The organism is Vibrio sabulosilitoris (assembly GCF_055391395.1).
The window spans coordinates 1,953,375-2,068,717 of sequence record NZ_AP029599.1; the positions used below are offsets into that span (position 1 = coordinate 1,953,375).

General features: G+C 47.3%; 100 protein-coding genes and 3 pseudogenes (2 of these 103 cut by a window edge). 56 read left to right on the forward strand and 47 right to left on the reverse strand.

Going from position 1 to position 115,343, the window contains the following annotated elements:
* Window positions 1-340 carry the 3' end of a CinA family nicotinamide mononucleotide deamidase-related protein gene (locus ACZ5R2_RS09220; RefSeq protein WP_464901970.1) on the forward strand. 902 nt of this gene lie to the left of the window's left edge, so only the last 340 of its 1,242 coding nucleotides appear in the window; its start codon lies beyond the left edge, outside the window; it ends in the stop codon at window positions 338-340.
* A 62-nt stretch (window positions 341-402) separates the two neighbouring features.
* Here the strand turns inward: ACZ5R2_RS09220 and ACZ5R2_RS09225 are convergent, their stop codons facing one another.
* Window positions 403-1,725, reverse strand: coding sequence for an MATE family efflux transporter (locus ACZ5R2_RS09225; RefSeq protein WP_464901971.1), 1,323 nt, complete (start codon window positions 1,723-1,725; stop codon window positions 403-405).
* A 99-nt stretch (window positions 1,726-1,824) separates the two neighbouring features.
* Between ACZ5R2_RS09225 and ACZ5R2_RS09230 the strand changes: the two genes are divergently transcribed.
* The 8 genes from ACZ5R2_RS09230 (at window position 1,825) to ACZ5R2_RS09265 (ending at window position 9,053) form a co-directional block, all read left to right on the forward strand.
* The gene (locus ACZ5R2_RS09230; RefSeq protein WP_464901972.1) at window positions 1,825-2,775 is read left to right on the forward strand and encodes a LysR substrate-binding domain-containing protein; all 951 of its coding nucleotides are present in this window, start codon (window positions 1,825-1,827) and stop codon (window positions 2,773-2,775) included.
* Window positions 2,766-3,140, forward strand: coding sequence for an MmcQ/YjbR family DNA-binding protein (locus ACZ5R2_RS09235; RefSeq protein ID WP_464901973.1), 375 nt, complete (start codon window positions 2,766-2,768; stop codon window positions 3,138-3,140). The genes ACZ5R2_RS09230 and ACZ5R2_RS09235 overlap by 10 nt, the downstream gene beginning before the upstream one ends.
* Before the next feature lie 112 nt (window positions 3,141-3,252).
* Complete coding sequence (locus ACZ5R2_RS09240; protein WP_464901974.1) at window positions 3,253-3,699, forward strand: hypothetical protein; 447 nt, start codon at window positions 3,253-3,255, stop codon at window positions 3,697-3,699.
* 85 nt (window positions 3,700-3,784) lie between these two features.
* Complete coding sequence (locus ACZ5R2_RS09245) at window positions 3,785-4,405, forward strand: SOS response-associated peptidase (protein WP_464901975.1); 621 nt, start codon at window positions 3,785-3,787, stop codon at window positions 4,403-4,405.
* Window positions 4,406-4,513: 108 nt separating this feature from the next.
* Window positions 4,514-4,765, forward strand: a complete 252-nt coding sequence (locus ACZ5R2_RS09250; RefSeq protein ID WP_464901976.1) for a TIGR03643 family protein — start codon at window positions 4,514-4,516, stop codon at window positions 4,763-4,765.
* A 37-nt stretch (window positions 4,766-4,802) separates the two neighbouring features.
* Window positions 4,803-5,477: an ABC transporter ATP-binding protein gene (locus ACZ5R2_RS09255; protein ID WP_464901977.1), complete on the forward strand. Its 675-nt coding sequence runs from the start codon at window positions 4,803-4,805 to the stop codon at window positions 5,475-5,477.
* On the forward strand, window positions 5,464-7,944 hold the full coding sequence (locus tag ACZ5R2_RS09260) for an ABC transporter permease (RefSeq protein ID WP_464901978.1): 2,481 nt from the start codon (window positions 5,464-5,466) through the stop codon (window positions 7,942-7,944). The genes ACZ5R2_RS09255 and ACZ5R2_RS09260 overlap by 14 nt, the downstream gene beginning before the upstream one ends.
* On the forward strand, window positions 7,944-9,053 hold the full coding sequence (locus ACZ5R2_RS09265; RefSeq protein WP_464901979.1) for a lipocalin-like domain-containing protein: 1,110 nt from the start codon (window positions 7,944-7,946) through the stop codon (window positions 9,051-9,053). Before ACZ5R2_RS09260 ends, ACZ5R2_RS09265 begins: the two co-directional genes overlap by 1 nt.
* Window positions 9,054-9,259: 206 nt before the next feature.
* Here ACZ5R2_RS09265 and ACZ5R2_RS09270 read toward each other — a convergent pair whose 3' ends face one another.
* On the reverse strand, window positions 9,260-10,159 hold the full coding sequence (locus ACZ5R2_RS09270; RefSeq protein ID WP_464901980.1) for a LysR family transcriptional regulator: 900 nt from the start codon (window positions 10,157-10,159) through the stop codon (window positions 9,260-9,262).
* Window positions 10,160-10,267: 108 nt separating this feature from the next.
* Between ACZ5R2_RS09270 and accD the strand changes: the two genes are divergently transcribed.
* The 3 genes from accD to ACZ5R2_RS09285 all read left to right on the forward strand — a co-directional run bounded on the left by accD (window position 10,268) and on the right by ACZ5R2_RS09285 (window position 12,846).
* Window positions 10,268-11,137: an acetyl-CoA carboxylase, carboxyltransferase subunit beta gene (accD, locus tag ACZ5R2_RS09275; RefSeq protein WP_464901981.1), complete on the forward strand. Its 870-nt coding sequence runs from the start codon at window positions 10,268-10,270 to the stop codon at window positions 11,135-11,137.
* Between the two features lie 128 nt (window positions 11,138-11,265).
* Window positions 11,266-11,838, forward strand: a complete 573-nt coding sequence (locus ACZ5R2_RS09280; protein ID WP_464901982.1) for a hypothetical protein — start codon at window positions 11,266-11,268, stop codon at window positions 11,836-11,838.
* 297 nt (window positions 11,839-12,135) lie between these two features.
* Window positions 12,136-12,846 (forward strand): HAD family hydrolase, encoded by a 711-nt coding sequence (locus tag ACZ5R2_RS09285; protein WP_464901983.1) that lies wholly within the window; start codon window positions 12,136-12,138, stop codon window positions 12,844-12,846.
* 156 nt (window positions 12,847-13,002) lie between these two features.
* Here the strand turns inward: ACZ5R2_RS09285 and ACZ5R2_RS09290 are convergent, their stop codons facing one another.
* Window positions 13,003-13,446, reverse strand: a complete 444-nt coding sequence (locus ACZ5R2_RS09290) for a beta/alpha barrel domain-containing protein (RefSeq protein WP_464901984.1) — start codon at window positions 13,444-13,446, stop codon at window positions 13,003-13,005.
* 328 nt (window positions 13,447-13,774) lie between these two features.
* Complete coding sequence (locus tag ACZ5R2_RS09295) at window positions 13,775-14,167, reverse strand: hypothetical protein (protein WP_464901985.1); 393 nt, start codon at window positions 14,165-14,167, stop codon at window positions 13,775-13,777.
* A gap of 313 nt (window positions 14,168-14,480) precedes the next feature.
* Here ACZ5R2_RS09295 and ACZ5R2_RS09300 point away from each other — a divergent pair, with 313 nt between their 5' ends.
* The 4 genes and pseudogenes from ACZ5R2_RS09300 (at window position 14,481) to ACZ5R2_RS09315 (ending at window position 17,136) form a co-directional block, all read left to right on the forward strand.
* Complete coding sequence (locus ACZ5R2_RS09300; RefSeq protein WP_464901986.1) at window positions 14,481-14,762, forward strand: type II toxin-antitoxin system Phd/YefM family antitoxin; 282 nt, start codon at window positions 14,481-14,483, stop codon at window positions 14,760-14,762.
* Window positions 14,759-15,046: a type II toxin-antitoxin system RelE/ParE family toxin gene (locus ACZ5R2_RS09305; RefSeq protein ID WP_464901987.1), complete on the forward strand. Its 288-nt coding sequence runs from the start codon at window positions 14,759-14,761 to the stop codon at window positions 15,044-15,046. The genes ACZ5R2_RS09300 and ACZ5R2_RS09305 overlap by 4 nt, the downstream gene beginning before the upstream one ends.
* A gap of 660 nt (window positions 15,047-15,706) precedes the next feature.
* Window positions 15,707-16,021 (forward strand): annotated as a pseudogene (gene tnpA / locus ACZ5R2_RS09310) (IS200/IS605 family transposase); the annotation flags it as partial.
* Between the two features lie 119 nt (window positions 16,022-16,140).
* Window positions 16,141-17,136, forward strand: coding sequence for a transposase (locus tag ACZ5R2_RS09315; protein WP_464902346.1), 996 nt, complete (start codon window positions 16,141-16,143; stop codon window positions 17,134-17,136).
* 212 nt (window positions 17,137-17,348) lie between these two features.
* Here ACZ5R2_RS09315 and ACZ5R2_RS09320 read toward each other — a convergent pair.
* The 6 genes and pseudogenes from ACZ5R2_RS09320 to ACZ5R2_RS09345 form a co-directional block, all read right to left on the reverse strand.
* Window positions 17,349-17,594, reverse strand: a pseudogene (locus ACZ5R2_RS09320) (IS66 family transposase); the annotation flags it as partial.
* Window positions 17,595-17,653: 59 nt separating this feature from the next.
* Window positions 17,654-17,998, reverse strand: coding sequence for an IS66 family insertion sequence element accessory protein TnpB (gene tnpB, locus ACZ5R2_RS09325; protein ID WP_464902347.1), 345 nt, complete (start codon window positions 17,996-17,998; stop codon window positions 17,654-17,656).
* A gap of 5 nt (window positions 17,999-18,003) precedes the next feature.
* Window positions 18,004-18,324 (reverse strand): IS66 family insertion sequence element accessory protein TnpA, encoded by a 321-nt coding sequence (gene tnpA, locus ACZ5R2_RS09330; protein WP_464899930.1) that lies wholly within the window; start codon window positions 18,322-18,324, stop codon window positions 18,004-18,006.
* A 96-nt stretch (window positions 18,325-18,420) separates the two neighbouring features.
* Window positions 18,421-19,188: a sensor histidine kinase gene (locus tag ACZ5R2_RS09335; RefSeq protein WP_464901988.1), complete on the reverse strand. Its 768-nt coding sequence runs from the start codon at window positions 19,186-19,188 to the stop codon at window positions 18,421-18,423.
* A gap of 65 nt (window positions 19,189-19,253) precedes the next feature.
* Entirely contained in the window at window positions 19,254-19,694 is a 441-nt protein-coding gene (locus tag ACZ5R2_RS09340) for a hypothetical protein (RefSeq protein ID WP_464901989.1), read from the reverse strand.
* Between the two features lie 94 nt (window positions 19,695-19,788).
* Window positions 19,789-20,109, reverse strand: a pseudogene (locus ACZ5R2_RS09345) (winged helix-turn-helix domain-containing protein); the annotation flags it as partial.
* Window positions 20,110-20,195: 86 nt separating this feature from the next.
* Between ACZ5R2_RS09345 and ACZ5R2_RS09350 the strand changes: the two are divergent.
* Together ACZ5R2_RS09350 and ACZ5R2_RS09355 are read left to right on the forward strand one after the other, a co-directional pair.
* Window positions 20,196-21,191, forward strand: a complete 996-nt coding sequence (locus ACZ5R2_RS09350; protein WP_464901990.1) for a transposase — start codon at window positions 20,196-20,198, stop codon at window positions 21,189-21,191.
* A 524-nt stretch (window positions 21,192-21,715) separates the two neighbouring features.
* Window positions 21,716-22,336 carry a hypothetical protein gene (locus ACZ5R2_RS09355; RefSeq protein WP_464919406.1) on the forward strand — a complete coding sequence of 207 codons (621 nt, stop codon included), beginning with the start codon at window positions 21,716-21,718 and terminating at the stop codon, window positions 22,334-22,336.
* A 226-nt stretch (window positions 22,337-22,562) separates the two neighbouring features.
* Here the strand turns inward: ACZ5R2_RS09355 and ACZ5R2_RS09360 are convergent, their stop codons facing one another.
* Complete coding sequence (locus ACZ5R2_RS09360; protein ID WP_464901992.1) at window positions 22,563-23,375, reverse strand: slipin family protein; 813 nt, start codon at window positions 23,373-23,375, stop codon at window positions 22,563-22,565.
* Between the two features lie 9 nt (window positions 23,376-23,384).
* Window positions 23,385-24,752, reverse strand: coding sequence for an NfeD family protein (locus ACZ5R2_RS09365; protein ID WP_464901993.1), 1,368 nt, complete (start codon window positions 24,750-24,752; stop codon window positions 23,385-23,387).
* Window positions 24,753-24,914: 162 nt separating this feature from the next.
* Between ACZ5R2_RS09365 and ACZ5R2_RS09370 the strand changes: the two genes are divergently transcribed.
* Entirely contained in the window at window positions 24,915-25,547 is a 633-nt protein-coding gene (locus ACZ5R2_RS09370) for a flavin reductase family protein (RefSeq protein ID WP_464901994.1), read from the forward strand.
* Between the two features lie 163 nt (window positions 25,548-25,710).
* Here ACZ5R2_RS09370 and ACZ5R2_RS09375 read toward each other — a convergent pair whose 3' ends face one another.
* Together ACZ5R2_RS09375 and ACZ5R2_RS09380 are read right to left on the reverse strand one after the other, a co-directional pair.
* Complete coding sequence (locus ACZ5R2_RS09375) at window positions 25,711-27,345, reverse strand: amidohydrolase (protein WP_464901995.1); 1,635 nt, start codon at window positions 27,343-27,345, stop codon at window positions 25,711-25,713.
* On the reverse strand, window positions 27,338-28,753 hold the full coding sequence (locus ACZ5R2_RS09380) for a sodium/glutamate symporter (RefSeq protein ID WP_464901996.1): 1,416 nt from the start codon (window positions 28,751-28,753) through the stop codon (window positions 27,338-27,340). The genes ACZ5R2_RS09375 and ACZ5R2_RS09380 overlap by 8 nt, the downstream gene beginning before the upstream one ends.
* 287 nt (window positions 28,754-29,040) lie before the next feature.
* Here ACZ5R2_RS09380 and ACZ5R2_RS09385 point away from each other — a divergent pair, with 287 nt between their 5' ends.
* On the forward strand, window positions 29,041-29,313 hold the full coding sequence (locus ACZ5R2_RS09385) for a GNAT family N-acetyltransferase (protein ID WP_464901997.1): 273 nt from the start codon (window positions 29,041-29,043) through the stop codon (window positions 29,311-29,313).
* A gap of 84 nt (window positions 29,314-29,397) precedes the next feature.
* Here the strand turns inward: ACZ5R2_RS09385 and ACZ5R2_RS09390 are convergent, their stop codons facing one another.
* The gene (locus tag ACZ5R2_RS09390) at window positions 29,398-31,506 is read right to left on the reverse strand and encodes a hypothetical protein (RefSeq protein ID WP_464901998.1); all 2,109 of its coding nucleotides are present in this window, start codon (window positions 31,504-31,506) and stop codon (window positions 29,398-29,400) included.
* Between the two features lie 267 nt (window positions 31,507-31,773).
* On the opposite strand from ACZ5R2_RS09390, the gene ACZ5R2_RS09395 reads away from it, so the two are divergent.
* Window positions 31,774-32,946: a MerR family transcriptional regulator gene (locus ACZ5R2_RS09395; protein ID WP_464901999.1), complete on the forward strand. Its 1,173-nt coding sequence runs from the start codon at window positions 31,774-31,776 to the stop codon at window positions 32,944-32,946.
* Between the two features lie 159 nt (window positions 32,947-33,105).
* The gene (lpdA, locus tag ACZ5R2_RS09400; RefSeq protein WP_464902000.1) at window positions 33,106-34,515 is read left to right on the forward strand and encodes a dihydrolipoyl dehydrogenase; all 1,410 of its coding nucleotides are present in this window, start codon (window positions 33,106-33,108) and stop codon (window positions 34,513-34,515) included.
* 24 nt (window positions 34,516-34,539) lie between these two features.
* Here the strand turns inward: lpdA and ACZ5R2_RS09405 are convergent, their stop codons facing one another.
* Complete coding sequence (locus ACZ5R2_RS09405) at window positions 34,540-35,475, reverse strand: DUF3179 domain-containing protein (protein WP_464902001.1); 936 nt, start codon at window positions 35,473-35,475, stop codon at window positions 34,540-34,542.
* 313 nt (window positions 35,476-35,788) lie between these two features.
* Window positions 35,789-36,400 carry a homoserine/homoserine lactone efflux protein gene (gene rhtB, locus ACZ5R2_RS09410; RefSeq protein ID WP_464902002.1) on the reverse strand — a complete coding sequence of 204 codons (612 nt, stop codon included), beginning with the start codon at window positions 36,398-36,400 and terminating at the stop codon, window positions 35,789-35,791.
* Between the two features lie 145 nt (window positions 36,401-36,545).
* Here rhtB and ACZ5R2_RS09415 point away from each other — a divergent pair, with 145 nt between their 5' ends.
* A complete protein-coding gene (locus ACZ5R2_RS09415) occupies window positions 36,546-37,013 on the forward strand; it encodes an Lrp/AsnC family transcriptional regulator (protein WP_464902003.1) in 468 nt (155 codons plus the stop codon).
* Between the two features lie 444 nt (window positions 37,014-37,457).
* Here the strand turns inward: ACZ5R2_RS09415 and yfaE are convergent, their stop codons facing one another.
* From yfaE to ubiG, 4 genes are all read right to left on the reverse strand, one after another.
* The gene (gene yfaE / locus ACZ5R2_RS09420; protein WP_464902004.1) at window positions 37,458-37,736 is read right to left on the reverse strand and encodes a class I ribonucleotide reductase maintenance protein YfaE; all 279 of its coding nucleotides are present in this window, start codon (window positions 37,734-37,736) and stop codon (window positions 37,458-37,460) included.
* A complete protein-coding gene (nrdB, locus tag ACZ5R2_RS09425) occupies window positions 37,736-38,869 on the reverse strand; it encodes a class Ia ribonucleoside-diphosphate reductase subunit beta (protein WP_464902005.1) in 1,134 nt (377 codons plus the stop codon). The genes yfaE and nrdB overlap by 1 nt, the downstream gene beginning before the upstream one ends.
* Window positions 38,870-38,991: 122 nt before the next feature.
* Window positions 38,992-41,274 (reverse strand): class 1a ribonucleoside-diphosphate reductase subunit alpha, encoded by a 2,283-nt coding sequence (gene nrdA, locus ACZ5R2_RS09430; protein WP_464902006.1) that lies wholly within the window; start codon window positions 41,272-41,274, stop codon window positions 38,992-38,994.
* 536 nt (window positions 41,275-41,810) lie between these two features.
* Window positions 41,811-42,521 carry a bifunctional 2-polyprenyl-6-hydroxyphenol methylase/3-demethylubiquinol 3-O-methyltransferase UbiG gene (gene ubiG / locus ACZ5R2_RS09435; RefSeq protein ID WP_464902007.1) on the reverse strand — a complete coding sequence of 237 codons (711 nt, stop codon included), beginning with the start codon at window positions 42,519-42,521 and terminating at the stop codon, window positions 41,811-41,813.
* A 314-nt stretch (window positions 42,522-42,835) separates the two neighbouring features.
* On the opposite strand from ubiG, the gene gyrA reads away from it, so the two are divergent.
* Window positions 42,836-45,466 (forward strand): DNA topoisomerase (ATP-hydrolyzing) subunit A, encoded by a 2,631-nt coding sequence (gyrA, locus tag ACZ5R2_RS09440; RefSeq protein WP_464902008.1) that lies wholly within the window; start codon window positions 42,836-42,838, stop codon window positions 45,464-45,466.
* A gap of 147 nt (window positions 45,467-45,613) precedes the next feature.
* Here the strand turns inward: gyrA and ACZ5R2_RS09445 are convergent, their stop codons facing one another.
* The gene (locus tag ACZ5R2_RS09445; RefSeq protein ID WP_464902009.1) at window positions 45,614-47,401 is read right to left on the reverse strand and encodes an Lnb N-terminal periplasmic domain-containing protein; all 1,788 of its coding nucleotides are present in this window, start codon (window positions 47,399-47,401) and stop codon (window positions 45,614-45,616) included.
* Between the two features lie 38 nt (window positions 47,402-47,439).
* A complete protein-coding gene (locus tag ACZ5R2_RS09450; RefSeq protein ID WP_464902010.1) occupies window positions 47,440-47,892 on the reverse strand; it encodes a DUF3015 family protein in 453 nt (150 codons plus the stop codon).
* A 430-nt stretch (window positions 47,893-48,322) separates the two neighbouring features.
* On the opposite strand from ACZ5R2_RS09450, the gene ACZ5R2_RS09455 reads away from it, so the two are divergent.
* From ACZ5R2_RS09455 to ACZ5R2_RS09470, 4 genes are all read left to right on the forward strand, one after another.
* Window positions 48,323-49,738, forward strand: a complete 1,416-nt coding sequence (locus ACZ5R2_RS09455; protein WP_464902011.1) for a TolC family protein — start codon at window positions 48,323-48,325, stop codon at window positions 49,736-49,738.
* Window positions 49,735-50,709: an HlyD family secretion protein gene (locus ACZ5R2_RS09460; RefSeq protein WP_464902012.1), complete on the forward strand. Its 975-nt coding sequence runs from the start codon at window positions 49,735-49,737 to the stop codon at window positions 50,707-50,709. Before ACZ5R2_RS09455 ends, ACZ5R2_RS09460 begins: the two co-directional genes overlap by 4 nt.
* A gap of 10 nt (window positions 50,710-50,719) precedes the next feature.
* Entirely contained in the window at window positions 50,720-51,877 is a 1,158-nt protein-coding gene (locus tag ACZ5R2_RS09465) for an ABC transporter permease (protein WP_464902013.1), read from the forward strand.
* Between the two features lie 271 nt (window positions 51,878-52,148).
* On the forward strand, window positions 52,149-53,303 hold the full coding sequence (locus ACZ5R2_RS09470; protein ID WP_464902014.1) for an ABC transporter permease: 1,155 nt from the start codon (window positions 52,149-52,151) through the stop codon (window positions 53,301-53,303).
* Window positions 53,304-53,635: 332 nt separating this feature from the next.
* Here ACZ5R2_RS09470 and tnpC read toward each other — a convergent pair whose 3' ends face one another.
* From tnpC to ACZ5R2_RS09490, 4 genes are all read right to left on the reverse strand, one after another.
* Window positions 53,636-55,144 carry an IS66 family transposase gene (tnpC, locus tag ACZ5R2_RS09475; protein WP_464902015.1) on the reverse strand — a complete coding sequence of 503 codons (1,509 nt, stop codon included), beginning with the start codon at window positions 55,142-55,144 and terminating at the stop codon, window positions 53,636-53,638.
* A gap of 59 nt (window positions 55,145-55,203) precedes the next feature.
* Entirely contained in the window at window positions 55,204-55,548 is a 345-nt protein-coding gene (gene tnpB, locus ACZ5R2_RS09480) for an IS66 family insertion sequence element accessory protein TnpB (protein ID WP_464902348.1), read from the reverse strand.
* 5 nt (window positions 55,549-55,553) lie between these two features.
* Window positions 55,554-55,874 carry an IS66 family insertion sequence element accessory protein TnpA gene (tnpA, locus tag ACZ5R2_RS09485; protein ID WP_464902016.1) on the reverse strand — a complete coding sequence of 107 codons (321 nt, stop codon included), beginning with the start codon at window positions 55,872-55,874 and terminating at the stop codon, window positions 55,554-55,556.
* 208 nt (window positions 55,875-56,082) lie between these two features.
* Window positions 56,083-57,078, reverse strand: coding sequence for a transposase (locus ACZ5R2_RS09490; RefSeq protein ID WP_464902017.1), 996 nt, complete (start codon window positions 57,076-57,078; stop codon window positions 56,083-56,085).
* Window positions 57,079-57,418: 340 nt separating this feature from the next.
* Here ACZ5R2_RS09490 and yiaY point away from each other — a divergent pair, with 340 nt between their 5' ends.
* Together yiaY and ACZ5R2_RS09500 are read left to right on the forward strand one after the other, a co-directional pair.
* A complete protein-coding gene (yiaY, locus tag ACZ5R2_RS09495) occupies window positions 57,419-58,567 on the forward strand; it encodes an L-threonine dehydrogenase (protein ID WP_464902018.1) in 1,149 nt (382 codons plus the stop codon).
* Window positions 58,568-58,697: 130 nt separating this feature from the next.
* Entirely contained in the window at window positions 58,698-59,564 is an 867-nt protein-coding gene (locus tag ACZ5R2_RS09500; RefSeq protein WP_464902019.1) for an AraC family transcriptional regulator, read from the forward strand.
* 286 nt (window positions 59,565-59,850) lie between these two features.
* On the opposite strand, the gene ACZ5R2_RS09505 is transcribed toward ACZ5R2_RS09500, so the two are convergent.
* The gene (locus tag ACZ5R2_RS09505; RefSeq protein ID WP_464902020.1) at window positions 59,851-61,722 is read right to left on the reverse strand and encodes a methyl-accepting chemotaxis protein; all 1,872 of its coding nucleotides are present in this window, start codon (window positions 61,720-61,722) and stop codon (window positions 59,851-59,853) included.
* Between the two features lie 347 nt (window positions 61,723-62,069).
* Here ACZ5R2_RS09505 and ACZ5R2_RS09510 point away from each other — a divergent pair, with 347 nt between their 5' ends.
* Window positions 62,070-62,468, forward strand: coding sequence for a hypothetical protein (locus ACZ5R2_RS09510; RefSeq protein WP_464919407.1), 399 nt, complete (start codon window positions 62,070-62,072; stop codon window positions 62,466-62,468).
* Between the two features lie 16 nt (window positions 62,469-62,484).
* On the opposite strand, the gene ACZ5R2_RS09515 is transcribed toward ACZ5R2_RS09510, so the two are convergent.
* Window positions 62,485-62,919 (reverse strand): DUF3429 domain-containing protein, encoded by a 435-nt coding sequence (locus ACZ5R2_RS09515; RefSeq protein WP_464902022.1) that lies wholly within the window; start codon window positions 62,917-62,919, stop codon window positions 62,485-62,487.
* Between the two features lie 290 nt (window positions 62,920-63,209).
* Window positions 63,210-64,106: a helix-turn-helix transcriptional regulator gene (locus tag ACZ5R2_RS09520; RefSeq protein ID WP_464902023.1), complete on the reverse strand. Its 897-nt coding sequence runs from the start codon at window positions 64,104-64,106 to the stop codon at window positions 63,210-63,212.
* A gap of 153 nt (window positions 64,107-64,259) precedes the next feature.
* Between ACZ5R2_RS09520 and ACZ5R2_RS09525 the strand changes: the two genes are divergently transcribed.
* From ACZ5R2_RS09525 to ACZ5R2_RS09540, 4 genes are all read left to right on the forward strand, one after another.
* Complete coding sequence (locus ACZ5R2_RS09525) at window positions 64,260-65,219, forward strand: alpha/beta hydrolase (RefSeq protein ID WP_464902024.1); 960 nt, start codon at window positions 64,260-64,262, stop codon at window positions 65,217-65,219.
* Between the two features lie 24 nt (window positions 65,220-65,243).
* Window positions 65,244-65,552 carry a hypothetical protein gene (locus ACZ5R2_RS09530; RefSeq protein ID WP_464902025.1) on the forward strand — a complete coding sequence of 103 codons (309 nt, stop codon included), beginning with the start codon at window positions 65,244-65,246 and terminating at the stop codon, window positions 65,550-65,552.
* Complete coding sequence (locus ACZ5R2_RS09535) at window positions 65,549-65,815, forward strand: hypothetical protein (RefSeq protein ID WP_464902026.1); 267 nt, start codon at window positions 65,549-65,551, stop codon at window positions 65,813-65,815. The genes ACZ5R2_RS09530 and ACZ5R2_RS09535 overlap by 4 nt, the downstream gene beginning before the upstream one ends.
* A 200-nt stretch (window positions 65,816-66,015) precedes the next feature.
* Window positions 66,016-66,279 carry a hypothetical protein gene (locus ACZ5R2_RS09540; protein WP_464902027.1) on the forward strand — a complete coding sequence of 88 codons (264 nt, stop codon included), beginning with the start codon at window positions 66,016-66,018 and terminating at the stop codon, window positions 66,277-66,279.
* Between the two features lie 86 nt (window positions 66,280-66,365).
* Here the strand turns inward: ACZ5R2_RS09540 and ACZ5R2_RS09545 are convergent, their stop codons facing one another.
* Both ACZ5R2_RS09545 and ACZ5R2_RS09550 read right to left on the reverse strand, forming a co-directional pair.
* Window positions 66,366-66,602: a hypothetical protein gene (locus ACZ5R2_RS09545; RefSeq protein ID WP_464902028.1), complete on the reverse strand. Its 237-nt coding sequence runs from the start codon at window positions 66,600-66,602 to the stop codon at window positions 66,366-66,368.
* A 183-nt stretch (window positions 66,603-66,785) separates the two neighbouring features.
* Window positions 66,786-67,145 (reverse strand): antibiotic biosynthesis monooxygenase family protein, encoded by a 360-nt coding sequence (locus ACZ5R2_RS09550; RefSeq protein ID WP_464902029.1) that lies wholly within the window; start codon window positions 67,143-67,145, stop codon window positions 66,786-66,788.
* A gap of 338 nt (window positions 67,146-67,483) precedes the next feature.
* Between ACZ5R2_RS09550 and ACZ5R2_RS09555 the strand changes: the two genes are divergently transcribed.
* Together ACZ5R2_RS09555 and ACZ5R2_RS09560 are read left to right on the forward strand one after the other, a co-directional pair.
* Window positions 67,484-68,152, forward strand: a complete 669-nt coding sequence (locus ACZ5R2_RS09555; RefSeq protein WP_464902030.1) for a YiaD family glycine zipper/OmpA-like lipoprotein — start codon at window positions 67,484-67,486, stop codon at window positions 68,150-68,152.
* Between the two features lie 303 nt (window positions 68,153-68,455).
* The gene (locus ACZ5R2_RS09560) at window positions 68,456-70,006 is read left to right on the forward strand and encodes a glutamate synthase-related protein (protein ID WP_464902031.1); all 1,551 of its coding nucleotides are present in this window, start codon (window positions 68,456-68,458) and stop codon (window positions 70,004-70,006) included.
* Between the two features lie 13 nt (window positions 70,007-70,019).
* Here ACZ5R2_RS09560 and ACZ5R2_RS09565 read toward each other — a convergent pair whose 3' ends face one another.
* The 3 genes from ACZ5R2_RS09565 to ACZ5R2_RS09575 form a co-directional block, all read right to left on the reverse strand.
* Complete coding sequence (locus ACZ5R2_RS09565) at window positions 70,020-70,598, reverse strand: dioxygenase family protein (protein WP_464902032.1); 579 nt, start codon at window positions 70,596-70,598, stop codon at window positions 70,020-70,022.
* Window positions 70,599-70,710: 112 nt separating this feature from the next.
* A complete protein-coding gene (locus tag ACZ5R2_RS09570) occupies window positions 70,711-72,201 on the reverse strand; it encodes an FMN-binding glutamate synthase family protein (RefSeq protein WP_464902033.1) in 1,491 nt (496 codons plus the stop codon).
* 220 nt (window positions 72,202-72,421) lie between these two features.
* On the reverse strand, window positions 72,422-73,543 hold the full coding sequence (locus tag ACZ5R2_RS09575; RefSeq protein WP_464899841.1) for an ISAs1 family transposase: 1,122 nt from the start codon (window positions 73,541-73,543) through the stop codon (window positions 72,422-72,424).
* A gap of 104 nt (window positions 73,544-73,647) precedes the next feature.
* Between ACZ5R2_RS09575 and ACZ5R2_RS09580 the strand changes: the two genes are divergently transcribed.
* On the forward strand, window positions 73,648-74,190 hold the full coding sequence (locus ACZ5R2_RS09580; protein ID WP_464919408.1) for a C40 family peptidase: 543 nt from the start codon (window positions 73,648-73,650) through the stop codon (window positions 74,188-74,190).
* Window positions 74,191-74,204: 14 nt separating this feature from the next.
* Here the strand turns inward: ACZ5R2_RS09580 and ACZ5R2_RS09585 are convergent, their stop codons facing one another.
* Window positions 74,205-74,666, reverse strand: a complete 462-nt coding sequence (locus ACZ5R2_RS09585; RefSeq protein WP_464902035.1) for a tellurite resistance TerB family protein — start codon at window positions 74,664-74,666, stop codon at window positions 74,205-74,207.
* Window positions 74,667-75,073: 407 nt separating this feature from the next.
* Here ACZ5R2_RS09585 and ACZ5R2_RS09590 point away from each other — a divergent pair, with 407 nt between their 5' ends.
* The gene (locus ACZ5R2_RS09590) at window positions 75,074-75,604 is read left to right on the forward strand and encodes a glycine zipper 2TM domain-containing protein (protein WP_464902036.1); all 531 of its coding nucleotides are present in this window, start codon (window positions 75,074-75,076) and stop codon (window positions 75,602-75,604) included.
* A gap of 119 nt (window positions 75,605-75,723) precedes the next feature.
* Here the strand turns inward: ACZ5R2_RS09590 and ACZ5R2_RS09595 are convergent, their stop codons facing one another.
* From ACZ5R2_RS09595 to ACZ5R2_RS09605, 3 genes are all read right to left on the reverse strand, one after another.
* Window positions 75,724-76,749, reverse strand: a complete 1,026-nt coding sequence (locus ACZ5R2_RS09595; protein WP_464902037.1) for an OmpA family protein — start codon at window positions 76,747-76,749, stop codon at window positions 75,724-75,726.
* Between the two features lie 11 nt (window positions 76,750-76,760).
* A complete protein-coding gene (locus tag ACZ5R2_RS09600; protein ID WP_464902038.1) occupies window positions 76,761-77,507 on the reverse strand; it encodes a fimbrial biogenesis chaperone in 747 nt (248 codons plus the stop codon).
* Window positions 77,508-77,911: 404 nt separating this feature from the next.
* A complete protein-coding gene (locus ACZ5R2_RS09605; RefSeq protein ID WP_464902039.1) occupies window positions 77,912-78,340 on the reverse strand; it encodes a fimbrial protein in 429 nt (142 codons plus the stop codon).
* A gap of 290 nt (window positions 78,341-78,630) precedes the next feature.
* Here ACZ5R2_RS09605 and ACZ5R2_RS09610 point away from each other — a divergent pair, with 290 nt between their 5' ends.
* Entirely contained in the window at window positions 78,631-79,548 is a 918-nt protein-coding gene (locus tag ACZ5R2_RS09610; protein ID WP_464902040.1) for a LysR family transcriptional regulator, read from the forward strand.
* A gap of 138 nt (window positions 79,549-79,686) precedes the next feature.
* Here the strand turns inward: ACZ5R2_RS09610 and ACZ5R2_RS09615 are convergent, their stop codons facing one another.
* Window positions 79,687-82,527 (reverse strand): FAD-binding and (Fe-S)-binding domain-containing protein, encoded by a 2,841-nt coding sequence (locus ACZ5R2_RS09615; protein ID WP_464902041.1) that lies wholly within the window; start codon window positions 82,525-82,527, stop codon window positions 79,687-79,689.
* 485 nt (window positions 82,528-83,012) lie between these two features.
* Between ACZ5R2_RS09615 and ACZ5R2_RS09620 the strand changes: the two genes are divergently transcribed.
* Window positions 83,013-83,861, forward strand: coding sequence for an ion transporter (locus ACZ5R2_RS09620; RefSeq protein WP_464902042.1), 849 nt, complete (start codon window positions 83,013-83,015; stop codon window positions 83,859-83,861).
* A gap of 75 nt (window positions 83,862-83,936) precedes the next feature.
* Here the strand turns inward: ACZ5R2_RS09620 and ACZ5R2_RS09625 are convergent, their stop codons facing one another.
* Entirely contained in the window at window positions 83,937-85,199 is a 1,263-nt protein-coding gene (locus tag ACZ5R2_RS09625; RefSeq protein WP_464902043.1) for a DEAD/DEAH box helicase, read from the reverse strand.
* A 318-nt stretch (window positions 85,200-85,517) separates the two neighbouring features.
* On the opposite strand from ACZ5R2_RS09625, the gene ACZ5R2_RS09630 reads away from it, so the two are divergent.
* The 13 genes from ACZ5R2_RS09630 to ACZ5R2_RS09690 all read left to right on the forward strand — a co-directional run bounded on the left by ACZ5R2_RS09630 (window position 85,518) and on the right by ACZ5R2_RS09690 (window position 103,212).
* A complete protein-coding gene (locus ACZ5R2_RS09630) occupies window positions 85,518-86,573 on the forward strand; it encodes a hypothetical protein (RefSeq protein ID WP_464902044.1) in 1,056 nt (351 codons plus the stop codon).
* Window positions 86,574-87,385: 812 nt separating this feature from the next.
* Window positions 87,386-88,702, forward strand: coding sequence for an MFS transporter (locus ACZ5R2_RS09635; RefSeq protein ID WP_464902045.1), 1,317 nt, complete (start codon window positions 87,386-87,388; stop codon window positions 88,700-88,702).
* A 63-nt stretch (window positions 88,703-88,765) separates the two neighbouring features.
* Entirely contained in the window at window positions 88,766-89,839 is a 1,074-nt protein-coding gene (locus tag ACZ5R2_RS09640; protein WP_464902046.1) for an ADP-ribosylglycohydrolase family protein, read from the forward strand.
* A 24-nt stretch (window positions 89,840-89,863) separates the two neighbouring features.
* Window positions 89,864-90,775, forward strand: coding sequence for a carbohydrate kinase family protein (locus ACZ5R2_RS09645; RefSeq protein WP_464902047.1), 912 nt, complete (start codon window positions 89,864-89,866; stop codon window positions 90,773-90,775).
* A 306-nt stretch (window positions 90,776-91,081) separates the two neighbouring features.
* Entirely contained in the window at window positions 91,082-91,804 is a 723-nt protein-coding gene (locus tag ACZ5R2_RS09650; protein ID WP_464902048.1) for an oligogalacturonate-specific porin KdgM family protein, read from the forward strand.
* A gap of 20 nt (window positions 91,805-91,824) precedes the next feature.
* On the forward strand, window positions 91,825-92,922 hold the full coding sequence (locus tag ACZ5R2_RS09655; RefSeq protein ID WP_464902049.1) for an esterase-like activity of phytase family protein: 1,098 nt from the start codon (window positions 91,825-91,827) through the stop codon (window positions 92,920-92,922).
* Complete coding sequence (gene ushA / locus ACZ5R2_RS09660; protein WP_464902050.1) at window positions 92,919-94,466, forward strand: bifunctional UDP-sugar hydrolase/5'-nucleotidase UshA; 1,548 nt, start codon at window positions 92,919-92,921, stop codon at window positions 94,464-94,466. The genes ACZ5R2_RS09655 and ushA overlap by 4 nt, the downstream gene beginning before the upstream one ends.
* Before the next feature lie 94 nt (window positions 94,467-94,560).
* The gene (locus ACZ5R2_RS09665) at window positions 94,561-95,301 is read left to right on the forward strand and encodes a GntR family transcriptional regulator (protein WP_464902051.1); all 741 of its coding nucleotides are present in this window, start codon (window positions 94,561-94,563) and stop codon (window positions 95,299-95,301) included.
* Between the two features lie 342 nt (window positions 95,302-95,643).
* Window positions 95,644-97,779 carry a chemotaxis protein CheW gene (locus ACZ5R2_RS09670; protein ID WP_464902052.1) on the forward strand — a complete coding sequence of 712 codons (2,136 nt, stop codon included), beginning with the start codon at window positions 95,644-95,646 and terminating at the stop codon, window positions 97,777-97,779.
* A 136-nt stretch (window positions 97,780-97,915) separates the two neighbouring features.
* Window positions 97,916-98,470, forward strand: a complete 555-nt coding sequence (locus tag ACZ5R2_RS09675) for a chemotaxis protein CheW (RefSeq protein ID WP_464902053.1) — start codon at window positions 97,916-97,918, stop codon at window positions 98,468-98,470.
* Entirely contained in the window at window positions 98,463-101,300 is a 2,838-nt protein-coding gene (locus tag ACZ5R2_RS09680) for a methyl-accepting chemotaxis protein (protein ID WP_464902054.1), read from the forward strand. The genes ACZ5R2_RS09675 and ACZ5R2_RS09680 overlap by 8 nt, the downstream gene beginning before the upstream one ends.
* Window positions 101,300-102,124, forward strand: a complete 825-nt coding sequence (locus ACZ5R2_RS09685) for a CheR family methyltransferase (protein WP_464902055.1) — start codon at window positions 101,300-101,302, stop codon at window positions 102,122-102,124. Before ACZ5R2_RS09680 ends, ACZ5R2_RS09685 begins: the two co-directional genes overlap by 1 nt.
* A 2-nt stretch (window positions 102,125-102,126) precedes the next feature.
* Window positions 102,127-103,212 (forward strand): protein-glutamate methylesterase/protein-glutamine glutaminase, encoded by a 1,086-nt coding sequence (locus tag ACZ5R2_RS09690; RefSeq protein WP_464902056.1) that lies wholly within the window; start codon window positions 102,127-102,129, stop codon window positions 103,210-103,212.
* 45 nt (window positions 103,213-103,257) lie between these two features.
* On the opposite strand, the gene ACZ5R2_RS09695 is transcribed toward ACZ5R2_RS09690, so the two are convergent.
* From ACZ5R2_RS09695 to ACZ5R2_RS09720, 6 genes are read right to left on the reverse strand one after another with little or no spacing between them, the layout of a single operon-like run.
* On the reverse strand, window positions 103,258-104,256 hold the full coding sequence (locus tag ACZ5R2_RS09695) for a glycosyl hydrolase family 8 (RefSeq protein WP_464902057.1): 999 nt from the start codon (window positions 104,254-104,256) through the stop codon (window positions 103,258-103,260).
* A 29-nt stretch (window positions 104,257-104,285) separates the two neighbouring features.
* Complete coding sequence (locus tag ACZ5R2_RS09700) at window positions 104,286-108,071, reverse strand: cellulose biosynthesis protein BcsC (RefSeq protein WP_464902058.1); 3,786 nt, start codon at window positions 108,069-108,071, stop codon at window positions 104,286-104,288.
* A 5-nt stretch (window positions 108,072-108,076) separates the two neighbouring features.
* The gene (gene bcsB, locus ACZ5R2_RS09705) at window positions 108,077-110,305 is read right to left on the reverse strand and encodes a cellulose biosynthesis cyclic di-GMP-binding regulatory protein BcsB (protein WP_464902059.1); all 2,229 of its coding nucleotides are present in this window, start codon (window positions 110,303-110,305) and stop codon (window positions 108,077-108,079) included.
* Window positions 110,305-112,401: a UDP-forming cellulose synthase catalytic subunit gene (bcsA, locus tag ACZ5R2_RS09710; RefSeq protein ID WP_464902060.1), complete on the reverse strand. Its 2,097-nt coding sequence runs from the start codon at window positions 112,399-112,401 to the stop codon at window positions 110,305-110,307. The genes bcsB and bcsA overlap by 1 nt, the downstream gene beginning before the upstream one ends.
* A gap of 34 nt (window positions 112,402-112,435) precedes the next feature.
* The gene (bcsQ, locus tag ACZ5R2_RS09715; RefSeq protein ID WP_464902061.1) at window positions 112,436-113,203 is read right to left on the reverse strand and encodes a cellulose biosynthesis protein BcsQ; all 768 of its coding nucleotides are present in this window, start codon (window positions 113,201-113,203) and stop codon (window positions 112,436-112,438) included.
* Window positions 113,194-113,592, reverse strand: coding sequence for a hypothetical protein (locus tag ACZ5R2_RS09720; RefSeq protein WP_464902062.1), 399 nt, complete (start codon window positions 113,590-113,592; stop codon window positions 113,194-113,196). Before ACZ5R2_RS09720 ends, bcsQ begins: the two co-directional genes overlap by 10 nt.
* 366 nt (window positions 113,593-113,958) lie before the next feature.
* Between ACZ5R2_RS09720 and ACZ5R2_RS09725 the strand changes: the two genes are divergently transcribed.
* Complete coding sequence (locus ACZ5R2_RS09725) at window positions 113,959-114,216, forward strand: hypothetical protein (RefSeq protein ID WP_464919409.1); 258 nt, start codon at window positions 113,959-113,961, stop codon at window positions 114,214-114,216.
* Between the two features lie 301 nt (window positions 114,217-114,517).
* On the forward strand, window positions 114,518-115,343 hold the 5' portion of the coding sequence (gene cobT, locus ACZ5R2_RS09730; RefSeq protein ID WP_464902064.1) for a nicotinate-nucleotide--dimethylbenzimidazole phosphoribosyltransferase. The gene runs 200 nt beyond the window's last position; only the first 826 of its 1,026 coding nucleotides appear in the window; its start codon is at window positions 114,518-114,520; the stop codon falls past the right edge of the window.

Sequence of the window (115,343 nt, forward strand, 5' to 3'; positions counted from 1 at the left end):
TAGTGACAAACCTAACTTCAATCATGAGCAAGACCCGGTGGCAGCGGCCTTAGCACTGGCAGGTGCTAGCAAAGATCGCTGTAAAAGTGATGTCGCAGTCGTCACTGGGGCCTTAGATAACCAGACCTTTGCTATTGCAGTCGCGACCGAGCAAGGGGAGTGGGGGCAGTTGCTGAGCTTTAATCGTCGCTACAATACTGAAAACAGTAAGGTGGTCATTTCGACACTGGCGATGGATATGTTGCGTCGCATCCTATCAGCGGCGAGTGTTTTCCCGGAATACGCCTCTGTGACGCGCAGCAAAGAGATCTTTATCCCTGCCTCAATGATTGAGAGCTAGTTTTATTGTTACGTTTGAACGGCCCCAAGCTCGGGGCCGCAGGTCATCCCAGCCTAGGCGTGCTAGCCAGGCTCTTTTGCCAAGCGTTGATACAGCATCACCACCAGGAAAATCCCGGTTGCCGCTAGGCCAATCCCGATCCCTGCCCAAATACCGGTCAGGCCGTAGTCGCGAGTGAGCATCCAGGCACTAGGAATGCCAAATCCCCAATAACCAATCGCAGTAATCAGTGTCGGACCTTTGACTATGGTCATGCCACGCAGCAAATTGATTGCCAACAACTGCCAAGCATCGACCACAAATGAGATCGCAACTACCCAAAGTACCGAGCGAAACAATGCCGCAGCGGCTTGCTCAGCGCTATCAAGGTTGAACAAGGCAATGATCACGCCGGGAAAGGCGATAAATACGGCGCACAGCACTAGGCTAAGCAGCGTCATCAAGGCAAAGCTTTTTAACGCGATGGTTTTAATCGCAGCGAAATTGTTCGCACCAAACTCTCGCCCTACCAGTATCGCTGCCGCTTGAGAGAGGCCGAAGTTAATGTTCCAGGTAAAACTCAGGCACTGCAAAAGGATTTGGTGAATCGCGAGCGCGGTGACGCTGATGGTTCCCGCCAGCAGCGTTCCACCGTATATAAGGCCATTTTCCATCAGGGCGGCAAGCATAATTGGCGTACCAAGACCTAAAATGGGCAACATAGCCCCAGGGCGGTAGTGTTTAAGCCTTTGCCATGGCACATAAGCTTGGTAGCTTGGGTGACGGAATAGCCACCAACTGTAGCCAAGCATCACGATCAACGCGGACAGAGCCGTGCCAAGCCCAAGGCCCTTGAGTTCGAGACCGAGCGGGAACGCAAGTAGGTAGGAAAGGGGGATATTGATCAGCACGGTGGCAATCGACATAAACATCACCGAACGAACGTTACCGGTTGCACTGGCTAAGCCTCGCAGTACAAGCAACATCAGTGAGGGCAGCATTGCCCATTTGACGGCCTCGAGGTAAACCATCGCTTGCTCTATCACCGCTTGTGGCTGACCCGCGAGCATCAAAAACTGCGGGGCGGTGGCAAAGACCATCACACTACCGATAGAGAGCAGGAGTGCGACTAGAATTCCGCCTTTCACTGCGCGGTCGATTTGCGCTTGTGCGGCTTCACGCTGGGCGACTTGTTTGCCGTAAGCAATCGCCACCAGATTGGCGACGCAGCCGACAATACTCGAGATGAGAATAAAGACGAAGTTGTAAACCGTCGCCCCCAATCCACCTGCGGCAATGGCGGCGACAGAGAGTTGGGACATCATCCAGATATCCGTGAGGACCAGTGCCATTGAAATAAGTTGGGAGATGATCAGCGGCAGAGCCAGTGTGAGTATTGTTTGCATAAGGTCCTCTTTGGTGGAGGAGTAAAATAGCGATCTATCGATTGGCTTTCAATCGACTTTTATGCCACTCTGACATTACTTGAACTCATGGGTTAAACAATGACCAGCTATCCAAATACTCCATACTCACACAAGTGCTTAACCACCTTCGAAGCCGTAGCGCGTCATATGAGTTTTACTCAGGCGGCAGATGAACTGAATGTGACCCAAGGTGCGGTCAGCCGTCAAATTCGCCAACTGGAGGAGTATTGTCAGCAGACGTTGATTATCCGCAAGCAACGTTATATTGAACTCAGTGATAAAGGCCAGCAGTTGGCTCAGCTGCTGACCCGCAGCTATGGTGAATTAGAACAGTTATTTGCCAGCTGGAAGCAGCAAAAAGGTCGTCGGATCGTGATCAAATCGGCGATGAGTTTTGCCACGCGAGTCCTGATGCCAAGGCTGCCCTATTTGGTCGAGCGATACCCTCAATATGAGATCATTGTTGTGCCTACACTTGAGGAGGAGCTAACCTTGACCTCGGGTGATTACGATCTGGCGATCTTTTTCACGCGTAAACCCATGCCGCGCCATGATATTGAATTTCTACGCGATGAATATATGTCACCGGTGTGCGCCACCCGCCCCGACCAAGCCCCGGTCACTATTGACGATGTTCTGGCGCAGCCACGCCTGCATCCAACCGATGACCATACCGATTGGCGATCTTGGCTCGAGCAGATAGGGCATCGCGACGGCGAGAGCGTGAGGAACTCGACGCTTTTTACTCTCGATCTGGCGCTAAGTGCCTGTTTATCGGGACAAGGGGTGACCGTAACGGATATGCTGTTGGTGTTGCCGGAGCTGCAGCAAGGCTTTTTGACCAGCCCCAAACAGACCATCATCTACACCAGTCCGTGGAAGTATTACTGTCATCAACCACAGCCGAGCGAGATCACCCAAGAGATAGCCAGCTGGCTGCGTCAAGTGACGGCTCAGCAGTTGGATGATTTAACCGCACTGGCCGAGCAAAACCAATGGCAAATTAGAAGGGTAGAGCAATGGAGTTAGACAAGCTAGAGCACTCTCTTTTATCCCGCGCGGGCAGCGAACTAAGCTATCCATTTGGGCCCGAAGTGCGTGTGTATAAGGTGAAAGGCAAGATGTTTGCCTGGGTGGCACACGAGAATACGCCGCTCGATTTGACCCTAAAATGTCAGCCGAGTGAGGTGGATTTCTTGGTCGATGAGTACGCGAGTATCAAACGTGGCTACCATATGAACAAACGTCATTGGGTGACGATTGCGCTTGATGGCGAGGTACCTGAATCGATGCTCGAAGACCTGATCGACCGCTCTTATCGGCTGGTGGTGAGTAAGTTACCTAAGCGCGAGCAAACCAGCTTGTTGATTATCGGCGATGACCCAACGCCGTAAAAACCGAGCTTTGCAACAAATGCATTTCGCAACAAGGACAGTTTCAGTTTGGCACTCAAGTGGTTATCATAGCGCGATGAATATTCATCTCCACCACTAGTACACTACCGCTATGTATGACAAACACCAATTACGCCAGAGCTTGATTGAGACCCTTGAAACCTCACGCCAAACCGCCCTTAAAGCGGCAGATAGTGCCCACGATGATGCAACCCACGAGCAGAGTGTGGCCGAAACCCAGTACGATACCGTGGGTCTGGAAGCGGCCTATCTGGCGCATGGACAGTCACAACGTGTCGCCGACTGCACCGCGATGATTGAGCGCCTCAAGTCGATGGCGTTGCGTGACTTTGATGTTGATGATGAGATAGAGCTTGGCGCATTGGTGCGCCTTGATGATGGCATGACGTGTTGGTTTTTGCCCGTGTGCGGTGGAGTCAAGCTTGCTAACGGCAAGGTGGTGGTGATCACCCCGCAGTCGCCGCTTGGTCAGATGTTAGATGGCGCAGAGTGCGATGAGCACCTCGAAGATGGCCGGGTGATCGTTGCCATCAAGTAGTGCGATCAGTTAGTGCGACCAAGCCCACAGTCATAGTGACCTCCTTTGCTATAGTGCTTGTTAGAGCGTAGTGAGGAGGTGATTTATGTGTGGCAGACTGAATATTATTGATGACCCGTTGTGCACGGCTGTCACTACGCTGCTCGGGGTCACCTTTTCCACGCCAACCAATCAAGACCTGAGGCCAACCGAGCAGGTAGCAACGCTTATTCATCACCCGTCGCATGGCCATCTCGCCTCACCCGAGCCTCTCTCCTCACTAAGCCATCATGCCGGACTCAAGCAAACCAACCTCACTTGGGGTATTCAGCCCAGTTGGTCAAAACGAATTATTATCAATGCTCAAGCGGAATCGGTGGCCACCAAGGTCACGTTTCGCAATGCCTTTCAACAAGCGCGCGTGATCGTGCCCTGCTCGGGTTGGTATGAGTGGGCGACATTTGCCGGTGTCAAGCAGCGCTATCTCTTTGCACACCCTGATGGCTCACCAGTGTGGATGGCCGGGATCGCGTTCGATAAGAGCAAGTTAGTCACCTTGACCACCAGTGCCAATGCTCAGTGCGCTGACTATCATCACCGAATGCCACTGCTGCTTGATGATGAGCAACTTGATACCTGGCTAGCTGGAAGCGTGCAAGAGGCTCATCGGTTAACTAATCAGTGCTGGCAACCCCGTCTTGTAGTGAGTCGTTGTGAGCAGGGATGATCTCTTTGCAATCTAACGCTTTTTTATCAATTTCAGGCCACATTTCAGTCTTTTACCCCTTCGGTGGCGTATGAAATGACCTATAAAGGTAACTAGGGATAGAGTGAAATGAGTTTAGATGAAGAGCAGCGCTCGCGAATAATTGAGATGGCATGGGAGGATCGCACGCCGTTTGAGGCAATCTGGCGGCAATTTGGTGTCAGCGAAGCCCAAGTGATCACCTTGATGCGCGCGAGTATGAAGCGCTCAAGCTTTAAACTGTGGCGTAAGCGAGTCTGCGGTCGGCGCAGTAAGCATGAACGGCTGCGTCACCCTGATATTCTGCGTGGGTACTGTCCAACTCAGTATAAAGTCAGATAAAGATAAGCAGTTCCCACGCCATAAACAAGGAGGGGAGATGGAACACCCGCTGGTGCAATTCGTCAATTTGGCCAAGAGCTTTCAAGATGGTAAGGAAACGCATCAGGTGCTTGGCCACATCAATCTGTCGATCGCGCACGGTGAGAGCATCGCCCTGACGGGAGCAAGTGGCAGTGGTAAAAGTACCTTACTCAATATCATCGGCGGATTCGAAACCCCAAGTCGCGGCGACCTTATCCTGTTGGGTGACAACACGCAAGATTGGCAACACCAACAATGGAGTGACTTTCGTGCTCGCTCGCTCGGCGTGATATTCCAGCAGTTCAACCTGCTTACACCACTAAATGTAAAGCAAAACATCGAGTTTCCCCTGACCCTACAAGGCCAGCGTTGGAATGATTGGTGTCAGCACCTAGTGGCGTCACTGGGGATAGAGACACTGCTCGAGCGTCATGTTGCCAGTCTCTCAGGGGGGCAGCAACAGCGAGTCGCTATCGCTCGCGCCTTAGCCCATCGCCCTAAGATCTTGTTGGCAGATGAGCCGACGGGCAACCTAGATCAACACGCCAGTAATGAGGTGATGCGCCTGCTTATTGAGCTCTCCACACAAGGGAACACCGCGATCGTACTGGTCACTCACAGTCGTGAGTGTGCGCAATATATGCAAACACAGCTGCAACTGAGTGGTGGACAAATTGATGAGGCGAGTTGAGTTGCAGCATTTACGCATATGCTCGAGAGTGTTCGCTGCGCACTACCGCCAAGCACCGCTCCAGGCGGGCTCGATTTTGCTCGGGATCTTGCTAGCAGTGACACTGTTTGTCGCCGTTCAAGCCATCAACCTTAACGCCAAGCGCAGTTACGCCCAATCGACTGAGCTCCTTAGCGCCCGTGCCAATGCTTTTGTCCTTCCCCCCTTGGGCCAGCGATATCTATCTGAGCAGGTCTATTTTGCACTACGCCAGGCCGGTGTCAGCGGGACACTACCGATTATCGAAGGTCGAGTGAGTGACCAAGAGGGACAAAGGTGGTCTCTACAAGGCAGCGATGTGATTGCTGCGATTACAGCAGGCTCACGCTTTTTGGAACAAGACACTGGTGCCTCGCTTTCAAGCGAGCAGCTACCACTCAATCAACTTCTGGCTGGCGAGCCGTTAGTTCTAGTCAGTCAGTCACAGCATGAGCGAACCGGCGCTGCGCGCACTATCGTATTAGAGGGCGTTGAGGCTGAGCTGGTGGTTGTGCCCGATAGCTGGCGCTTGGGTAGCCAATTGTTTGCCGATATTGGGTTCGCGCAGCGTCTGTTGAAAAAAGACGGTCAGCTTAGTTATATCGCTGTGTTTGATCCCAATCTCTCACCTGAGCCTGCTTTCTTGTCTGCGGCTGATCAGCAAGTGCGTTGGGAGATCAATCAGCAAAGCGACGATCTGGGAGCCTTGACCGACAGCTTTCATCTTAACCTGACTGCGATGAGCTTGCTCGCGTTTCTGGTTGGGTTGTTCATCGCATACAACGGAGTTCAATACAGTCTTTTTAAGCGCAGCCGGTTGCTGGTGCAACTGCAGCAAGCGGGGATAGCCCCAAGCACACTGCAAGCTGGCCTAGTGATAGAGTTAACGTTACTAGTGCTGATTGGTGTCAGCGTTGGGTTTGTTGTTGGTATCCAGTTGAGCTATTGGCTGCACCCTATGGTGGCGGTGACGCTTGAGCAGCTTTATGGCGCGACCTTATTACCGGGCATTTGGCAATGGCATTGGTGGCTGCAATCATTGTCACTGACTTGGGTCGTGGCCCTCGTCGCCTGTTGGCACTATTTTCGCCGTCATATTGGCCAGCCATTATCATCACACACAGGGCTGTATGCCAGGTCGACGGCGTTGGCTTCTGGGCGCTTGTGTCAAATCGGCCTTGGATTGATGATGGTCTCGATAGTCGGGTTGCTCAGCGTAGAGAATTTTCGCTTTACCATGCTCTGGCTAGGCGTACTGATTGTAGCCATACCTCTACTCTTACCACAAACGCTAACCCTGCTTAGCGGATGGGCAGCGCGGCACTCTATACCGGGCTTGGTATGCTATCTGTTTGCCGAGCTTCGGGAGCTCGTCGCGCCGCTCTCATTGGCAATGATGGCACTACTTCTGGCGGTAACCGCAAATATTGGCATGAATACACTAGTAGGCAGCTTTGAATCGACCCTCAAAGCCTGGCTAGAGCAGCGTTTACACGCTGACCTTTACATCACGCCATCAGCGGGACAAATGCTGCCCTTGATTGAAGCGTTAGAGGGTATGGAGGGCATCGAAAGCGTTTATACCCAGACGTATATCGACGATAAGATCGCTAACCTGCCGATACAACTTGGTACCAAGGATCGCCAAACCTTAGAGCAAACCATGGTATTTCACTCGCAGCTCGATGACTTCTGGTCGCGTTTCTATGCCGGAGAGCTGGCGGCAATCAGTGAGCCTACGGCGGTAAAGCAGCAGCTTAAACTAGGCAGCCTGCTCGAGAGCGAGAGTCTGGCTGGTGCCTCGCTTCATGTCGGCGCCATCTTTCACGATTACGGCTCGCCTGATGGTGAGGTGCTGATTGCCCCTAAGCTTTGGCAGCAACTGGGATTCACTGCCACACCATCAAGTGTCGGGGTGGCTTTTGACCAAGCCCCGTTCGCGGTAATTGAGCAGCTAAAAACTCAATTTAACCTACAACAGAGTCAGTTGTATGATCAGCAGCAAATCAAATCCCTCGCCCTTGAGATCTTCTCCAGAACCTTTGCTATCACTAGTGCGGTCAATAGTGTGACCTTATTGGTAGCCGTCGTGGGGCTGTTTAGTGCGTGCTTTATGTTGCTTGATGCGCGTAAGGCGGCGATTGCGCGTTTGTATGCGCTTGGGGTGGGTCGCTACAAATTGATGGGAGTAGTGGTTGGGCAAATAGCGGTCTTAGTCGTGTTCACGCTGATTCTGGCACTACCACTCGGGGCTTTAGTAGGCATGGTTTTAACAGATATCGTCACTTTGCGCGCATTTGGTTGGAGCCTAGTGTTCGATTGGCAATGGAGCGGCGTGCTGATCATCTGCATCATCACCATAGTCGTTGCGGTATCCGCGACGGTTTTTCCCCTCTGGCGACTGGTCAATCGACCGGTCATCTCCGCGCTGCAGAGTGAGGTGTTGTAATGATTAGAGTGTGGGTCATAGTGTTAAGTGCTGTTGCCTTGACCGTTATTAGTCTTGTTACCATAAGCTTAACTGGTGGTGATAACGCACCGGCATCATCAATGGGCAGTTGGATGGGGGAGGGAGGCAATGAGAGCGTTTATGCCCAAGTTACACCAGGCCACCGATTGGAGTTCCCGCGAGATCATTTATCTCACGGCGACTATCGTCATGAATGGTGGTATCTGACCGCAAATCTAACTGATGAACGAGGAGAGCAGATTGGTATTCAGTGGACCTTGTTTCGCTTGGCAACAGAGCCGCGTGTTGAGGGCAACAGCCCTTGGTCAAGCGGGCAGCTATATATGGCGCATAGTGCGGTAACCAAAAACAACGTTCACTATGCAGACGAAAGGTGGTCACGCGCTCATCCACAGTTAGCAGGAGTGACGGGCGCGCCTTTCGATGCCTTTATCGATGATTGGCGTTGGCATTCAAGCAGCACTGATCTGTTCCCGGCCACTTTGCAAGCAGACTCAGAGCAGTTTAGTTACGCTCTTAGCCTAACCAGTGATGCGCCATATCAGTTACAAGGCCTAGATGGTTTTAGCCAAAAGAGCACTGACGGCGAGGTGGCGTCCTATTACTACAGTCAGCCATTTGTCTCGGTCAACGGGACGGTGACGATCGATGGGCAGGCGCTTTCTGTAACAGGGCAAGGCTGGATTGACCGAGAGTGGAGCTCACAGTTTTTACTCGATTCACAGCAAGGCTGGGACTGGTTTGCTTTGCGATTAGACCAAGATACCACGCTGGTGGTGTTTCAGCTGCGCCAATTGGGCAGTGAAGAAGCGGATTATACCTATGCCCGTCTGATGCATCGAGATGGGCAAGGGATGAACATTCCCCAGAGCGAAATAGAGCTCTCCGTGCGCAAAACCAGCCGTATTGATGAAGCAGAATACCCCACCGAGTGGTCGCTGGCCATTCCCTCACAAGCGATCTCGCTGACCATCACGGCGCTTAATCCATTGGCAAAAATGCCATTGACCGTGCCTTACTGGGAAGGCCCAGTCAATATTAAAGGAAGTCATGAGGGCAACGGTTATATGGAGTTAACCGGCTATTAGGTGGTGAAAACTAACTCGCTATTGGCTACAGAATAGAACATAAATGATTTCTAAGGCCTCTGGACGCCGAAAGTATCTATGCTCTTGCTGCTGAGCCTGAACGTAGATTAAAAAAACAGCATACTTGAGTAATAAGTTGTCACTCGGACTTTCGGTGAGTTATGTATAGTGGCACGACGATATACAAGCGCAATCGCTGCTGTGCTTCAGCTGTCGAAGTGGGCGTAATGTTTTATGTGTTCAATAAACATAGGTATCCGATTGGCTACGTGTTTTTGTGAAGCGTAGAATGCGTACAGTATAAGGTCCTCCGGTTGATACTCCATATCAATGACCTGCAAAGTGCCTGAACGTATTTCATCTTGGCAATGTTCAATGGGTAATATTGCGAGCCCTAAACCAGCAACGGCCCCAGCTTTGGCAAGATGGCCGCTGTTAACTTTAAAACAAGACTTTACTTTCTGAATCATGACCTCATCACCATTACTTTTGAACACCCAAGGTGTCCCGTTCACTGCTGTTAGACTACTAATGCACGGGAGGTACTGTAAATCTGTGATCTTAGAGGGCTTTGGATAACCGCTAAGGAGTTCTGGTGAGCCGACTACAGCACTGGGCCAGCGCTGGATTTCTCTTGCAACTAGGCTGGAGTCTGCCAGCTTTCCCCGGTGGAACTTTAAAATAACATCGAACCCATCAAATAAGTCCTCTTTAGGGCTAACGCTAGTATCGCAGCAGATGGAGATAGAGGGATGTTGTTGGCAAAAGCTCACCACCGCATTCGCCAGTATAGGTGAATCTGGCATCAGTATTTTGAGCTGTCCCGTTGCCTGTCTAGATTGGTTAGTGACTTCCTCTAATGCATCATTCAATTTACTCAACAATGGCTGCGTGAGGATGTACAACTGCTCTCCCGCATTCGTTGGTGCGATTTTACGTGTCGTTCTGTCAAAAAGACGAGTATCAAGCTGTTCCTCTAACAAGCGAATGTGGCGACTGATGTTTGATGTCGGCAAGCTTAAAAAATCAGATGCACGCTTAATGCTCAGGTTTTCGTACACGCAATGGAAGCTTCTAAGCCATTGCTGATCAATCTTACTGATCAATTTTTATTGTCCCATAATGTTGGATTGTGTAATCCAAAATACCCACTTTATTATCAAATATAGGCTTATACAATGCTTAGCTTCAGTTAAGAAACGAAAGATGTAGGCATGAGTTGGCTTAAAAGACTAATACGCAACAAGAATATTACCAGTAAAAAAAGGGCTGAAATACCTGAGGGTTTGTGGATAAAGTGCACTCAATGCAGCCAAATTCTTTATTACAAAACTCTAGAAATTCACTTGGATGTATGTTCGAAATGTAATCACCACATGCGAATGAAAGCTCGTCGACGACTTGATAGCTTTCTAGATACCCATAAAAAGGTCGAAATTGCTACCCACTTTGAACCAGCCGACACATTGGGCTTTAGAGACAAACAGCGCTATTCAGATCGTATTGCTAAAGCGCAGAAGAGCTCTGGGGAGAAGGACGCGTTAATTGTGATGAAAGGAGAGTTAATGGGCTTACCTGTTGTTGCTTGCGCGTTTGAGTTTTCTTTTATGGCCGGCACAATGGGATCCGTCGTGGGAGCACGGTTTGTTCAAGCCGTTCAGACTGCAAGGGATAACAACTGCAGTCTAGTTTGCTTTTCTGCCTGTGGAGGAGCCAGGATGCAAGAGTCACTAATGGCTTTAATGCAAATGGCCAAAACCAGTGCCGCCTTGAGCCAACTATCGGAGGCAGGCTTACCCTATATCTCAGTATTGACCGATCAGACTTATGGAGGGGTTTCTGCTAGTTTGGCTATGCTTGGTGATATTAATATTGGTGAGCCAAACGCAAGGGTCGGATTCGCGGGCCGACGCGTCATAAAGCAAACTGTACGTGAAGAATTACCAGAGGGCTTCCAACAGAGTGAGTTTCTGTTAGAGCATGGCGCCATAGATATGATCGTGGACAGACAAGATATGAGACGAAAAATCGGTTCTCTGTTATCCAAGCTAACTAACACGCCAATTGTGAAGAGTGAGCATTAGCGAGTTGGCTACACGATATAGACTTTGGCACTAATGCAAGCGAATTTGTCCTAGCAACCGAGGTCACAATTAAAGAAAATAGTGATGACTCCATTTCTTTTGAAGCACTTTTCCCTTCATGGATGTTATTGAGAGCGAGTTTAACTGATATCGTAGATCGAAATGAGAATGGGATTTGGCAAGGTTTTGAGGACTTCTTTGCTATCGATTCGCCAGAATTTGATCAAGATGGTGACGGTTACACAAACCTAGAGGAATCATTAGCTTTTACCAATCCAAACGATACTGATGATAGCCCGGTCGAATGGTTGGTAACTTCACGGGATTATAATGATGCTCGAAGCATTATTGTTGCTGGAAATATCTTGCCATACTATGCTTACGCTCTAGGTGAACTTTCCCTTAGCATTGATTTGAATAGCACTATCGATGATTGGCAATGGTTACCGGCTAACACGGACTGGGGATGTGAATTATTGGAAAGCAGTCAACAGCTATACTGCGCCACTATTTCAGCTACAGAATTCTCACTGTTTGAAAATGAGCCGAATAAGCCGGGTACTGTAGATCTTTCTTACACTATTAATATTGGTAATTTGGAGTGGGTTGGAGATTACAACAGTGAAATGCCTAGTCAACTTAAGGCCCATTGGACAAGTAGCTCTGGCTTGAAAGTTGTCGATAGCATGACCTTTCGCTAGCCACTATAGGGGGAGAATGTGGCAGAGATAGAGTTGTAGTAGCTCAAGAGTGTTATTCTGTACCATTTTAAGACATTCACTAGCTCAACTTGAAACAGAGTATTTTTAGGAGCCTTTACTGTTGCTACTTCGTAACTCAGAAATGTCCAGATCCTTGCTAAATGACGCTCTAGGATACTTTTGCCCCTTTCAGTGTTATGTCTGGTTGAATTCACATTCCACCTAAGCATCAATTGACCTACTTTTCCTCATGCCTGTAATCTGAAAAGAGTCGGCTTCAACAAAGATGAGGAATATGTGTTTGATGCGATTGTGTTTGACTTTGATGGTACCTTGGTCGATTTTGTTGATACAGATACCAAAATTCTCAAGCTGCTACACTCAAAGCTAACAACAGAAACTACGTTTGAAAAATTCCTGACGACTGCTGTCGAAGAGATTATCGCTTTTCATTCTCTTGTTGAGCGCGGAGAGGCAGATCCGCTGTCAATGCATAGGACTAGGCTTAAACGGACGTTTGACAGTCTCTCAATAGATTGGCATGAGTCAGTAACTGAGATTTATAGAGCTGAGTTAATTCGATCTTGTGAGCCTTTTCCTGGTGTACCAGATATCCTTCATAAGCTGCAAAAGTGCTTTAAGCTTGGATTGCTCACAAACGCCTACGATCCAAGTGAGCAAAGAAACAGAATTGTCTCTTCCAGGCTAAACCAATATTTCGACCAAATCCTAGTGTCAGGAGAGATTGGATTGTACAAACCAGATCCAAGTGTTTTCTGTTGCATTTTAGATCGGCTTAATGTTGTACCAGAAAGGGCTGTTTACATAGGTGATTCAATCGTACATGATGTAGAAGGAGCTAGATTGGCGGGCATGAGGTCGGTTCTGTTCAGTAAAAGGTCAAAAATAAACTCTACCGTAGCTGATTATCATGTCTATGGTATAGAGGAACTGGCGGACTTGATGCGCCACTTTTGTGAGTTATCTAAACGGTCACAACTGAACTGACGCCGGGACTTGGGAAATCAAACTACCTATTACGATTTTAAAGCCAACCCCCCTCTCCTCTGGCAGCTAAGGTATCACTGTATTGCCCCGAAATGGGTTACGAGCATTCAGGTATGCGGTTCTCTAAGGCATAATTTGACTTACTTTCCCTCATGCCTAGAACTCTAACTCTGTGGCTAAATTCACTGTGCCACTACAGGTACCGTTAACCGAGACGACCATAAGCTGGTTCTTACCCATCTTACGGTTGCCTTCTTCGATATCTTTCATCCACACCGATAGAGCGAGAGACGGGACACCGAAAGAGTTGGTAATTGTGATTCGTTCATCCAAAGATGGGCGTGAACCTGGCTGAATCTCTGCATTAATATCATGATTGTTGAACTGCTTGTCGGTATCTAGAAAGATGCAGTTTGGTGCGGGGTGGCAGGCGCGCTCAACACTTCTCACTGTCTTATATACTGGAATATCGAAACCAAGTTGCGCATATACGTCACACCAGTGGCTATTCAACAGTGGTCCTGCAGGTACACCCAGGCGAGAGTTGACTTCATAGTCAAACAGCTTATGAGTTTGAGTGACAGCTGGTCGAGCTGGCATTTTGCCCTCCTCAAAGAAGGGAGCGTTTTGGTAGTTATCCTCATAGGTTTTGAGAATATCGTAGAGTTCGAACTGAGTGGGTGTAGTCATCAGAGGCCTTTCACAGTGTACCAATTAGAAATTGGAACGGATACTAACGCTACTGGACAGCATTGGACATAGGCTGGTAGGCACTGATCACGTTATCGCTGAGTGAGATTAATGACTCGACTAAAATAGTAACAAAGGTTTGAAGGAATATCCTTGAGCGGCAGATCTGCGGTACCTAGTGTTTGATAATTATGTTGCTATTACGCAGGGGGATTCTTAAGGTAGCTTTCAGAAAGCGTCAGGCAGAACTGTTAGAGCTCATCACCGACTGGACCACTTGATTGATTTCCTGATTGAAGACGATCAGCGTGGTGCCGATCATACATACCACGATTCCGACAATTTCGACGACGTTGACTACTTTTTTGTAAAACACCCACTGAACGAAAATCGCAATCACGAAAGCCGCAGTTTTTGCAATGATGTTCAACGATGGATAGGAAAAGACTTCACTCCCTTTACCGTAAAACATGGTGAAGCCAACGGTTCCGGTAAAAGTGATGGGCAAGGTAAGAAGGGCAATTTTCGCCACTGAGCCCCACGTCAACTCACTCGCGTTACTCATTCCCATTAAGTTTGGAACTTGTGTCATCACAGTTGCTAAGATTAGTGAAGAAATGATTACGCCCATACGAATGATTGTCCTATCAGTAAAATATGAAAGGCGCGTAATCTAGTTGGTTTTGACTATTTTTGCAACACAGGCTGACTAAGTTTTGTCCAAAGCCTTCGCGACGGGCACTTCATAACTCAGAAATGCCCCTTTCTTCGTTAGAGTAGTTGATCCACAACGACAAGTGACCCTATAGCTACCAGACTTTTGCTAATACCAAGACGTCTGATTAATAGGTCTTGATTGCGTTGGGAGACAGCATCAACTCCTTGCTCGTAACAACAGGCTGAACTATAATTTGTACGTTATTTTGTACATTTTGGAGTTCAATATGAGCCGTATTCATTTCGACCAAGATATTCAGCCATTGTCTGAGTTTCGCGCAGGTGTAGCTTCTTACATCAAACAAATCAATGAGACTCGCCGTCCATTGGTCATTACGCAACGTGGCAAAGGTGTTGCCGTTGTTCTTGACGTTGCTGAATATGAAGCCATGCAAGAGAAGATCGAATTACTAGAAGAAATGCGCACAGCGGAAGCACAGTTAGCCTCTGGTCTTGGTATTTCTAATGATGATGCGCGTGCTCATGTTTTGGGGCGCATTAAAAAATGAAAGTAGTTTGGTCTCCATTAGCGCTTCAGAAGCTAGGCGATGCAGCAGAGTTCATCTCTTTGGATAATCCATCTGCGGCAGAAAAGTGGGTAAACGAAGCTTTTGATAAAATTGAATTGCTTGGAAGTATGCCTGAAATGGGGCGGTTCGTGCTTGAAATGCCCCATACCAACTATCGCGAAATCATCTTTGGTCACTATCGTATTATCTACAGCTTAAGTCATGAAATCCGAGTATTAACAGTTCGAAATTGTCGTCAAATGTTATCGGAAGATGACGTGTAAAACAGCGTTCTAATTGAGCTATTGGATAACTCAAGCTCTATACGTGTCGTTGGCAAGGCTTTGTCCAGCTTTGAAAAAGCTGGTAAGGCTAGCTTGATTCTGCCCCAAAACGTTTTAGTTATTGCTGTCAATAGCAAGTTCCAATCGAGATCACGGCATACTTTTCCTCATGTCTTGTAAGTGTCTAGAGTTCTGGGGCTCTACCAGACAGAATCAGATTTAGTGATAAATAGGCCGTGAAATCATAGCTCCGTAACTCAAAACTAGTGCGAGCCCCTAAGTTCCATATTTGAAAGAAACGCTCACTATAATCCATGGAATCTAAGTTTTCTTTAGTCCTTGCCACCTTTATGTATGTTGATCAGGGCTTTATTGTACTGCTTCCAGTTAGTTGTTTTGTAACGAGGTTTAGACATGAGGCCACGACGATTGATGAGTGTAGCCGATCAGATCGTAGCTTCTTGATTTAGTTTCATCTATCTATGCAATAAAAACCATATGATCTACAAATGTTATGGGTCGTCTAGTTATAATTTTTTATTATCGGCCCTAAACCACCGCCTAGGGCGGTGGTGATTGTCCCTTTGGGCTCTTGCCCGAAGGAGTGCCCATGTTAAAAGTTAGTCTCTTATTCACCACAAGTAAGAGGAAACAAATAACATGAGCGACTACAGAAGTTCATCACATGTGTATTGGCGTTGCAAATATCATATTGTATGGACGCCAAAGTATAGGTTTAGGATTCTGAAAGGTAATGTAGCCAAAGAGCTTTACCGGTCAATCTACATTTTGTGCAATATGAAAGATTGCGAAGTCCTAGAGCTGAGTATCCAAGCAGACCACGTTCATCTCGTAGCAATAGTGCCGCCTAAAGTGTCGATATCGACTCTAATGGGGGTATTGAAGGGGAGGGCTGCAATTCGATTGTTCAACAAGTTTCCCCACATAAGGAAACGATTGTGGGGCAATCATTTTTAGGCCAAAGGTTATTTTGTGGACACGATTGGCAGAATATAAATAGACACCCATAACACTGGTGAAGCTATCGACCCTCTCCTACACTGAAGTTGTGCTCAACTCTCAGGGGAATCATGATGCCCAAAGCTCGCTCTGAACAAGTTAGTCTGGATGATACGGCCTATTACCACTGTGTTTCACGCTGTGTGCGCAGGGCCTACTTGTGTGGTGTTGATGAGATTACTGGCAAGAGTTATGAACATCGGCGGGGTTGGGTTGAAGAGCGTCTGCTCAAGTTGGCGCGTGTGTTCGCCATTGATGTTTGCTCGTATGCGGTGATGAGTAATCATACCCACGTGGTGCTGCATGTTAATCAGGTAACGGCTCTGGGTTGGAGTGCGCGTGAGGTCATGGAGCGTTGGCATCAATTGCACAAAGGAACACTGCTGACAACTCGCTATCTTAGTGGTGAGCAGCTCGATGAAACGTCATTGAAAGCCGTTATGGATATTGTTGAGGTGTATCGCCAGCGTCTGTATGACATCAGCTGGTTTATGCGTAATCTCAATGAGACCATTGCCCGTCAAGCCAACAGAGAAGAGGGGTGTACCGGACGATTTTGGGAAGGGCGCTTTAAGTCACAAGCGCTACTTGACGAAGCTGCCTTAGTTGCCTGTATGGCTTATGTCGACTTAAACCCGGTCCGCGCCCAGATAGCGCCAACTCCTGAAGAGTCTGAATATACCAGTATCAAGGCGAGGGTGGATACTCTTCAGGGCTCTGACGGCTGCAACCCGCGCCAACCTGAAACCTTATTTCCCTTTGTTGGTGACCCTAGGCAGGAGATGCCAGAGGGGTTGCCGTTCCGACTTGAAGATTACCTGTCACTGGTGGATTTCAGTGGTCGTGCCATACGTGAAGACAAGCGTGGGGCCATAGCCGAGTACCATCCGCCGATTTTGTCCAGACTAGGAATCGATGAAGCGGTGTGGGAAACACTGATTGTTTCGCTTGAAAAAGAGTTCACCGGACCTATCGGTGGTGAAAAGTCTCTACGTCAATATCAGCGACATCACGGCTTGCAGCGGATGAAAGGCGTTAGAGTCGCCAGGCGATGCTTTAAAGCGGCTTAACTTTCCATTTATCAAGCTCGATTTTCCGCTGACGAGTGCAGTGGTGAACAACTTTTTGCACGAGACTGCCCAATAACCAGAAATGCGCTTCTAATGATAGATTTTGTCTGATATTTGACTCTTTTTCTGTTCTGTATCCCGTATCGTTGTTGCTTCAATAGGATGGCAACCTTCTTTAAGTTAATTATGGATGTCTAGATTTAACTCCACTTGGTGGTTTTCGATGAAGTGACTGGCGCCTTTTCCTCTTTGACTAACTCAGATTCTGCCTCATTAAACAGGTCGCCTTGCGCTTCATCGTAAGGCTTTAAGGCCTCAGAGCGTTTTGCGAACTGGCGTTCAAGCGCGAGTTTGAACTGTTCTATCAAAGAAGATTTGTCAGCCATCAATGCTCTTACCATCGCTTGAAGCTCGGCAACATCTTGGCTTTCTGGGTTAATGTCAGGTGTCGTTTTCATGACATTTATTATACCAAATGCACATTATAAAAGCCTGATAGATAAGCCTTTTATTACGATTAACTCATTGTAAAATCGTGTATTTCAACCGCTTTATGGCCAATAATAGTGAAGCCAGAAAGTAACCTATCTAGCTCAAAATCACTCAAGGTAAAGACAGCCTTTTTCTCTTTCGAGGGCCATTTGAACTTGGCTTTTTCAAGGCGCTTGTACCAGAGTGCGAAGCCAGTTTGATCCCAATACAATACTTTGACTTTATCACGTTGCTTATTGGTGAAGAGGAACAAAGCGCCAGAGGCTAAGGGCAAATCGGTCTCAGATTCAATGATGGCAGCGAGACCATTAATCGACTTGCGGAAATCGACAGCCTGTCGATACAGGTAGATGTTCGGCGCACTGAGCATTCTTTTCACGACAAGGCTCCAATCAACTCCGCAACATAGGAAGCAGGCGTGCCCGGCGGTATGCTGAGTTCAACCTCACCCAAAGAGAGTGTCATATTTGCTACTGGCACACGCACCGATTGATAGTGGGTGGTCTTTTCGACTAGTTGTGCCTTAACAAAGCCACTGTTTTGGTTGGTACTTATTTGCTGTAGCCGTTGCCGCTTAGCGAAAAAGGTCGATGGACTGAGATTGTTCTGCTCACAAAAGGCGCGTTGAGAAAGTTCGCTCGCTTCGTATTGCTCGAATAATGCATGCCATTCCTGGTCACTGCGTCGTTTAGCCATGATCTTACCTCCAAGTTGGTGAAGTAAGATCATAATTGGGGACTGAGGCTATTAGAATGCGGTGTTTATGGGGCGCTTACGGTACAGGGGCAATGGTTAATTTTTGGTTACCCTTGATGGTGAAGGGGGGTAAAGTGCGGGGTTAGTGAGAAAATCGACCTTGGCTATGTACTGATTGTGCTGAGATTGATGGGTAAATTGCCAGTTCTGATGCTGACACAGGCGCTGTATAAGCATCAGCCCAATCCCAAATGATACCTCAGAGCTGTCTTGTGTCAGCGAATCATGTTCTGGATCCCCTTGACCTGACTCACAAAGCGCATTGGATATACTTATGCCATGCGCAGAGACACGTACCTCAACATCCCCTTTAGAGGCATGTTGAAATGTATTACGAATTAAATTGGTCACGATAATCTCAACCAGCACCACAGGCATTGGGTGTGAAAGGCTTCCCACCTCATCGATTAGCCTAACATTCAGGTCTTTTTCATCAGACAGGTAACGATGCTGTTCTAGTGCTTGTTCAACCACCTCCTTGAGTTTAATGTTGCTCAATTCAAGATTAAGTTGTTGATTTCGACTCATCCAAAGCAATGATGTGACCAAGTTTTGCATGGTCACCACCGAGCGGTTGATCCTTTTCACCGCCCGCTGGCCACTGTTAGGAATGGCATCCGCGAGTCTAGTCAGCATCTCGCTGCTGGCAGAAATAATCGAAATAGGCGTTCTCAACTCATGGCTTGCAGCACGCAGGAAAAACTCCTCTCGTTCAATCGATTGTTGCTGTGATTGAACGCTATTCACCAGTTGGTTGGCCAGTTGCTGCAACTCTGTGTAGCGTAAGTGTTGTAAATCGCTCATTGTAGTAGGGTCTAGCGTTTGAGACCACTTCGACAGTTGCAGAATAGGGTGGGTCAGTCGATGAATCAGCAATCGAATAGTGCAAAGATGAGTAAAAACAATAGCCCAATCATCAAGAATGCAGAGCTAGCTTGACTGACCGACTCTGGTGGACTCTGCTCATAGAGGTCGTAATACAGCGCTTCATCGTATTGAGATACGACGTAAAGGTACCCTTGTTTACTTTCAACATACTGATAAGCGGCGTAATAATACTTACCAAACCCACCATCTTTGGCGGCAATGTACTTGTCGTATATCACACCTGGTTCAAAACTGTTCCAGTCGAAGTGCTTGAGGTAAATCTGCGGAACGCTCTTTAAATCGTCAAAGACCTCAAAAGACTCTCTATGAGAAGGCTGAATTTCTCCAGTCGCGATGTAGTGATGCTCGGCCAACGTTATTTCATACAAAAAGCTGTATTTGGCCGACTCATCAAGCCCAAGCTCATAGCTTAGATTGATCATTAGGGTATAGATAGCCGTTAGGGCAAGCAGCAAGCCAAATAAGTAAATATAGATATCTCGCTTAATACTAACCTGCTTATCTGTTTGCTCTTCTCTAAATTACAATACCGACGCCGTGCACGGTGTGAATAAGTTTATGCTGAAAAGGCGCATCGACCGCTTTGCGTAGCTTAAACAGTTGGACTTTTAAGCTATCGGTGCTGGGTAAGGTATCGCCCCAAACTTCATCTTCTAGCTTGGTTTTGCTCACGACATTTGGACTGTTTTGCATTAGGCATACCAGCATCTTCCAACAAACCGGCGGTATTTTAAGGGGTTGTCCAGACCGAGTGGCCTGGTGCTTATCTAAATCGACCGTGAGATCGCCGATACGCAAACGCGTCACGACACCTTTTGATCGCCTTACCAAGGCTAAAAAATATAAATAGACACCCAAAACACTAGTGAAGTTATCGACCCTCTCCTACACTGGAGTAGTGCTCAACTCTCAGGAGAATCACGATGCCCAAAGCTCGCTCTGAACAAGTAAGCCTGGATGATACGGCCTACTACCACTGTGTTTCGCGCTGTGTGCGCAGGGCTTACTTGTGTGGCGTTGATGAGATTACTAGCAAGAGTTATGAACATCGGCGGGGTTGGGTTGAAGAGCGTCTGCTCAAGTTGGCGCGTGTGTTCGCCATTAATGTTTGCTCGTATGCGGTGATGAGTAATCATACCCACGTGGTGCTGCATGTTAATCAGATGACGGCTCAGGGCTGGAGTGCGCGTGAGGTCTTGGAGCGTTGGCATCAATTGCACAAAGGAACGCTGTTAACAACTCGCTATCTTAGTGGGGAGCAGCTCGATGACGCGTCATTGAAAGCCGTTATGGATATAGTTGAGGTGTATCGCCAGCGTCTATATAACATCAGCTGGTTTATGCGTAATCTCAATGAGACCATAGCCCGTCAAGCTAATAGAGAAGAGGGGTGTACTGGACGATTTTGGGAAGGGCGTTTTAAGTCGCAAGCGCTACTTGACGAAGCTGCTTTAGTTGCCTGTATGGCTTATGTCGACTTAAACCCGGTCCGCGCCCAGATAGCGCCAAGTCCTGAAAAGTCTGAATATACCAGTATCAAGGCTAGGGTAGATACTCTCCAGGATTTTGACGGCTGCAACCCGCGCCAACCTGAAACCTTATTTCCCTTTGTTGGTGACCCTAGGCAGGAGATGCCAGAGGGGCTGCCGTTCCGACTTGAAGATTACCTATCACTGGTGGATTTCAGTGGTCGCGCCATACGCGAAGACAAGCGTGGGGCCATAGCTGAGTTCTATCCGCCGATTTTGTCCAGACTAGGAATCGATGAAGCGGTTTGGGAAACACTGATTTTTTCGCTTGAAAAGGAGTTCACCGGACCTATCGGCGGTGAAAAGTCTCTACGTCAATATCAGCGACATCACGGCTTACAGCGGATGAAAGGCGTTAGAGTCGCCAGACGATGCTTTAAAGCGGCTTAACTTTGCATTTAACAAGCTCGATTTTCCGCTGATGAGTGCAGTGGTGAAGAACTTTTTGCACGATACTGCCCAATAACCAGAAATACGGTTCTAATGATAGATTTTGTCTGATATTTGACTCTTTTTCTGTTCTGTACCCCGTATCGTTGTTGCTTCAATAGGGGGCAACCTTCTCTAGTTAAATTATGGATGTCTTGATTTAACTTTGCTTACCCGCTCATGTGGTTGTCAGGAGGATCATCCCCTCACGGTTCAGATCCCGATTGGTACAAGACCAATCTTCGTTATATTGTCAGGCTCGCTACTTTATTCAGAGCCTTAGGCTCACCTAGTGATACAGGTGGTTCACTCATTAAGCGGTGAACAGCGCTTCATACGACTTCACGTCGCACGCCCCAAAGCAAGTTTGGAGGTAGGTTTCATCTCAGAACGAAACTTAGATCTTGCCGTACTAAACCTTATGAAACTAAGTGGATTTATCTGTACTAGTCTTATATCGAAAGGACTTATGTAGAGAGGATTACATGCGAACATTATTTGTGCTGATATCAGTCGTATGGTTGGCTGGCTGTATCAATCACCAACAAAAGGTAATCAATGAAAGGGATCGTTACCTGTCAATGACTGTAGATGAATATCGCTCATTGGTAACGATCAAAGATGATGCGTTAGAAAGTTTTGTGACATTTAGTACAAAGAAAGGTTTTAAACAAGAACACGGTTTGGCGAACGTTATCTGGAATGATTTCTTTTTAAGAGGCTTTCTTGATAAGAAAACGGGTACACAGAGTATCCAAGTATATGCTGCCCTAGAACATACTTACAATAGATGGTTGTTTCCATACCAAGCCAATTACGGTAAACCTCTAATAATTACCTCTGTAACCAAGTTAGGTAAAGATGTGGACTGTAGCAACTCGGATTTATACAACAGTTGCGTATATAAAGAGCACGTGGCTTTTAGCATTGATCAAAAAGAAGTAAATCGTATTCGTGGTGTTATCCAGGAGAATTCAACAAATCAATTTTGGGTGTTTCGACTAAAAACGCATGGAGGTATAGATATCGATGATGGATTCTCAAAAAACGAATTTCGAGCGTTGCTAGAAGCTATGGACAGTTATGCGCCGATACCAGCCCAGTAACGGCGAACATAGTCTAGACTCTCTAAAGAAGCAGTGCCTTACAAGCATTTAAGGTTTCAAGATACTTTGTCTAAACTTTGTGTTCTGTGGCAGTCAATTATTTCTGTCCAAAAATGAGCTCAATCAAGTTGAGCTGTGACAACCAACACTAGAAATGTTCTAGTGTTGGTTGTCACAGCTCCGGAATCAATTGTTCACTAACGCATTTCTCCCCAACCAAGAGGCTTCAGCCACTTTTGGTGTTGTCTTGTTCCTCAGTATGAGTTCGATGCTCACCTTGGCCTTTGACGGCTTTAGCGATGTCAGAGACCGCTTCAACCAAGTTGATCGGCAGTGGGAAGACAATGGTCGAGGTCTTATCCGTCGTGATCTCTGTTAGGGTCTGCATATAGCGAAGTTGCAGGGCGTTGGGGGCTTCGTTAAGCATCTCTGCTGCTTCCTTGAGCTTATTAGATGCTTCTAGCTCACCGGTAGCATGGATGATTTTGGCTCGCCGGTTACGCTCCGCCTCTGCCTGACGGGCAAGGGCGCGTACCATGCTCTCATTGAGGTCGACATGCTTGACCTCAACGGTGGCTATCTTGATCCCCCAGTCATCGGTTTGCTGGTCCAAGATGGTTTGCAGGTCCTTGTTAAGCTGCTCACGCTCAGACAACAGCTCGTCAAGCTCGTGCTGCCCAAGTACCGAGCGAAGCGTGGTTTGTGAGAGTTGACTAGTGGCCATACTGAAGCTCTCAATATTGTTAATTGCCATCTGTGGGTCGACAACGCGGAAATAGACCACCGCATTGACTCTCACTGAGACATTATCACGAGTGATGAGGTCTTGAGTTGGCACGTCGAGCACCACGGTACGCAAGTCAACACGCACCATCTGCTGAATAAAGGGGATCAGGATAATCAGCCCTGGCCCCTTGACCTGCTGGAACCGGCCAAGAAAAAATACCACGCCGCGCTCATATTCGCGTAGCACCTTGAACACTTGGGTTGCTAGCGCCACGAGAAGCAGAATCAATACTGCACTGGTATAAACAATCATAATTGTCTCCTATCCTTGTGTAGTTTGGCCAGGCTTGACCGTCAGGGTCAGGCCATTAATTTCGACTATGGTGACAACATCGCCTTGCTTGAGTGTCGACTCTGACTTGCTATGCGCATTCCATAACGCGCCGTCAAGCTGAACCCGCCCCTCACCAGCGATAAAATCATCGCTGACAATCGCAGTTCTGCCGGGGTAGGCCTCACGCCCCGTGGTGACGCGATTGCGCCGGATCCTAAGCAGCACACCGACGGTGGTCACGATAAGCACTGCGGAGAAGATGGCGATGCCAAAGACCAGCGGCAGGGCTACTTGAAAGCCGGGTAGGTCGCTGTCCATCAGGAAGATAGATCCGAGGACAAAGGCGACAACCCCGCCAAGTCCCAGAATACCGAAACTCGGACTAAATGCTTCAGCGATCATCAGGGCGATCCCCAGTAGCAACAGGCCAAGTCCAGCGTAGTTAACTGGCATCATCTGCAGCGCGTACATCGCGAGAAGTAGGCAGATCCCGCCGAGTACGCCAGGTAGACCGATACCGGGGTTATAGAACTCGAGTAGTAAGCCATAAATCCCAATCAGCATCAGAATGTAGGCGACATTGGGGTTGGTGAGCACCGCGAGCATCTCGGCGCGCCAATCGGGCGTGCGTTCGATGAAGTTGGGCTGATCTAGTGACAGGGTCATCTCTATATTGTTGACCTTAACCGTTTCACCGTTAATCAAGGTGACGAGTGCTTCAGGCGAGTTGGCAACATAGTCGATAACGTTAAGCGCCAGCGCCTCGTTGGCATCTAGGCTTGCCGCCTCGCTCACCGCTTTCTCTGCCCATTCAGCGTTGCGCCCGTGCAGCTTTGCCAAGCCCTTGATGTAGGCCTTGGCATCATTGATGACTTTCTTTTCCATCGCAGTTTTAGCTGGGACTTGCTCAGAGTCACTCTGCGCGTCATCCCCAGCGTCATTGTCAGCCGTATCGTCACCGGATGTTGGTTGAGAAGGGCCACCCAGAGCCACAGGCGTAGCGGCACCTAGATTGGTTGCCTCAGCCATGGCGGCCACGTGACTAGCAAACAGAATATAAGTGCCAGCGCTTGCTGCGCGAGCGCCAGAAGGACCGACCCAGGTTGCTACGGGCACTCTGGATGTGGTGATGGCGTTGATAATATCGCGCATGGCGCTGTCGAGCCCGCCTGGGGTATCCATTTTCAGCACTACTAAGTCAACGCCGTTGAGTTGCGCTTGCTCGATTTCACGGGTTAGATAGTCGCTGATAGCGGGACCGATCGCGCCTTTGACCGGCACCACCCACACTGTGCTTGCGAGCGTTTGACCGGTAAACAGGAGTAGGGCGAAAAGCCATAGATACAATCGTTTCATCGGGCCCTCCTTAGCCAATCGTTGGGGCTTATCTTAAGTATAGATACGCAGGATATTGAGTAAGGAGCTAATTTTCTGGTTCTTGACTGCGGTAGCGGTGATCGAAGTTTAACCGCAGCCAGTAACTTAAAGCAGAAAATCACAATTGCGAGAACAAGAGTTATGCATATCACTAATCAGGAATTAGCGGCACTGGACTCGCGCTACCGAGCTAATCTGGTCAACAGTTTATCTGGGTTTAAAAGTGCGAATCTCATCGGTAGTATCAGCCTCGAGGGAAACACCAATCTAGCCATCGTCAGTTCAGTATTTCACCTCGGGGCTCATCCTCCGTTGATTGGTATGATTTCAAGGCCGCATTCTGTGGTGAGAGATACGCTGGAAAACATACTCTCGACTGGTGAATACACGATCAATCACGTCAATCGAGAAATTTTTGAGCAGGCGCATCAAACCTCGGCTCGCTATCCAAGCGATGTATCTGAGTTTGAGGCGGTTGGATTGACCCCGCAGTGGTGTGAGGGAGTTCAAGCCCCGTTTGTTGAAGAGAGTCGGCTTAAATATTCTCTTAAGCTGAGAAGTAGCCAGACGATTGAACTCAATGACGTGATACTGCTTATCGGAGAAGTGACCCATCTTTATCTGCAACAGGAGGCCATATCACCGCAGGGCTATATTGATATCGAGTCTCTAGACACGATAGCTGTCTCCGGACTAGATACCTACCATGTTACAGACCGAATCGGTCGTCTGGCTTATGCTAAGCCTGACACACTGCCCAAGCGTTTTGATTAGTGGTGGATAAGTCGCCTCTATGGATTTGAAAAATCTATGGGTATCAGTTGGCTGATTTAAACGATGTGAGTTAGACAACGTCCTAAAGACAAAACGCGCCTTGTGGGCGCGCTTTATTGATAAATGTGTCCGAGGGTTTTTAGTCCACTTACTATTTGTTTGATCAGTTTCTATGCACGACTTCACCGCCAAGAACAGTTGCCAAAACATTAATTTCGCGTAATTTGCCGCAATCAATTTCAAGCGGATTGGCATTCAGTACCGCAAAATCGGCGAACTTACCCGTTTCAATGCTACCGACTAAATGATCGAGCTTGAGCGTGTAAGCCGGGTTAATCGTTACCATTTCAAGTGCCTGATAAGTAGAGACTATCTCGTGCTCACCTAAAGTATCACCGGTTGACGTCTTTCGATTGGTCGCACACCACATCGAAAACAGAGGGCCTAATGGAGTGACGGGCGCATCACTGTGCATTGCAGTCACAATGCCTTTGCTTAGTGATGAGGCTACTGGCTCTAATCGCTGTGCTCGCTCATATCCCACCGTATAATCCCGGTGGATATCCCCCCAATAATAAAGGTGATTGATGAACATGTTGAGGCAGATCCCCGCGTTTTTTACCCGTTTCATTTGTGCCTGGTTGATCATCTGACAGTGTTGAAGGGTGTGACGGTGATTGGTTGTAGGGTAATTGATTAAGGCTTTCTCAATGAAGGCGATCATCTCTTCAACGGCTTCATCGCCATTGGTATGAATATGAACCGTCGCGCCAATTTGATGGTAGGCATTGAGGAGCTTTTCAACCTCTTCAAGTGGACTGTTCCACAAACCATTAGGGTGGCCGTCGTGATAGCCCGGCTCAAGCAAGCGAGCGGTATAACCTTGGATACTGCCGTCGGTCATCAATTTTACGATTGGAAAGTAAAGTTTGTCATTTTGACACTCCTTGAGCTGAGTAAACCGCTCGACGCCTTGGTCAATACTCCAACTGTGGGCACTCATTGCGGGAACCAGTCGGACATTAAACTTGTCGCCTCGAGTTGCCTCAACCAGTGATGCGAGACCCACATCGGTGAGAGGGTTGAACAGGTCAGTGATCGTCGTGATACCGTTATTGTTTGCCGAGCGAGCAAACAACTCGAGTGCTTTTTGATCTTGGGCAATATCAAAGATAGATTCGTTTAACTGTTCAAACACCAGCCCCATCGCTGCCATCTCTTGCAGCTCACCATTTGGGTAACCATCTTCCCCGATTAAAATACCTTCTGTATTTTGCAATGCTTGCATACCAATCAGTTCTAACATCGCGGTATTAACAGTCATCAAATGGAAGTTGGCATGGATCACGACTACCGGGATATCTTGACACGCTTGGTCGAGTTCATGGCGGTCTAAACGGTCACCGTCAAAATAGATAGGGTCAAAACCCCAGCCAACAATAGGCTGCTGCCCTTGATGACTCTTCGCCCGCTGTGTAATGACGTCACTGAGTTCTTGGTAGCTTTTTATACCCGGTTGGAGCTGATTGTTTGGGTCTTTACGCGCAAAATAACCTAAATACTGGTACTTCCAAACCGCTCCTTCCATAGCGTGACAATGGCCCTCAACAAAACCAGGTACCAGCACCTGGTGCTTGAATTCTCGATTAATGGTTGCATTAGGGTAATCGTTGACAATCGAGCTTGGTCCGACGTTGATGATTTTGCCATTTTTGACCACAACACACTCCGCAACAGGCATGGAGGGATTCATTGTGATCACTTTTTTTGCCTCAAAGGCCGTCAATACATTATCCATTGTGTGCGACCTCGCGTGTTGGCTGAACCGCCTTTCTGTCAGTGATGGACAGCCCCAGCATGATAAATAAGGACATCATTACACCAGAACCCAACAAAGTAAGGTAACCCGTAAAGGTCAGTGACGGCGCAATAGGGGTGAATATCATTAGGATTGGAAAATTGACCAGCACGATAGCCACGTTGAAAAACGCCAGCTCTTTTGCCACGTTAGTATTGAAATTGGAATCAAGCATGCGCAGCAGAAGCAAGCCGGTGCCTGTCGATCCACAGCAGCAACCAAATGCGGTGACGGTTCGCTCTGGTCCAAGTTTGCCACTCAATTTACCAATCACAACACACACAGCAGTCGTTACAACGGAGGTAGCCAAGGCTACCAATAAGATAGGGATCAACAGTGCAGTCAGCACCGACATTTTGATGCTCATAATCGTACCTGTCACCATGAAATCAACCGATGAGCCAGTAATGCGTTTAAGCGTTTCGTCATCGACACTTTTACACAGACCAAGTTTGTTCATCGAGGTTCTTAGGATCAAGCAGGTGGTAAAGCCGTGAATAAAAAACATATTAAAACTAAACAGCACACTAAAATCGATGCCAAACAAATCGACACCAGCCACCACTCCTTGAATGTATTTGAGCCACAAGTAAGTCAGTACGTATGCTGTACCCAATAAACCAATGTGGTAGGCCAAAGAGTCAAGGTTGGCTGAATGGGTGATCAGTTTACCGCTGTTTGGTTTGGCGTCATGCTCGAATACACCATTGACGTAATGGATATCAAGCTTAGAGTCCTTGTTGGCATTAAGGTCCTTGCCAAGAAAATGACGCGCCATCGGGATACCGACCATAAAAGCGACAACAAAACCTAAGGAGGCGTATATCACCCCAACCTGAGCGGCATTAACTATCCCATACTTTTCCTGCCAAATGCTGCCGTAAGTTAAAGCCTGACCAGGGCCTTGAGTGAATCCATGAGTCACAATGGAACCTAGGAAGTAGTTGAGTTGTCCTCCTGTCAGCGCATTAAACACGAGCAATACTGCAATCCCGACCAGCGCTTGAAGACCCAGAGACAGTGACCAGGCCGAGGTCAACCAAAGTCCTCCTCTAATCACTGCTGTTGGGTTACTGCCTGGGATCTTTTTCTTGCGTAAGCCGCCACACAGGCAAAGAGACATAAAGCTGAGAGTGAAAAAGTGAAAGGTAATCGCGATAAAGTCCTCGGATCTAAACTCACCCAGTAGTCCTGAATTGAGTAAGCAAAACCCAAGGACCCCAGCAACAAGACTTGAAGGAATGAGGTTGTTCTTAATAAGGGGGACTCTACTTCGAATGATATTGCCTAATATCAGCATCATAGATAATAGTGCAAATGCGATGACTCCGTGAAAGGTGCTTTCCATGTCGTTCTCCACTGTGTTGAGTATCTAAAGACACACTAGCAATGTGGTTTTTCCTGATGTAGTGACAGAAAATTAATGTTGTAGTGCCAAACATGCACCAAAAGTAATCAAAAATACTGAGTACGGATTAGATTATGGCTATGACTGGCAACGGACTACGACTATGAGGTGTAGCGCTAAATTTGGAACTACTTATCCCGGCATGTAGACTTATACCCAAGCAAATCTCGCTGAAATGTCATCATGAGCTTGCGTGGGCTAAAAGCGCGACTGATAAGGAGAGAACTATGTTGGTGCACAATATCGAAAACCATGAATATCAAGTGACGCTAGAAGGGGAGTATGTCGCCTTAGCTAAGTACTCTCTGCAAGGCAGTGTGATGACCATTCACTCAACCCGCGTTCCTGATGAGGTGCAGGGGAAAGGCTATGGCAAAGTGTTAATGGAGGCGATCTTACCGGATATCGAGCAGCGTGGGTATACGGTGATCCCGGCTTGCAGTTATGTGGCTCACTACCTAAACCGCCATCCCGAGTGGCAGCATTTGTTGGCGGGATAACCGATATAAGTGTTGTTTTACACGCAAGTCTCACTGCGGCAAATGGTTATAATCGGTAGATGGCTGACAGCGCCTAGAACCAAATCAGTCTTCATAAAAACGCATGCCTTCTAAAGAGGGGTGATCATAGCGAATCCATGAGCTTTCCCGCAGCACCCAGTTGCCGATATGAACGATACTGGTGTGGGCACCAACGGCCCATGTCAGTGCGACCTTGCTTACCGGGTTGTTGGAATACTCTGAGGCATTAAGCAGCGCGTTGATATACGTCTGTTTTACACCAATTGCGAAAAAAAGAGCAAAAATCGCCAATATACTGCCAAGGCGCGTCGGCTTACGTGATTTGTTGTTACGAGGTGTTTTGGATAAATCGCGCATCCGGCTAGGGAAGCGCACTATCCGCAGCGCCGCGCTTAAGCAGAGGCTAAGCGAGAACATTGCTGCGACAAAAGGCGTGTAGATCTGAGTTAGTGACTGCCGGGCAATCAAGGGCTCAAACTCTGAGTGATAAAAGTAGCGTGCTCTTGCCTGCTCGGCTGCGGCGTGGCGCTGCTTATCAAGTAGGGCATAAAACTGGAGTGGATCAATATTCACATCCAACAGTGGCAGATAAAAATCGCCGAGGATGTGCCGGAGTTGCGATTGGAGCGCCTCAAGTGCCAACACCTGCGAGGTTGAAATGGTTTGTGAGAACAGCCCGGTTGTGTCATTAGTGCGCAGCTTATCCCAGCGCCATAAGCGCGGCGCTTTGTTAAACTTGTCGATGATCGCTAATTGATTGTGTGTTGGCTCAAGATGACGCGCTTTTTGCTTGTGCATGGCGACAATATGGGCGATCGGCAGGTTCCCTGCTGTGTCATGTTTGTAAAGGCTCAGGTCAACACTGGATTGAAATCCAAGCTGTTGCTGTAAGATCTCACGCAATCGAACATTATAGAAGGCATCGTATTGCAACAGTTGCTGTGCTGATGATAACCCATAGGCGAAGCCATTTTGCCGCTCAATGGTTGAAGCAGTCCCGCTAGCGCTCGATTGCACTTCAATATACTCAAGGGCGATATGGCTATCCCATTGCGGATGGCCGGGACAGAGACGCTGGCCATCGATTTGCTGGCATAGTTGGAATAAACGTATATCTGCAAAGAGGTTTTGCTTGCGCCAGTCGCCAACAAAGATCCAGTTGAGCTGCTGCGCAAGCTGATCTCTGAGTCGCTCGAGTTGACATTCGTCAGTGTTATCAAGCTTGCCCATTGCTGAGCAGTGTTTGTACTGCTGATAGAGTTGAACTATCTCTTTACGTCTGCTGGTGTGGTTTAGATATAGAGACTGAGTTTGCGCGGCAGCTTGTTGCTGCATCGCTAGATAATGCTGAGCAAAATAGTCCTCAGCCGCTTGAGTTAATGCCTGCCCAACTGCGCTAATCTCAAAGGCATCAACTGGATCAAGGCTTGGGAAATTACGTTGAAGGTTGTGAATCATGACATTGAGCTCGACATCATGCATATACTCACGTGTGGCCAAATACATCGCTTGTTTTGTTTGCTCCAGCTCTGCCTGCTTCGCTTTATCAAGCCACTGTAAGTTTTCCCACTGGCGCAACTTATCTTGATATTCATAACTGCTGCCCATCCTTGCCCAAGGATAATAGGCCAGAAAGGTCACCGTTTCGGGGGCTACCTTACGTTCTGGATGAGTATCAAGGCCCAAGCGTTTGAGTTGTTCGAAGTGATCGGGGTAGTTGATCCCAAACTCTCTAATATCGAGCAGCATATGCGCTAGGTTAGCTTGCTCAAGATTATCAGTGACAAGGTAGTCCACCAAAGCGCTCTGTGCTTTGTGCATAAGGGGAACAGATAAACTAATAAAAAACGCCAGTTGCAATAGTTTGGCGGCGAAGGGCTGGCTTGCCTTTGAAACCCAGCTGGTGAGTAGTAACGCTAAGCCAATACCGCTGAGCGTGCGCCCAATCACAACCACCTCTTGTAAGGCATGGGATGAGGTAACCAACCCAGAAGAGACACGCGCCATTGCCGTGTTAACAACGACCTCACCAATGAGATAGGCAAGATCACAAAACACAATCAGCCACAGCCACGCCTTAACGCGAAAGAATGATGAGGCTGGCTTTCGTGATAACGTTTTGTCGTGTCGAGGTACTTCCTTACTGTGTAGCACGCTTTGTGTATTGGCCATCGGTCTACAATCCATGTATTCCAGTGGTGATTTAACATTTACATTACACTTTTTCTCATGCGTTGGATAGGGGGTAAATTTGGCTGATTGTATTGATTTTGAAATAGGTCGTTTTGGATTGAGTCAAATTTGCGCGCACTTGATGAACCACGATTGTGGCTAGATTCCAAGCACTGGTATGCGATACAAAGCCTTGACCTGTCTACCGCTCTATACTTTAAACTTAGTTTCAGCAGTAATCTCACCATTCTATCGGATACTCAAGCGATGCATTTAATTTCTGAAGTGGCCAAACAGGTAGGGTTATCCCGCACAACTCTACTTTATTACGAAAAAATCGGTTTGATTAAGGGTCAGCGTTTGGCCAATGGCTATCGATATTATCGCGATTACGATGTGCAACGGCTGAAGTTGCTCCAGCGCTTGCAAGCAGGGGGACTGAGCTTGAAAGAGTGTCAGGCGTGCCTTGAGGCCAAGCTTGAAAGGGCGACTCTGTCAGAGCGTCTTGCACAGCTTGATCAAGAAATCGCGCAAAAACAAGCGGCTCGCGATCTGCTGGCAGGTTTGCTGGGTGAGCGATCTTTGCGTGCTTGGCATGAATCTCTTAACCAGACGGCTCCAGATGCTCACCTCGATTGGTTGCTGCAACAAGGTTTTAATGAAAAAGACGCTCTGCGTCTCAAATGGTTATCAAAAGATATGAACGAACACGATCAATATATGCAAGATTTTATGCAGGTCTTTGAGCCACTCGAGCGTTGGGGGCCGGGGGGCGAGGAGGAGACCTTGCGAGCACTAAATGCACTGCCATTTTCACCACGCAACATTCTTGAGATTGGTAGCGGTAAAGGGCTGTCGACCAAAGCGTTAGCTGAGCATAGTGATGCGCAAATTACCGCGATGGATAACGAGCCTTTAGCCATAGAAGCGCTTCAAGCTAAGCTTGAACAGCTTGGTTTTGACTCAAGGGTTATGCCAGTTTGCGCCTCAATGACAGCGTTGCCATTTGCACAGCAAAGCTTTGATCTGCTTTGGGCTGAGGGCTGCGTTTACATTATGGGATTGCAAAAGGCGCTCGAGCAGTGGAAGCCGCAACTTAAAAAAGACGGGATATTGGTAGTGAGTGACCTTGTCTGGCTTAGTGACACGCCACAGCAGGATTATGTCGATTTTTGGAAAGGAGAGTATCCTGACATGCAGCCTCTTGCAACGCGCTTGGCGCAGTTTGAGCAACAAGGCTATGAAGTGTTGGACCACTTCTCGATCAGCCAGCAAGCCTGGAAGAATTACTGGCAGCCTTTAGAGGCGCGTATTAGTGAACTGTCTTTGGAGTTAGAGGGCGCGCAGGCACTTACGGATATTACACGAGAGGTAGAGCTATATCGTCGTCATCAAGGCGACCAGTATGCTTACCATTTTTTTATCGCGAGAGTGCTTTAATATAACCAAAACATCAGCTCATTGATGTTAGTGCTTTTATTATAGCTAAATGACCTACAAAAGTGTTAGTTTAAACAATACGATAAGGCCATCAGGCAAATTAGGATTGCGAGTAGGTTCAGTTGGGCTTACTCGTATAGAAAGTACAAGGAGTTATGAATGTCAGGATCTATCAACGTAGATTTAGTGGTACTCGGTGGTGGACCCGGTGGTTACACCGCTGCTTTTCGCGCCGCGGATCTCGGTTTATCTGTGTGTATCGTCGAGCAGCGTGACACCCTAGGAGGGGTCTGTGTCAACGTCGGTTGTATTCCATCAAAGACGCTGTTGCATGCGACGTCACTGATTGAACAGGCGCAGAGTGGCGCGGCAATTGGTATTGAGTTTGCTAAGCCGACGGTCAATCTTGATACCCTGCGTGAGCACAAGCAGAGCACCATTGCGCGCCTAACAGGTGGTATTGCGCAGTTAGCAAAAGCGCGTAAAGTGATTACATTACAAGGCCGCGGCCAGTTTATCGATCGCCATAGCGTCTCGGTTAGAGGCGATGAAGAGCAACTGGTGAATTTTAAGCACGCCATTATTGCCACAGGCTCACATTCAACCCCATTACCGTTTGCCCCAGACGATACACGCATATGGAACTCCACTGATGCACTATCACTGAGTCATATTCCTGAAAAGTTATTGATTGTCGGCGGTGGCATCATTGGGCTTGAGATGGCACAAGTGTATGCGGCGCTTGGCTCACAGATCACTATTGTCGAGGCCCAGTCGCAACTGATCCCGGCCGCTGATAAAGATATCCTGCAGCCCCTGCTTAAAGCGGTCAAAAAGCGTTATCAAATCCTTACTGCCACCGAAGTTACCTCAATGACTGCACAGCCAGAGGGCATCGATGTGACGTTTGCAGGACGTAAAGCACCAGAGCAAGCAAGCTTTGATGCTGTGCTGGTTGCGATTGGTCGTCGACCGAATACCCGAGGGATTGGTTTAGACGACTTAGGCATTGAGCTTGATGAGCGTGGCTTAATCAAAGTTGATCATCAAAAGCGCACCAACATAGGCAATGTCTTTGCCATTGGTGATATTGTTGATGGCCCGATGTTGGCCCACAAAGCCACCCATGAGGGTAAATGTGCTGCCGAGTCGATTGCTGGTCTGGATACACCTCATCATACTCCAGAAATTCCGTCGGTTGCCTATACACACCCAGAGATTGCCTGGGTTGGTCTTACAGAGAAGCAGGCCAAGCTCGACGGTATCGACTATCGCGTGGGTAAAGTGCCGTGGCAAGCCAGTGGACGAGCTCAGAGCGTGGGCGCTACCAATGGCGCGACGAAGGCATTGTTTGACGCCCAAAGTGGTAAGTTGATTGGTGCGGCTATCTGTGGTGAAAATGCGGGCGAGCTGATCCACGAGGCCGTTAGTGTGATGAATTTCGGCGGCAGTGCCAGTGATATTGCGGCGACGGTGCATGCGCACCCAACGCTTGCGGAAACTTTTGCCTTTGCCGCTGAGCTGGTGGATGGTTCGGTGACGGATATGCTGCCAAGTAAACGTCTCTAACCTGAATTGTCTGCGGTTAAAGGGTTATTGAGCGCTAAACACTTGAGTGTCCGGATAGAAAGCATACCACGCAAACCAGTATAACAGTGTTGATGCCAGCGGTTGTCCGTTGGCATCGGTGATCCAGGCCGATTGGTTATTTTCATCCCAATGTACCTTGAGCTCTTGCTCTCCAAGCGGATAACTAAATTCGGCTTGGTTGTTAGCACGAAGCTCTGAAAACGGGAAGGCGACACTGACGCCATTGTGATGAAAACCCAGCACAGTCTCTTTTGTCGAGTAGGTTGAAGGTGCTAGCTGTGCAACGGGGAAGTACAAAAATGGGGTATCACTGTAGCCTGCGTACGGGTCACGCCGATAATCACGACTGAAGCCGGTGTCGGTTGAGAGCACCAGTGTGTCAGGGTGATCGCTCAGCCACTGCTGCCAGCGAGTGAGTTTGAGTGGTAGTTGATCCAGTGTTTGCCCCGAACGTCGACCGCTGACTGCGGCGCCGCGGATTTGCGACCACAATGACTGGGTTTGGTGGTCATACATCAACACATCAGAGTTATACAACAGGCCTGAAACGCCAAAGGTCATGATTTGCTGGCCAGCGTTGGTTTGAAACGCCATACCTGAGCCACACAGTGGGCAATATGAAACAATAAAATCCTTGTCGCCAATGCGATCGTTGACTATCTCATGCCAATTTAAGATAGCGATCGGATAAGCCTTGCTGACACCATCGAGATGAATGCCAAGGACGATGTCGCTACCTGATAGAACATCTGCGCTGACACCGGGCTCAAATTTTGGCTCTAGGATCGCAGGGATCCCATCCTTACCAGGGCCACCGGATAAGATCTCATCAGCAGGGACCGTAAGGTTGTCGAGCTGAAATCCGTTCATCGAGGCCGCATTAGCACTCAGTGGTAACAGCCAAGCAATGCTCAGCCAGAAAACAAACCAGGTCTTCATGTTTGCCTCCAAATAGCTTGAATAACAGTAAAGACCTGGCGAAGTGAACGTTTATTTCAACAACAGCCAGCGAAAAGTATGACTGGCTTTGCATGACTGTCCATTTAGTAGCTTTACATGACTGTCCAGTTAATGGAGGTTTAACTCAAGTTTTGGCCTACTAAAACTCTTAACGTGACTGTCCAATTTAACTTTGGACACCTCACACCTTGGTGAAAAGTGAAACTCAACTCACTAATTGAGCGATATCATGACTGTCCTGTTTGTGGAAGTTAGGCTCATGCTTGATACGACTTGCTTCCCGGCCCTGATTTTAAGCGGCAGCCATTACGCTTGCGACACCCATGTACAGTCCACCAAAGAGCTTATTCTGGATGCGCTGTTGGGCTTGGTTGTTGAGCACATTTGATAGACGTGATGCCAAGATCGCGTAGCCCAACATAACCAAGCAGTCTGCCAGCACCACAGTGCTTCCAAGGATCAGGTACTGTCTGAGAAGATCGCCGTTGAGATCGAGAAACTGAGGGAAAAAGGCGACCAAAAATACCGTCACTTTAGGGTTAGTCAGGTTGATAAGTGCAGCGGCGAAAAACTGTTTCTTCGCTGATTGTTTCGCACTCTGGCCAAACTCAATCGCTTGTGGTTGCTCGGTGAATTTTTTGTAGCCAAGGTAGACTAGGTATCCGATACCTAACCATTTAACAACTTGAAACGCCACCACGGAAGAGGCGAGAAGCGCGCCTAGGCCGACACCCACGATAATGACTTGCATGGCGTAACCTAATTGCAGCCCACCAATGCCGGGCAGGGTATCTTTAAGGCCATAGCGGATGCCATTACTGATAGTAGTGATTGCCCCGGCACCAGGCGAGACAGAAATGAGCAGTGACGCGCCAAAAAACGTCAACCATAGGTGGATATCCACGTTAACTCTCCGATAAACAACTAAAAATTTTCTGGCGAGGATATTACCGATCCTCACAGAAATTACTTTGCTATTTATTGGTTGAAATTGGCTATATTTAGCAATAATCTTTCTTTTGGTACGTATCCATAGGAATATTCTTGCCATGCATCAACTTGATAACACTGATCTTGCCATTCTGGATCAAATGCAAAAAAACGGTCGCATCTCTAACTCCAAGCTGGCTGCGGAGCTCTCTTTGAGCGAATCACCTTGTTGGCGTCGCCTAAAGAGACTTGAGGAGGAGGGGTATATTGAGGGCTATCAGGCACAACTTAATCGGCGCAAAGTCGGATATGGGGTATTGTCGTTTGTTCACGTGTCTTGCGTATTGCATGACGAGAAGACCACGGCTAAGTTTGAAGCACTGATTAATCAATCAGATAACGTACTCTCGTGTCATAACACAGCGGGCACCACCGATTTTGTGTTGCAAGTAGTGGCGAAAGATTTGGATGATTATAGTCAGTTTGTGGAGAACGTACTGCGCAAGCTCCCGGGTGTGTCGAACCTCCAGTCCAATTTATCACTCAGAGAGCTTAAATCATCGACCCAATTACCAATTGTTGGCTAGGGTAGGCACTTAGAGCTGGTAGGTATTGCTCAGTCCGATGCCGTAGCCGCTGCTTTGCACATCGACTTTCAGATCGTCGCGTACTTGTACGTATAGAGTAAAGCAAGTAGCAACTGACATAGTCATTATTATCGTGAAAAATTATATGCTAACACGCTATTAAATAAGTGAGAGTAGTAAATTGTTAGACTAAGTGAAAGCTAGAAGCAGCACCGAGGTTTGAGGGGTGAGGGATTTAAAGCACGGTATGAGACCCTTGACTGGGAGTGATGAGTAAGTTCGTGTTGAGTAAAAAAAGACCTGCGGCTGCAGGTCGTGTTAGTACTATTTAGATTATCTATTACGCATCAATAAGGATAGAGAGTGTCTAAACGAGTAGGCAATACTCCCAAGCATTTTAGGTCGCCTCGCTCCCCGTAGTGAAACGTACTCGCACCTGCTTTATTAAGCCGTTGCACGCGCTGTTTGATAGCGCACCGCTTCGAGCTGCACGTCGCCTTTGGCTTTACAAATGCATGGCAGAATCTCATCGCTATGGGTGTAAGCCATGGCAAAACCAACCTGCTCGACTTCACCAGAAACCAGTTTGCAGCGACAGGCGCCACAATGACCATCACGGCAATGGTACTCAGGCTCAAGGCCTGCGCGCTCCATCGCGTTTAGCAAGGTTTCATTGCCGCTGGTGGCGATTTCTGTGACGCGGTTGATCTTGATGCTGGTCATTAGAGTTCAAAGTCCTCGAAGTCATCCGCTGAGACTTCGTTATCGATTTGACCAACTAGGTATGAGCTGATTTCGGCTTCTTGCGGTGCAACCTGAACGTTATCCGATGACAGCCATGCGTTGATCCACGGGATCGGGTTGCTTGTCGCCTCAGGGTAAGCTGCATCAAGTCCCACCGCCTGCATACGGATGTTGGTGATGTACTCAACGTATTGGCACAAGATGTCTTTGTTCAGACCGATCATCGAGCCATCTTTAAATAGGTATTCTGCCCACTCTTTTTCTTGCTCAGCCGCCGCCTTGAACAAGTCAAAGCACTCTTGTTTCGCCTCTTCAGCTATCTGCATAAAGGCAAAGTCGTCTTGACCGTTGCGCAGCAGGTTGATCATGTGTTGAGTGCCAGATAGGTGCAGGGCTTCGTCACGGGCGATCAGCTTGATGATTTTAGCATTACCTTCCATAAGCTCACGCTCAGCAAAGGCAAATGAGCAGGCAAAGCTAACGTAAAAACGAATTGCTTCAAGTGCGTTCACCGACATCAGACAGATATAGAGTTGCTTTTTGAGCTCATATAGCGATACAGAGACCAATTCACCATTAACCTGGTGCTCTCCCTCGCCGTAGCGATGATAGTCGTTCGTCATCTCAATCAACTTATCGTAGTAGTGTGAGATGTCCTCGGCACGCTTTAGGATGTGCTCGTTTTCAACGATATCGTCAAATACGGATGCAGGGTCGTTAACAATATTACGGATGATGTGCGTGTATGAGCGCGAGTGAATGGTCTCTGAGAACGACCAAGTTTCAATCCACGTCTCTACCTCTGGCAGAGAGACCAACGGCAGTAGCGCGACGTTGGGTGAGCGACCTTGGATCGAGTCGAGCAAGGTTTGGTATTTCAAATTTGAGATAAAGATATGCTTCTCATGCTCAGGCAGCGCATTGAAGTCGATACGATCACTTGAAACATCCACTTCCTCTGGACGCCAGAAGAAGGACAGTTGCTTTTCGATTAGCTTTTCAAAAATTTCAAATTTTTGCTGGTCGTAACGCGCCACGTTAACCGACTGACCAAGAAACATCGGTTCTTTTAGCTGATCATTCTTATTGCGGTTAAAAGTGCTGTAAGCCATGGTTTTGCTTCCTTATAAGACCGATGTACATGCAACGTGCTGCGTGCACCGATCGTGTATTACTTTCTAATTTATATTTGGATAGCGGCAGAGTCGATCTGCCGCCAAATCAGTAGTGCGACTTAGATCTTACAACCGCCGCCCGCACAGTCATCGTCCTGCGCCTGAACCGCATCTTTCTGCTCGTCCTTCGCACCGTCACGGGTGTTGTGATAGTAGAGTGTTTTAACGCCGTACTTATAAGCAGTCAGCAGATCTTGTAGCAGCTGCTTCATTGGTACCTTGCCTGATTCATAACGACTTGGGTCATAGTTGGTGTTGGCCGAGATAGCTTGGTCAACAAACTTCTGAATAATACCGACCAGGTGCAGATAGCCGTTGTTGCTACCGATATCCCAAAGGAGCTCGTAATTGTCTTTATATTTGGTAAATTCAGGCACCACCTGCTTGAGAATACCGTCTTTCGATGCTTTAACCGAGACATAGCCACGTGGTGGCTCGATACCATTGGTGGCATTCGAGATCTGTGAGGAGGTCTCAGATGGCATAAGTGCGGTTAACGTCGAGTTACGCAGGCCATGGGTCATGATCTCTTCACGCAGTCTGTCCCAGTCGTAGTGCAATGGCTCATCACACACTAAATCGATGTCTTTTTTGTAGGTGTCGATCGGCAGTAAGCCTTTGGCATAGTTGGTCTCGTGGAACGATGGACATTTGCCTTGCTCTTTGGCCAGTTCAACCGAGGCTTTGAGTAAGTAGTACTGCATCGCCTCAAAAGTGCGGTGCGTTAGGCCATTCGCGCTGCCATCTGAGTACTTAGTGCCGTTTTTCGCCAAATAGTAAGCAAAGTTAATCACACCGACACCGAGTGTACGACGGTTCATGGTTGAGCGATACGCCGCCGGAAGTGGGTAGTCTTGATAGTCAAGCAGGGCATCCAGGGCGCGAACCACTAGCTCAGAGAGCTCTTCAAAGTCGTCCAGCGACTCGATGGCGCCAAGGTTAAAGGCCGATAGGGTACACAGCGCGATCTCGCCTTCTTCATCTTCAACGTTCGCTAGTGGCTTAGTTGGAAGCGCAATCTCAAGACACAAGTTTGATTGACGAACTGGCGCGACTTGCGCATCAAATGGGCTGTGCGTGTTACAGTGGTCGACGTTCTGGATGTAAATGCGGCCGGTAGAGGCGCGCTCTTGCATCAAGATAGAGAACATCTCAACCGCTTTGACCGTTTCTTTCTTGATTGACGAATCGTTTTCGTATTTGACGTACAGCTCTTCAAACAAGTCTTGATCTTGGAAGAAGGCGTCGTACAGACCCGGTACATCAGATGGCGAGAATAGGGTAATGTTGCCACCCTGTACAAGGCGTTGGTACATCATTTTGTTGAGCTGAACGCCATAGTCCATGTGACGAACACGGTTTTCTTCTACGCCGCGGTTGTTCTTAAGCACCATCAGTGATGGTGATTCGCGGTGCCAGATTGGGTAAAACACGGTCGCTGCGCCGCCACGAACACCGCCCTGAGAGCAGCACTTAACGGCCGTCTGGAAATATTTGTAGAACGGAATACAGCCAGTGTGGAACGCTTCACCGCCGCGGATCTCAGAGCCTAGCGCGCGAATGCGTCCAGCGTTGATACCAATACCTGCACGCTGGGATACATAGCGGACGATAGAGCTTGCGGTCGCGTTGATCGAATCAAGACTATCACCACACTCGATCAGTACGCATGAGCTGAATTGGCGAGTTGGGGTACGCACGCCAGACATGATCGGGGTGGGCAGTGAGATTTTGAATGTCGAGGTCGCATCATAAAAGCGCTTGATGTAATCCAAGCGGGTGTCTTTCGGGTAATTTGCGAATAGACACGCTGATACCAACATGTAGAGGAACTGCGCACTTTCATAGATCTCGCCCGATACACGGTTCTGGACAAAGTACTTACCCTCGAGCTGCTTCACCGCTGCATAAGAAAAATTAAGATCGCGGGTGTGATCGATATAGCTGTCTAGTTGGTCGAGCTCAGCGCGAGTATAATCTTGCAGCAAGTGCTGGTCATACTTTCCCATCTCTACTAGGCGGGTGATGTGGTCATAAAGCTTCGGCGGCTCGTATTGACCATACGCCTTCTTACGCAGGTGGAAAATGGCCAGACGGGCAGCTAAGTATTGGTAGTCAGGCGTTTCCTCAGAGATCAAGTCCGCAGCAGATTTGATGATGGTTTCATGAATATCGGTGGTGGTGATCCCCTCGTAAAACTGAATGTGAGCCTTCAGCTCGACTTGAGAAACTGAGACGTTATCGAGTCCCTCAGCGGCCCAAGTGATAACGCGGTGGATTTTTTCTAAATCGATATTTTCTTTGCGGCCATTACGCTTGGTAACGGTAAGTTGTTGGTTCATTCTTATGTCTTTCCCTAAGAAAACTGATCAAAGCGGACTTTGTTGGTAACTTTTCTATGTAATTACTGTATATGTGTGGCTTGACTTTGTGATCATTATCCACTTGCGTGGTTGTCAAAAACACTACATATAGGGCCTTAACCCCTTTTGGTGTACAAGATAGTGCTATATCTAGTTTTGATCAAGGATTGACAACACAGCATATGGCTCCAGGAAAGAAAAATCGAAATTTATGGTTAGTAACTACTTACCGATGAATTCAGGGTAGATTTAGGTTTAAAAAAACCTATTAAAGCAAACGATTAAAAGCTAAACGCTGAAAAAAATATTTTACTTGATCTTTTGCCAATAACTGACTTGAAAATAAACCCTGTCAAGTGTGGCAATTGTGTTGTGAAAATGTAGGTGGGATTGCGGTTGGGTGTGATCTCAAACAAGCCTGAGTGGCGGGGAGCGAGTTTCACTGCGCTGCGGGGGACGAGGGGTATCTCAGTTAGTTTGGCTTCTCACTCCCCCTCGTTTATGATCGCTTGATGCTAATTTGGGCGGACGCAGTGGACGATGTAGTTCACATCAACGTTGGAGCCGAGGCGATAGGTGTCAGTGAGTGGGTTGTAATGCAGTCCGGTGATCCCGCGTTCAATTAAAGGGGTGTGATCAATCATCTTGATCATCTCTGAGGGTTTGATGAACTTATCGTGGTTATGCGTGCCTTCAGGCACAATCCTCAGAAGCTTTTCCGCGCCTACGATAGCAAATAAGTAGGACTTGATGTTGCGATTCAGGGTTGAGAAAAACACATGACCACCGGGTTTGACCAACTTGGCAACGGAGCTTATGACTGACTGGGGATCAGGTACGTGTTCGAGCATCTCCATACAGGTGACGACATCATACTGCTCCGGTTTATCTGCGGCATGTTGCTCAACGGTGTTTTGTAGATAACTGACCTTGATACCCGTCTCTAGGCTGCGTAAGCGGGCAACCTCCAGCGGCTCGCGCCCCATGTCGAGCCCGGTCACGATGGCTTCTTGACGCGCCATGCTCTCTGCCAAAATCCCGCCACCACAGCCAATGTCGAGCACCTGTTTGCCAAACAGTCCGTTGGCGCGCTCGAGTACATAGTTGAGCCGTAATGGGTTGATTTGATGCAGAGGCTTGAACTCACCTTCTAAATCCCACCAGCGTGATGCCATTTCCTCAAACTTTTGAATTTCCTTTGGATCGACATTTTGTCCGTTAATCATTCGCGTCGCCTTGCAAAAACATAGTCAGGTCATCTTAGCGAATGACGGTCAGGAGTCTAGTCACTTTTGCGAGTTAATTTGCCTAATGGTTGTTTTTAATCCTGGCGAAAAATGAAGCGTGAGCGATTGAAAAATAACCGTATTTTGAGCTTGCCAACAGGGATTGTATTAAAACTCACCAGTTAGAGCGCAATATAGTTCACAACCCGTGAAAAGCGTAGGGAAAGTAATGCCGTTAGCACGCATTATGTGTTATATTTTTTCTCCTTATACGTATTGTAAATACGATCAAACTATAGAGGGACAATGGCTCTATGAGCGATCTAGCAAAAGAGATCACGCCCGTAAACATAGAAGATGAGCTAAGAGGTTCATACCTAGACTACGCGATGTCGGTTATCGTGGGTCGTGCTCTTCCAGATGTGCGTGATGGCCTAAAACCAGTACACCGCCGCGTGTTGTTTGCGATGAATGTACTAGGCAACGATTGGAATAAACCATATAAAAAATCTGCCCGTGTTGTCGGCGACGTAATCGGTAAATATCACCCACACGGTGATAGTGCGGTCTACGATACCATCGTACGTATGGCACAGCCTTTCTCGCTGCGCTACATGCTTGTCGATGGTCAAGGTAACTTCGGCTCAATCGATGGCGACTCAGCTGCGGCAATGCGTTATACCGAAGTTCGTATGGCGAAGATTGCCCACGAACTGCTGGCTGACCTAGATAAAGAGACAGTGGACTACGTACCGAACTATGACGGTACTGAGCAGATCCCAGCTGTTCTTCCAACCAAGATTCCAAACCTATTGGTTAACGGCTCGTCCGGTATCGCGGTAGGTATGGCAACCAATATCCCACCGCATAACCTGGGTGAAGTGATTGATGGCTGCCTTGCATACATTAACAACGAAGCCATCACTATCGATGAGCTGATGGATTACATCCCAGGTCCTGACTTCCCAACGGCGGCATTGATTAGCGGTCGTAAGGGGATCGTTGACGCGTACAAAACCGGTCGCGGCAAGGTCTATATGCGCTCTAAAGCGGATATCGAAGCGGACAAGAACGGCAAAGAAACCATCATTGTTACTGAGATCCCTTATCAAGTTAACAAGGCGCGCTTGATCGAAAAGATCGCCGAGCTGGTTAAAGATAAGAAGGTGGAAGGCATCAGTGCACTGCGCGACGAGTCAGACAAAGACGGTATGCGTATTGTTATCGAGTGTAAGCGTGACGCAGTTGGCGAGGTAGTCCTTAACAACCTTTACGCACAGACTCAGCTGCAAACGACCTTTGGTATCAACATGGTTGCGCTGGATAACGGTCAGCCTAAGCTATTCAACCTAAAAGAGATGTTGAAGTGTTTTGTTGACCACCGTCGTGAAGTGGTGACTCGTCGTACCATTTTCGAATTGCGTAAAGCGCGTGAGCGTGCTCACATTCTTGAGGCGCTATCACTGGCACTCGCCAACATCGATGAAGTGATTGAGCTGATCAAGAGCGCACCGACGCCAGCCGAAGCAAAAGTGGGTCTGGTTTCACGTGGTTGGGATCTTGGTAATGTGGCTGGCATGCTTGAGCGTGCCGGTACCGATGCAGCTCGTCCAGAGTGGCTTGAGCCAGAATTTGGCATCCGCGATGGCCAGTACTACCTGACTGAAACTCAGGCACAAGCGATCCTTGAGCTGCGTCTGCACCGTCTAACCGGTCTAGAGCACGAGAAGATCCTTGACGAATACAAAGCGCTGTTAGACGAAATTGCTGAACTGATGCACATCCTCGCCAGCACTGAGCGCTTGATGGAAGTGATCCGTGAAGAGCTAGAGGCGGTTCGTGATGGTTACGGTGATGTACGTCGTACTGAGATCACGGCAGCTAGCCATGATATCGACATGGAAGAGCTGATTGCGCGCGAAGATGTGGTAGTGACCCTGTCACACGAAGGCTACGTTAAGTACCAAATTCTGAGCGATTACGAAGCACAGCGTCGTGGTGGTAAGGGTAAGAGTGCAACCAAGATGAAAGAAGAAGACTACATCGAGCGTCTTCTAGTGGCCAATACCCACGATAACATCTTGTGTTTCTCGACTCGTGGTAAGACTTACCGTCTGAAAGTGTATCAATTGCCATTGGCAAGCCGCACAGCACGTGGTAAGCCGATCGTTAACATCCTTCCTTTGGAAGAGAATGAGCGCATTACGGCTATCTTGCCAGTTTCTGAGTTTGATGCCGACAAGTACATCTTTATGGCAACGGGCGACGGTACGGTGAAGAAGACTTCACTGGATCAGTTCGCAAACGTGCGTGCTAATGGCTTGATCGCAGTGAATCTACGTGATGACGACTCGCTTATCGGCGTGGATATCACGACTGGTCAAAGCGATATCATGCTGTTCTCGAAAGAGGGTAAAGTGGTGCGCTTTAACGAAGACAAGGTGCGCGCCATGGGTCGTACTGCCGCAGGTGTTCGTGGTATGAAACTGGCTGACAACGATCAAGTGGTTTCGCTGATTGTTCCTTCTAATGAGGGCGATATCCTGACTGTGACACAAAACGGTTACGGTAAGCGTACTGAGCTAGCGGAATACCCAACCAAAGGTCGTGCAACACAAGGTGTGGTTTCAATTAAAGTTTCTGAGCGTAACGGTCCTGTGGTTGGTGCAATCCAGGTCGAAGAAGGCGACGAGATGATGATGATCACCGATGCCGGCACACTGGTTCGCACACGTGTAGCAGAAGTGAGCCAAGTGGGTCGTAACACCCAAGGTGTCACGCTGATCCGTACTGGTGACGATGAGTCAGTTGTCGGTCTACAGCGCATCGAAGAAGTTGAAGAAGCTGAATTGGTTGATGGCGAAGTCGCAGAAGGCGAAGAGTCTCAAGTGAGCCAAGATGATGCTCCGGCGAGTGATGCTTCAGAGGCTGATGGTCAAGAGTAATTGACGTTCCATCAGAAGTATGAAAAGCCAGTCAGTGTAAGCTGACTGGCTTTTTTAGTGTTGGATTCACTAATAGATTGCTCATGAAATTGACTTTCACCGAACACAGCCTGTTAGATATAGCTTCTTTCTTTGAGCTATGGGTGGCTAAAAATACTGCCTGATATTCATACCGATCTGCCAGTGTTCTTCATAGCTGATACCAAGCCTCACTTCTTGCTCTCGATTTAGACGCCATACCCCCTCAGCCTTTGCCTCTGTGGTCCAGTCTAAGAACGTAAAAATTGGAGACACAGTTACTAGTTCAAGATTGACACCAAAATTATTGTTCACCAGTAAAAGGCCACTTCCTACACCAGCAAAAAGATAATCGTTTTGTAAAGCAGGGTAGCGCGCTCTCACCAGTCCTAGCGCATAAAAGACAGTGTTTGGTGATGTTTGCATCGATTTACCGTAGCCGCCTTCCGTTACTCCAGCTAGAGCATTATTTTCTCTAGATAAAGACTCGAAATGTGTCTTCACATGCCATGCATTTTCCCTCGATGTCTCAATATCGGTGATAGGTGCGGTGTAGCGCTTGATATCGAATAAGGTCAGCTTATCTAAGTTGGCTCTTGCATTTGTAATCGATAAATTAACTTCTCCCATGACCAACTGATTACCGATTTGTTGGCTTGGGCCGATATTAAGTAAGTCAAAATTAGCCGCTCTAAACCCAAGTTGAGTCGAGGTATGACTGTTTTTGTTCGACACGCCAAGTGAAAGATAGGCGGGCTTTTGCGCTTGGTGTGGGAAAAAGCTATCGTTGCTGACCCAATTAACTCGACCTGTAGGGAGTGCAAACCGTCCAATAAGCAATTTACGTTCAACGTCTTTTAGATCGGAACGCTGTTGAAAAGCAATATAGTCAAGTGCAGTATCAATAATCCGCTCTTGACTAAATATTTCTACTGAGCTCCATAAATTAGGCTCACCCTTGTCAGCTATCCATTGTTTTAATAGGTACCGTTCAGACAGAGTTAATTGCAGGTATTTATTCTGAAATCGCGATTGACGAGAGTTATGTTTAATAATTTTAGAATAATTAAGGTTACCATCATTGAAACCCTCTAGCACATCGACAGGTAACACCCAAGGGCGATGAGGCCTGACCAAGTCTTGTTCAACTGCTAAGGCTAAAAGATTAGCAAAGTAGTAACCACAGTTTTGTCTAAAAAAATAGTAGGTAAATTTTGCTTGGTTTAATTCCCACAGGTGGTTAAGTATAAAATCAACTTGATCATCACTGAATAGCAACTGGTATTCAATAATATCGCGCATTTCAGTTTCATTGTAGATATGCTCATGCTGATGAAACTGATCGACTGTAAAGCTGCTAGCATATCCTCCAAGAATACCCAAGGCGATATAGGCTAACATCGACTCGTTAGGTGGAATTTCAGCGCCGAAATTGATAGTGTCGGCGAGCAAATCAGAGGCGGGGTCGTATGGTCGGTTTACTTTGAGGAGCAAATGTCCATACATAGAAGCTGGATTACCGAGAAAGCCAGAGGCAAACAATAGGCTTAATGACAGATCCTGCCCAGTGCGTTTGAAAGCCTCTAGTTCATCACAATATAGCGATTTCTTCTCTGTTATTACGCCTTTGGAACGTAGCCATTGGTAACGCGCTGGAAAACGACATGCCGCAATAGTCCCCTGTTTTGTCGGGTTATTGAATGCTTTGATGGTTGCCTTCAATTCAAGGTGTGGGTTCCAAGAAGGGGATTGTGAAAGAAAAAAATCACCATGGATCTCACTACTTTTACCCAAACTAAATAAAGGTGAACGATAGTGTAAGAGTCGATGCCATTGAGGGTCATTCGCAAGTTCTTGGTATTCTTGTGCAAAAACAGGCAATACCAAAAAACAACTAAGGATTAATAGCTTTTTCATTTTTTGTTAGGGCGGAGAGCCCGCCCAATTCACGACAATTAAGCTGCGTCGCAGTGTGTGTCTACCACATTGAAATAGGCCTGCGATTTATCGATATGGGACATCTCAGTGTAATCAGCACGTTGGATTTGGGTTGAAATATCGCTGCGGATAGCTGGAATAATATTGCTATCGCACTGCATGATATCGAGCATAGCGTTTAAGTGCTCTCCTTCGCCTTGGGCAGTATCAAAGATAATTTGGTCGTAGCTTTGCTGGATAAATAATGCACCGCGAAAGCGTCCGCCCTCACAAGTACCCTGTGAACTTGCTGCTGAAGTGACTGCGGTGGTTCCTAAATCCCAAATTACATTGGAGATTGCTGCACCTGCAGGTGTTCCACTAAACACCATTGCACCAATACCACAGTCTACCCATGGGTTGATACGACTATGCGCTGGTGTAGATAAAGTCAATGCTAAGGCTGCAGCAGTAATAATCGCTTTTTTCATGTTGTTCCTTTCTTGTATTAACACTCTCAATGCGAGAGAAAATAAAATCCTTATGCATATTACTCTATTAAATAAAAGAATCAAAATCAGTTTTATGAATTGATTTGTAGCCAGTTTTTTCTGTACTTATTTATGATTAGCATACTTGTGTTTCGGATAGAGGGAAGTTTTAATCAGGCGACATATTTTGTAGCGCACCTGCGATCAAGGTTGCATGCCTGTTAATGATATTTTAATACGCCGTTGGATATAGAGTGGATGTAATAACTGTTCGATGTCTATTGACGTAATATTTATTTTTCTTTGAGTCTTTTCCATGACCAAAGAAAGATTTATACAGTTTGTAACATTTTTTTGTCGAGTGGCTATTAACGTAATGTGAATCGTCAGTTAATATTAGAGTATAAGCTCTAGTGTTATGGATGATGCAATGAAAATATCTCAAACAAAAGTGATGGCGCTGATGGGATGCCTGTTCAGCCTCGAAGTCAGTGCGAATCAGGTGAGTTTTCTTCAGGCATGGGAAATTGTACAGTCGAATAATCAATCCCTCGCTGCCGAGCGAGCTCAAGTACAGGCTTACCGTCACTTTGAATCAGCTACTAGCAGTCTACATTTGCCAAGTATCTCGCTTGGCGCAAACTACGTTAGACTCGATGACGATGTGACCGTCAGCGGACACCAACTGATGGATGCGACAACGATTCCTGGGCTCGTGGGTGGCTCTTCGGATGCGTTAGCCGGACTGTTGCCCATTATAGGGGGAATAGAGACTCATATTGCCGATCGAGATATCTTCACCTCTTCGGTGCGAGCAGTTTGGCCAGTTTTCACCGGTGGCAGGATCAGTGCAGCTCAAAGCGCGGCCGAGGGACGAACCGAGGAAGCAAAAAGTCATTATGCCATGGAGCTGCAAGCTCGATATGAAGATCTCAGTCGATATTTCTTTTCAGTGGTGCTTGCCCGTGAGGTGCTGCGAACTCGCCAAGCCGTTGAAGTTGGTCTCGCTCAACACCTAGAATTTGCCGTTAAGCTAGAGCAACAAGGTCAAATTGCCAAGGTTGAGCGGCTTCAGGCACAGGCCTCATTGGACAAAGCCAAAGTCGAAACACGTAAGGCACAAACACAACTAGTTATCGCTCAGTCAGCACTGGACAAAATTATGTCGATTGAAGGCTCTGCTATGCCACAAGAAGTGTTGTTTATTAACCAGCATCTTCCGCCCATGCAGGCTTATATTGAACAAACCCTGTCCACTTACCCCGGATTGGCACTGTTGTCAGCGAAAGAAAAACAAGCGAGCAGTATGATCAAAGCGGAGCGGGGGAAATACCTTCCGGAGGTCTACCTGTTTGGCGATTACTCCCTGCATGAGGATGACACGCTTGCTAGCCAACTTAAACCAGATTGGATGGTTGGTATCGGTGTGAGTGTCCCATTAACAGATAGCAGTGGGCGTCGTCACAATATTAGGGCGGCAAAGTCTTTGGTCCAAAGTGTAAAACTTCTGCAAACTCAAGCACATCATGACTTAAGCATGCTAGTGCAAAAAACCTACCTTGAGGCGCAACAAGCGATTGATGAGGTGATCGGCCTTGAATCGAGCATTGCGCTTGCCCAAGAAAATCTGCGCTTACGTGAGAGAGCTTTTAAGCAGGGTTTATCTAGCTCAATCGATGTCGTCGATGCCCAACTCTATCTTGCCAGCATTCAAACTCAGCAATCTGTGGCTCGTTATAGCTACTTGATTGGACTAACGCGCTTATTGGCGGTAAGCAGCCAGATGGAGACCTTTACTCATTACCAACAAACTGCCTATACCCATTCAACTCAGGAGTCAGTATGAAAACACTTAAGTCATTGTCATTGGCCGCGATCGCGCTGTTAATCGTTGGATGGGTTAGCTACCACTTTTACCTAGCTTATCAACCTAAGCCCATTCGATTGCAGGGCATGATTGAGGCGCAGCAATACAGTATTTCATCTAAAGTGCCGGGCAGGGTTGATCAGGTTTTGGTAAGAAAGGGCGATCGTGTTGAAAAGGGGCAGTTAATTTTTACCTTACACAGCCCAGAGATTGATGCCAAACTGGCGCAAGCCAAAGCAGGTGAAAAGGCCGCTGGCGCAATGGCCTTGCAGGCGGAGTCGGGTGCTCGAGTTCAGCAAGTTCAAGCCGCTAAAGACAAATGGCTGAAGGCCAAAGCGGCGGCTGATTTGATGGAGAAGACCTTTCACCGCGTGGATAGCCTATTTGCTGATGGCGTCGTAGCTGAGCAGAAAAAAGATGAGGCAAAGACTCAATGGCAAGCCGCTAAGTACACCGAGAGTGCCGCCTACCAGATGTACACCTTGGCAAAAGAGGGCGCCAGAGAAGAGACCAAGATAGCGGCCATCGAGAAGATGCATATGGCCTCAGGCGCGGTCGCGGAAGTAGAAGCGTATGTCGCCGATACCGTGATAGAAAGCTGGTTTGACGGCGAGGTGTCACAAGTACTATTACAAAGTGGCGAGCTTGCCCCCCAAGGCTTCCCCGTCGTCACCATAGTGGACACCCATGATACCTGGGCAATATTTAATGTCCGAGAAGACTATCTTAAGTATTTCCTCGAAGGACGAAAGTTTGAGGCTTACCTACCTGCTTTTGACCGGTTCGAGGAGTTTGTGGTGACGCATATTGCAGCCATGGGTGATTTTGCCACATGGCGCTCAACGGATGCCTCACAGGGTTTTGATTTACGCACATTTGAGGTTGAGGCTCGACCTGTTGAGCAAGGTTTGAATTTACGCGCTGGCATGAGCATCGTTATTGAATTGTAGGGAAATAGTCATGACGACCTTTAAGGAGCAACTTAATATCATACGCGAAGATAGGTGGCTTAATGCTTGTCTAAGCTGGGTGCCGTTCCTGTTAGTATTTTTGATTTGGGCAGTGTTCTCTCAGGGTATCGCAAGAGATCTGCCGATCGGTGTGGTGGACTTGTCTAAATCGAGCACCTCAAGGAGTCTGGTTCGTCAGCTATCTGGCTCGCCAACGTTGACAATTGCCCATCAATACCTCGATGCCTCAAGTGCTAAAGCGGCGCTGGTTAATAAAGAGATATACGCCTATGTCGTAATACCGAGTGATTTAGAGCGCTCGATTTCTCATCAGTTGCTGCCACAGGTAAGCAGTTTTTATAATAGCCAGTACATATTGATTGGGCGTTTGGTTAATACCGCTATAACTCAGGCGCTAGGGCACTGGAATGCGAGACTTGGAGCGGCAAAGGCACTCGCGAACGAAGAGGGGACAATGGTTTCGGCTATGGGTAAGTCTGTACCAATTCGTAGCCAGATCACAGCGCTGTTCAACCGCAATACTAACTACAGCCAGTTTTTGGTTAGCGCGGTTGTTCCGGCACTATGGCAGTTAGTAATGGTTGTCAGTACGATCATGGTGTTATGTGCGAACTTTCGTCGAAGTGATGCTAGTAACCTGACTCAGTGGCTAGGCAAGCAGCCAATGCAACGCTTGTTCAACCTGTTGAGCTGCTATTATGTTCTCTTTGCGGTGCAAGGCGGATTATTTCTACTGTGGTTTTACTACTTTCTTGATTGGCCGAATCATGGCAGCCTGTTCATAATGGCCGTGGCCCAGTCGGTGACCATAGTCGCATGCATGATAATGGCAACGCTCTTCTATGTGATTACTGAGGAGCCAGCTAGAGCCTTAAGTTTGGCCGGCGCTTTCGCGGCACCGAGTTTCGCCTTTATGGGAATAAGCTTTCCCGTCACCGACATGGGCTATCTCGCCCAAGCATGGAGGAGCCTCCTCCCCATTAGTCACTACATGGACACCCAAGTTGCTCAGAGTTCTTATGGGGTCACTTGGTCGACATCACTTTTAGAGCTGACCCCAATGTTGGGGTATTTGTTACCTTTGGTGATGATTAAACTGGTGCTAGCTAGGCGTGCTTCGAATGATGTCCCGCTATCGGGTGTTTAGCCTCGAAACACATTATCTGGACAGTCATGCTTATAAGTTAAAAAGATAATTGGACACCCATATTTTTCAAGCTTTCTAGTAGAGATACCCACAACGTATGTAGCTATCACTTTTCTCTGTGACATCCATTTGGACAGTCATATTAAGCAAAGTGTTTCAGACATTATTTGGCGATAGTCAATATTGAGAAAGATGAAAGCCGAAGAATTTTAGCAGCTTTCGAATATCAAACGGATGCCGAGTTGGCGTATATAGAGAAGGAGTAACTGGGATGAAGTTGCCGGAATTGTTAGAACAAGAGTGGATCAGTCTGGTTCGTAATCCTGTTGTGGTGGTCGTGGTGTTTTTTGGCGTATTGTTTTACTCATTTCTCTATCCACTGCCTTATGCACAGCAAACACCAACTGAGCAAAAACTTGTGATTGTCAATTTGGATAACAGTCAGGTTAGCTACACGCTGGAGCGAATGATCGATGCGACTCAACAAGTCGAAGTGATTGAACGAGTCAGTAGCATTGAGAAAGCAAAGCAAAAAGTCGTTGAAAAAAAGGCTGCAGGGCTGATTGTAATTCCTGAGTACTTTTACAAAGATCTGCTTTTGGGTAGGAGCCCTACATTAGCTTACGCAGGAGATGCTTCATACTTCTTAGTATACGGGGCGATTGTTGAAGGGCTTGCACATTCTGGTGCGACGCTTGGGGCGCAGGTGAAAGTGGCGCAGTTGCTCGCGAGTGGTCAGCCTATCTCAATGGCTGCAAAACAGCACAGCGTGGTTAGTTTGAACAGTAAACCAACATTTAATCCAGGAATGGGTTATATGAGTTACGTCGTACCTGCCGTGTTCGTATTGATCTTGCAGCAAACATTGGTGATGGCAGCAGGCTTGATGGTGGCAACCCAACGGGGTAAAGAGGGATATTGGAACAAGGTGCCAGCTGGCCAACTGCTTCTAACTAGAACTCTGGTGCTCGTTGGTGTGTACTACTTGTTGTCCATGTTCTATTTTGGTGTCAGTTTCGAGATGTATGGGATTAGCAAGATGGCTCGAGCGGGACAAGTATTAACCATGTTGCTACCGTTTTTGATTGGATGTTGCCTAGTCGGGTATGTGTTGGGTTATATTGTCCCACGTAGAGAGTGGGTCAGTGTACTGGTGCTATTGAGTTCAATGCCACTGATATTTATGTCTGGATTTATCTGGCCAGTAGAGCTCATACCAGCACCACTATTACTGCTGGTGGACTTTTTTCCAAGTACAATCGCGATTAAGGCATTTCTCTCACTCAATCAAGTTGGAGCGGATTGGAGCAGCGTTGGAAACTACTATTGTCACTTATGGCTTATATGCACGTGGTGGTTTATTCTCATTTGGTTTCAGGTTAAAAGTCCGCTAAGCTTGAGTGCTAATAAGTCGGTATCAATTTGATACTGGTGGTACTTATGTGGGGGAAACTCTTACGTTACATTTCTAAGTTAATGTCATTAATCGAAAATAATGAGACAGTCATATTTAACTCTGTTGAGACCCGTTAGCCATAGACAGTTACGATTGCAAATAGACAGTCATGTTAAGTTATGGAGAGGACGTAAGATCTATTTTCCTTTGACATATGTGAACAATCTGCTTCATGCCCCTTGAGCTACAAACTGGACAGTCATTAATAAAATTACATGTGTTTGAACTAAACGCTCCCTCTCGAGAGAAGGTGCACGACTATAGGAGAAACGTAAGCGCCCCACGATCCCACGTGGGGCGCTTTAATAATCGAAGTTCCAAGGAAGCAGCGAGTCGATATCCGGCTCAGGTTTGGCAAGCTCTTTCAAGCAATGAACCATGTAGTTGTAGAGGATTAAGTCATTTGCTTTTGCCGTTTCGATGATGCTGTAGAGCATTGCGCTAGCATCAGCACCTCTTGAGTTATCAGCAAAAAGCCAATTTTTTCTCCCAATAACCAGCGACTTAATTGCACGCTCAGCACGATTATTATCGATAGATAAGTGCCCATCATCGATATAACGAACCAACTTCGGCCACTGTCCTTGGGTGTATTTGATGGCTTTACCAAGTTCACCCGACCCAACCACTTTCTGCGTGGTAAGCCAGTGATAGATGTCATCTAGTATCGGTTTAGCTTGAGTCTGCCTTGCTATCAGGCGCTCCTCAGCCGTGCTCCCTTTCAGCCTTGTTTCCAACGCATAGAGCTTCTGGATTTTCGCTAGGATTACGTCAGCTTTACCTGTCTTGCCTTTTCCCTGCAGCTTTTTAGCGTCCATGAACTTGCGACGAGCGTGAGCAAAGCAACTCACGTTGGTCACCTTATCTAGCCTATCGTAAACGGCATAGCCATCACTTTGAAGATAACCATTGTAGTCACCTAAGAAGGTCGCAGGGCAAGCCGTTGCGCGACTATTTTGATAGTCGAACAAGACGATGTTTTTTGTATCATCAACACTGGCTTTTGGCGAGTCTGCGCCTGAGCAGTAGAGCCACATATAGGCTTTCTTTTCTTCTTTGAGCACATTGAGTGGGGTTTCGTCGGCGTGAACAACAACTTGTTTAAGAAGGTGATGTTTGAGTGCGTGGTAAAGCGGTGCGAACCGCTCACTAACCTGTATTACCCACCTTGCCATCGTGGTTCGAGAGAGCTCAATACCAGATTGACTGAACAAAGTTTCTTGACGATAGAGTGGCAGTGCGTACTGGTATTTGCCGAGGATAATGTTGGCAAGCAAGCTTTCAGTGGCGAAGCTCTTTGGAATGATGCTTTGTGGTGATGGCTTCTGATGTATTTGGCTTTGGTCAGCTTGCTGCTCACACTGACGACACGCATATTTAGGCCGAACATACTCAAGCACTTTCAGCACCGCTGGGGTGAACTCGAGCTTTTCACTGCAGTCTTCACCGATTTTATGCAGCTCACCCTGGCAGCAAGAACACTGTTTTTCCTGCTCATCAAGGTCAAGAACGATACGCTCGCGCGGTAGGTCTTTAGGTAGTGGCTTGCGTTTACCTCGCGGCTTGGTGGTTTTCGATGAAGTGACTGGCGCCTCTTCCTCTTTGACTAACTCAGATTCTGCCTCATTAAACAGGTCGCCTTGCGCTTCATCGTAAGGCTTTAAGGCCTCAGAGCGTTTTGCGAACTGGCGTTCAAGCGCGAGCTTGAACTGCTCTATCAAGGAAGATTTGTCAGCCATCAATGCTCTTACCATCGCTTGAAGCTCGGCAACATCTTGGCTTTCTGGGTTAATATCAGGTGTCGTTTTCATGGCATTTATTATACTAAATTCACATTATAAAAGACTGATAGATAAGCCTTTTATTACGATTAACTCATTGTAAAATCGTTTATTTCAACCGCTTTATGGCCAATAATAGTGAAGCCAGAAAGCAGCCTATCTAGTTCAAAATCACTTAAGGTGAAGACTGCCTTTTTCTCTTTCGAGGGCCATTTGAACTTGGCTTTTTCAAGGCGCTTGTACCAGAGTGCGAAGCCAGTTTGATCCCAATACAATACTTTGACTTTATCACGTTGCTTATTGGTGAAGAGGAACAAAGCGCCAGAGCCTAAGGGCAAATCGGTCTCAGACTCAATGATGGCAGCGAGACCATTAATCGACTTGCGGAAGTCAACAGCCTCTCGATACAGGTAGATGTTCGGCGCACTGAGCATTCTTTTCACGACAAGGCTCCAATCAACTCTGCAACATAGGCAGCTGACGTGCCCGGCGGTATGCTGAGTTCAACCTCACCCAAAGAGAGTGTCATATTCGCTACTGGCGTGCGCACCGATTGATAGTGAGTGGTCTTTTCGACGAGTTGTGCTTTCACGAAGCCGCTGTTTTGACTGGCACTTATTTGCTGTAGCCGTTGCCGCTTGGCGAAAAAGGTCGATGGACTGAGATTGTTCTGCTCACAAAAGGCGCGTTGAGAAAGTTCGCTCGCTTCGTATTGCTCGAATAATGCATGCCATTCCTGGTCACTACGTCGTTTAGCCATGATCTTACCTCCAAGTTGGTGAAGTAAGATCTTAGTTGGGCTCGGAAGCGATTAGAATGCGGTGTTTATGGGGCGCTTACGGAGAAACAGACTCTTTCCTATCTAGATAAGAGGGAATAGATTACGGATAAAGCATTTTCGAATAGGAGTTTGAGAAAGTAGCTAGGGTGTATCAGTCAAATACGTGGGAATGCCGCACACCAACTCATTAAGCAACTCGAAAACAAAGCCTTGCTGAACTGAGACCTTTCACTCGCTCGATACCAAGGTGGAGCTGATATTGGCGGAGAGATTTTTCACATCCAATCGGCCCGCTAAACCTTTGCCCAAGAGAAATCATCAGACTAGTCCACATAGTTTCGTCTATGCCTAATCGCCTTAAAATCGGCTGACACTGATTCGAGATTCTACCTCGCTTATCACCACGAATTGTACGTCCACTGAAATCAAGCAATGACAAATAGTCACTTAGGTGAAAGGGCAGGCCTTGGTAGAGGTGACTGCCTTGATCACCGACAAACGGACACAGTGAAGAGGGCTGTGCGGGAGTACTATTTGTAGAGTGTTTTAGGGCATCGATGCGTGTTTTGATACTTGTATAGTTGGATTGCTCCGGGGTTTTCGCCATTTTTGATCTTATTGGGTTTAAATCCACATAAGCCATGCAGGTTGCTAATGCAGTTTCATCTAGAAGTGGCTGAGATTTAAATCGCCCTTCCCAGAAGCGACCAGTCCGGTTTTCCTCTCGATTAGCTTGGCGAGCGATGTGCTCATTTAAGTTGCGCATAAACCAACTCAAGTCATAAAGACGTTGTCGGTACACTTCAGCTATATCCATGACAGTTGAAATCGAAGCGTTATCTAATGGTTTGCCAGAAAGAAACTGTCTTGTTAATACAGTGCCTTTATACAGTCGATGCCAGCGGCGTAACACTTCGTAGATATCCCAAGATCGAGCTTGATCTTTATTAATGTGTAGTACCAGGTGTGTATGATTACTCATTACCGCATAGGCACAGATATCTATCGCAAACACTCTTCCGAGCTTGAGTAACCTCTGCTCAACCCAGTCACGGCGATGTTCATAGCTTGTTCCACTAGATTTATCAAAACCACAGAGAAACGCTTGGCGAACACAGCGCGATACGCAGTGATAATAAGCAGTATGACTCAGGCTGACAAGTTGTGAACGGGCTGTAGGCATAGGGGTGCTCCGCTTGAGGAATGAGCATAGTGTAGTTGGAATTGTGTGATGATTGTCGTTCTGAGTGGCCTAGTTAAAGGAATATTAGAAGTACTGATTGAATATGAGTGACTCAACCAAAGTGGCCAGCCAAGAAGTTGTTTTCATAGGTGTGGATTTAGTTAAGCTGGTCACAAAATTAGAACTAGATTATTGGTCGGATTTAAGTTTTTAAAAAGCCGACTATTTCTCTAAAAGCTGAGCTAGTTAGGCAAATGAGGCATTGGTAGTCTGAGCTCAGACAAGAAACCGGATCAGAGTTTCAAACCAATTAATACTAAATTCCTATCGGAGCAAAACTATGTCTAGTACATTTTATATCCCCTCAGTAAACCTCATGGGTACGGGCTGCCTTAACGAAGCTATCAGTAGTATTCAGTCGTTTGGATACAAAAAAGCCCTGATTGTCACCGATTCAGTGCTCAATCAAATAGGCATTGTAGCAAAGGTAACCAAGCTACTTGATAAGGTGGGTGTCTCATCAGTAGTATTCGATCAAACCAAGCCGAACCCTACTATCGAAAACGTCAATGATGGCCTAGCCATGTTCAAGCAGGGTGAATGTGATTGCGTTATCTCACTTGGTGGAGGCTCCCCCCATGACTGTGCGAAGGGTATTGCACTTCTGGCGACCAACGGTGGCGAGATTAAAGATTACGAGGGTGTTGATCAATCTGCTAAGGCTCAGGCACCGCTGATCGCTATCAATACGACTGCGGGCACGGCATCAGAAATGACTCGTTTTTGTATCATCACCGATGAAACGCGTTACATCAAAATGGCGATTGTCGATAAGCATGTAACGCCAATTATTTCAGTCAACGATCCTGAGCTTATGTTGGCTAAACCCGCGTCGCTGACTGCTGCAACGGGTATGGATGCTTTGACACATGCAATTGAGGCATATGTTTCCATTGCGGCAACACCGGTGACCGATGCCGTTGCTATTAAGGCGATTGAGATGATCCAGGCAAACTTGCGTCAGGCGGTGAACCATGGTGACGATATTACGGCTCGCGATAATATGGCTTATGCACAGTTCATGGCAGGTATGGCCTTTAACAATGCCTCTCTTGGTTATGTCCACGCTATCGCCCACCAGTTGGGTGGCTACTACGACCTACCACACGGTGTATGTAACGCGATCTTGCTGCCACATGTGCAGCAATACAATGCTCAAGTATCACCAGCACGTCTTCGCGATGTTGCTAAAGCGATGGGTGTCAATATAGCAACGATGAGTGATAGTGAAGCGGCGCAAGCAGGGCTTGAAGCGATTCGCCAGCTATCGAAAGATGTCGCTATTCCGGCGGGCTTAGAAGAGCTCGGTGTGAAGAAAGGGGACTTTGATACGCTGGCGAAAAATGCGCTTAATGATGCATGTGGTTTTACAAACCCGAAGCAAGCAACGCATGATGAGATCAAAGCGATTCTTGACGCTGCAATGTAACTCTACAATTTGCCAAGCTCACTCGGAAGGGTGAGCTTCTGGCACATGAACTTTAGTTAAGATCAAAGAAGGTGACAAGTAAATACCCTAAAGTGAAGCCTCTAATGCTAGGCGGAGGAGGCACTAACACATGCATACGATCAACGATTTCAATCGAGTGACAGAGAGAGAATACGCACTCTCAACGGATAATCTCAATCTCCTCTACTATGATCTACCTCAATACTTCGACGATAGTTACCACTCTTACGACAGTCCAAGGTTGTGCACTATATTAGCTGGTGCAAAGGAAGTTAGTGTCAATCGCTCTAGCTCTTTTCAATACGACAAAAGTGAGTTTGTTCTACTACCACCAAATTCAACAGTGCAGATGATGATGCCCAAATCAACCAAGGCTCTGGTCTATGAGTTTGGTGATCAATTGATTGATGGTGTCGTCCAACAAGTGGTAGACCATCTTGAAATTGAATCGATAAAAGAGTTTGATTGTCAGCAGTTTAGCCACAGCAAAATCACGGATAGATTAGGTCAGTTGCATCAGCGCATGCAGCAGATAGTTGGCGAGAATGACTGTAATATGCGCTTTCTGCTCAATTTAACTAGCCAAGAGGTAGTTTTCGAGCTGTTGAAAAAACAGGGCTGTAATAACATTATATATCAAGTAAAGAATCATCCGATCAATCAAGCTATTCGTTTGATGAAATCGGCAGAGAGTAGCGCAATGAAGATATCGGATATCGCCGAAGAGGTGGGCTTGTCGCTGTCTAATTTTAGTCAAAAATTTAAAGCAGTCACGGATGAAAGCCCAAAGGATTATATGCGAAAGTTGAAATTGTTACGCTCCCAGAGTTTGCTGGAAACACGCTCAGTGACCGACGTAGCGATGGAAGTGGGCTATGACAACATCTCATACTATATTCGCCTGTTTAAACAAGAGTTTGGTATCACGCCCAAGCAATATCAAATACAACGTTCTTCTATCACAGCTAGGTGTTAGTCCACAGGCCACAAATTGGACACCCACTATTTCGAGTGAGAAGTTCTCAGTCGATCATCAAAACCCAAGAGCAGGGACCGCCCTCGGTAGCAGGACTCATACAGTGTAAGCGTTTATTGATGACTGATCAGGCTTCTAGTTGTCATGACTGTCCAATTAGCCATTTATGACTGTCTAATAAGCTATTTTAATAACTGCTCTGTGTCTTTATCCCAACTTAAATTAAGGAGAAAAACCAAAGCCTGAAACCAGGCTTTGGAGTGCAGATATTGCTTCAGGACTATGCTTACACAATAAACTTGTCCAAAGCTTGATGCTGTACGTCAATCGTATCAGCTTGCTGCTTCATCAAGTGACGGGCCGATTCGGCAGCTTGGGCAACATCTTCTGAGTGTGATTGAATGGTTAGGGCGTTGTAGTTGATCTCCTTTGCTACCTCACTCTGTTCATTGGCAGCGGTCGCGATTTGATTATTCATTGAGGAAATCTCTGCAATAGAGCTTTGAATGCGTTGCAGGGCGTGATTGGTTTGCATCGCATGCTCGACAGTTTCATCGGCAACTTTTCGACTGGCAGCCATGGAGGCACTCACTGATTGGGAGCTACTGTGGAGTTGTTCGATCATCATATGGATCTCAGTGGTCGACTCTTGGGTGCGATTAGCCAGGCTGCGTACTTCATCTGATACTACAGCAAATCCACGACCATATTCACCAGCTCGGGCGGCTTCTATTGCTGCGTTAAGTGCCAGAAGATTGGTTTGATCAGCAATCTCATTAATAACCTGCAGGACCTTCTCAATATCGACGATAGCAGTATCAAGGCTCTTCACTTCTTGCTCCGTCAACTCAATATTACTCGAAAGACTGTTGATTGACGACATGCTTTGGCTGACTACCGAAACACAACTTTTGGCATCTACATCCGCTTGATGCGCGGCTGACGAGGTATCTTTGGCGCTCTGTGCCACTTGATTGGCAGCGACTGACATCTGCTCGATGGCAGACGCCAGTTTGGTTAGTTCACTTAGCTGACCTTGTGTTGCCTCAACCGATTGGTCGGCACTGCTCACTGTCGAGTGAGTTGCCTGAGTTAACGTTTGGAATACTTGCTTTGACTGTCTAATTTGATTTTGCAACTGAGTGACGAAGGCGTTGAAGTTGATAGCCAGCGATGCGAACTCTGGATCTGAGCGAGTACCCAACCGCTTGGTCAGATCGGCCTGACCAGAAGCGACATCTTGTAGCGCCTCATCAAGTTCACTAATTGGCCGCATCAGCAGGTTGAGGGTCAAACCCAATGCTATGATAGAGAAAAGGACACCCAGAACGGTATATAACAGAGCATTTGCTTGTAGCTCACCAATCGATGAGAGGGCCAATTGCTTATCCACCAGAGCGGCAACATACCATGTTTCGCCCGGCACATGCTCAAAGCTCAATAGGTAGTCCTTGCCGTCTAAAGTATAAGTATTAAGGCCTGGGGTAATCGCTACGCCAGAGAGATATTCCGACATTGATTGACCATTGTACTGGCGATTCGGGTGGGCAATGGTCGTCCCATCTTCGGCAACGACAAACAGATAACCTGTGTTTAGGAAGTTAACTTGATTAGTGACTTCGGCTAGGATGCCCAAATCAACATCGAACAGCGTCACGCCAATGAGTTCATTGTTACGATGAACTGGATTAGCAATCGAAACCACCATTGAATCAATCAAATCATCATAGTAGGGGTCGGTAATGATCTGTTGCTGCTGTTGTTTGGCTTCTTGATACCAGGGGCGGTGTCGAGGTTCATAATCGGCACCGGGTGCCCATTCGGGATCATTTTCGAGCATCTTCCCATTTATTTCATAGCCAAGGCCTGCGACAACAAAATTTTGTAGGATTTGTGGCTGCTCAAGCAGGGTTGTGATGTAGAACTCGTTGTCCGGGTCAAACTCAATTGACTCGGTAACCACATGTGCAAAGGAGCGCTTATAGTTTATTTCTGTGGCTACGTTGCTACTTGCACTGGCAACCAGCTCGTTGATGCTTGAGTTGACCAAGGACTCCATCTCAGCTCGGACCTTTGTCACTTGGTGAAAAGATAACAAGGAGACGATAACGATCATGATTGCTGACGATGCAGCAATGACTTTGTACTTAAATTTCATAACAACCAAACGATAAACAGAGAAAAGAAAACATCAAAATAGAGTAAAAAATCTAATAGTATACTACTGACTGTGTGATTTATCACACCAATGATTGAACTAACAATATGATTTGTAAGCAATTGTAATTGAGATGACATTTGGGGTGGTCAGTTGCTGGCAGAGGACGTTGTCTGATGGCCCACTTGTGGCTCATAACCCCAAAATGTTGGTTGTGGTCTGACTTGTGTTGCCAACAGTGTTGTTAGTTAAGCTTGGTCAATAAAGCGACATCTAACCTTCACCGTAAATTTATCTTCACGCTGTACTATTTATTGATTGAATACTTTCAAATGGAACGTGATCCAATGAACATAGCGCAAGACGAAGCCATATTTTGCAGTGGGGTGAGTTTCTCGATGTTGCCTAGTGCGGTGCAACACCAGTTTAGCTTGATCAATGAAAAGTTAAACCTGACGCAAGATTCCCCTGCGTGCTTGGTCATTCTTCCTGCTAAAGCTGGCGTAGTGGGTGGAAGGTTGCGTCCTTACATTATCGGCGTGGCTGTAAGTAAAGAGGTCACCCATGAGCGAGTTTGCTCAATGGCCAATGAACTTGGTGTTCACGTCGTGTTTGGTGATCAGCGCCACTCCAAAGCCCGTTTTGCAATGGAAAACATTGGGCTCATCTATGATTTTCGCCTTCGAGACCACTTGGTACTGCAACTGGCGGTAGTGTGTGATGAGCGGATGTCGACAAAAACCTAACGCGCGTATCGCTAAATTAGTGAGGTAAGACCCGCGTGTGTGTTAACCACAGGGCGAAAATAACCACACCGTGGGAAAGAACCACCCCTGTGGTCAGTAGGTAGCGCATTTTCATATAAGCCTCTTGGTCAAGCTTAGGTTCACACAGTACATTGGCAATATGTGCTATCACGAGCCCAATCAAAACCAGTACGGGGTTGTGTAGGCTTAAGATACTTAGTGCTATAACAAAAAGTGTGACGAGGTTAGACATGAGTAGTACTGTCTTGCGCTCAGTTTGTAATGTGACAACGCGACCCCAGTTGGCGCCAGCCATAAAAATCGCGATAGCGCCGCTGTAGATAAAAAATGTATACAGGTAGGCGAGTGAAGCAGCCCCGTTAGAAACTAAAATCACTATGGGTAGGAGCAAAAAGGGCACGAGACCCATGTATCCGAGGAACGTTTTCATACTCTGTCTTACGTTATCTGCAATTGGGCGATCTGTTCGAAGTCGTTTGCTTGTGAATGTTAAGCATAGCTGAGTTAATGAACTCATCGCCATTTTGATAGGCCTTGATTCTTACATGACTGTCCTGATTCTTACATGACTGTCCGATTACTCATGATTACTCAGCTATCCACTAGTCATTGCGATTACTCATGATTACTCAGCTATCCACTAGTCATTGCGTTTAGTCATGATTAGTCAGTTATGAGTGTCCAAATTAACTTCCAAATTAACTTGAGTGTCCAAATTAGCTAAAGCTTTGAGATCTGCTTGATGTATTGACCGGGGGTTAGGCCGAACTGTGCTTTGAAAGTACGGGTGAAGTGGGATTGGTCGTTGAAGCCTAATTGCAGGGCGGTCATGGCGATATTAGCTTTTGGAGTGGCGAGCATTGCTTTGGCTTGTGTGAGGCGTTTAGTCAGCAAGTATTGGTAGGGTGTCACGCCAAGTAGTTTTTTAAACTCGCGCAGAAAGTAAAATTTGCTGCATCCGAGTAATTCGGCAAGATCGTCAATCGCAATCTGCTGATCGATGTAGTGGTCGACTTTGCTGAGTTGATTGTGATCGAATTTAGAGTTGCTAGTCTGATTATTTAATAAGTCAAAGTAGTTTGAATAGTTGATGACATAATGGTTAGCGATCAGGGACAGCAAGTGTTCGAGATAGACCCTACCGTTACGGCCGAGGTTTTTCGCCTCGAGCAAGAATAGCTCGATGATGGCCTTGATGGTTTCATCGATGACGTTGTAGTTGGTGAGAAACTGCAGTCCCATGCTGTCAATGTTGAGTGGGCAGTGAGATAACAGCGTTTGCTTTTCAATCGCTAAAATCACAAAGTAACAAGGCTCTGAGATATGGTGAGTAAATGGCGTTTCAGGTGGATTAATCCAGATATTACCGGGATTGGTCTTCAGGTCGGTCGCGCCGTCTTGAGTTTCAATCTGCCAGTTTAACTCGTGCTCAAGCGCGAGTGCGAAGTAGAAGTACGGTGTATAAACATTGTTAGGATAAAAGTTCGGTGATTGGCCTTTCTCTAACACCACTCCATCCCAGTCTAGCTTCCGCACTGAAAAGTCGATCTCCAGGACCTCACCACAATCAGAGGGCTGACGACTCTCGAATTGATAAAACTTCAGGTCTGAGCGCATCCTATCGTCCTCAAAATTCATTTGGTATCAACTCACAAAGTAGTGAATGCAATATAGTGCAAAACTTCAAGCACGAATGTGCAATTTTTTCTCCGCGTTGTTGGCTAATCTAACCTTAGTTTAAGCAAATCCACAGCTAAGTTTGGAGGGATTATGTATCAGCATAGCAAAATACTCGCCTTAGCTTGTTTGGTATTGACTGCCAATACACAAGCGATCCAAAGCCTAAACAATAAGGAGATCAATACCATGCAATATATCCAGCTTAGTACCCAAGTGGGTCAACTCGCCGCTAATCTGTATTTGCCGCAAGGGGTCGATTACCCACCCGTGGTAATTGTGATGGGAGCATGGACTACGGTAAAAGAGCAGATGCCAGCAACTTATGCTCAAGCCCTTAGTGAGAAAGGTTATGCAGCGGTGACATTTGATTTTAGCGGGTGGGGCAGCTCTGACGATGAAATCAAATATCTCGAAGATCCCGTGCGTAAAACGGCTGATATCAAAGCTGTCATCGAAGCGGTCCGTACTTTGCCGCAAGTGGATGGTAGCCGTATCGCTGGCCTTGGTATTTGTGCGTCAGCAGGCTATATGCTCGATGCAGCCAGTGGAAACGATGGTATCCGCTTAGTCGCTGTGGTGGCGCCCTGGTTACACGATAAGGCGGTGGCGAGAGAGATTTATGGTGGAGATGAAGCTACTGCAGGCCTCTTGGCTGCTGCCCAGCAAGCAGAGCAAGCCGCTCAGCCGAGCTATATTGAAGCGGCGAGCCTGACCAACGAGCAGGCCCTGATGTACCAAGCTCCTTACTACACTGAGCCTGAACGCGGATTTATCGCGCAATATGACAATCAATTTAACATCGCCTCTTGGACAGGTTGGTTGAATTATGACGCCTTGTCTGGTGCGGCCAATCAAGATAAGCCAGTACTGATGGTAGCCTCACCTGCGATGGCACTGCCCGCGGGCGCCAAGCGCTATTTGCAAAGCTCGGGTGACAATGTCACTTTGGTGTGGCTTGACGACATTACGCAGTTTGATTTTTATGATCAACCTGATGCTGTTGGGCGAGCCGTCGATGCCGTGAGTGCGCATTTTGCCACATCCTTGTAGGAGCTTTTCTTATAGGAGTAAGTGATGAAACGTCTGCTATTTATTTTAATGACATTCGGAGTGATGACGATGCCAGTCTCTGCCCAAACCATAAGTCGTGATAACGCTGAGGTATCCAGTGTTGTAAACAGCTTTGCGACCCTAGCCGACCAAGGTGCATTTGAATACTTGGGACGCTTGTTCACCCCCGCAGTCATGCTGGATTATACATCTCTATTTGCTGGCGAGGACACAGGTAAGCCGCGAGGCCTTGATGACGCAGTGGGCAGGTTTCTTGCCTGGGTTCGATATCACCTATCATCAACTGGGGGATATGACGGTCAAACTGGATGACGGTCAAACTGGACACCCATAAAGCCAAGGTGCTGGTGGATGTCACCGCCGCTCATTGGTTGGACGAGCAATTCTGGCAGATCAAGGGTGTGTATGATTTTGAGCTAGTTAACAATACGCAAGGTTGGCAAATCAACTCGGTTGTGTTGACCGTGTCAGAGGAGTCGGGAAGTCGCGCTATCCTTGAGAAGGCGCCCGTTCGAGCAGGGGATAATCATAGCCAACGGCAAGCCCGCCTGCTGCCAGTCGTGATTGATCACTGATCGGTTGAGATTGTTTGCCGCGCTACTCACCCCTGGTGAGTTGAGCGGCAACGTGCTCGCGATGTTGGCGGACAAAATCAACAAAGCACTTCGATTTTAACGGCATATCAGAACGTTGTGGATAAAGCAGATGTAGGGGCGTGGCGGGCTTATTCCAATCGGACAATAGAGGTATCAGTCGACCATCTTGCAGTGAGGGCTTGAGTAAACTAATTGGCAAAATAAGCATTCTTTCACAGGCAATGGGTAAACCGATTGAATATATCGCCGTGAGCAGACAGACTGCGATTGATGGTATGAAAGCCGCAGGTGTGGATGACTGGTTAGCCGAGCAGTTGGGTGAAATCTTAGATTGGTTCGCACAAGGACATTATGCTTACGTGACTAATGATGTTGAGGCTGTGCTCGGTCGTCCTGCTCGTCGGTTTGAGGCGTTTGCGGATGAGTTCGCCAACCTAATCTAGCGGACGGGAAAAATTCAGTACTGACAAAAGTTACATAGCTGATAGCCCACTCTCTGCCGACTATGTCACTTAGCGCTGAAAAATAACTACTGCAAAATAATGGATGCTTCAAGTAGGTGATAAGCGTGGTCAAGCAGTTGTGGTGCTTGGTGGGCGATTTGTGCATACCTATCGTCAATCGAGTCAACCTTGACCATTGCGTTAAGTGTCGCCACCAAGACCTCAGGTCGATCACTGATCATATCCTTGAGTGTATTCAGCTCTATATCGTTAACCCGCTCAACCTTGGTGATTGCTGAGTTAATCATCTCTACTGTAATCATGCCACGCTGTTCCCTGTTGCCAACGTCATCTTAAATCTTTGTTACTTATATCAATTCTATATTGAAACTTGCTCACAAAAATATGATCGTAGTCATGTTTAACTCTAAGCAACAACAGGGTGTGCAGTTAAGGTAATGGAATGACAAACCGTAAAATTAGCAGGTAGGCTAACCGACTCGCTGTTATTTAGAGTAGTATTTAATTGTCATGCTATCGGTATCAATATGCTCTAGAAAAGGCTCTGCCGATGCGGCGTCCATAAAACTTAGTGCCGATGCTTCGGCATCGTCTAGCGATTCCCAATAAACGATGATCAACCATTGGCCATCATTTGCGATAGCCGTTTCTCGCGCCAAAAAACCTGGCTGATTGGCGAGGTGGTCGGTTTCTACCGTTTTGTCCAATGGGCGAAATTCATCAAAATTGACATCCTCCTGTAGATAGAAAGTGACGACCTCGATCACGTTAGCCGCCACGTTGCTACTTAAGGCAAATGGGGAGATTGTTAAGAGAGACTGAGTGAGCTTGGTTGTGGTTCGCATAAGTGCTTCTCTTGCGTCAAGATAATTGCCTAGACTATAGTCGATTAAGTAAAGAGCGCGTGATCAGATAGAGGTCGTTGAAGATATCGCAAGTTTTAATTCAGTTGTGTCTCATCCTCAAGGCTGACGCGACATTTTCGCCGCTCAAGGCGGCTAAAATCGTGTTAAATTTCCTCGACTAAGTCAAATCAACGGCGTTTTTTTACCAACATCTAACAACAATCTAAGTTGTTGAGCTAATTTATAAGCAAGGATTGTGAGACATAGACAACAGGTTTTATGAACGCCAAGTGTCACAATCATTTTCAAATTTATAAGTATTACGCAGTGAGGATTGAATGAAAAAAACAATGACCCTAGGGATAGCAGCGCTCATGTTAGTTGGTTGTCAAGCGACACAACGTCAAAATGCCACCACTGGTGAGATGGAAACCAACTCAACGACGAAAGGCGCGATCATTGGTGCAACCTCCGGTGCTGTGATTGGTATGATCACAGGCGATAGTTCAAAAGAGCGTCGTAAGCGTGCCCTGATTGGCGCTGCCGCCGGTGGTGCTGTGGGTGCGGGTGTAGGCAACTACTTTGACAAACAAGAGGCGGCCCTGCGTCAGGAGCTAGTTAACTCGGGTGTTCAAGTCAAGCGTGTTGGCGAGGATCAACTGGTGTTAGTGATGGAAAATGGCATTGGTTTTGAGACCAACTCTTACGCGCTTGATCCTACGATCTACAACAGCTTAAATGGGGTCGCGCGTATCCTCGTCGAGTATCCGGATACCGTTTTGCTGATTGAAGGTCATACCGACAGCACAGGTAGCGCAAGCTATAACCAACAACTCTCTCAGCAGCGTGCAGACTCCGTCCGTGCCTATCTAGGGGCGCAAAAGGTTGCTTCAACACGACTAAATACTCAAGGAATGGGTGAGACAAGTCCTGTCTGTGATAACAGCACTGAGCAAGGTCGTCGCTGTAACCGTCGTGTAGAAATTAATATTTTCCCTGTAAATTAATCGATTAGTACAGTGAGGCCATATTGGCCTCACTCAATCTTCAATATACTCAAATAGCGAGTATTCAGGTTTGGCTTTTGTCATCTTCCCCACATGACTCGGCTCTAAATGACAGCGCTTATATCAGCGTTAAGAACAAGGCTCATTCTCCAGTACACTTCGTGAAACCACAGATTTCTCAGCTTAATAGGGGGGCAGGGCACAAGTGTGCATAGTTCAATGCCTTTCAATGACATGGCGACGACAAGCAAGGATTCCTTTCCTACTCTTTAAAGAGAATTGATGCCCTAAAGGGAGGAAGCGATGAGCAAGCCAGTGATAGCCGACAATAAACCGATTAAAGTCGAGTTGACCAAAGATCAGGAGTATTACTTTTGTACTTGTGGCCGTTCTAAAAACCAGCCTTTTTGTGATGGCTCCCATGCAGGGAGCGAGTTTAAGCCGCAGCGCTGCATTGCTGAAGAAAGCGGGGATGCGTATTTATGTCGTTGTAAGCACACCTTGAACTCTCCTTTCTGTGATGGCTCACATAAGCAGTTTTCTGACCAACAGGTGGGTAGCGAGGGCCCGGGCGTGCAAATTCAATCTGCGCTTGACCAAGCGCCGACGTCGACTGCAACCGTTGAGGAGCCAACGGTTGAGTTTATCCATCAACTGGCAAGAGAAGGGCTTTCTAAACTGGGTCATCATGGTCCCATGACATCAATGGGGGTGCCGCGACACCTACTGCCACAATGGGACGATCTGCAGATCATGGTAGCGCAAATGGCAAAGCAGCCATTACAAGAAGAGGTATCAGTGGCGACTGAGCTGATCATTGGCCCTAAAGCCAAGAAACCACTTAAGCTTGATATACCCTTGCTGGTGTCTGATATGAGTTTTGGTGCGCTCTCTGAGGAAGCCAAGACCGCCCTAGCTAAGGGGGCAGAGCTTGCAGGGACCGGGATCTGCTCAGGGGAGGGTGGAATGCTCCCCGAAGAGCAAGCGGCAAACTCGCGCTATTTTTATGAGCTGGCCAGTGCCGGTTTTGGCTATCAGGAGAGTAAGCTCAAGCAAGTGCAAGCCTTCCATTTCAAAGGTGGGCAGGGGGCGAAAACCGGAACAGGTGGTCATTTACCAGGCAATAAAAATATTGGTAAAATTGCCGAGGTGAGAGGTATTGCTGAGGGCACTGCAGCCATTTCACCGCCGACATTCAAAGACTTGCACAGTGCAAAAGACTTTCGTACCTTCGCCGATCGCGTCCGTGAAGTGACTGGCGGGATCCCAATTGGTTTTAAACTCAGTGCCAACCACATTGAAGAGGACATTCAGTTCGCTTTGGATGCGAGCGCCGATTACATCATCTTAGATGGGCGTGGTGGCGGTACGGGGGCAGCGCCGGTGATGTTTCGCGATCACATTAGTGTACCAACCATACCAGCACTGGCTCGGGCGCGTGCTTATCTCGATAAGCAAGGTGTAAGCGGCGAGGTGACACTGATCATAACTGGAGGTCTGCGTGTACCGACTGACTTTATTAAGGCCATGGCACTCGGCGCAGATGGTGTTGCCATTTCTAACAGCGCGATGCAATCGATAGGCTGTGTGGCGGCGCGAATGTGTAATACCAATAACTGCCCAGCAGGCATCGCAACGCAAAAAGCCGATTTGCGTCAAAGACTAAATGTCGAAAAATCTTCACAGCAACTGGCGAACTTCTTTAATGCCTCGGTCGAGCTGATGCAAGTGATGGCTAGAGCTTGTGGTCATACCCACCTTAGTCAGTTTAATCACCACGACCTCGCGACTTGGCATCGTGATATGGCTTACCTGTCCGGGGTTCGCTACGCAGGCGTGCAGCCACTGGATTAAGGCAATGCCAAAGCTAGGTAGCAACCACAAAGCTAAATCGAGCGTCGAGATGACCGTCGGGTCTCTCGACCGGCGCGATTTGTAACTGCGATCGCTCAGAGCCTCCCCACCATTCATTGCCCGTGTTACCTTTAAGATACAGCTGGGTAGTGAGAAGCTCTGTGGTATCTTGCCAGAGCTTGACATGGATGTGGGGCGGGCGGCGATTATATGGAACGGGATAGATAGTGGTGAAGCGAAACTGCCCGTTAGAATCGGTTAGTAAAGCGCCAAAGCCCCGGAAGGCGGAATCGAAGCGCGCGACATTGGACTGGCGCGGGTGTTGGTAAAGCCCCTGCGCATCACATTGCCAGATCTCAATGCGAATCCCTGACATGGGTTGGCCGTGGCTACCGAGCACGTCACCGGATAGCTCGAGCACTTGTCCAAGAATGTGTTGCTTGTCACGAATGAGGTTAGATTTAAGGGGAATGTCCACTACAGGGTAGAAAGGCCCCTCAGCCTGACTGGGGGTAGCCGCGCGTGCCGCTCCAAGGGTAAAGGGCCAGACCAAGGCAACTGAGGGGATGAGGATAAAATGTCGGCGTTGCATATCTGCTCTCCTTTGCCAGTTTTGCTTATCTCAGACTGCCTTTGGACTTGAATAATGACTGGGGTTCAAGTCAGTCTTTGTCCAATAGTCACTTAGCTTGTTTGCGAATCACTCAGCGCATCTCACGTAAGTGTGAGTACATTTCATCAAGTGAAACCGATAATCCATTGTCTTTGACAATCCGCACGTGCTGTTTGGTGATCTGGCGGATATCACTCACGCCACAAGAGTGGGCTATCACCCCTAGGCCGTAATGAATGTACTTATTATAGTTGGCAACGCGCTGCTTTTTGTCTTCGACGTTAAGCCCCTCTTGCAAACGAGGGTTATGGGTGGTGATCCCGGTCGGACAGGTATCCTTGTTGCATTGCAAAGCCTGAATGCAGCCAAGGGCGAACATATGCCCACGGGCAGAGGTGATAAAGTCAGCGCCTAGCGCCAATGCCCAAGCGACCTTAGAGGGTGTGATCAACTTGCCTGACGCAATCAGTTTAATTCGCTCACCAAGGCCAAATTGCTCTCGCAATGAAGCGACTAAAGGTAGGCTCTCTTTGAGCGGCAACCCCATGTAGTCCATCAGAGGTTGGGGCGCCGCACCAGTGCCCCCATCGCAGCTGTCGATGGTGACAAAATCTGGCGCGCTATCATTGCCGCGAAGATTGATTTCAGCAAACAGATCGGCAATCCAGCTTGATGAGCCAATCACACATTTAAACCCAACCGGCTTACCCGTGACCTCTCTGACCCGTGCAATCATATCCAGCAGATCGCCCACTGAGCGTATTTCCCGGTGCCCATTGGGGCTAATCGAGTCACTCCCCTCTGGGATGCCACGGATTTTAGCAATCTCGGCGGTGACCTTACGCCCAGGCAACATTCCGCCTTTACCGGGCTTGGCGCCTTGGCTCATCTTAATTTCAAACATTTTTACCTGATCGTGTGCGGCGATCTCACGCAACTTATCGTCGTCAAGCATACCATCGCCATCGCGTACGCCGTATTTTGCGGTGCCGATTTGAAATACAATGTCCGCGCCTCCCTCAAGGTGATAGGGGCTCAAGCCACCCTCACCGGTATTCATCCAGCATCCCGCGATTTTTGCGCCATGGGAGAGGGCCAATACCGCGGGCTTGGAAATCGCGCCATAGCTCATACCTGAAATGTTAAACAGCGATTTCGTCGCATAAGGTACGCGACACCCTTGACCAATCACTTGCTCCTCAGGGTCAACGGCATCCTCCGCCAGGGTGGGAAACGGGCAATTGAGAAACATCACGGTGCCGCTCTGCTCTAGATTGCGGGTAGAGCCAAAAGCGATGGTTCGATCAACATCCTTGGCAGCCTTATAAACCCAACTGCGCTCAGCGCGATTAAAAGGCATCTCTTCGCGATCCATGGCAAAAAAATATTGGCGGAAAAACTCACCTTGTTTTTCAAAGAAATAACGGAAGCGGCCAATCACGGGGTAATTGCGTCGTATTGTGTGCTTGGTTTGACGTTTGTCGATAAAGTACATGACCACAAGTGCCAGTAGGCCAACACCAATCACGAACAGCAACAGGCTAGACAAAAACTCAAGACTGCTTAGTAGTGCACCACCCATCGTAAACCCTCCTGTACCCCATCTAATGTTTGCTCGGTGTATTCATTTAAAGACCTATCTCGAAAGACCCTAATATAGGTTGAAATCTTTCATTGGCAATTGGTGTGTGAGCAATCTGCGGCTACGCTTTTAATAAGCTAAGTCACTTAGTGACTGTGTTAAATTAGAAGCTTAGTGGATTTTCGACAGGGGGCAGCGATCAGGGCGACCGCATGAGTGTCTAGTTTTTCACCGCCAGATTAAAACCAGCACTTAATACCGCCTCTAGCATGGCTGTATTCATCATGCATCGCTTTTGTTTCCCAACAATGCTCAACTTGGTTGGCTCTGCACGGAGCATATTCAAGCTCATATGGCGTAAGCAAGACAGATTCTCTGCGCCGTTCTCTTTGTATATCTGACACGCGTCTTCATTCATACTCACATCAAGCACCCAATGCATTGACTCTATACCCCAATGTTCTCTGACTGCTGTCGCTGCTTGCTCGGCGCTAAGCTCTTTGGAGCTGATGTAGTAACGATACTCTAGGCCTATTGCTTTTCCTTTCTCAAAGCGGAAGTTTTCAACCATAACAATGCTCTTCAAGCCTTTCCAACGAGAGAAGTTACCTTCAAGTTTGGCACTGTCAAATACATAGCATTGGCGAGACTCTATACGCCCATGCCCGTCTTCAAGCACAATGTCTTCTGCCACATTTGCTCGCTCAGTGGAGAACGCTTTTTCTATCGCTTGTCGAAGTTTTCCTTGGTTACACTTCACTGCAAGCAAGTAGTCGCCTCCTTGTTCTACAATGACTTTGGCTATCTTGGTTTGACAGGCCATTGCATCAATGGTGACGAGAGCCCCCTTGATATCGAGCATCTTTATCAGCTCTGGGATTGCCGTTATTTCATTGCTTTTTTGCTCGGTTTTTAGCTGTCCCAATACGAGCTTATTTGATGAGGCATAGGCGCTGATCATGTGAATAGTGCTTGCTCTGTCTTCGCGATTGTAGGAGCCGCGAAGCGTTTTGCCATCTATCGCAACGACTTGGCCGTCGGTGAGTGTATGTATCGACGATATCCAGCTAACAAAGCACTTATGGAATTGCTCGGGCTCTATCGTAGATATTATGCGGGCAATCGTGTCATCGGCAGGAATACCATTCAAAAAGAGGTCATTGCGTTTAAACCAATCGTGGTGTCCGAGAATGTACTCACGAATATCAAACCAGCCCTTTGCACCGGCAATCACGGCACATAGCGAGCCAAAAAGAACTTCAAACAAGCAGTAAGTTACCTTTGCTCCTTGGCGTTGGTCGGTCATCGTTTGGAAATGTTCTTTGAAGTGGTCAATGTGCATCGTATGCTCCCTAAAAAGGGAGTATATGATCACAGGTAGATGTGATCGTCAAATCGATCGTTATTTTGATTATAAAACGTTCACGATCTCACCCTGGGGCAGCGATGAAGGTATTCAAGGGGCAAAATACCTACTTGGGGTTAATCAGAACATTGGGTATCTTTTGCCTGATACTGTTTGTCAGTGGTTGTGCCTCCAATAGCCAGCAGCCATCAAATAACCCCGAGCCCGACGCTCGTCCAACTTCAGCAGAAGTGATGATTGCTTATGCTCGCTCACTAATAGGCACCGAGTACCAGTGGGGAGGCAGCAGCCCGAAGGGGTTTGATTGTTCTGGCTATATACACTACGTCTACCGTCATTTTGGGGTTGAAGTGCCAAGGACCACCGCCCAGTATGAGTCACTGTATAAGAACAAAGTGAATTTGTCGCAGGCGCGTAAAGGCGACCTGATCATCTTTACGGGAACCGATAGCCGCGTGCGCAAACCTGGGCACGCGGGTATCATCAGTGAGGTGTCTGATGGAGAACTGCACTTTGTCCACAGCTCGTCATCGAAAAAACACTTTGGCGTGACTGAGACGGACTTCTACGACAGCGGTTACCCTAAGCGTTTTTTAGCCATTGTTCGCGTGACTTCACTCTAGGAGACGCCTAGCACCTAGTTTGGCTTGTAGTCATCTTGTGTGACGGATAACTTGGCACGAATAAACTCGCTGTGGTCAACGTATAAAAGCTCGGCGGTTTTGCGGATCACCGCGTCCTCCAATGGATCTATCTCGCCATCGGCGTTAGCGACTTGCCACATCGCCTTGATCAGCTCAAATCTTGTTGCCTGACTGAGCTCACGCAGCTGGTTGGTAAACTCATATAATGATGCAGAGTTTTTTACCGCGCTCTCTGCCTGTAGCAATAGTTCATCGACCTCAATAGGGGCAAGTTCAAGTAGCGTGCCTAGTAGATGCTGCTTGGCGGCCTGCTCTTGTGGATCAATTTGGTTATCAGCGCCAGCGACCTCTGTGAGTAAACACGCGATAGCCAGATTGGGGTTACTCAAAGGCGTCTGTGAGAGATCTTGTCCGTCGAGTAATTGTTTAAACAGAGAAGTGATAGCGTTAAACATAACAAACCTTAATCATTGATCTGTACCTGGATATAGATACGTGGTGAAGGACAAAAGTTCCCAACTTATGTCATTTGATTAGCTTTGATTTATCGGACTGGTCGTTGAACTTAAGTAGATTTACTATCGAATGTGATAATGATCAATAAATGAGTTGAGAACTATCAGTATGCTGTTCTTTAAGTTCAAAACTCAATAATAACGTTGGACTTGGCTAGGTGGCCCCTCAATGATTTGAGGGGCTTTTCTTTTTGGGCTAGAGGTGAGTAACCTAGCCTCAGCCTTTTGAAAGTATCTCTGCCTGTCTTTTCCTAACCATATGATGACAAAACGCTAATCTTGCGATGATGAATGGCTTGGGGCAGTTGCTAGAATGCGCGCATCGAAAAGATTCAATCGAGGCTATTATGAAAATCAAGACTATCGTTCTGGCAATGACTGCCGTGACTGTACTAAGCGCATGTAAACAAGAAGAGCAAGTTGTTGAAGTCGCCGAACCTAAAGAAGCTAACATCACTTTGGTAGAAGCAGTTACTGAGCAAGTAAGTACACCTCATGAGGTTTGCCAAGATGTGGTTGTCACAGAGCAGGTAGCGCCTAAGGATGAGAACAAACTGCTTGGTACGGTCGGTGGTGCGGCAGCAGGTGCTGCACTGGGCAACCAAGTCGGTGGTGGTAAAGGTAAAGTTGTGGCGACAGCTGCAGGTACGGTGGCTGGCGCTGTTGCTGGGCGCAAGATCCAAGAGAATGCACAGCAAAATAATACGGTGACACATGTCGAAACAGAGTGCACGACCGAATACACAACATCGAGCCAAGTGGTTGGCTATGATGTTACCTACGAAGTGATGGGCACACCTCTAACGGTACGTCTAAATAACAAGCCAGAGGGCAACTCTTTCCCTATCGAAGATGGTAACGTGATCCTGCCTGAGTAATCGAAGAATGGATTTATCTACGACCGTCGTGCCTCAGAGCACGGCGGTCGTCGTTTTTTGTGGGTGTGAATATGCAACGTGAATATCGCGTTTGGGATGATCTAATCAACTTATCTTCGTTACTTTCCGGTGATTTTTATCGTAACCACTCGAGCTTGCGGTTCGTGAGGTTGCTCCTCGTCAAGCATTTGCAGTTGATAAGTCGTTTGAATGTGCTCCTTCGCAATGCCGAGTTTATCTAGATAACTCGTGACTTGATCAGCGCGTTGTTGGGCAAGAGCTTGGTTATGTTCGACGTAACGAGAGTATGAGTCTGCACCGCCGATAACCTCAATTTGATACTGATCCATTTGACCTAGTTTTTCGACGATATCGTCGAACAAGGTCAGCATCTGAGGGCTAAATTTCGCAGAGTCATAGTCGAACTCGCCACTGGTGAAATCAATTTTGAAAATGGTCGGCGCTGGCTTAGGTGCCTCTTTCTCAGCGACCGTTTTCTCGGCAGAAAAGACTTGAGCCTCAACTTGAGCAGGCTCTATCAATCGCTGGCTTGTTTTTGATTCTGGGAAGTTAATCACGAGTGAGAGTAGCCACTGATCGAGTTTTTTACTGACTTTTTGTTGGTAAGTCGGACTTTGATAGTCAAAATCTAATATTTGCTCATAATTAAGCTGAAACTGCACGTGCTCATTGACGTAGTAATCAGCACCCACTGTGAGTAATGGGCTGACCGAGTTGGTATCACCGCTGGAGTTGAGTAGGGGTGAATCAAGTGTTGAGCGATAAAAATAAGCCCCTGCACCGGCGTTCAATCCAATATCACGCCAGCGAACAATAGGCACTCGACCGATCAGGTCGACACCATCGGCTTTAAAGTCATCCCCATCTCGGTAGCCGCGATAGCCAAGCTCAGCGGAGACACCACCAAAGTGCTTACCAGCACCAAAACGTAGTGCAGTGATGGAGTTATCATCAAAGTAGCGATCGCGTGAGATCTCGGCTTGTCCACCGCCACCAAATAGATAGAAACCGGACAAGTCGAAGTCGGAACTCAACTCATCTGCGTTAGCCATAGTTGCACAGACCAGACTGGGCACAACCAAAGACAAACGGGCGAACTGACGAAAATTATTGTGTGTTTTCATTTATCTTTCCTTTATAAGTAAGAAATGGAATAGACCAACAGCCCTTCAAAAGGACCGGGTTGGACGGGGGTATAATCGGTGGAGTAGAGCGTTGCTTGATAGCGTTGGACATCTCTTGGACCAACGACTTCAAAGCCTTGGCCAATCGGCTCGTTAAGCGTAACCGGATTACTTTGATCGTCGTTTAGTTTGATGCCAATGCCCTCGATTCGCTCTCCACAGCGATTGTAAAGTGGTACATATTCGTTGTTGGTGTGGTCGCGAATGTTCTGAAAAACACCGCGAACTTTGACACTCGGACAGTCGCCACTGGCGTACTCGGTATTGGTAAGATTGATCTGTAAAGGTTGGTTGATACCGTGCGATACACTATCAGTGGTGACTGTCTCGCCGTAGTTGTTGATAAATGCAATTTGATAGCTTTTGTCTTGCGTAAGTTGAACCTCAATCAGTGAGTACGGCTCGAGCATCGCCGGCTGAAAACCTTCTGCCAACTCGCCGTCATTTTGCATAATTGACAGGACAGTTACGTGAAAAGAGGTGTCATTGATAAGTTGCTGCCCCTGTTGATAACACTGGATGGAGAGACCGTTTGCAACGGTGAGAGCAACCTCTTTGATGCGACTGGAGCGAGCAAGGTGTTGTCTAGGGACGAAGATATCTACTCGACCCTCATTGATATTTGTCTCTAATTTGTTAAACGGTATGTCAGTAAAGTTGTAGCAGTCATCTCCGGAAATTATCGTATTGTGATACATCGCATAAGCGTCACAGTTTATTGGTATGAAATCCTGTGATTCCTGTGTGAGGAAAACTTCAGAGTCTCTTATATGTAATTTATCAGCAGACAAAGACGTTTGGTTAAAGATGTCGAAATTGCAATTCTCATCTTTGACGAAATTAGGGTTGCGCGCCGTCTCAAGACCGATAGACATGTTTGAGTTAATGAAATAGCTATTGAATCCATCACAAGATATATGATGTGAAATTGGCAATGCTAATATTAGAATAATCAATAGCACGTTACATCCTTAGATAAGTACTTAACTGACAGTGTGTAAACTAGAAGCTGTGAGCTTTATACCTAATACATCTCATAGTGCTAGATAGTAATTTATCAGTGTCTTCTATCATCCTTTTAGCGTTCAATTTATATAGAGAGTTATAGGTATTCGACACGTAGTAGAGCCCGAGACTCAGCACTACCCGCTTTTACTGTTTCAGAAGTCGATTCATACGCAGCCGAGAAGTACACAATATTAGTGCCATTTACTGGACTTACGCTGTCGGTTGTCGTTCCATTATCGATAGGTTTGCCCCCGTGTAGGGTACGAACCCCAATACACTCTGTACCATCAAATAGCTCTGGCTTGTCAAGCGCAGCGCGATTACCCATAGAAGTAATTAGGTGCGCAGGATACTGACCAAGTTGTAAGGTTTGATCCATATTATCAATTGAAAGGCCACAGGCAGCGCTGACGATTTCACCCTTAAGGTTGACTTGAGCTTCGCTATAGTCACCAGCGATGACTGTTGCGCTAAGTAGAGAAAGCGCTGAGATAGCCATGATTATATTGGTTTTTTTAAGCATAATTATTCTCTGTTATACAAACTATGGTTGTTATTGAGTTAATTGAAGCTTAAATAATTACAAATTAGTAATTATCTGACGTTGAAAATATTCGCTTACTGATTTTGTGAACACTAAAACTAACAACCAATGAATTGTTGACCAATCTGAAGGGTGAATCAAAATAGGAACCTATAAAATTTATTTATACTTGAAGTAGGCATTGATAGATTATAGATTCTATTGCAGTGGATTGGTTAGTTACGATATGGTTGATAGCCAGATTAAGGCTGGGAAATTGAGGGTGATTTATGTTGAGTATAGAGTCTATAAATACATTTGTCACTGCGGCAGAAAGTAAATCATTTAGTGCTGCTGCGAAGAAAATTGGCTGCTCACAAGCGGCGGTTAGTACGGCCATACTCAATCTAGAAATTGATTTAAATACCACGCTGTTTGATCGCTCGAATAAATACCCGTTGTTAACCCTCAGTGGTAAGCAGCTTCTATGCCATGCGCGAGAAATGCTAGGTGTCTATAACGATTTTGTATTCAAAACTACCAATATTGATAAAGCGGTCATGAGTGATGTTGTGATTGGTATCGACCCAACACTGCAGTTTGGGGCGTTTATGAACGGGGTTTATGATTTCCTTGTTTTGCATAATGGCATGCACGCAAACATTATCCAGCGAGGCTCAGGCGAGTTGATCAATCTTCTGACTCAGGGTGAGATTGATGTTGCGATTGGTGTATTCCAATCCGCCGAAATTGACAATGCTATTCAAATCAAACTTGGTTCGATACAAGGAGAGTGGGTCGCTAATCCAAAGTTCTTCGAGGTGGATCAGTTAATGCTGCATAGCAAGCTTGCGACCACGACGTTAATGACGCCAGCCAATATCAATGAGACCCACCTGCAAGAGTTGCAGTATTGCCAACGTCATATTGAGGTTGAGTCAATGAACAGTCTTGTCACTTTTGCCACACAAGGGCTTGGGGTTGCCTATCTGCCCAGTGACTTGGCCAAGTCTTGGATAGAGCAAGGGACATTGGTTAAGGTCATGTCATTTGTTAACCGCGAAAACCAAGACCAGTGGAGCGTAAATTTAGCAGTGGATATAGCGCACGTCGCCAAGGCCCCGATTGTCGATCTTTTCCGTGCCTATGCGGTGGATTTCGATAAAACTTATCCGCTTAATTTGTTGCAATGGGCACGCTCGGACTAGGGGCGAGTGCTTTAGGAGGCGGGTTCACTTCGTTCCAAGATGCGAGTCGTTTCTGGGTTATTGTTTGTGCATCAGGCAACTTTACAGTTGATTTTGTGGTACGACAACGATGATATCACAGCCTTGTAAGTTGACGGTTCAGCGCACGGGTTTTGATACCTCGTCGACCAAATACAAGATGGATTGATAAGGGACGCCACTGTGGTGGGACAGTCCTATTTCACAGGTACGACTATTACTGAACCCTCGCTTGCAGTCGTTAGGGACTTGTGCCTTAAGTGATTGAACGGCAGCGGCATTGAGCTCGGGGGTGGTAAAACCCTTGTCTCCCGCCCAGCCACAACATTGAATATGTTCAGGTACGATCACTTTGCTGGCACATCGCTTGGCAAGTTGGAGCATATCTTTGTCAATCCCCATTCTCTGGCTGCTACAGGTGATATGCAGCATGACCGTCTCGTCAACGGGCGTTATCTCCAGGTGCTCGAGTACAAACTGGTTAATGAAGCCTGTTGGCTCATGGATAGTCAAAGGTAGAGTAAATTTCTCGATGCTGATTTTAGTGCATGGGCTGGTATCGATCAGGGTTGGGTAGAGGCCTTGCTCGGTCGCCTGCCACAAGGCCTGTTCGAGTTGCTGTGATTTTTGTTCAGCGATTTCTGACATTCCTTTGCTCTCATAGGGCATGCCACAGCATAGCTCATTGAGGCTGTTTGGAATAATAATCTGATAACCGGCTTTATTGAGCAGTGATAATGTCACTTCGGTGAGCGACCTTTGGTCTTGAGCATTGCTTTGTTGACCCATATTGCGGCTTGCGCAAGAGGGAAGATAAACCACCTTTTTCGTTTGTGTGGGTTGATTACTTACCCATTTCTCAATGTTGAAGTTATTGGCCTGTGGGATCTCCGCCAGCCACTGAGGTGTGGCTCCTCGGGTTAGTTTACGCGCGCTGTCAGAGAGTGTTTGCAGTACGTTTTCGCCCAATACCTTAACCGCGAGTTGGTTAGACTTGAGACCTGTGCGAGCGATCGCGGTGGTGGCGGTAAAGTGATCCGCTGTCCAACGGGCAATGGGAGTAAACTTTGTGTATCTCGAACTACGCAGGTTTTTAACCAAATCACCAGTGTTAATCCCGACCGGGCAACGCTCGGCACATAAACCGGTTGCGGCGCAGGTATCTAGGCCCTGATACTCAAACACTTGACCAAGCTCACTGGTATCAGGCGTCTCACCGTTTGCACGCTGGCGCTGCAACTCCCGATACAGAACAATACGTTGACGCGGGGTAAGGGTAAGGCTGCGTGATGGACACACTGGCTCACAAAATCCACACTCGATGCAGCGGTCGATAAGCGTATCTGCGGCGGGCATAGGTTTTAGATTGTCGATGTGAGCGCTAGGACTGTCATTGATGATCACACCAGGGTTGAGCAGTCCTTGTGGATCAAACAGCGCCTTGATTTTTTGCATCAATGCGTAACCGCTTTTACCCCACTCCAGTTCGACATACGGTGCCATGTTGCGCCCAGTGCCGTGCTCAGCTTTGAGTGAGCCTTGATATTTCACCGCAACCAGTTGTGCAACATCATCCATAAAGTCCCCGTAGCGCTGGATCTCATTTGCAGACTCAAAGCCTTGGGTAAAGACAAAGTGCAGGTTGCCCTCAAGTGCATGTCCAAAAATAATCGCTTCATGGTAGTGATATTTGTCGAACAGAGCCTGTAGATCGCGCACTCCATTAGCCAAATTATCAACCGGGAAGGCAACATCCTCAATAATTACCGTGGTGCCAACTTGGCGAACCGCGCCCACCGCAGGGAACATACCCTTGCGGATCCCCCATAGTGTGGCAATTGTCTCTGGTTGAGTAGTAAAAGGTATTGATTTGATGATGGTATATTCGGTCAGTGATTGGATGATTTGCTGGCACTGATTCTCTACGTCAGCTTGGGTGCTCGCGTGTGTCTCAATCAATAGCGCAGCAGCCTCTAAATCAAGCTGCTCGATAAAGCTTGGCATACCAGGCTTATCCGCCACCGAGTACATTGCACGGCCATCCATTAATTCTACTGCCGCGACAGGGGTGTAGGATAAGGTGCTGACGGCACGGCTGGCCTCTTCGATATCCCCAAAGACCAGCAGCGCAGATGCCTTATATTGATATTCAACCACTGTGTTGTAGGTGATTTCAGCAATAAAGCCCAGCGTTCCCTCAGAGCCAATCATCAGATGCTCGATTACTTCAATAGGGTCTTGGTAATCAACCAAGGCATTGAGTGCATAGCCGGTGGTGTTCTTGAGCCGGTACTTGTGGCGTATGCGCTCGGTTAGGGTTTTGTTGGCACGGGTTTGTTTGCACAAGGATTGAATTCCTTCGAGAAGCTCAGGCCGTTGGCGCCGAAAGGTGTCGATACTCTCCTGGCTGGCAGTATCGAGCAGAGTACCATCACTGAAAACGATCTTCATACTGTCCACTGTGCGATAGGAGTTTTGCGCGGTGCCACAACACATACCGCTAGCATTATTGGCCGCTATACCTCCAATTTTACAGGTGTTGATCGAGGCAGGGTCTGGCCCGATCTTGCGCTGATAAGGGGCAAGATATTTGTTAGCATCGGCGCCAATGACGCCAGGCTGTAGAGTGATTTTATTGCCTTGGTCTAATATCTGATGACCCCGCCAATCATCGCTGAGGGTGATCAAAACAGAATCTGACACCGCTTGACCCGATAAACTGGTGCCGGCCGCACGAAACGTAAAGTGAATGCCAAGCTCGCGACAGCATTGGATAGTGAACACAACTTCTGAGAGGTCACAAAGGCGTAGGACGATTTTTGGGACTAGACGGTAAAAGCTGGCATCGGTGCCGTAGGCGAGGCATTGAGCTTGTTGGGTGATGATGCGGTCGGCATCAATGTGCTTTGCTAGTCTTTGCTCTAGCTGTTGGTAGGTGGCGGGGAGAATACTTGTAGCCATTAAGTAAGTCCTTTTTTCCTGCAATACGCACTTGCACGTGTATTGGTAGGTCTGTCCTTTATAAACCTAGCGCTTGTATGTCGTTGATTGAACCATTCGAAATGTTCGTAATGTCTATTGTTATTATAGAAAAAGGAAAGGCTGGTTGAGCGGCAAAAATCGCAAAATCAATACAGAGTAGCGAATTCTTGTCCATTTGCTCAAACAGGTTATTAAACCAATGGTAAGGTTGATATTAACTGGTTGACCTATTTGCATGGTAATTTGAGAGCGAAACTAAGCTGTCTAGTCAGCTAAACGATGAAAAAGCCAATCTATGCAGTTCTCGCCAGTATGATTATTGGCTGGCTAGCGTTGGCCGGTCGGATGCTACACCAAAGCATTGGGTATATAAGCCGAAAAATCAATTATTTGCTAAGTATGTCCTTCTATACTTGATTGATAAACCAAGCAAAAGGTTATCTCTAAGTAAAGGACTTACAACTATGCCCTCTTCATTGCAAGCTAGATTATCAGCAATTAACAATAACAAGTACTTCCAAGCCTTCACCGTGATGGTGATCATATTGGCTGCATTGACCATTGGTGCTAAGACCTTTGAGCTTCCTCACGAAGTGATAACCACGCTTTATTGGTTAGATCAGGCAATCTTGCTGTTTTTTCTGGTCGAAATCATCATCAAGTTTGTCTCGTACCCGAATAAAGTCGACTTCTTTAAAAATGGCTGGAACCTGTTTGATCTGCTGATTGTGATTGGCAGTTTAATTCCAGCGGGTGGGCAAGGTGTGCTCATCGCCCGTCTCTTGCGGGTGTTTCGTGTTTTGAGACTGGTATCTGCAGTCCCTCAGCTTAAGTTGCTGATAAACGCCTTGTTCAAAGCGATTCCAAAGATGGGCTACATTGGCGTGTTAATGTTTATCATCTTCTACATTTATGCCGTAGTTGGCAGCCTGATATTCTCAAAAATCAACTCAGTACTGTGGGGGGATGTCTCGATCTCGATGCTGACGCTGTTTCGCATTGCTACCTTCGAAGACTGGACTGATGTCATGTACGAGACAATGTCAGTGTATCCAATGAGTTGGCTATTTTACCTGACGTTTATTTTCCTAACGGCGTTTGTCTTTCTCAACATGATGATAGGAGTGGTGATCGAGACGATGACCGAGGAGCATGCATTAGCAGAACAGGAAAAAGAGCAAGAGATGCCGTTGATTTCAGCGAATCGTGAGTCGAGACAAATTGTTGCCACTTATCAACAGGTGGAGCAGTTGCAACAGCAACTGACGGAGATAAAAGCGCTGCTTGAGGCAAATCGCCAATCCAAACAATAGGCTAGGAGCTATATCGTGGCCAAGTTAGCTTAGGCCACGATTGGGGCTATTTAGGTTGGGATAATGGGCTGAGTATCAGCTATCTTGCTTTTTTCGTTTCTTTTTCCCTGTGCCCGCTGGCTTTGCACGCGGTTTCATTGGTGCAAAGTACGCCTCGCTTTGGTCGTCATCAACTTCAAAGCCAGCAACCTGCTCGCGTTCCAAGCGCAGCTTGTTTTTCTTCTCGATCACCTTAAAGTGGTGATAATCGTCGTAATCAATCAGTGATAAACCAAGACCCACCTCACCAGCACGGCCACTGCGACCAATTCGATGCATATAATCGGCTGGGCTGCGCGGCAGATCAAAGTTGATCACCACAGGCAGTTTTTCGATATCCAGACCACGCGCCGCAATATCGGTGGCAATCAATACCTGAATTTCACCCGATTTGAACCCATCAAGCACACGAGTACGTGCCCCTTGCCCTTTATCACCATGGAATACCTCAGCAGTGATACCACGCTTAGAGAGCTTTTGTGCTAGGTGGTTACAGGCATTTTTGGCATTAACGAAGATAAGTGCTTGGCGCCATTGGTGCTGCTTGATCAAATGGGCTAAAACGGCGGTTTTTTGACCTTTATTGACACTGAATACACGCTGTACCAATGTGCTAGCTTCGGCGCTCTGAAGCTGAACCTCTACTGGGTCACGTAGCAGTGACTGGGTCAATGTGGTGACTTTATCGGGGAAGGTGGCAGAAAACAGCAGGGTTTGCTTGTTGCCTGGCAGCATACCAAGAATCTGGTTGAGCTCCTCGGTAAAGCCCAGGCTTAACATGCGATCGGCTTCATCAAGTACCAAGGTCTTAACCTGGTCGAGTTTAACTGCATTGCTAGAGACAAGGTCCAGCAGTCGACCCGGCGTTGCGACCACGATGTCGCAGCCACCACGCAGTGCCAGCATCTGCGGGTTCACTGAGACGCCGCCAAATACAGCGACGGTTTTGATCTCATCTCGCAGATGGTACGAGTAGGATTTAATGTTGTACGCGACCTGAGAGGCCAGTTCGCGGGTGGGTACTAGGATAAGGTGTGAGACATAGTTGCCACGACGATTGTTGGATGCTTTATTCGCAGAAGCCTTGAGGATCTGTTGTAAAACAGGCAAAGCAAAAGCCGCAGTTTTACCCGAGCCGGTGTTTGCTCCCGCAATCAAGTCACGTCCCTCAAGAGTGTGTTCTATGGTTTGCGCTTGGATCGGGGTAGGTTGCTGGTATTCCAGTTCGCCAAGTCGTTCAACTAGGGTTGGCAGCAGGCCGAGGTCTGTAAAAGTGACGGGCTTTGTCATATCTGTCATTACTATTGGTGGCTCGAGGCTAGGTAAAGGGCGTGTATATTAGACTATTTGGGCCAAATGCGTTAGTGAAATTACATCATCGCATATGGTGAGCTGAACATAAGTGATAACTTGTGATCGATGTGGCTAACAATGCTTTAAGTAAATGTTAAAACATCACTATGCTTATTTTGGTGATCATCTAGTACTTTAGAGGTAGGCCTGCACGTGCGCGTGTTTAGGTCACTGCTTGTTGTTAATTAGTGGTTTGGTGTTGTGAAAGCAGAAAGCGATGATCGACTTAAAACAGATAACGACAGAAATAAAGGAAAGGCTAGAATGAAAAATAAAATACAATGGATTAAACCCTGGCAAGTATTGTTGCTTGTAGGCTCAATAATTATCTTCGGTTGTGATAGTGATTCCGACAGTGGTGGTAGCAATGGTAGTAATGGTAGTTCGCTCTCTAGAGTGAATTTTGATTCTCTTGTTGATGACGGGGTGATCTTACAGGATGATTTAGACAACCCCACAGAAGCGGTTTTCCGGGTTGTGGTTGAACATTTGGACGCAGAAACTGCAGATTTAAGTGGTACCTATGATCTGCCCTATGTCCGATACAACAAAGACGGTGTACCTAAGGCGTTTGTGTTCCATGAGGATGGTACATTCTCCTACTACAGTTCGGGCAGCATGCGCTACTCAGGGATCTATGAAACCTTTCAAGGTACGGTCGATATGGCGAATGTTGAGAATACTCTGAGGACTTGGCTTGCTCCAATCAAGTTTGATCAAGCCACACAGCTGCTATCCGCGGTCATCTATTACGAAGATGACGATGAGGACGAGCAGGAGTTGTACTCCACGATCTTTGCTGAGGATCGCCAATTGGCACTTTGTACTACGGGAGATGTGGAATGGGATGATGATCTAGATATACCCACGCCTGAAACGGCTGCTACGCTTGCCCAGTTTGACAATTTCGTGAATGGGTGTGTCAATCAGCTTGATGGTCGCACGGCTTCATTTAGAGAAAAAGACTTGTATGGTCAGACTGTTGAGTTCCTGTCAACTTATGACGATTCTAGCGAAGGGGATTACTTTAGAGTCGCGTTTACCGACATTGAGTCCGATCAAGAGGGGTGGTTGGAGGCGACAGCTTTTATCGGTGAATATGCTATCGGAGCGACATGGAACGTCGTTGAAGGTGCAATGAATATTATGGCAGAAGACAATGGCTATCCGGTCAGCATAGTAGTCAAAGCGGTGGATAGTAATGGACTAAAATACTCGACCAAAGTGTTTATGCTTAATGAGCGCTATCAAGAGCTTGGTATTGAGGATGGTAAGGGGGATGTGGCCGCTTATTATTTTGAGATCAATAACCCTTCTTGATTTGCGTTGACTGTTTTCTACTAGATTAAGCCTACGATTTACGTGGGCTTTTTTATTAAACGTAGTCAAATGGGGTTCATGGTTAGCTAAGTGAATTAGAGAGGGCTTTGCTTTAATATCCTTGAGCCTATCAGCAAGTCTACTTGATTAAAGGCAGCTGAGTCGCGGTGCGTTAATCATCCGCTGCTCAAAGTCACTAAATTCATTGCCCTCAAAACTGACGATATTCACCTCCATAAGTGACAGGGTAACTGAATGTCTATATCCACTTGCCCGCTCTGTTCGTTTTGAAATTCATTCGGATGAATACTAGCAAGGAAAAGTAACTCACACACAGGTGCTCATCGATACTAACAACACCAATAGTTTAGCAATCGGCCACGAAGAGCCTGTTATGACTCAAGAATTGAGTAACTTTGGCTTAAGCGAAGTGTCGCAAAACAGCTCTTCTGAATAGGTTGTTGAGGTTGACCAAGCTGATATTTCGAATCACTGGAATATATCAAGTCCTACTTTCACATCATTTAGTGAAGATTTGATCATGGAAACGCTGTTTGGTGAGGGCGATGAGTAAGTGTTGTCGTTTTACTCACTGGCCATACTGTGTGACAAGGAGGCCAATTAAAATCTATTAATCAGAGTACGTGTGATGTGTTTGGCTTAATAGCGATAGGTGTTGTTGCTGGGGTGGGGTACCGGTCACATCCAGGGTCTGTTTTTACCTGCTCAGAGAAAAAGTACTTGTAGAAAGTACTATTGGTACGTACCATTTACAAAAATTCGATAGCCCAAAGAGTGAAATAGGTACCCCCATGGCTCTAACAAAGACTGAAAAGATCGGCTTCGGTGCCGGTGACATGGCCATCGCGATAGTGATGATGTCTGTCCACCTGTTACTTGCTTACTTCTATACCGATGTCTACGGACTCAGTGCAGCCGATGTAGGCGTATTGATGCTGACAGTTAGGATCCTCGACGCTGTAATCGATCCTTTTGTCGGATTGCTGACCGACAAGCTCACCACTCGTTGGGGACGTTATCGACATTACCTGCTGTTTTTTTCTGTGCCATTTGGCTTCAGTATCTACCTTATGTTTGTCACACCAGATGTGGGCTATGCCGGCAAATTACTATGGGCGTATGCGACTTACGGCCTGATGACGGTGATGTATACCTTTATCTCAATTCCTTACATTTCTCTGATCGGGGTGATCTCTGATGACCCTCGTGAGCGACTCAATGCCAACGGTTATCGATTTGTTATGACTAAGATCGCGATGTTTTTAGTGAGTATCGTTGTTCCTTCTCTGGCGATTCAACTGGGTGGCGACAATCTGACGTATGGCTATGAGGTGTCGATGGCGCTGATGGGACTATTGGCCACAGTGTTGTGCTTATGGTGCTTTGTCGCTGTCCGCGAACGCGTGGAGAATGAAAAGACCAACCTGCCAATTGTTAGCCAGTTTAACTATCTATTTAAAAATGATCAGTGGAAGATTTTGGCAGCAGTGATTATGGTTTTGATGGTCGGTGTAGTGATTCGAAGCTCAGTCGCGGCCTACTATGCTAAGTACTTTCTTGGTGGCGGGGATGCGCTGATAGCCCCATTTTTAACCTGTGGTGTGATTGCTTCGGTGCTGTCTATGGTGTCTTCCACTTGGCTTACTCACTATATCGATAAGATAAAACTCTTTCGTCTGTCACAACTTGCTGCCGCAATCATCGGGGTGTTGATGTTCTACTGTGTTGGAGAGCACAGTGTGATATTGGCTTTTGGCTTCTACTTTCTCGTTGTTTTCATCACTGATCTTCAACTGCCAATTTATTGGTCTTCGATTGCTGAGGCGGTCGATTACGGTCAGGTAAAGACTGGCCAGCGGATCTCTGGACTGGCCTACGGCGGCATCTTGTTCGCACAAAAATTGGGCATGGGACTGGCGGGTGGCGCTGTGGGCTTCATGCTCAGTGCGTTCAATTATCAAGCGTCTGGTGAGCAGTCAGAGCAAGCGCTGATGGGCATTAATCTGATGATGACTGTGATCCCCTCAGTATTCAGCTTACTGGTTGGCATTGTGATGTATCGCTATGTGATCAATGACACTTACTATCAAAAGATCAAGTGCGCCTAACCCAACTAACGTCGGTATTTGGTCTGCATAAATTCAATTAAAATAGATAACTAAAGGTAAAATATGTCTATGTATGATAGAGAATATCTCAGCAAAAAGATTCGCGGTTCTCTGATCTCCGCAGGTGTGGGTGATGCGTTAGGAGCGCCGACAGAGCTCTATCAGATCGATGAAATTCTCAATAAGTACAATGGATTGCTAACAAGTTTCGTTACACCGCCAAACGACACGTTTGCCGGTGATCTGAACGGCGTCAAAGGTCTGATCACCGATGATGCTAGCCAGATGTATGTCTTGGCAGAAGGGCTAATTAGTGCTGGCTATGATCAGTTCACCAACCAAGATTGGGTTGAATGTCTATTGCGCTGGGCACAGATGCAGCCTTACGCGAACTATCAGGGGCCGACGACGGAACTTATCGTTAAGGCCCTCAAGGCGGGCACACCTACTAACGAGATTGGCCGCATCGGTCTATCTGAGCGACAGGCTCCCCAGGTTGGTGTGACCAACGGGGCAGGGATGCGTGTAGCGCCAGCTGGATTAGTTTATCCGGGGGATATCGATAAGTCTTGTGAGCTGGCCCTACTGACTTGTCTGCCTTCACACGACACCAATATTGCTATTGCATCGGCTTGTGCGATTGCCGCAGCGGTATCTCAAGCGATGGCTCACAATGCAACAGTTGATAGTGTTATTGAGGCTGCGCTGCTGGGCGCTGCCAAAGGAGAAAGTCTTGCCAGGCAGCATGCGCGCGTTGTTGCTGGGCCGAGTATTGAGATGAAGATCCGTCTCGCAGTATCAATCGCTAACGAGTGCGATGATCTGATCGAGTTCCTACGAAAAATGGAAGGGCATGTAGGCAACTCGGTGTTGGCGCATGAATCGATTCCGTGTGCACTAGGGATTATTGCATTTACTCAAGGTGATGTATTCCAAGGTATCGTCGCCGCGACAAACATTGGCAATGATACCGACAGTATCGCGACTATGGTCGGTTCGATTGCGGGTGCATTGAATGGCAGCGACGCGATTCCACAGGAAATGCTCGATGAATGGTTAGCAGTAAATAGTCGAGACTTTGATGTAACTGCGATTGCTGATGGACTCACTGAGCTGGCAATTAAGTCATTGTCATAGCCCAAGCGATAGGAGTTTAGCCTGATGAAACCATATGATGTGCTGTGTATTGGTAGCGCAACGATCGACCAAACTATCTCTGTGCAGCGTTTACCAACTCGAGATGACAAGGTGCTAGGAAAGCAGGTGTCTGAAGGGGTCGGCGGTACGGCGACCAATAGTGCTTGTGTATGCGCTTCACTGGGACTAAAAGTGGCGGCATTGGGCTCTATCGGAGACAGTGCGGCAAGTCAGCTAATCCGTGCGGAGTACCGCCATTATGGTATTGATCAGCGCTACCTGAACTATAGTGTTGAGTTTGAGCCGATGCGGGTACTGATTATGCTTGATGACAGTGGTGAGAAGTCTCTGATTATTATGCCTAATGAACCTGCAGATAACTTTGCTGAAGGTTTGAAGCAAGCGATTAGCGACAGCCATTATGTCTACACCATGCCGGGTGATCTCGAGTTGCTACAAAGGGCAGGAGAGCTTACCAAGGTGCATGGCTCTCGGCTTGCGGTCGATATCGAGCCGACGACATTTTCAGACAGTCATGAGCTGGGGGTGATCTTGACGAGCGCAGATGTGGCGTTTTTCAATCGTGATGGGTTTAGCAAGGCATTTGGCGTTACGCCGACGGCAGAGCAATTGGCGAAACTGGCTCAAGAGCATCAATTACTTGGGGTAGTGGTAACCTTGGGTGAGGGTGGAGCTATTGGTTATGTCAACGGTGAGTACCTATCCCATCCAGGGTTTAAAGTTCCGGTGGTCGATACGACGGGCGCAGGCGATACGTTCAATGCTGCTATGTTGTATGGTCTTCTTAGACTGCCATCGGCTCAGGCTGCTATGGACTTTGCCAGTGCATGTGCCGCATACAGTGTAGGTGGGGTTGGAGCGAAGGGCGCTGTTCCCACCCTCGATTCTGTCGAGCGCTTTCTCCGACTTGGTTAAACGTACAGAGTAGTCAGTTGTTAGTAAACGGGTAATCGCTTGATTATCCGTTTTTTTTGGTTCGTACCAAAATGGTATGATAATGACCTTTTATAGCACAAGTAGATCAATATCGACTAATACGCCTAACAATGCTCTTAAATATCTTAGGTGAAAAATATGTCATTCATATTGCTTAACGACGAAGTTTCCTGACTTTGTTGATAATTTGCCGATTTGATCAAAGAAAACTGTTTAAAGACTTTTAATTTAAATTGGTTCGTACCAATATGTGCGCTCGCAGACTTAAGCAGTAAGGAAATAGCAATGAACCTAAAAAAGACCACTTATCTCGCGGCGTGTGTAGCCACTCTTTTGGTTCCGATGACAGCATCTGCCAGCTGGCCCCATGGTTTTATCGACTATCGCCATGAATACCTGTCACAAGACCGTAAGCATTACGATCGTGTCATGTTTGGTAACTTCTTTGAGAACGGGATCGGTGTACTGGCAGAGCTTCGTTACAGCTCCAAAGAGGGACGCAAAGATACATGGGACCCTTCTTCACTCAATAACAACGGCATGGGCCTGTCGTTTGTCTACAAGTTCCGACCACTAGAAGATGAGAAGTTTTGGTTAGAGCCGATGTTCTGGCTTGATTCTAGTGCCTGGTGGACCACTTATGAGTACGGGCTGTCGGCAGGTTACGACTTTAGCCGCGAGTGGCAGGTGTCTGGGCGTTTTCGTTACGACATGGACAAAGCCGCCTATCAAAACACCAGTGAAGACCGAAACAACAAACGTTACGACCTGTGGCTTAACTACCGCCCGGCAGAGAGTCACTTTCGCTATCAGGTCAACTTTGTCTACTACGATAACGATTACTTGACCTGGAACAACGGCAACACTAACTACAACCTTGACTTTAAGGTCGGTTACAAAGTGGGTAGCTGGGAGCCATATTTACGTGTTGCAGATCGTCAGGGTGTCGATCGTACCTCGGACAATCGCCAGATTCGTTACCGTGCAGGCATTACTTACTCTTGGTAAACCGTGTTTTAGGAAAAGATATGAAGAATGTAATTATTGGTGGGCTGTTTGCTCTATCTCTTGCGCCACTGGCAATGGCGGAATCTTATCAACTACTCGGTAGCACCTCTTTCGCGACCGGGCATCAGTTTCAAAACGAGCAGTTTGGTGGTATCTCGGCGTTGACCAAAACCGATATAGATGGTCAGTATATCGGCCTTTCTGATGCCAAAGGCGATGAAAACGGTCAGCCACGTATCTACATGCTCGATGTTGACTTTGCCGACGAGTTATCCGTTCATCTGCGCAACATGACTGAGCTGAAAGACAAGGGTGAACGCGCTTATGATAACGGTGAGCGTGATGGAGAGGGTGTAGTTTATTGGGGCAGTGATTCAATTTTGTGGGTCTCTGAGCGCACCCATATGATGGAGCAACACGACGTTAATACTGGTTTGCTGCGCCGCGATTACACCGATGTGATCCCAGAATACTATCGTGGTGACAATGAAACCTTTGGTCTGCGCGCCAACCAGTCTTTTGAGGGCTTGTCAGTGACTCCCGATGGTAAAACTCTGTTTGTTGCGACAGAAGCGGCGCTGATCCAGGATGGTTCAGTGGCGACACCGGAAAAACCGACCGCAGCACGGATCCTCAAGTACGCAATCGGTGACGAGCAGCAGTTAACGCTCGAGGCTGAGTACCTTTATATTACTGAACGAATTCTTAACACCAGTGAGTATGGTATCCATGATAACGGCATATCGGACATCCTCGCATTGGATGATGAAACCCTGATCGTGATCGAGCGCAACGGTTACGCAGTGAAAGAGGGCTTCACGCACTTCGATTTTGATATTCGCTTGTACCAAGCCACATTGAGTGACGCGACCAATATTAAGGGCCATGCGTCCCTTAAGGCGCTTGATGTGCCTTTGCCGACACTACCCGTTGAGAAGGAGCTGATCCTCAAGCTTGCCGATCATGTCGCGGTGCAGGACAACGTCGAGAGTATTGAGTTTGGGCCACAGGTTGATGGTCAGCAAACGCTTTTGTTGGCAACCGACAACAACTATCAGCCCCATCAGGCCACCAAGTTTTACCTGTTTAGCTACCCTGATGGTCGAGAATCACAATGAAATTGAAACCACTTGCTTTTATGTCAATGCTGGGTGTGATTTTACCCAGTATCGCCAGCGCAGACCAAGCTCAGCGACTTACTATCTTGCACACCAACGACCATCATGGTCGTTTTTGGCAAGACTCGAAAGGTCAATTGGGCATGGCGGCGAGAAAAACGCTGATCGATGAAATACGTACGGAAGTTGCCGAGCAAGGGGGCGAACTACTGCTGCTCTCGGCAGGTGACGTGAATACTGGTGTACCTGAGTCAGACCTGCAGTTTGCAAAGCCGGATTTTCTTGGTATGGACCTGCTTGGCTATGATGCCATGGCCGTTGGCAACCATGAGTTTGATGTGCCTGCAGGGGTGCGCGAAATGCAACAGATTTGGTCACAGGTGCCCTTTCTGTCTGCCAACATTCGCTATAAGGACAGCCAGGAAACCCCTTATGCGCCGTATATGGTGTTTAATTTGTCTGGACTCTCCGTAGCGGTAGTGGGGCTAACCACCACAGATACTCCTAAAGTCGGCTCGAAATCGCTGGCAGAGGTGTATGACTTTGTCGACCCTATTCAGGTGAGTCGAGATGTCCTACCCGAACTGGCTGAGGCTGATGTACGCATTGCGTTATCACACATGGGTCATTACCCGAATGGCACCCATGGCACTAGCGCACCAGGGGATGTTACGTTGGCTCGCGAGCTTGCCTACAATAGCTATGACATCATCGTCGGTGGCCACTCGCAACGCGAAGTCTGTTATGACGCAGATGGCAATTACATTCAGCGCTATCAGCCGATGATGACTTGCTACCCAGACCGAGTGAACGGTACTTGGATTGTACAGGCGCAAGAGTGGGGAAGGTATGTAGGGCGAGTTGACCTGCTGGTGACAGAAGAGAGTGTAGAGTTGCTTGATTACCGCCTTATCCCAGTAAACCTCAAGTATCAAAAAGATGATGTTAGCGCATTTTATGATCGCAAATTGATGTGGAATGAGGACGTCTATCGAGAGCTGGAGCCGTATTTCGCACAAGGTAACCAACTGATTAATTTTAAAGTTGGTCAACTTGGTACAAAATTGATTGGCGATCGGGCGCAGATCCGCTCTCAGCAAACCAACCTTGGCTCTGCAATCACAGACTCGATGATGAACAAGCTTGAGGCGGATGTGGCGGTAATGAGCTCTGGTGGTATGCGCGACTCAATTGATCTTGGAGATGTGACTTACCGAGATGTCTTGCAGGTTTTGCCGTTTGGTAATAGCTTGGTTAGGGTAACCTTGACGGGTCGCGAACTCAATGAGTACCTTACTGCGGTAAAAAGCATGTCACCGGGAACCGGTGCCTTTGCTCAGTACAGCAGTAATATTTCTTGGCAAAATGAAACGCCACTTGTGAATGGGCAGCCAATAGATGCAACGCGCCATTACACGTTGGCACTAAATGGGTTTAATGCCCGTGGTGGCGACAATTACCCTGCTATGAATGACCACTCCTCGTTTGTTGATAGCGGATTCCTCGATGCTGATGCGCTTAAGGAATGGGTGGAAAACCAATAACTAATCAATAAAATAGCCCCTAGTGGGCTATTTTGACTTTACCAATCAGGTGCATAATAGTGCTTAGGCAGTGAAAACGAATTTAAGGAAAGTAGTGAAGAAGCCAGCCAAATATCAGATTCTCTATCAAGAGCTAAAACGTAAGATTGACCAGAAAGAGTGGGACGACAACAGCGCGATTCCCACAGAGCGAGAGATCAGTAGCCAATTCGCTGTTAGCCGCTCTACCGTCCGACAGGCGATACAAAAGCTGACTGACGATGGCTACCTATACAGTGCTCAAGGTAATGGCACCTTTGTTATGCCAACGATTTCAAGAAATTCTGGCTCTACTCTGCATAGTTTAAGTGATGATATTCGTGCCAAAGGTGAAACACCGGGCCAATCGATACTGGAGTTTGCGACGATAGTACCGAGCGATTTTATTCGCCAGAAATTGTCGCTGGCTGATGACTTGGCTAAGGTGTTGAAGGTCAAGCGATTGCGTTTTGCTGGCACCACACCAATTGGTATTCAAACCGCCTATATCCCAATCCCAACTGATGCTCCACAGCTCAATGAGTCAGATCTGCAACATGATACCAGCCTCTATAGTTTGCTTAAGTTAAAGTGGGACATGAGCCCGCTAGAGGCGATCGAAACGCTCAGCGCACGCCTACCATCGGTTAATGAGAGCAAGATGCTTGAGATAGAGCTTAATGAGGTGCTATTGACCTCAAAGCGCATCACCCTTTCTTCTAAGCTCAAGCCTATGGAGTATTGTGAGATGGTTTATCCTACCAGTCGCTATGACTACACGATTCGTATCGATCGAAAGTCATTTCATCGTTCATAGTTATCCAGGCGAGTTTCATCCCTAAAGCTAGCGGGCGGTTCTGTTTGTTATTGCTTCTCGAAACTATCTTTGGATTGGGTAAATAATTAGACCTAAGTAATAGGCTGGTGTTGTACGCTGGCTTTTTCTGTTCTTAACATTGCCGCAGTCAGGTGATGCCCCTTCGAATTGAGCACAGCAGTTAAAAAAAGCTGATAATTGAACATCTCCCTATAACCTCCCATACTGTTATGAGTCACAGCTCATAGTGACTATTGATGCACTGCCGCCTAATCATTGCCCGCTGCCAAACCTATGTTTGGTCAGAATGGAGTCTTTGTACTCGTTCAAAATGAGGACCTTATGTCTACCACTACCCAAGAGTTCGAGACGATTTTCTTTGAAGAGATGAGTGAGCATCTGGACGAGATGGAGTCTTTGCTGTTAGAAATGAGCGATAACGCGGATGAATCCTCGATGTTAGAAGCCCTTGAGGCCATCTTTAGAGTTGTCCACTCTATCAAAGGCGGGGCAAGCATTTTTGGTTTTGATAAGATCTCAACGCTCACCCATCGACTAGAGAACCTACTGGATAAACTTCGAGTCGGTCAAATCAAACTACAACAGGCAATGGTTGATACCTTTCTACAGTCTCGAGACATACTCGACGCATTGAAAGTCGCCTATCAATCTAACGATCATCAAGGTGTATCAGAAAAAATTTTACAAGAGCTGTGCACCACACTGGATGGTTATAGCTCTGATCCCGTCCCTTCTTTCAGTAAGTCTCCAACATCGGACTCGTCAGCAGATACCACTATCAAACCACTGACCGTTGGCCAAAAACTATCATTGAAAATTTTGTTAGTTGAGGATAGCAAAGTGGTGCAAAAGGTCGCTTGTCATACGCTCAACAAACTCGGCTACGGTTTGGTGGAGGTAGCGGAAAATGGTCAGCTTGCTTTGGATAAGCTTAATGCGTCACTTGATGACCCGTTTCAAATTGTGTTGCTTGACTGTCAGATGCCAATTCTGGATGGCTATCAAGCAACGGATAAAATCCGGGCTGGAAAGGCAGGGAAAGAGCATCAAGCCATCGCAATCATTGCCATGACAGCAATGGCAGGAGATGAAGAGCAGCAAAAGTGCTTGAATGCAGGTATGAATGACTACCTAGTAAAGCCGATTAAAGCGGAGCTGGTCGACAATAAAATCGCTTACTGGTACAGCAAACTAACTGAAGATCGCAATCAAGAAAGTAACGTGAAGCCGAAGGACCAAACCGGCGCGGTCCAACCAAGCCAGATGTCCAAAAGGAAAGCAATTGTTAAGTCCCATGAGGCCTCTTCGATCAGAGTTAGTACTGAGAAAGTCGATTTGCTGATCAACCAAGTCGGTGAGCTCATCATTACCCAATCGATGCTACAAAATTTGACCTGTGATCTTGGGCTAGATTCAAACACCTTATTGACGGCACGGCTTAATCAGTTGGAGGCGAACACTCGCGATCTGCAGGCAACGGTGATGTCAGTCAGAATGATGCCGATAGGCACTGTGTTTGGCCGCTTTCCTCGAATCGTCCGCGACCTGTCAAACTCATTGGATAAGAGCATCAAGTTGGTTATTGAGGGAGAGCAGACGCAACTAGATAAGGGGTTATTGGAACTGCTTGTTGATCCTTTGACGCACATTGTGCGCAACAGTATCGACCACGGCATTGAACTTCCGTCTCAGCGAAAAGAGCAAGGTAAGCCAGAGCAAGGGACGATAGTTCTGTCTGCTGTTTACCGAGGTGGAAATGTAATCGTTCATATCGAAGATGATGGCGCCGGGATTGACCCTATGGCCGTGCAAGCAAAAGCCAAGAAAAACGGCATGGTACTGCCCAAGCAAATGAGTAAGCAGGACATCTATCAATTGATTTTTTCTGCCGGGTTCTCTACCGCTGCGCAGGTGACTGAGGTCTCAGGTCGAGGTGTGGGAATGGATGTGGTCAAACGCAACATTGCCAAGATGGGCGGTACAGTCAGCATTGATTCAGCCCTTGGCGTGGGAACCCAAATCTCGATCCAGCTACCATTTACCCTCGCCATACTCGAAGGTATGACGATCAGTGTGGGTGAGCATGTTTACGTTATCCCGCTATCTAACATTGTTGAATCGTTGCAGCCGAAAGCGGCGAATCTGAAACTACTTAACGGTGGTGAGGTGATGATCAAGGTTCAGGAAGAGTATATCCCAATTGTTCGCCTGCATAAGCTCTTTGGTATCGATACCGACATTACTGATATCTGTGATGGTATCGTCGTTCTACTCGAGCATGGCAGTAAAGTGATCGCCTTGTTTGTTGATAGCCTAATTGGTCAGCAGCAGGTGGTGGTGAAAAGTTTGGAGCAAAACTTTAAGAAGGTGCCGTGTGTCTCTGGTGCCACGATTATGGGTGACGGTCGAGTGTCTTTGATCCTCGATGTGGCGGGTTTGGTCAATCTGAGGCAATAGAATGCTGCGCAAATGATTCTAGTTTAAATCCAAACTTATCCTAGAATGCTCTCAAGCAAAGTGATTTAGGCCAGTTGAAAAAGGTGTACTTCAAACCGGCTGCCATACTATTTAGTGACAGACATGGGAAATGACTGTGGACAGCAACTCTAAATCAAATAAAGGCACTGACTCTAAGCCAAATAACATAACCGAGTCGAGTGAGAAAGGGTATCTCACCTTCTGGCTTGGTAAGGAATATTATGGGGTTGATATTTTAACGGTACAAGAAATCATCACCTACAGCCAGGTTACATCAATCGCAAATATGCCGACTTATATTAAGGGTGTGATGAACCTTCGCGGGACAGTTATTCCAATTGTTGATATGCGTATCAAGTTTAATCTGACGGAAATTACCTATCACGAAATGACCGTAGTGATCATACTCAATATAGGTGAGCGGATTGTTGGCATAGTGGTTGATAGTGTTGCCGACGTTGTATCGTTAGATTCTATCGATGTACAACCATCACCAGACTTCGCTGCGGCACTCGATGCTAAGTTTATCCAAGGCCTTGCCTCACAAAATGAGCTAATGCTGATATTAATTAATATAGAAAAGTTAATGAATAGCCAGGATATGGCACTGTTTAGTCAAATAGAGACAGACTTAAACAGTGGAGAATTAGAAGGTCATCCCCATGAGTAACCACCAAGAGTACATTCTACAACAGAACGAAATTCTAATATCGACCACGGATATGTCGGGTAAAATTACTTTTGTCGATGATAACTTCGTTCGAATTAGTGGCTTTTCAAGAGAGGAGCTACTTGGCCGACCACATAATATTGTTCGTCACCCTGATATGCCCAAAGACGTGTTCGAAGATTTATGGAGAGAGATTAAGTTAGGCCACTGTTGGTCTGGAATTATCAAAAATAGACAAAAAGGAGGCGGCTTTTATTGGGTCAAGTCGGATGTTACACCCTTATATAAAGATGGGACTCAAGTTGGGTTTATGTCTGTCCGTTCAATGCCGAATAAAGCTGATTTAGAAAAGATAAAGTTACACTATGCAAAGTTTAAGCAAGGAGCTCAGGATAACCATATTATTAGGCGAGGTAAGGTGGTTAATAAGCAGAAGAAACGCCTTTTCAGAGCCCTCAGTATTAAACAGCGTTTGTTTTGCTTAGTGTCGATTGCAACCCTTGCTCTACTCACCGTGCTTGGTATCGGCGTTCATAGTTCATACACTGAGAAGCAAGCGGTTGAAAGCCTATACTACAACCATATCGAAGCCTATAGTCGCTTAAGAGTCATCGATAACTTATGGACGGAAAATCGGTTTATTTTACAGAGTCTGCTGCTGTCAGATGAATTTAGCCAAAATCTTGAGGCGGCACAAAAGCTCAAAGAGAACACCTTGGAGCTAGAGCAAACAACTCGAGTGTTAGTCGACAGTTTAGACTCTAACCAGAATGCCAATGCGCGTCAGTACCAGGTTATCGCTCAGCAGAGCAATCAGATAGCCACAACGACTCTGCCTAAAATATACTCAGATCTAATATCAAATGATATTACCAAGCTTGATAGAAATAACTACCATGCATTGATCCAAGTGGCTCAGTCGGAAATTGAAACCTACCAAATAAACCTCAACAATTTGGTCGATGAAAATCGTCAGCAATCACTGGCGATTTATCAACAGAGTAATGTTGTGTTTTGGTCAGAAGTCGCACTCTCGTCGGTGATGACACTGTTATTTATCGTCGCCTACCTCTGGTTTGCTTTTTCATTTAATCGTGATATTAGCTCAAGGCTTAAAGAGATCCGACACTACTTTACCCGGCTGGTGAAGCAAGACTATCTATTTGAAATAGATGTGAAAAAGAATGACGAGATTGGGCTAGTACTACAATCGCTCAAATCGATGAAAGTACAGCTGGCGTATAGTATGGAGAGTGTGCGACAAAAAGCCGTATCGGCGACACGAATCAAAATTGCGCTTGATAACGTCAGCACCAACATGATGATTGAAGATAGTGATAACAATATTATCTATGTCAACCCCGCAATCGTTGATATGTTCAAACAGGCTGAGAAAGATATCAAGGCGATTGTGCCGGACTTTGATGCGGATAAATTAGTCGGCCTGAATATCAAGGATCTGAACTTGAAACAGCTCAAATCCTCTTCGCTGATCGCTAGTGATAGCGCTTTATCCAAATCAGCGGCCCATTCAGATAGTGCCAAAAAGACCATCGAGATCGATATCAGTGGCAGAACATTTAGAATAGTCACTAACCCAGTGATTGATGCAAAGGGACAACAGATTGGTTATGTCACGGAGTGGGTTGACCGGACATCAGAAATTGCGGTGGAGAGAGAGGTTGAACTCGCTATCCAGTCAGCCGTTGAAGGCGATTTTTCCAAACGTATTGAGTTTAACGGAAATAACGCGTTTTTCTCCATGCTGTGCAGCAACATTAATCGACTGCTAGAAATCAACCAGGTGAGCTTGGCTGACATCGATTCAGTTTTATCAGCGCTGGCAAAAGGAGAGCTAACCTCGCAGATCACGGCCGATTATTCTGGTACGTTTGGGGAGCTTAAAAATAGCTCTAATCTCACCGTGAGCAAGCTCAAGGAGATGATCCAGCATATTAAGGTGTCCGCAGATACCATTAATACCGCGACCAAGGAGATTGCGATAGGTAACGTTGACTTAGCCCAGCGCACTGAAAAACAAGCGAGAAACCTAGAAGTCACTTCATCGAGTATGGAACAGCTCACCACAACAGTAAAACAGAACTCAGAGCATTCGAAAAAAGCCAATCAACTCGCCAAGCAGACATCGAGCAATGCGCTTGAGGGAGGTCAAGTCGTTGAGCAGGTTGTAGAGAACATGGCCGAAATACACTCGAGCTCGCGTGAGGTAATGAACATCATCTCTGTGATTGACAGCATCGCGTTCCAGACCAATATTCTTGCCCTTAACGCCGCCGTCGAAGCAGCACGTGCGGGCGAGCAGGGGCGGGGTTTTGCTGTGGTGGCAACAGAAGTGCGTAATCTCGCACAGCGCTCTGCCTCAGCGGCAAAAGAGGTCGAGAGCCTGATTAACTCATCGGTGACGAAGATAGAAGCCGGGAGCAAACTGGCGAGTCGAGCAGGTGAGTCAATATCAGGGGTTGTCAGCTCAGTTCAGCAAGTCGCTCAGCTCATGGAGGAGATCACTCAGGCCTCTGTCGAGCAGAGTGTTGGCATTGATCAAGTCACTCAAGCGATACTAGAAGTTGACGATGTTACCCAACAAAACTCAGCCTTGGTTGAACAGGGCTCAGCTGCCGCAAGTTCACTGGAAGAGCAAGTGGCCAACCTTGCACTCTATGTTTCGATGTTTGACACTGGTGAGTCAGTCATTGATGAGCCATATGTCGAAGATAAATACGATGATGAAAAACCACAATCTCGGGAGAAAACCAACCACGCGTCAACAGAGCCACTTGTCCACTGTGATGATGATTGGACCGAGTTTTGATGACATTATTGGCGCAGTTCGATTACACGGATGCAGACTTTAATATCCTAGCTTCATTGATCCATCAGAGAGTCGGGATCGCACTGCATCCGAATAAGAAAAAGCTGGTTTATAACCGGCTAGTAGGTCGGTTAAGACGCCACCACTTTGATAGCTTTGCGCAGTACGTCAGGTTGTTAGATGATCAGCATGATAGAGAGTGGGAGCACTTTGTTAATGCGCTGACTACCAACCTGACCTACTTTTTTCGCGAACACTACCATTTTGAACTGCTCAAGCAACACGTTAAGCAACACTTTGCTTCCCGCACGCGCTCACAGCCACTCACAATATGGTGTGCGGCATGTTCGACGGGGGAGGAGGCTTACAGTATTGCGATGACATTGGCGGAAGCATTTCAAACCAGTCAGCCACCCGTCAAAATACTGGCGACTGATCTCAACACATCGGTTCTTGCTCATGCAAAGCAGGGTCGCTATACCTTGGACCAACTTGGGCGAGTAACCCAAGAACAAGTTAAGCGCTTTTTTACCTATGAAAAGCACACGCAGGTGTATGAAATTAAGCCTGAGATCAAAGCATTGGTTCACTTTAAGCGCTTAAATTTAGTTGAAGACAGCTGGCCAATGAAAAAACACTTCCAGATAATATTTTGTCGCAATGTGATGATCTATTTTGATAAGGAGACACAGCAAAGGCTGCTGAAAAGGTTTGCGGATTACCTACCCAAAGGGGCACTGCTGTTTTTAGGACACTCAGAGAACTTGGCCTCGAATATGGAGTGTTTCAAATTGCTTAAACAAACTACCTACCGTCGAGTGTAAATATGCCGTTAAAGGTCTTGATTATTGACTCGTGCCATCAATCTTGTGACTTTCTGCAGCAAATCGTCGCGAGCCAACCGAATATGTCCGTTGTTGGCATTGCACACGATGCCCAAGAGGCACGCGGTTTGATCAAGCTGCTCAACCCAGATGTGGTTACACTAGCCATTGAGCTCTCGGGAATGAACGGCCTTGATTTTTTGACCAAGATTATGACCCTCAGGCCTATGCCAGTGGTTATCGTCTCCAAGTTAGTCAACAACAATCCTGTTCTTGTCGAACAGGCGCTTAAAATCGGTGCCACGGCTTGCGTGCAAAAACCCAACCCTACCCAGTTACATGAGAATAGCCAGGATACTTATTCGCTCGAGGTTATCAAGCAGCTTCGTCAGGCTAGAATGCGGTTTGATAAGCCTAAGGCTGCAAGTTCTGCTCAAAATAAACCCGCAGTTAAATCTTTGAGAAAGGGTAAGACTGACCAGCAGGCTAATCGGGACTTCTCTCCCTATATCGTCGCTGTCGGCGCATCGACAGGAGGCACAGAAGCGATCACAAAGCTGTTGACCAAATTGCCCCAAAATTGCCCGGGTATTGTGATTGCCCAGCATATGCCATACAGATTCACTCAGTCTTTCGCGGCGCGGCTACAAAGCCTGTGCGTGATTGAGGTGCAAGAGGCCAAACATGACGAGGTGATTAAGGCTGGTCATGCGTATATTGCCCCTGGCGATAAACATCTGGTCATCCAAAAACGCTCGGGTTGCTATTACACCATGTTAAGCGATGATGATCCGGTCAATTTGCATAAGCCTTCTGTCGATGTGTTGTTTGAATCGATGGCAGAGAACGTAAAACACTTGGGAATGGGGATTATCCTCACGGGCATGGGCAAAGACGGTGCCAAGGGACTATTAAAAATGAAGAGTGCTGGCGCTAAGACTTATTCGCAAGATCAGGACAGTTGCGTGGTCTATGGAATGCCAAGAGAAGCGAAAAAAATCGGTGCAGTGATAAAAGAGATGCCTATCTATCAGATGGCCGAGGCTATCCTGGAGCTCGGTGTGAAGCCTGTTGCTAGCATCAGTTAGTATCGCTATCTTTTACGCATTGGATAATGATAGGCCTTGACAGTTTTAATACCCAGACCCGGCCAACTCAACCAACAATTTTAGGCTGGCGGAATAATAGTCATCCTGGTCGCTAATCTGGGTTGAACTTGGCGTGAGCTCGCCCATGGTGAAGTCTCGTACTGCCAGCAAACCGCCACTCATAGGGTAATCCGCTTTTTGGTTGCCTGTCACAGCCTCCCAGGCCGGTGTGCTTAATCTATCGTAAGCCGAGAATAGGCCTTGCCAACGTGATAGTAGCTGGTGACTTGGGTTACGCCAGCCAATATAGACAGGTATGCGAATCGCATCATAACTTGCACGAGCAGGCCACTGTGCAGCGGGAGAGGTGGTGCCGTCGATGTGAAGAGTGACCCAATCGGTAGCGATTTTGTTCTTGCCCCAGTTGATATCCAGCATCAACTGCAGCGTGTCGTCGATCAGTGATTGCAAGTCCAATAGATGGGAGTGAGAAAGAAAATCTTGCCAAGCAGGGTAGATAAAATACGACGGGTTCAGTGTAATACTCGATGGGAAAGTAAAGCCAACCGTGCCCGGTAGCATGACTTTCTTGCCCGCAAAATCGATGATGTTATGCGTCAATAATGAGTGCAGTATCTGATCGGATGCTTGTTGATATTGAGGCTGGTTCCACTGATTACCTGCCTTGAGTAGTGCCCAAGCAATCAGCACATCGCCATCTGAGGCATTGTTTCTATCCTCTATCGGTTCTGCGACGTTGGGATTGTACTTCCAACAGAACAGACCTGTGGTCTCGTTGCGCAGGTTATCTTGAGTCCAGCGCCATAATCGCTCAAAGGTTTGTCTGTCATCATAAGCCACTGCAAATAGCATCCCAAAGCCCTGGCCTTCGCTGTGGCTGATATTCTGGTTGCCGGTATCGATCACTCGACCATCGGTGTGAATAAAGCGCTGTTTATAGCGCAGCCAGTTGGCATCTGTTGCTGCATGCAATGGAGTACCAAAGAAAACTAACATTACCACCAGCCATTTGCTTAACCACATAGATTTCCCTTTACAGGTCACTTTGGTCTTTAGTACTCGTCGAAGTAGTGTTTCAGCCAAATCTGGCCGCGCGCTTCATTATAATCACCAAAGGTGTCATACAGCGCCCGCGCTTCGAGTATCAAGCTGCGCTTAATTGCGTACTGTAAGCTGGCATTAAACTGATAGCCGACGCCGCTAACCGAGTCACCGTTATAATACGCTTCTTTGGCGTAACCTGATTGCACGTAATCTTCTAGTTCGGCCTGCAGAGCACGATTATTCGGGTAATAAGCCACTGAGTCTAAGCTATAGGACTGGTAACCCAATGCGCCGCCGATAGAGTAATTTAATCCCATGTAGGCATGTTTATAATTAAATGGGAACGCGATATTGACGTAATTTTGTGGGCTAAAGTATCCACCATGACCGACAGTGAAGTAGCTCAAATTGTCGCTAAAGTTGAGGTAAGACATGCTAACTCCGGCTTGCAGCTCAGCATCATCCTCAACATGGGGTCTGAAATAAAAACCTGAACCAAATCCGATACTGGTGTTATCTGCAACCTCATTGCCAAGGTAGGCCCACCCATCGGCACTGACATAATAGCCAGCGAAGCCGTCATCGTAACTCAGCTCAGCTCTGGCGCCATTTTTGGTGATCTGACCCCAAGAGCGCCCCGAGAATTTATCAACCGCTCCCGCGTAGGATAATAAACTGTCTTTGATGACGCGTCGCTGAGCAGACAAGGATAGGCGAGTGTAGTTGCTGAGTTTTGGTCGCCACTCAATGCCACCGACAAAGGTATTTTCTTCAAAGCCAAGTGGGGTAGTACCGATATCGAGGCTATAGTCTTGCCCCTGGAGTGCCATCGCGATGTCGATCCCAGCTTCTTGCTGCGAGCCTTGTGATGCCACTGTTGGCAGTGGGCTTGTCTGGTCCTCATCCTCTGCAACCTGTCCTTGGATGGTTGCTCCGGTACCAAAGCGGCGGCTTGCATCACCCGAAGCAGAGCCCGCATTGAGCGATACCGCACTAACCTTTGCCTCGACACGAGTATTGGCGAACGGCTGGGTGGACCAAGTGAGGGAAGAGTTAGCCTCGGTTAACTTACTCAGTCCCGCTTCACCATCTCTACCTCGGACCTCAAAATCTGCCTGTAGCCACGATGAAGTCTCTTTACCGACCGTCACTAGTAATTGATCAACTTGGGTCAAGGTTTCCTGACGAGGGGTTAACTTGGGGGCATCGATACGGTAATTATTGGCCGTTTCAATCTGCCAAGGCATTTGGGTACCATATACCGACGGATTGCGAGTGCCCTCAAATTGGCTGGGGTCCGCTTTAAACGGATTATCGGCCAATAGTCGCCCACCTTGCATCGGGCTAGACGAATTCGACGTCAGCGGCATGCCCAATAATTGACTGCGTGCATTACGTAGCGTCGCCATGGCTTGCTGGTGGTCACCCTCAGCATGAGAGACTCGGGCTAGCAGCAGCATTCTGGATGGGCTTTGGGTATCTTTTAACTCTTGGGTAAGCTCGCGAGCGGTTTGAGGATCGTTATTGGCGAGAGCAAGGTTTATTGCCCCGACGTGTGCATCCTGTTGAATGTTATCTTGCTTGGTCGAGATCAGATAGTCATACACCACTGATGCCTCTTGTTGCATCTTACCCGACTCATACAGTCTGGCCATCGCCAGCATCAGCTCGACACTGGTAGGGTCTTGCTGCAATGCCATGGTTAACACGTCATAAGCTGAGGCATAGTGCCCGGCCAAGCGCAGCTGCTCAGCTTCATTGATGACATAGACATTTCTCGCACGTACCAGTTGCTCTTCACTACTGTTTGCCGTGATACGCGGATCATTAAGTAGATTCTGCGCCGCTTGCTTTAAACCGGCTTGATGGAGGATCTTTATGTGACTGGCGTAATCAAGGGCATTTCCCTCGATGCCTTGGTCAAGGTTGTTTTGAATGGTTTTAAGCGCTAGATTCATGTCACCGCTTTGCACCATCAGCTCAGCTGCTTTCCCGGCCTGATAAGGCTTATCAAATGGCTTGGACGCCAATGGCGCTAGGATCTCGAGCGATTTATCTCGATTGCCTTGTGCCATATAGCTACCGGCAAGATCTAAGGTTTGATTCAAAAGCCCCTCTTGATAGAGGCTATCCATAGTATCGCTTCGCTCGGCTTCCGGAATTCGCGCAAGATAGGAGTTAGAGCGCTGCCATTGCTCTTGGCCCGAGTAGTATATTGCCGCGGCATACAGCGACTCATTGGATGCTTGTGGGCGATACAAAGGGGCGATCACTTGCTCTGCTTCAAGCTCTCGCTCGGTTGAGTTGAGCAAGCGAGCCAGCTCAAGCCTGATCCAAGGATTATTTGGCAATCTATCCACACCGTTTTCTAACACAACAATCGCAGTTTCAACATTCCCCGCGGCAACAGCCTGATCGGCTAAGCTACGAATACTGCCAAATTGGTCGCTCGCTCGGATCTTGCGCTGCTGCTGCGCTGGAAGGTTTCTGAGCAGCTTCTGCGCTTTTTGCATCTGATTTTGCTCGACTAACACATAATACAGTTGCTCTTTGGCTGCTGAATTGTTCGGACTGCTTTTCAGTACGGCCACTAACAGCTTTTCTGCTTCGCTATAATCACCGACCTCTCTTAATAACTGCGCTCGAAACAACTTAGCAGAGTTACCCAGTTGATCGTTGCGCGCGGCGAGTGGGTGGCTTATCTGCAACGCCTGCTTGATGTTACCACTTTGTTGCAGTTGCTTGGCCTTGTTGAGATCGGCGTAGAACTTGGCTTCATTGGCTTGTTCTCTTCTTGCACTAGCCTGAGCACCGCCTAAGTTTGCAGAGCGGTTGAGGTAGGTGGCGGCATTGGCGAAATCTTCTTGCTGAGAATAGACATAACCAAGACCGGCTAGGGCATCGGCATCTTTCGGATTCGCATCAATCGCTTGTAAAAACGCCCGTTTTGCTTGAGCTAACTGACCTTTATTGAGTAGTTCAAAACCGCTGTTTCTTACCTCATTGCTGACCTTTTTTTCATACAGTGCTTTGATTTCAGTATCTTGCGGATGCCTTTGCACCCAGGCTTGATAATAGCGCTTATCAGCAGGGGTTGGCTCTAGCCACAACAGTGTCTGTCTCAGGCTAGCATCTGCTTCTGAGTTGGACTGCGCCATGGTCTGTAAAAGATCCATGCCTTGACGGCGGGTGCGCTCTCGGTAGGTCAGCACCTTGGCATAGGTGAGCTTAACGGCGGTATTCTCTGGGTAGCGGCGATGCAATTGGTCAAGCGCCGCCTTTGCTTGTTCATATTGGGCATCGACACTTGCCATGGTGAGGTAGTACTCTGGCGCGAAGGATAAGGGTGGCTCCTCGCCCTGAAATACTACTTGCCACGCCTGCAACGCTTGTTGCAAATTACCGGTGCTGGCGAGGCGACGAGCTTGCTCTATTTGAGCTTGCGGTATTGGTTTCACGTTAGGCGATGAGTCTAATTGCTGAATATAGGGTGAGTCTGGCGCAGCCTGTGTCAACCTATCTTTCCACTCAGCAGCTTGCAACGCATCGCCGCGCTGCTGGGCCCAGAGCGACAAATAGTAGAGCGCGCGATCATTGTCAGCATCCACCATCAGGACTTTTTCAAGTGATTCGCTTGCGAGGGAGTCATTCGACTGGGCGTGCCAATACTCAGCCTGCTCAAACAAGGTATCTAGCGCGGCGTCGTTTGCTTGCGATTCAGTGGCATAAACGCTCATGGTTAGAGCCTGAACCAAGCATGTGAGCGAAATCATCGATTGAGTTTTATTTTGCATCTTAATTAATGATCTCTATGTTGGTTGTCAGGGGAAGCCAGTCGTCTTCTTGCGACTTTGACCAGCGCGGGATAGATAGCGAAACCTAAGATTGTAGAGAGTAACAACAGAATCCCGACCAGCATGATACTGTGTTGGTTGGCGTACCACATGATCACCTGATACCAGGGGAGCTCCCCTGAGGGGAAGCTGTTGGAAACTGTGTAGCTCACCACATCGTTGTCGCTAGTAATGATTGAGGTGTCGCCCCGAATAGCGGCATTAATGGTATGCGACTGCAGGTCGGTGCCAATTTTTGCCAACTCGCTGTTGTGTGATGCTGACGCTAACACGACCACTCGCTCCTGGTCCCAGGGTGAACGGTAGCTCAAAAAACCACGCCACTGCGATGTTGAGGCAAAGTATCGCTCGGCCTCCAAACGCTGCAAATGCCACTCGCCAAGTAGGATATTGAGCCCTTTTTCTAGCCAGCTAAACTCTTTTAAGCCAATATAATTTGCTCTCATGGTATAGGGTGAATCTACGAACAGCGCCTGATTAAACTTAGCGTCAGATAGCAGCGAAACAGCCAGAATATCCTTCGATACCAAACGACTTGGTGCTGGCATTCCTAAATACACATCTGGATAGCTGGCAATCGTGCCAGTGGCATTGCCTGAGCGGGAGGTTAGATCGAGCAACACCTCAATTTGCTCTGGTTGAGGAATTTCAGGCAAGATAATCGCGGTGTTGGATAAATCTGAGAATCGGCTAAACGGGAATGAAGCTCCAACAAAGAAAGACAAATTAGGCAGTTTGGAGAAATGGCGAGTCTTGGAAAGATCTAGGTTGGAGTCTTCTCCAATCGTGCTGCGAATGTTGGCATTGGCCAGGCTATTACATGGCGTACCAGGCTGATAAGAGATGTTAAAGAACAGCGACAGCTCGTTATCGCCATAGATCATATAAGGCTGAACAGGAACGCGAGCATTTTCTCTCCTAATATCTTGTCCCAGCCAGTGCCAAACCCGCTCGAGATAGCCGGTTTTATTCACACCTAATCCAGTCAAGTACTGCTGATTGAGGCTGATACTGAGCTGTGACTGATCATCATTCATCCAATCCACGGTGGGGAAACGATAATCGATATTCAGTGGGATACTCTTACCATCCCACAAAAACAGATCAGGCGAGGCTCGAAAGCTGATTCTCATCGGCTCGTGCCACACTCCGGGAGTCACAAGGCTTTGTGAGTCGGAGAGCAGTTCACGCAGATAAGTCGGGCGATCGGTGGGCAACCAGCGGGGTGCGTCATAGGCCTTACGCCTAGTGATAGTCTGAGCTTTGACATCAAAATATTGCGCACTGTGGGGGAAGGTCTCATGGACCAGAGACCAAACCGCAGAGCGCAACTGTTGCTTACTTTGACCTGCAATCATAAGCAGGTTGTGGTTAGGACTTATCGGGTTAGTGACAATTTTTAGGTAGGGCTCATCACTGGCAGGGAAGGTTAATGAGCCAATGGTTTGTCCAGGCTCGGCGATGACAATGCCATTCTCTGCCGGCAGGTCACCGAGGGTGACCACATAGCTGCTGGATAGATTGGTCGTCTGAGTACCAAACCAAGAGGAGAGCATAGCGGCTGAGGAAATCTGGGCACTGGATGGCGACTCTGGCAAGGCGATATAGATATTACCGCCGTCGAAATGGCCAACATCAATAAACGGCTCTGGGAATCGGCTGAGGTCGGGTGTGATCTTTAGTTCGGTGCCGTCAACGATGAACCGGCTGGTGGGCAGAATCGTTAAGTCGGGTGTGGGTACATCTTCAGGGTAGCATAATACCTGCTCGGCCTGATTGACCTCAAAGCCAATCGTGACTTGTGAGGTCATCAGCACGGCCGGAATATCGAGTAAATAACTTTGCTCATTATCAAACATGTTGCCAAAGGGCAATTGGCCAACTTGCTGTCCATTAACACTCACTGCCAAACTATCACCGCGATCAATCAGTGTTTGTTTGACATCGATATCTAACACGAGCTGCGTGTTAGTGACCAATTGATTTGCAGGAATGCCCAGGCCCAAACCTGCTTGGGTTTGCCCCTGCATAAAGCGGATACCTTGGGTATGACCCAGTTGCTCGAAAGTGACTTGCTTGGCATTGTTCTGCTCGGCATGGGCATAGCAAGTGATCAGCAGGCTAACGAGTAAATAGGTGAACTTAGACACGCTAAGCAACGCGGATCGTATCATTACACCGGCTCCTTCTCTGTGGCTTGGGCGTTTTTTAAGTCTTTGCTACGACGACGGTCGTCAATCGCCGCGATCAACACGTCAAAGATGCATTGGAAAATAGTTTTCACTGAGCGTAGTGGGTGATCTTTAGCCCTTGGTTTAGAAACCCAAGCATCGGCGCGAGCTAACACAATTCTCACCAATTCACGTCGCTGGGTTATGGTCATATCGTCAAACTGCAATGCACACCCTTTGGCACTGTTAATGGTTTTTGCCACTGGAATCGACGTCGCGCCAGAATTGAGCTCTAACTCGATATGTTCAATTGGGCAGTCTGGCTTAGTGTCGAGACTAAGCAGGCAGCCGCCCATTGAGATCTCTTTGGTGCAGGTGCGAGAGGCGATACCGTTTACATAATGCACCACGGCCGGAATGTTGACATCTAAGCGAATCGTATTACGTATCTGCTTGGTTTCTCTTGCCGTCGCGATTGCCGCCGCCAAGAAAATCAGGCTGTAAAATGCCCAGCCAATGTTGAGCGCAATAACATTGGGATTGACGTCAAATTGGTCAGGGAACAGAGTTCTCCAGCCCCCCCATAGCACCGCAAAAAGTAGCAATAGGGCGACGATAATATGCGGACGGACAATATGAGAGTCGAAATAGGTTTTGTTGAGCAGCTCGCCTTTATCCGTGACATTAAACTTGCCTTTGTGTGGGAACAGGATAGTGATCAAGGTAGGGATAACTAGGTGCAATGACAGTGTGATGTCATAAATATCACCCCAAAAACTGTATCGATGCGGGCCATTGAGTCGCGACGTCACTACAATCGAGGTAACAAAGTGTGGCAATGCGTAGGCAAAAATCACCGGGGCAGAAGCGTGGATGATTTTTAAGTCAAACAACAAATAGGCAAGCGGCGCAACCAAGTAGACGACTCTCGGCAAAGGAAATAAAAAGTACATCATCGCGCTGAGATAACACAGTCGCTGTTGAATACTGAGCCCCTTACCAAACAAGGGATTATCTAGGCGAAATATCTGTATCATTCCTCTTGCCCAGCGGTTGCGCTGCACGACGTGAACCCCCAATCGCTCGGTGGCGAGCCCGGCAGAAATCCTCAGTGGTAAGTAGGCCGTGCTCCAGCCGAGTCGCTGCATTTTTAGCGCGGTGTGGGCATCTTCAGTCACGGTTTCAACCGCGATGCCGCCAATTTCCTCAATCGCTGTGCGTCTTAAAACCGCGCATGAGCCACAGAAAAAAGCCGCATTCCAGACATCGTTACCTTGCTGGATTGGGCCATAGAAGAGTTCACCCTCATTGGGAATATCTCGGCCACCATAAAGGTTGCGTTCAAAAGGATCGGGAGAATAGAAATGGTGCGGTGTTTGGATCATGGCCAATTTGGGGTCTTTGACAAAGGCACCAACGGTCGATTGCAAAAAAATCCTGGTTGCCACATGGTCACAGTCAAAGATACAGATCAAATCGCCTTTGGTGAGCTTCAGCGCATTGTTAAGGTTACCGGCTTTAGCGTGGGTGTTATCTGTACGAGTAATATAACCCACTTCAGCACTGGCGGCGAAAATGGCAAACTCCTTGCGATTGCCATCGTCGAGCAGATAGATATTGAGTTTGTCGCGTGGGTAATCGATACATTGCGCTGCGAGAACGGTGTCTTGTACCACATCCAGTTCTTCGTTGTAGGTTGGAATATACACATCCACAGTGGGCCAAAGTGAGGTGTCTTTTGGCAGGGGCTCGATTTTTCGCTCAAGTGGAAAGGTGGTTTGCAAGTAACCGAGCAGTAGCATTATCCACGAATACAGCTCAGCAATGAACAGTATCGTGCCTAAGATGGCTTCGAATTGCGTTTCAAAGAACAGGGTTTCAGTTACGCGGTAGTAGAGGTAGCGAGTTGAGGTCAGGATGGAAAAGACCACCAAAACGATCGAGACCTTACGGCTTTTATTAAAGTTAAGCAGCAATAATGCCACGATACTAAACAGGGCAAATAGGTACTGCTTTTCGCCGTCCATCGGTGTCATGATCACCAACATCGCTATAGGAGCGACAACGACCAGGAGTAAAATTAGTCTAATAGTCTTCATAATAGGTTCGCTATTGAAGTTCAGATTATCGTGATTAAGAGGTCACTCCATCGCCAATTTTAATATTTAAAATCTGGGCAATCTTATCGCTAATAATGTCAATGTCGAAAGCAGCAGATGAGCTGGGATTAAACTCATAAATCGATTTTTGTGAGGCGTTAGCTTCAACAACGCTTTCATCTTTATGGATTTGACCCAACAACTTATCTTGAAGACGGTTCTCACTGAATATGATCACCTCACTGCTCACCCTCTTTTTCAGATCAATTTGGTTAAGCAAAAAATAGTGTGGGCAGGGGGGGGTATCAGCAATATGTTTTTCAATTTTAGGCAACAGATGTATCGAGGCAGTGTCAGCAAGAAAAGGGATAAGACAAATGTCAGCAATGCTGGATATTGCACTGAGCGCCGCTAAGTTACTTCCGGGTACGTCGGCAATGATCACTAATTTAGGATCTTGCAATAGTGAGTTCAGTCCCCTTGAAACGAACAGTGGGTCCTGAGCTAATCGAGCGTCAAATGACTCGCTTTGCTCTTTGCTGATCTCGCCGTAAGGCAGTACAAAAATATTGTTTTTATACGACAAGGCCATCTCACCCCAGCTGGAACGTTCTTGACTCAATGCAACGTAGCCACGTTCATCTGAGATAGGCACCCCAAAGTGGAGTCGAAGGGCATTTTGGCGATCAAAATCAATCGCTAACACCTTAATACCCTTATTGGATAGCGCATAACAAAGGTTCGCGACAAGAGTGGTGCAGCCCACTCCCCCTTTTGGTGAGGTTACGGATATTAAGGGCATGGTGTGACGCTCTCTGATGGTGAGGTGTGTGTGTCGTCAGTCGGTTCTCGGTTTTGTTGACTGTCGATTTCAACCGGCGCCTTTGTGGCTAGGTTATGTGCGATCGATACCTTACTCAGGCTGGATAAGATCGTCTGATCTTCGCTAAGGTGTTGCGGTGATGAGGCAAAAGGCTGCTGCTCATTGGGTTGAGTGCTGTTTATTGCCGCTACATCATCGAATTTTTCGACAACTTCGATTAAGTCATGAGAAGACTTTTCGTTGAGTTGATCTAACAGCGCGTAACTGCGGGTTTTACTGTGGCGGGTACACCTTGGCATACTAACGAAGATAGCAGCATCGTACCCGGTAGTGACTTCAAACTGCTTTAGGTCATCATAGACATCCATTGCTCATTAAACTCCCTAAACAAGACTTTAGATAAGTATCAATAATGAAACGATATTTATTGATAGATACTATAACTATTTACAGTGTTTACATAAGCGTAACATGCACTTAGCAGCATGTGAAGCATTGGTTGCATATAAGTTTATTGCATAGCAAAAAGAGATTACCCCAACGTCCAAGTATACTAGGCCAAAGGGAGCCCTATTTTCTTGCCATAAGAATTAAGGCCTTCCGTGACGATGTCACTTTGGCGTCTTGGGAGAATGTAGCCTTTCCGTCCCAATATTAGCTAGGCGTTAAGTACAGAATATAGTAATTTGTCCACCCTGATTAAGTTATTCATCAAATTGAAGAAGTCATTGACTATGTTAAGAGTTGTCCTTCCTTTAGTGGCGCTGTTCTTTATGAGCTCCACCACTGCCGCGCCGAAAATTGACCAGAAAAAACTCGGCAAGATCCACGTTTGTCACTTGAGCCCATTTACTGAGGACTATATTGATATTGGCCTTACTAAAGCGATTGCTCAGCAAAAAACCGCCAAACTGTGTGAGGCGAAACATGGGCAATCGAGTATGTTCTGCCGAGCTGAAAAGGCCGTGTGTAAGACTGCCTCACTGCTCTAGTTCAGTATCATCATAAGTAGATGAATTAGTCGGCAACGTCTTGTTGGTTTTTTTTGAGCAAAATTCGATTAGCCAAGAGTCTCTTGTATAAATTCCTTTCCGCACTCTAGATTCGGGGAGGGGAATTCAGCCAAAAAGAGCAGCGTTGTAAATAGTTAGGATGGTGTAGAGGATATGCTTTTAGGGCAAACTTAATTTGATAGTTGAATTAAATAAATCACTATAGACAGGCACAGTTAGGAACATAGAGTAGCGTTGATTATCAGCGTTACTTGCTCGCCGAGCCATAGGAATAGGCAACATGCAAGACAAAAGCAAATTAGTAAGAATCCAGACGATTATTGATCAAAAAACCAAACCCGTCGGCGCTTTGGGACAAATAGAAGACGTGGCCAAGCAACTGGCGCTACTGGGGTGCAATGACACCGTCGAACAGATTGATGTTGAGAGCCCTGCGCTACTCGTGTTTGCCGGTGATCATGGCATTGCCGAAGAAGGGATTAGCATTGCACCGAGTATTGTGACCACACAAATGGTGCAGAATTTTATTGCGGGCGGTGCGGCCATCAACTGCTTTTGCCGCTCAAACGCTATCCCTCTCACGATTGTCGATTGTGGCATTTTGACCGACATTGAGCATGCCTCGCCAAACTTTGTCAAACAACGCTTGGGGTCGATCACGCAAAACTTTGTTTACCAGTCGGCGCTTGACCCACTGCAGCTTGCCAATGGATTGGAGTTTGGCCAAGCAATCGTTGCCCAAAAGATTGAGCAAGGGTGTAACTTGATCATGTTTGGCGAGATGGGGATCGGCAATACCAGCAGCGCCTCGGCACTATTTGCTGCCTTGAGTGGTCTTTCGGTCCGTGACTGTGTCGGCAAAGGTACTGGCATTGACGATACCCAACTCGAGAAAAAAGTAAGCTTAATTGAAGCGGGGGTGGCGCGAGTACAGCAAGGGACTCCAACGGTAAAAGAAACACTGCGCCAGTTAGGCGGCTTTGAGATAGTTCAGATGGTGGGTGGATTTATCGAGGCATCTCAACGTCGCGTGCCAGTGTTAGTCGATGGCTTTATTGTATCGGTTGCGGCTTATGTTGCGGTGCAAATCGACCCTAATGTTCGTG

Coding starts and splice junctions, on each gene's coding strand:
- ACZ5R2_RS09645 (WP_464902047.1), top strand. CDS start 89,864: ATGAAACCATATGATGTGCTGTGTATTGGTAGCGCAACGATCGACCAA.
- ACZ5R2_RS09515 (WP_464902022.1), bottom strand. CDS start 62,919: ATGAAAACGTTCCTCGGATACATGGGTCTCGTGCCCTTTTTGCTCCTA.
- tnpB (WP_464902348.1), bottom strand. CDS start 55,548: ATGCTCAGTGCGCCGAACATCTACCTGTATCGAGAGGCTGTTGACTTC.
- ACZ5R2_RS09650 (WP_464902048.1), top strand. CDS start 91,082: ATGAACCTAAAAAAGACCACTTATCTCGCGGCGTGTGTAGCCACTCTT.
- ACZ5R2_RS09230 (WP_464901972.1), top strand. CDS start 1,825: ATGACCAGCTATCCAAATACTCCATACTCACACAAGTGCTTAACCACC.
- ACZ5R2_RS09520 (WP_464902023.1), bottom strand. CDS start 64,106: ATGCGCTCAGACCTGAAGTTTTATCAATTCGAGAGTCGTCAGCCCTCT.
- ACZ5R2_RS09395 (WP_464901999.1), top strand. CDS start 31,774: ATGCATTTAATTTCTGAAGTGGCCAAACAGGTAGGGTTATCCCGCACA.
- ACZ5R2_RS09695 (WP_464902057.1), bottom strand. CDS start 104,256: ATGTGGTTAAGCAAATGGCTGGTGGTAATGTTAGTTTTCTTTGGTACT.
- ACZ5R2_RS09265 (WP_464901979.1), top strand. CDS start 7,944: ATGATTAGAGTGTGGGTCATAGTGTTAAGTGCTGTTGCCTTGACCGTT.
- tnpA (WP_464899930.1), bottom strand. CDS start 18,324: ATGGCTAAACGACGCAGTGACCAGGAATGGCATGCATTATTCGAGCAA.
- ACZ5R2_RS09455 (WP_464902011.1), top strand. CDS start 48,323: ATGAAAATATCTCAAACAAAAGTGATGGCGCTGATGGGATGCCTGTTC.
- ACZ5R2_RS09235 (WP_464901973.1), top strand. CDS start 2,766: ATGGAGTTAGACAAGCTAGAGCACTCTCTTTTATCCCGCGCGGGCAGC.
- ACZ5R2_RS09725 (WP_464919409.1), top strand. CDS start 113,959: ATGTTAAGAGTTGTCCTTCCTTTAGTGGCGCTGTTCTTTATGAGCTCC.
- ACZ5R2_RS09465 (WP_464902013.1), top strand. CDS start 50,720: ATGACGACCTTTAAGGAGCAACTTAATATCATACGCGAAGATAGGTGG.
- lpdA (WP_464902000.1), top strand. CDS start 33,106: ATGTCAGGATCTATCAACGTAGATTTAGTGGTACTCGGTGGTGGACCC.
- ACZ5R2_RS09255 (WP_464901977.1), top strand. CDS start 4,803: ATGGAACACCCGCTGGTGCAATTCGTCAATTTGGCCAAGAGCTTTCAA.
- ACZ5R2_RS09505 (WP_464902020.1), bottom strand. CDS start 61,722: ATGAAATTTAAGTACAAAGTCATTGCTGCATCGTCAGCAATCATGATC.
- ACZ5R2_RS09380 (WP_464901996.1), bottom strand. CDS start 28,753: ATGGAAAGCACCTTTCACGGAGTCATCGCATTTGCACTATTATCTATG.
- ushA (WP_464902050.1), top strand. CDS start 92,919: ATGAAATTGAAACCACTTGCTTTTATGTCAATGCTGGGTGTGATTTTA.
- ACZ5R2_RS09555 (WP_464902030.1), top strand. CDS start 67,484: ATGAAAAAAACAATGACCCTAGGGATAGCAGCGCTCATGTTAGTTGGT.
- ubiG (WP_464902007.1), bottom strand. CDS start 42,521: ATGATTAACGGACAAAATGTCGATCCAAAGGAAATTCAAAAGTTTGAG.
- ACZ5R2_RS09630 (WP_464902044.1), top strand. CDS start 85,518: ATGAAAAATAAAATACAATGGATTAAACCCTGGCAAGTATTGTTGCTT.
- ACZ5R2_RS09385 (WP_464901997.1), top strand. CDS start 29,041: ATGTTGGTGCACAATATCGAAAACCATGAATATCAAGTGACGCTAGAA.
- yfaE (WP_464902004.1), bottom strand. CDS start 37,736: ATGACCAGCATCAAGATCAACCGCGTCACAGAAATCGCCACCAGCGGC.
- accD (WP_464901981.1), top strand. CDS start 10,268: ATGAGTTGGCTTAAAAGACTAATACGCAACAAGAATATTACCAGTAAA.
- ACZ5R2_RS09525 (WP_464902024.1), top strand. CDS start 64,260: ATGTATCAGCATAGCAAAATACTCGCCTTAGCTTGTTTGGTATTGACT.
- ACZ5R2_RS09500 (WP_464902019.1), top strand. CDS start 58,698: ATGCATACGATCAACGATTTCAATCGAGTGACAGAGAGAGAATACGCA.
- bcsQ (WP_464902061.1), bottom strand. CDS start 113,203: ATGCCCTTAATATCCGTAACCTCACCAAAAGGGGGAGTGGGCTGCACC.
- tnpC (WP_464902015.1), bottom strand. CDS start 55,144: ATGAAAACGACACCTGATATTAACCCAGAAAGCCAAGATGTTGCCGAG.
- ACZ5R2_RS09300 (WP_464901986.1), top strand. CDS start 14,481: ATGAGCCGTATTCATTTCGACCAAGATATTCAGCCATTGTCTGAGTTT.
- ACZ5R2_RS09580 (WP_464919408.1), top strand. CDS start 73,648: ATGAAGGTATTCAAGGGGCAAAATACCTACTTGGGGTTAATCAGAACA.
- ACZ5R2_RS09575 (WP_464899841.1), bottom strand. CDS start 73,543: ATGCACATTGACCACTTCAAAGAACATTTCCAAACGATGACCGACCAA.
- ACZ5R2_RS09335 (WP_464901988.1), bottom strand. CDS start 19,188: ATGAGCGATTTACAACACTTACGCTACACAGAGTTGCAGCAACTGGCC.
- ACZ5R2_RS09415 (WP_464902003.1), top strand. CDS start 36,546: ATGCATCAACTTGATAACACTGATCTTGCCATTCTGGATCAAATGCAA.
- ACZ5R2_RS09560 (WP_464902031.1), top strand. CDS start 68,456: ATGAGCAAGCCAGTGATAGCCGACAATAAACCGATTAAAGTCGAGTTG.
- ACZ5R2_RS09595 (WP_464902037.1), bottom strand. CDS start 76,749: ATGAAAACACACAATAATTTTCGTCAGTTCGCCCGTTTGTCTTTGGTT.
- ACZ5R2_RS09250 (WP_464901976.1), top strand. CDS start 4,514: ATGAGTTTAGATGAAGAGCAGCGCTCGCGAATAATTGAGATGGCATGG.
- yiaY (WP_464902018.1), top strand. CDS start 57,419: ATGTCTAGTACATTTTATATCCCCTCAGTAAACCTCATGGGTACGGGC.
- ACZ5R2_RS09570 (WP_464902033.1), bottom strand. CDS start 72,201: ATGGGTGGTGCACTACTAAGCAGTCTTGAGTTTTTGTCTAGCCTGTTG.
- ACZ5R2_RS09450 (WP_464902010.1), bottom strand. CDS start 47,892: ATGAAAAAAGCGATTATTACTGCTGCAGCCTTAGCATTGACTTTATCT.
- ACZ5R2_RS09530 (WP_464902025.1), top strand. CDS start 65,244: ATGAAACGTCTGCTATTTATTTTAATGACATTCGGAGTGATGACGATG.
- ACZ5R2_RS09680 (WP_464902054.1), top strand. CDS start 98,463: ATGAGTAACCACCAAGAGTACATTCTACAACAGAACGAAATTCTAATA.
- tnpB (WP_464902347.1), bottom strand. CDS start 17,998: ATGCTCAGTGCGCCGAACATCTACCTGTATCGACAGGCTGTCGATTTC.
- tnpA (WP_464902016.1), bottom strand. CDS start 55,874: ATGGCTAAACGACGTAGTGACCAGGAATGGCATGCATTATTCGAGCAA.
- ACZ5R2_RS09545 (WP_464902028.1), bottom strand. CDS start 66,602: ATGATTACAGTAGAGATGATTAACTCAGCAATCACCAAGGTTGAGCGG.
- ACZ5R2_RS09315 (WP_464902346.1), top strand. CDS start 16,141: ATGCCCAAAGCTCGCTCTGAACAAGTTAGTCTGGATGATACGGCCTAT.
- ACZ5R2_RS09565 (WP_464902032.1), bottom strand. CDS start 70,598: ATGCAACGCCGACATTTTATCCTCATCCCCTCAGTTGCCTTGGTCTGG.
- ACZ5R2_RS09360 (WP_464901992.1), bottom strand. CDS start 23,375: ATGATTGTTTATACCAGTGCAGTATTGATTCTGCTTCTCGTGGCGCTA.
- ACZ5R2_RS09340 (WP_464901989.1), bottom strand. CDS start 19,694: ATGATCAATCTAAGCTATGAGCTTGGGCTTGATGAGTCGGCCAAATAC.
- ACZ5R2_RS09305 (WP_464901987.1), top strand. CDS start 14,759: ATGAAAGTAGTTTGGTCTCCATTAGCGCTTCAGAAGCTAGGCGATGCA.
- ACZ5R2_RS09685 (WP_464902055.1), top strand. CDS start 101,300: ATGACATTATTGGCGCAGTTCGATTACACGGATGCAGACTTTAATATC.
- ACZ5R2_RS09700 (WP_464902058.1), bottom strand. CDS start 108,071: ATGCAAAATAAAACTCAATCGATGATTTCGCTCACATGCTTGGTTCAG.
- ACZ5R2_RS09720 (WP_464902062.1), bottom strand. CDS start 113,592: ATGGATGTCTATGATGACCTAAAGCAGTTTGAAGTCACTACCGGGTAC.
- ACZ5R2_RS09615 (WP_464902041.1), bottom strand. CDS start 82,527: ATGGCTACAAGTATTCTCCCCGCCACCTACCAACAGCTAGAGCAAAGA.
- ACZ5R2_RS09625 (WP_464902043.1), bottom strand. CDS start 85,199: ATGACAGATATGACAAAGCCCGTCACTTTTACAGACCTCGGCCTGCTG.
- ACZ5R2_RS09510 (WP_464919407.1), top strand. CDS start 62,070: ATGAACATAGCGCAAGACGAAGCCATATTTTGCAGTGGGGTGAGTTTC.
- ACZ5R2_RS09620 (WP_464902042.1), top strand. CDS start 83,013: ATGCCCTCTTCATTGCAAGCTAGATTATCAGCAATTAACAATAACAAG.
- ACZ5R2_RS09605 (WP_464902039.1), bottom strand. CDS start 78,340: ATGCTTAAAAAAACCAATATAATCATGGCTATCTCAGCGCTTTCTCTA.
- ACZ5R2_RS09295 (WP_464901985.1), bottom strand. CDS start 14,167: ATGGGCGTAATCATTTCTTCACTAATCTTAGCAACTGTGATGACACAA.
- ACZ5R2_RS09365 (WP_464901993.1), bottom strand. CDS start 24,752: ATGAAACGATTGTATCTATGGCTTTTCGCCCTACTCCTGTTTACCGGT.
- ACZ5R2_RS09290 (WP_464901984.1), bottom strand. CDS start 13,446: ATGCCAGCTCGACCAGCTGTCACTCAAACTCATAAGCTGTTTGACTAT.
- nrdB (WP_464902005.1), bottom strand. CDS start 38,869: ATGGCTTACAGCACTTTTAACCGCAATAAGAATGATCAGCTAAAAGAA.
- bcsA (WP_464902060.1), bottom strand. CDS start 112,401: ATGAAGACTATTAGACTAATTTTACTCCTGGTCGTTGTCGCTCCTATA.
- bcsB (WP_464902059.1), bottom strand. CDS start 110,305: ATGATACGATCCGCGTTGCTTAGCGTGTCTAAGTTCACCTATTTACTC.
- ACZ5R2_RS09600 (WP_464902038.1), bottom strand. CDS start 77,507: ATGTATCACAATACGATAATTTCCGGAGATGACTGCTACAACTTTACT.
- ACZ5R2_RS09550 (WP_464902029.1), bottom strand. CDS start 67,145: ATGCGAACCACAACCAAGCTCACTCAGTCTCTCTTAACAATCTCCCCA.
- ACZ5R2_RS09640 (WP_464902046.1), top strand. CDS start 88,766: ATGTCTATGTATGATAGAGAATATCTCAGCAAAAAGATTCGCGGTTCT.
- ACZ5R2_RS09390 (WP_464901998.1), bottom strand. CDS start 31,506: ATGGCCAATACACAAAGCGTGCTACACAGTAAGGAAGTACCTCGACAC.
- ACZ5R2_RS09635 (WP_464902045.1), top strand. CDS start 87,386: ATGGCTCTAACAAAGACTGAAAAGATCGGCTTCGGTGCCGGTGACATG.
- gyrA (WP_464902008.1), top strand. CDS start 42,836: ATGAGCGATCTAGCAAAAGAGATCACGCCCGTAAACATAGAAGATGAG.
- ACZ5R2_RS09355 (WP_464919406.1), top strand. CDS start 21,716: ATGCGAACATTATTTGTGCTGATATCAGTCGTATGGTTGGCTGGCTGT.
- ACZ5R2_RS09350 (WP_464901990.1), top strand. CDS start 20,196: ATGCCCAAAGCTCGCTCTGAACAAGTAAGCCTGGATGATACGGCCTAC.
- ACZ5R2_RS09585 (WP_464902035.1), bottom strand. CDS start 74,666: ATGTTTAACGCTATCACTTCTCTGTTTAAACAATTACTCGACGGACAA.
- ACZ5R2_RS09445 (WP_464902009.1), bottom strand. CDS start 47,401: ATGAAAAAGCTATTAATCCTTAGTTGTTTTTTGGTATTGCCTGTTTTT.
- ACZ5R2_RS09690 (WP_464902056.1), top strand. CDS start 102,127: ATGCCGTTAAAGGTCTTGATTATTGACTCGTGCCATCAATCTTGTGAC.
- ACZ5R2_RS09470 (WP_464902014.1), top strand. CDS start 52,149: ATGAAGTTGCCGGAATTGTTAGAACAAGAGTGGATCAGTCTGGTTCGT.
- ACZ5R2_RS09245 (WP_464901975.1), top strand. CDS start 3,785: ATGTGTGGCAGACTGAATATTATTGATGACCCGTTGTGCACGGCTGTC.
- ACZ5R2_RS09590 (WP_464902036.1), top strand. CDS start 75,074: ATGAAAATCAAGACTATCGTTCTGGCAATGACTGCCGTGACTGTACTA.
- ACZ5R2_RS09655 (WP_464902049.1), top strand. CDS start 91,825: ATGAAGAATGTAATTATTGGTGGGCTGTTTGCTCTATCTCTTGCGCCA.
- nrdA (WP_464902006.1), bottom strand. CDS start 41,274: ATGAACCAACAACTTACCGTTACCAAGCGTAATGGCCGCAAAGAAAAT.
- ACZ5R2_RS09405 (WP_464902001.1), bottom strand. CDS start 35,475: ATGAAGACCTGGTTTGTTTTCTGGCTGAGCATTGCTTGGCTGTTACCA.
- ACZ5R2_RS09670 (WP_464902052.1), top strand. CDS start 95,644: ATGTCTACCACTACCCAAGAGTTCGAGACGATTTTCTTTGAAGAGATG.
- ACZ5R2_RS09460 (WP_464902012.1), top strand. CDS start 49,735: ATGAAAACACTTAAGTCATTGTCATTGGCCGCGATCGCGCTGTTAATC.
- ACZ5R2_RS09225 (WP_464901971.1), bottom strand. CDS start 1,725: ATGCAAACAATACTCACACTGGCTCTGCCGCTGATCATCTCCCAACTT.
- ACZ5R2_RS09535 (WP_464902026.1), top strand. CDS start 65,549: ATGACGGTCAAACTGGACACCCATAAAGCCAAGGTGCTGGTGGATGTC.
- ACZ5R2_RS09375 (WP_464901995.1), bottom strand. CDS start 27,345: ATGGATAATGTATTGACGGCCTTTGAGGCAAAAAAAGTGATCACAATG.
- ACZ5R2_RS09260 (WP_464901978.1), top strand. CDS start 5,464: ATGAGGCGAGTTGAGTTGCAGCATTTACGCATATGCTCGAGAGTGTTC.
- ACZ5R2_RS09240 (WP_464901974.1), top strand. CDS start 3,253: ATGTATGACAAACACCAATTACGCCAGAGCTTGATTGAGACCCTTGAA.
- ACZ5R2_RS09490 (WP_464902017.1), bottom strand. CDS start 57,078: ATGCCTACAGCCCGTTCACAACTTGTCAGCCTGAGTCATACTGCTTAT.
- ACZ5R2_RS09370 (WP_464901994.1), top strand. CDS start 24,915: ATGCATATCACTAATCAGGAATTAGCGGCACTGGACTCGCGCTACCGA.
- ACZ5R2_RS09610 (WP_464902040.1), top strand. CDS start 78,631: ATGTTGAGTATAGAGTCTATAAATACATTTGTCACTGCGGCAGAAAGT.